This is a genomic window from Pseudomonas sp. GB2N2, from assembly GCF_054897705.1.
The window spans coordinates 3,100,323-3,211,985 of the sequence record NZ_CM142701.1 but is presented as its reverse complement, the minus strand read 5'-3'; the positions used below and the strand labels follow the sequence as shown (position 1 = coordinate 3,211,985).

The window sequence follows — 111,663 nt, the reverse complement described above, 5'->3', positions numbered from 1 at the left end:
AAGCCGCAAAAAAATCGCAGCCATGGGCTGCGATTTTTTTTGCCTGTAAAACACACAAGCACAAAAAAGCCCCGCTTTTAAGGGCGGGGCTTTTTACTAAAGCAAGTACAAGTTAGATAACTTGAACTTCTTCAGCTTGCATGCCTTTCTGACCGCGGGTAGCGATGAAAGAAACCTGTTGGCCTTCTTTCAGGCTTTTGAAGCCGTCGGATTGGATAGCTTTGAAGTGAACGAACAGGTCGTCACCGGATTGTGGAGTGATGAAGCCGAAGCCTTTTTCATCGTTGAACCACTTAACGGTACCGGTTTGGCGATTAGACATGGTGTAACTCCTTGAACAAAGATAACTGCGACCCAGGAAGAACCCTGGACGAGACTGAGTGCAAAGAGCAGGAAAAATTCTTGTAGATGGTTGGATCGAAATTCAACATATCGTGTAGAGATTCTCAGTGACACAAGCAGCACAGTGGCGCCACCTTAACCCTTTTTCCGGAACGTGCCAATCCTTCTTGCGAAGGTTTCTCTAATTTCGTGACTGACGGTGCTTCGTATTGCAGGCGGGCGCCGGAATTTGCGGGGGATCGGCGAGAATTGCGCCCCGGACTTTGAACCCGAAGCGCGCGCCCGGTAAGATGCCGGACAGAATTTTTCCACCTCGCTATTCAGGACACCCGCCATGAGCATCAAATCGGACAAGTGGATTCGCCGCATGGCGCAGGAACACGGCATGATCGAGCCTTTCGTCGAGCGCCAGGTTCGCGGCAGCGACCATAACCGTGTGATCTCCTACGGCGTGTCGAGCTACGGCTACGACGTTCGGTGCACCAATCATTTCAAGGTGTTCACCAACATCAATTCGGCCATCGTCGACCCGAAAAATTTTGACGCCGGCAGCTTCGTCGACATCCACAGCGACGTCTGCATCATCCCGCCGAACTCGTTCGCGCTGGCCAGCACCGTCGAATACTTCCGTATTCCGCGTAACGTATTGACCATCTGCTTGGGCAAAAGCACTTATGCCCGCTGCGGCATCATCGTCAACGTCACCCCGCTTGAGCCAGAGTGGGAGGGCCACGTGACCCTGGAATTCTCCAACACCACTAACCTGCCGGCGAAAATCTACGCCAACGAAGGCGTGGCGCAGATGCTGTTCCTTGAATCCGACGAAGAGTGCGAAGTGTCCTACAAGGACCGTGGCGGCAAGTATCAGGGCCAGCGCGGCGTGACCCTGCCACGCACCTGATCGGTCATCCGGCAGGTCACGGGAACACTTGAGCAAGAATCCACTCTATTGCGTGTACTGCCGGGTTCGCGCACAGCGAACCCGGCCTTTGCTCAGGAGTGCTCTATGAAGATCGATCCGCGAATAAGTGCCGAACTGGCAAGGCTTGAGCCCAATCAGGTTGGCGTTCTGGCCTGGTCGTTGTTGGCACATCCGCCCATCAGCATGACAGGGGGCATCCCCGGTCAGCCTGATCCCGATACCCCCAACGAACAGCCTACCGAACCTGGTGAACCGACCTTGCCGGACGAGCCGCCGCCCGCGCCGGTTGCGTGATTGTCAGGTTTTGGACGAATGGCCGGTCAACTGACTGGCCAGATTTCGTTGTCGCCGATGACGAAAATCCTGCTGTCATCGTGTCGTTCAACCTGATAACCGCCGGTAAACGCACCGAAGGCGGGTAGCAGGCTGATTCTCGCGCCAAATCTAAAGCACGCCAGCCGCAGACTCTGCCGTCCGCGACCGTGCAGCCGATAAACCGGGTGCACATGGCCTGCGAGCACATGGCGGTCCGGGTGCGGGTCAGGCTCGTGTTGCAGCGAGAAAGGTCCCAGCAACAGTGGTTCGGTTACCACGGATATGTTCAGTGAGGCGGGTGGGTCTCCGGCACGCTTGTCGTGGTTGCCGCGAATCAACGTCATGGGCAGCTCGCAGTGTCGCGCTCTCCAGTCTGCCAGCGCGCTCAGCGTCGCGGGCGCATGGGAACCGGGACCGTGGAGAAAATCTCCAAGGAAAATTAATTGCCGGCAAGGCATCGCCTCTAGCAGTCCGTCCAGCACGGCGATATTTCGAGAGGTAGTGCCTTGCGGGACCGGTTGCCCCAGCTTTCGATAGGCAGCGGCTTTGCCGAAATGCACGTCGGCGATCAGCAAGGCCTGTTGTGCCGGCCAGTAGAGGGCTTTTTCCGGCAACAGCCACAGCTCTTCGCCCGCCAGACGTATGGGATAGGGCGTGCTCATCAGGATTTTCCGGTTTCGGCAGTTTTCTCGAGGTCGGTGACCATCCGTCTGATGCGGTCGGCCAATTTCTCCGAACTCATGCTTTCGCGCATGCGTTCAACCAACAGTGGAAAGCCAAGTGGCGTTGGACGCTTGATCAGATGCAAGTCGAGTCGGAGCTCACTCAGATGCAGCAACGTCTGTTCGAGGCGACGAATGTCCAGTTCCTCCCGTAGGACTTCTTCCCCAGCCTGGGCCAGCAACAGATTCCCTGCGTCGTACTGCTTGAATACCTCGAAAAACAAACCGCTCGACGCCTGAACCTGGCGCGTACTTTTCGGCGCGCCGGGGTAGCCGGCAAACACCAGCCCGGCAATCCGTGCGATTTCCCTGAAGCGCCGGAGGGCCAGTTCGCCGGCATTGAGACTGGCGAGTACATCCCTCAGCAAATGCTCCGGACTTAACAATTCAGGGCTCATCATTTTCAACCAATTCACCGGCGTGGCGCTCAGTAACTCAAGCCCGTAATCATTGACCGCGATGGAGAACGTCAACGGCTGCTGCTGACTGACTCGCCAGGCGAGCAAACTGGCCAACCCCAGATGGACCTGCCGCCCGGCGAAGGGATAGAGAAAAAGATGCCAGCCTTCGCGGGACTTCAGCGCCTCGGCCAGCAAGGTTTCAGAGGTTGGCATTCCGGACCAGCGCTGCTGCACGTCCAGCAGCGGACGCAGCGCCTGCATTTCAGGGCCGACGAACTCGCCATGCGCCGCCGCACTGAAGCGCGTAACCACGGCTTGCGCCAGTTCGTTCGAGAGGGGCATCCGTCCGCCATTCCAGCGCGGCACCGCCGCTTTCTTCACCGTGCTACGTTTGACGTAGGCGGTCATGTTCTCCACCCGCACCAGTTCCAGGGTTCGTCCTGCAAACAGAAAACCGTCACCCGGTTTGAGTCGGGCAATAAACCCTTCCTCGACGCTGCCCAGCTGCTTGCCTCCACCGCCCTTGCTCCAGAACTTCAGCTGAATGCTCGCATCGCTGACAATCGTGCCGATGCTCATGCGATGGCGGCGAGCCAGTCGCGCATCCGGCACACGCCAGATCCCTTGTTCATCCGGTTCGACCCGGCGGTAATCCGGATAAGCCGTCAGGGACAGGCCGCCGCAGCGTACGAAAGCCAGCGCCCAGGTCCAGTCTTCCGCCGTGAGATCACGATAAGCCCAGGCGCCGCGTACTTCTTCGTACAGCTCATCCGGCACAAATCCGCCACCTAGCGCCATGCTGACCAGATGCTGAACCAACACATCCAGGGGTTTATACGGCGACTCACGGGGTTCGATCCGTCGCTGTGCGATGGCGTCTTGAGCGGCAGCGGCTTCGATCAACTCGAGGCTATGGGTCGGCACCAGCGTCACCCGCGACACGCGGCCCGGCGCATGGCCGGAACGGCCGGCCCGTTGCATCAGCCGGGCTACGCCTTTGGCCGAGCCGATTTGCAGCACCCGTTCCACTGGCAGGAAGTCCACGCCCAGGTCGAGGCTGGACGTGCAGACCACGGCTTTGAGTTGACCATCCTTGAGCGCGCGCTCGACCCAGTCGCGGGTATCACGTGACAGTGAACCGTGATGCAAGGCGATCAATCCGGCCCAGTCGGGACGCGCCTCCAACAAGGCCTGATACCAGATTTCCGATTGCGCGCGGGTGTTGGTGAACACCAGGCTGCTGGGGCTGGACTCCACCTCGGCAACGACTTGCGGCAGCATCTTCAAGCCAATATGCCCGGCCCAGGGAAAGCGGTCGGTGGCGGGCGGCAGCAAGGTGTCGACCCGCAGCTCCTTGGTGCTTTGCCCTTGCACGCTGATGCCGCCGCCCTGTGGGATTAATACTTCCTCGGCGTGGGCCTGATTACCCAGCGTCGCAGAAACGCCCCAGACGATCAGTTGAGGGTTCCATCTTCGCAAGCGGGCGAGGGCGAGTTGCAGCTGAACGCCGCGTTTGTTGCCGAGCAGTTCATGCCATTCATCGACCACGACCATGCGCAGGGTTGACAGCGCGGTGTGCGCGTCGGCACGGGCGAGCATCAGGGTCAGGCTTTCCGGGGTGGTGATCAGCGCGGTTGGCATGCGTCGACTCTGGCGCGCGCGTTCGCTGCTGCTGGTGTCGCCGGTGCGCAGGCCGACGCTCCACGGGATCTGCAAGTCGAGCAGCGGCGCTTCCAGTGCGCGGGCGGTGTCGGCGGCCAGGGCGCGCATGGGGGTTATCCACAGCACGGTCAGCGGTTGGGCCAGCGGTTTGCGTTTTTTCGGCTGTTCTACGGAGGAAACGAAGCGATTGAGCGCGGCGAACCACACGGCGTAGGTCTTACCGGCGCCGGTGCTGGCATGCAGCAAACCGGATTGCCCGTCCTTGACGGCGGCCCACACTTGCTTCTGAAAGGCGAACGGCTTCCAGCCACGAGCGGTGAACCATTTTTTTGCGTAGTCGGGGGAGGTTCCCATGCCGGCGGCGTGCGCTCTGAACGTGTTCTTTCAGAGACCGCGGCGCAATGCAAAAGGTTTAATGGCGAAACGCGTTCTTGTGTCCATTGCGGACCTTGTCGGAGGCTTGCTCGCGAAGGCAGCGTGTCAGGCAGCAACATGGTCACTGATACACCGCCTTCGCGAGCCAGCCCGCTCCCACAGGGTTACCGGGGAGGTACTACTTCAGGTTGCCGCTGAGGAATTGCTGCAAGCGCTCGCTTTTGGGGCTGCCGAGCACATCTTCCGGCTTGCCTTCTTCCTCGACCAGCCCTTGATGCAGAAACAGCACCTGGCTCGATACCTTGCGCGCAAAGCTCATTTCGTGGGTGACCATGATCATGGTCCGACCCTCTTCCGCCAGGCCCTGGATCACTCGGAGCACTTCACCCACCAGTTCCGGGTCAAGCGCCGAGGTCGGTTCGTCGAACAGCATGACTTCCGGCTCCATCGCCAGCGCACGGGCAATGGCCACCCGTTGCTGCTGGCCGCCGGACAGAAACGCCGGGTACTGGTCCGCCACGCGCGCCGCCAGGCCGACCTTGTCGAGGTAGCGACGGGCGCGGTCTTCGGCTTCTTCCTTGCTGCATCCCAGCACCCGGCGCGGGGCCATGGTGATGTTTTCCAGCACGGTCATGTGGCTCCACAGGTTGAAATGCTGGAACACCATCGCCAGGCGGGTACGGATCCGTTGCAGTTCATCGGCGTCGGCCACGTGCATGCCGTGGCGATCCTTGATCATGCGGATGTTCTGGCCGTCCAGCGTCATCGCGCCGTCGTTGGGTTGTTCGAGAAAGTTGATGCAGCGCAGAAACGTGCTTTTACCCGAGCCGCTGGCGCCAATCAGGCTGATGACGTCGCCGGTATTGGCCTTGAGTGAAACGCCTTTGAGCACATGATGATCGCCATAGCTTTTATGCAGGCCTTCGATGGTCAGTTTGTACATGGGGCATGCATCCTCAAGGCGAAAGTAGGTAGCCGCTGCGATAGGCTTCGGTGCCCGCGACGTGGGCGATCACCATGCCGGCAGTGGCCATGCGCCGCAGCGAACGGGCGTACATCAGCCCGGCAGCGGTGCAATGAACGGGGGTGACGCGATCATTGATCGGGTCGATGATTTCAGCGATCAGTTGCCCGGCCTGCAGGTATTCCCCCGGCAGCGCGGTGAACACCAGCAACCCGCCGACAGCTGTCGCCACCGGTTCAACGGCGGCCAGCGGTGTGGCGGGATACGGCAGCTCCGGCAGTGGCGCCGGTTCGCCGGCAATCGCGCCGAAGTGAATCAGGTAATCGAGCAAGGCCTGGCAATCCAGGCTGGCCAATGGGTGATTGACGTCACCCTGACCGCGCAACTCGACCGTGACCGAAAAGCTGCCCAGCGGAATGTTGAACTGCTCGCCGAAGCGTTCCTTCAACTGCCACCAAAGCAACGTGAAACATTCATCGAACGACTGACCGCCGGAATCGGTGGCCAGCAGACTGGCCTCGGCGCCGATATAACGCGCCAGCGGCTCGACCTGAGGCCAGGCCTCAGGCGTGGTGTAGAGGTGCGCCACCGCTTCGAAATCGCAATGCAGGTCCAGCACCATGTCGGCATCGCAGGCCAGTCGTTGCAGGACCAGGCGTTGCGATTGCAGTTGAGTGCTGGCGGTCTGCCGCGCCAGTGCCTGTCGCAGGCTGTTGCGGATCAGTTCCAGGTTGCGTTGCGCATTGTCGCCGAGCTGGCTTTCGATCTCGTTGCCGATTTCTTCACTCAAATCGACGAACCAGCGGTTGAAGTTCTGCCCGCTTTCGAGCTCGTAGCGGCCCAGCGGCACGTCCATCAACACTTGTTCGAGGCCGATCGGATTGGCAAGCGGCACCAGCACGATTTCGCTGCGCAGGCGGCCAGCAGCTTCGAGCTCCGCGAGGCGCTGCTTGAGGTGCCAGGCGACCAGCATGCCGGGCATTTCATCGGCGTGCAGGGACGCCTGGATGTAGATCTTGCCTTGGACCGACGTCGGCCCGAAGTGGAAGCTGTGGATCTGTCGTGCGGTCCCCGGCAGCGGGGCCAGCAGGTCATGAATCTGGTGGCGCATGTCTCTTTAATCCTAAAGCGGGTCCTAGTGGGTCGGCCCGAGGAAGGCCAGCCATCGGCGTTCGGCGAGGCGGAACAGGCCGACCAGCGCAAAGGTAACGGTCAGGTAGATCAGCGCGGCGATGCCGAACGACTGGAAGGTCAGGAAGGTCGCCGAGTTGGCGTCCCGAGCGACTTTCAGGATGTCGGGGATGGTCGCGGTGAACGCCACGGTGGTCGAGTGCAGCATCAGAATCACTTCGTTGCTGTAATAAGGCAACGAACGACGCAGGGCGGACGGCATGATCACGTAGGCATACAGCTTCCAGCCGGTCAGGCCGTAGGCCTTGGCCGCTTCGACTTCACCGTGGTTCATGCTGCGAATCGCCCCGGCGAAAATCTCCGTGGTGTATGCGCAAGTGTTCAGGGCGAACGCGAGGATGGTGCAATTCATCGCGTCGCGAAAGAACGCGTCCAGCACCGGTTGGGCGCGCACGGCGGCCAGGCTATAGATGCCGGTGTAACAAATCAGCAGCTGGATATAGAGAGGCGTACCGCGGAACAGGTAGGTGTAGAACTGCACCGGCCAGCGGACGTAAAAGTTCGGCGACACCCGGGCGATGGACAGCGGGATCGACACCAGAAAACCGATGACGATCGAAGCAGTCAGCAACCACATCGTCATGGCCAGGCCGGTGATGTTGGTGCCATCGGTATAAAGGAAGGCTTTCCAGTATTCCTGCAGAAGTTCGATCATCGTATAGCCTCCCGGGAACCGGCTGCGTAGCGGCGTTCGAGCCAGCGCAGGACGACGTTGGAGGCGCTGGTGATCAGCAGATAGATCAACGCGGCGATGACCAGGAAGTAGAACAGTTGGTAGGTGCTTTTACCGGCGTCCTGCGCGGCTTTGACCAGGTCCGCGAGACCGATGATCGACACCAGCGCGGTGGCCTTGAGCATCACCATCCAGTTGTTACCGATACCCGGCAGGGCAAACCGCATCATCTGCGGAAACACCACGATCCGGAACCGCTGGCCCCGCTTGAGGCCGTAGGCGGTAGCTGCTTCGACCTGACCCCGGGGTACCGCGAGAATCGCGCCCCGGAAGGTTTCGGTGAAATACGCGCCATAGATGAAGCCCAGGGTGATGACCCCGGCACTGAACGGGTTGATCTCGATGTATTCCCATTCCATGTAGTCGGTCAGCGACGTCAGCCAGGTTTGCAGGCTGTAGAAAATCAGCAGCATCAGCACCAGGTCGGGCACGCCGCGGATCAGCGTGGTGTAGACCTGGGCCGGCACGCGCACCAGTTTGACTTTAGACAGCTTGGCACTGGCGCCCAGCAGACCGAGCAACACGGCCACCAAGAGCGACAACACCGATAATTTGAGGGTCATCCAGGTGCCTTCCAACAGCAACGGACCGAAGCCCTTGAGGCTGAAGGCAGAGAGCCCCAGATTTTGTAAGAGGTTTTCGAACATAAATCAGCAACCTGATCGGATGAAAAAAGCGCCCATCGCGAGATGGGCGCCGGGCATTACTTGCCGCTGTACAGATTCAGATCGCCAAAGTGTTTCTTTTGAATCTCGGCGTATTTGCCATCGTCGTGTAACGCTTTGATACCTTTATCCAAAAGCGCTTTCAGCTCGGTGTTACCTTTCTTAATACCGACAGCCGTTTTGGCTGGCAGCAACGGCGCGTCAATCGGCTTGCTGACTTCGTAATCGGCACCCTGAGGCGACTTCAAAAAGCCCAGTTCGGCTTGCAGCATGTCCTGGATCGAGGCATCGAGGCGGCCGGAAGTCAAGTCAGCGTAGACCTGATCCTGGTTGGCGTAGGCCTGGGTTTTCACGCCAGCCTTGTCCAGCACGGCCTTGGCATAGGCTTCCTGGATGGTGCCTTGCTCGTAACCGACGGTTTTGCCCTTGAGCGAAGCGGTGTCTGCGGTAATGCCGGCTCCCTTCTTGAATACGAAGGAAGTAGGGCCGGAGAACAGCTCGCTGGAGAAGTCGATGACTTTTTCACGGGCTTCGGTAACGGTCATCGAAGAGATAACACCGTCGAATTTGTTGGCCTTGAGGCCCGGAATCATGCCGTCGAAATCGCTTTCGACCCATTTGCACTTGACCTTCAGCTCGGCGCAAATTGCGTTACCCAGATCGATGTCGAAACCCACCAGGCTGCCGTCGGCCGCTTTCGACTCGAACGGTGCGTAGGAAGGGTCAACGCCAAAACGCAACTCTTTGTATTCCTTGGCCAGCGCGGAACCGGCAGCCATGCACAACGCCAGTGCAGAAAGGGTCAGCAATGCTTTTTTCATTATTCAATCCCTAAGAACCAATATGAGCGCTTGTGGCGCAGAATTATTGTTACTGGAAAGCGTAAGACCTGATGAAAGTAGCAATTTCCGAACCAGAGTGCCGAACAAGCGTTTTAAAAGGCGATTCGAAAATGCGCAGGCGGGATTTATGCACGAAAATGGGCGGCGGGACATAGCTGCACCAATATTAAGCAACGATCGCGTTTTTTGTAGGAGCTGGCTTGCCGGCGAAGAGCTTGAAATCACCACGTTTTTCCCGCGTTAACGCGTCATCGTTGACGTCCACCGCTGGCAAGCCAGCGCCTACAAGGGACCGAGTTAACCCAGCAAATCCTGCAGGGTTGCGAGGTTATCCGCGTCTTCGACGGTCTTGTCCTTGCGCCACCGCAACATCCGCGGAAACCGCACCGCGATTCCGCTCTTGTGCCGTTTCGACAACGCAATGCCCTCGAATCCCAGTTCGAACACCAGGCTCGGTTTCACGCTGCTCACCGGGCCGAATTTCTCCACCGTGGTCTTGCGCACGATGCTGTCGACCTGGCGCATTTCCGCGTCGGTGAGCCCTGAATAGGCCTTGGCGAACGGCACCAGCGTGCGCTCGCTGGCATCGGGCGGGCCGTCCCACACGGCGAACGTGTAGTCGCTGTAGAGACTGGCGCGGCGGCCATGGCCGCGTTGTGCATAGATCAACACCGCGTCGACGCTGAACGGGTCGACTTTCCATTTCCACCAGACACCCATGTCCTTGGTGCGACCCACGCCATACATCGCATCCCGGGCCTTGAGCATCATGCCTTCGACGCCGAGGCTGCGGGAGGCTTCGCGTTGGCGGGCGAGGTCGAACCAGTCTTCGCCGGTCAGCACCGGCGAGGGCAGCAGCACGGGGTTGTTGCACTGCGCGATGACCTGATCCAATTGACTGCGCCGCTTCGCTTGCGGCTGGTTGCGCCAGTCCTCACCGGCCCATTCCAGCAAGTCGTAGGCAAGCACCACCACCGGCACGTCATCAAGGATTTTCTTGCCCAGGGTTTTGCGGCCGATGCGCTGTTGCAGCAAGGCGAACGGTTGCACCGAGGGCGTTGTCGGCGCCAGTGGATCAAACGCGTCCTCGGTATCCGGTGGTGCGCTTTTCCAGACCACGATTTCGCCGTCGATCACCGTGCCGTCCGGCAGGCAATGCACCAGGCTGTCGAGTTCGGGAAAACGTTCGGTGACCAGTTCTTCACCGCGGGACCAGACCCACAGTCGGCCGTCGCGCTTGACCACTTGGGCGCGGATGCCATCCCACTTCCATTCCACCTGCCATTGGCTGGCGGGTCCCAACAGGGCTTCGAACTGTTCGACCGGTTGCGACAGGGCATGGGCGAGAAAAAACGGATACGGCTGACCACCGCGCTGGGCATGCTCGTCCGAAGATTCGGCGGCGATCAGCTTGAGGTAACTGGCTGCATCCGGACGGTTCGACAGGTCGGTGTAACCCACCAGCCGCTGGGCCACACGTTTGCTGTCGAGTTGCGCCATGGCCGCCAGGGCGCGGGTCACCAGCAGCTTGGAGACGCCCACGCGGAAGCTGCCGGTGATCAGTTTGATGCACAGCATCAGGCTGTGCCGGTCCAGTTCGGACCAGAGTTTGAGCAGGCGTTCGCCCAGCACTTCCGGGGATTCGCCACGCAGGGGCAGCAGTTTGTCTTCGATCCACACCGCCAGCCCGTCGGTGGAGGTGTGCAACGCTTCCGGCAGCACCAGTGAGATGGTTTCCGCCATGTCGCCGACGGCTTGGTAACTCTCTTCGAACAACCACGGCGACAGACCGGAAAATTCGACCGCGAGCTCGCGCAGGATACGCACCGGCACCAGTTGCCGAGGCCGTCCGCCCGACAGGAAGTAAACCGCCCACGCCGCGTCTTCCGGCGCGGCTTGAGCGAAGTAATGTTGCATCGCCGCCAGTTTGGCGTTGCTCGAGGTCGTGGCGTCGAGTTCGGCGTACAGCTCGGCGAAGGCCTTCATGGCAGCACCTCGGCCTTTTCAGGTTCAGGTTCAGGAGTCGCTATGTCTTCTTCGTCGTCACCGTATTCGGTGGTGAACCCTTGGGCATCGAGGCCTTGCTCGCGCAAGTGACGCACCAGCACAGCGACGGAACCATGGGTGACCATGACGCGTTCGGCGCCGGTCTGCTCGATCGCCCAGAGCAAGCCGGGCCAGTCGGCGTGGTCGGACAGCACGAAACCGCGATCGACACCGCGCCGCCGACGGGGGCCGCGCAAGCGCATCCAGCCGCTGGCAAAGCCATCGCTGTAGTCACCGAAACGGCGCATCCAGGTGCTGCCGCCTGCCGAGGGCGGGGCCAGCACCAAGGCCTTGCGCATCATTGGGTCGCTTTTTTTAATGTCGCCGGCGTAAATCGTGGGCGGCAGGTACACGCCGCTTTCGCGATAGACCCGGTTGAGCGGCTCGACAGCGCCGTGCGCCAGAATGGGGCCGAGGCTTTCGTCAATGCCGTGGAGAATCCGTTGTGCTTTGCCGAATGAATAGCAGAACAACACGCTGGCCTTGTCTTCGGCGGCGTTGGCTTGCCACCACTGATTGATCTCGGCAAAGATTTGCGCCTGGGGTTGCCACCGATAGATCGGCAGGCCGAAAGTCGATTCAGTGATGAAGGTGTGGCAACGCACCGGTTCGAACGGGGCGCAGGTGCCATCGGGCTCGATTTTGTAATCCCCGGAGGCGACCCAGACTTCACCGCCGTATTCCAGGCGCACCTGCGCCGAACCGAGCACATGGCCGGCGGGGTGAAAGCTCAGGGTCACGCCGTGATGGCGCAACCGTTCGCCGTACGCGAGGGTTTGCAGATTGATGTCCTGTCCCAGTCGCGAGCGCAGGATACCTTCGCCGGGGGCGGCGGCCAGGTAATGCTGGTTGCCGCCACGGGCATGGTCGCCGTGGGCGTGGGTGATGACCGAGCGTTCGACCGGGCGCCACGGGTCGATGTAAAAATCGCCGGCGGGGCAGTACAAACCTTCGGGACGCGCGATAACAAGATCCATGTCGTAACCAGAATGGAGAGACTTGTTAACTATGAGGTTTGGGCGCCGCCAGAAGTTCTATCGGGATTCGCAGGCAAACGACGCCCCCTGTAGGAGCTCGCTTGCTCGCGAAAAACGTCGGTTCAACGCGTCCAACCAGACAGCGCGCGTTATCGTTGACGACCATCGCGAGCAAGCTCGCTCCTACAGGGAGAATTGCATTACTTGCCCGGTGTCAGGGTCAAGCGCTTGGTGCCGTAGACCTTGTCGAAGTTCTGCGGCTGCATCGGCAGACTCACGTATTGCCCTTTAAGCCAAGGCTCCACGCTGTCGAGGTAATTCGGGCTGGCCGGATTGCCTGACTGGCCGGTGCCGTTCTGGCCCATCAGCGGTTCGGCCTGGCCGAAGTCGACGATAAAGCGCGCCGCCGGCGCCAGCGTGGTATTGAAGTCCTGACCCCAGGCGAACGCCGCGGTGTTCAGCGTGGTGTGATCGCCACCGGCCGCGAGCGGTCCGCGCACGGTCTGGCTGCTGGCGTTCTTCCACTCGTAGCGATGCAGTTTGCCCCACTGCCAGGCGTTATGAGCGCCACCCAACTGGCTGTCGCCGGCGGTGATGGCCGCCGCGAGGCTGCGGGCGAGAATCGCCGGTTTGTCTTCTTTCTGCGGCGTGCGCGCGTCATCCCAGAACGGACTGTCTTCACGCCCCAGCAGATGATCGGCCTGGGCTGAGTAGGACAACTGACCGTTGGCGATAAAAGCTTTCCATGCCGGGCCGCTTTCCGGACCCAGTTCGTCGAGGAAGATCTGCTGGGTGCTTTCCTGCAGAAACAACTCGTAAATCGCCGCGTCGGCGGATGTTGGCGTGAGTTTGCCGTCGAACGCCATCAAGCGGGTAAACGCTTCGCGAGATTTGTCGCGTTCGGCCACTGGCAGCGCATCGATCGCCTGCTTGAGTGGCTTAGCCATCCCCGGGGCTTCAAACATTTTCTTCAGTTTGGCGGCGAAGGTGGTGGTCTGGTCGTATTGCATCGCGATCAGGCTACGCGTGTCGTGTTTGCCCGCGCCGGCCAGTTCCGCCAGGCGTTCGCCACGTTCCGGCGCCGCCCACGAGTTGGACAGTTGCATGCCGTAGCCATGGGGAATGACCCGCTGGTTGGCGGTGCCGAGCCAGCCTTGGGCCGGGTCCTGATCGTAGGGGTGCAGCATCGGGTCGGCGTAGCCGTCCCAATCGTAACGACCGTCCCAGCCCGGCGACGGCAGCAGTCCTTCGCCTTCGCGGCGATTCGGGTAACGGCCGGTGACTTGCCAGCCAATATTGCTCGCGTCGGCAAACACCAGGTTCAGCGTAATGGCGCGGATTTCCCGGCTGGCGTCGGAGGCTTTTTCGACGTTCTGCGCCCGGGACAGGTCGAAAAACGCGTCCAGCGATTTGTCATCGGTGAAGTTCGGCGTCTGCAACGCCAGGCCCAGGCCGTTATCCAGCGCGGTACCTTTGGCGCTGTTGAGCAACGGGCCGTGGCGGGTTTCGTACACCGCCTCGCGAATCGGCTGGCGACCCTTGATGAAATAGGTTTCGTTGCGAACGATCACCGGCTGCCATTTGCCGCCGACTTCGTAGGAAAGTCCGTTGCCCTGGCGTCGGATTTTTTCCAGGAACACATCCTGATTGTCACCCATGACCGACGTCATGCTCCACGCCACTTTGCCGTTGAAACCGCCCAGCACCATCGGCAAACCGGCGATGGTCACGCCGGACGCCTGATATTTTGGTGCACGAATCTGTACGTAACTGAACAGCGAAGGCACGCCCAGCGGGCCATGGCTGTCGCTGGCGAGCAGGCTTTTGCCGCTGCGGCTGCGTTGCGGGGCAATCGCCCAGTTGTTCGACGACGTGGCGCCCAGCAGATTCAGATCGGACAGTTGGCCGGTGGCTTTGCTGATCTCGGTAAGTCCCGGAATCGTCCCGTTGAGTTTGATGCCCTGAAGTTTTTCGGCTTCGCCTACCGGCAGTTTTTCATCGGGGGCGGACGGTGTCAGCCACGGCAGTTTGTCGGTGGTGACCGTTTGAGCGAGCACCAGCGAGGAAATTTCCTCGGGCAGGTTGGCCGACTGGCTGAAATTCAGCAGGCAGAAAATCAGCGCCGAGTCTTCCGGTTGCCAGTATTCAGGCTTGTAGCCGGTGGCGGCGAGGTCGGCCGGCAGCTTGTCGCGCAAGCGGAACAGGTAAGCGTTGACCCCGCGGGCATACACCTCGAAGAAGCGTTTCAGGCGCGGCGAAGACGCCTTGTACAACTCGCCGGCGCTTTTCTTCAGGTTAACGGCGCGCATATAGCGGTCAGCGTCCAGCAAGTCCGCGCCGGACATCTCCGACAAACGGCCCTGAGCCAGCAGACGCAATGTAACCATCTGCGTGATGCGATCGCTCGCGTGCACGTAACCGAGGGCGAACAGCGCGTCGTGGAAACTGCTGCTTTCGATCAACGGCATGCCCATGGCGTTACGGCGCACCGACACGTTCTGCGCCAGGCCCTTGAGCGGCTGCACGCCAGTGGTGGGCGGGAGGGTGTCCTGGGCGTTGAAGGTCTGACAACCGGTCAGGCTCAAGACACCGGCCACTGCTGCGGCAACGCCGAACCGGGGAAGAAAATGTGTAAGGGCTGGCGAGGCCATGGCAAAGCTCCTGCGGGGGTAGCGTCAGTAAAGGCGCTACGTTAGAGAGCAGGAGGAGGGCGCGCAAGCGGCGGCGGGGTTATTTCTTCGTGGGAACGATCTGCGTGTCAGGGCTTCGGCGGGTTTATTTTGGCCACCAGCGCATACGCCTTCACCGTCGCCGGCCGATTCTGGATGTGGCTGAACCAGCGCAGTACATTCGGAAAATCTTCGAGATTCTGGCTCTGCCACTTGTGGGAAACGATCCACGGGTAGATCGCCATGTCGGCAATGCTGTATTCGTCGCCGGCGACAAACTGATGGTTCGCCAGTTGCTTGTCGAGAACCCCGTAAAGGCGCGCCGTCTCATCGATGTAGCGCTTGATCGCGTAGGGGATTTTCTCCGGTGCGAACTGGCTGAAGTGATGATTTTGCCCGGCCATCGGCCCCAACCCGCCCATCTGCCAGAACAACCATTGCAGCGCCTGCTGGCGACCGCGCAGGTCTTTGGGTAGGAACTTGCCGGTCTTTTCTGCGAGGTACAGCAGAATCGCGCCGGACTCGAACAGCGGCAAAGGTTCGCCGCCGTCGGCGGGCTGATGGTCAACGATTGCGGGGATTCGGTTGTTCGGCGAGATTTTTAGAAAGTGCGGCTGGAACTGCTCTTTCTGGCCGATGTTGATCGGGTGCACGTTGTAAGGCAGACCGGCTTCTTCCAGGAAAATCGAGATCTTGTGGCCGTTGGGGGTGGTCCAGTAATACAGGTCAATCATGAAGTACTCCACATCAAGAGACGTCGTAAGGGTGGACAGCAACCGTGGAGCGTCAGGTCGTCCTGTTAGCGATCGATGGCTTGCCTATAGGAAGAGGTGATGCTGAAGTGGGTGAAATTCAATGACCTTGCGTGAGAAAAGTCAGCATGGATCTTAGGAACAACGCGGCACTGATCATCATCGATCAACAAAAAGGCATTCTGGAACCAAGGTGCGGCCGGCGAAACAATCCTCAGGCCGAGGCACGAATCCTCGATTTGCTGGGCCATTGGCGTTTAACCGGGCGACCGGTGATCCATATTCAGCACCTGTCCCGCTCACCGGATTCGGTGTTCTGGCCGGCGCAGTCGGGGGTGGAATTTCAGGAGCGGTTCCAGCCATTGGCCGGCGAGCAGTTGATTCAGAAACAGGTGCCGGATGCGTTTTGCGCGACGGGGCTGGAGGCGAAGTTGCGGGAGGCGGAGATCGAGCAGTTGGTGATTGTCGGCGTCGCGACCAACAATTCGGTGGAGTCCACAGCGCGCACGGCCGGGAATCTGGGGTTCGAGGCGTGGGTGGTGGAGGATGCGTGCTTTACCTTCGACAAGGCCGATTATTTCGGCAATGCGCATTCAGCCGAGGAAGTGCATGCGATGTCGTTGGGGAATTTGCATGGCGAATATGCGACGGTCGTGAACTCCGCGCAGATCCTGAACGCTGACCTGTAGAAGCCGGCTTGCTGGCGATCAAATCAACGCGGTGTTTCAGAGGGACCACGTTATCGTTCATCGCCAGCAAGCAGGCTCCTGCAAGGGGGATGGGGTTAGCCCATCAAGCGCCGTGGCACTTCTTGAATTTCTTGCCGTTGCCGCACGGGCAAGGGTCATTGCGGCCGACGTCTTTCAGGGCGTTGCGTACCGGTTCCTGGTGCGCATGACCGCAGTTCGGGCCGTGGACATGGCCATGGTCGTGATCATGGTGATCGTGATGGTCATGATCGTGGTCGCAGTCAGGGCCATGGACGTGGGGTTGCTGGGTCATCGGGTGTGCTCCGGAATTAAATCGGCGGGGATTATCACGCCATTACGCGCCAGGTGCACGTAGTGCGCGATGAATAAACCGGTTTCCAGTTCACCTTCCAGACGATAGGGGATCGGTTGATCGGGTTTTTTCAGCAGTTTCACCAGTTCCCGCACCTTCGGCCACAGGTTGGTGCGGATCGGCACCTTGAACACGCCGCTGCGCTTGGGGCCGATCGTAAACCAGCGTTCATGCTCGCCTTCGGCCAGCAGCATGTCACCCAGGTGAATCCGGTAATCGAGGCTGCGTACGGTCAAGTCGCTGTCGTTGGGGTTGTCGACCCGAAAGTACAGCAGGAAGCGTTGCTGCATCAGTTTGGCCTGAACCACTTCGACCTTGATCAGATGCACTTGCGGTTCCGGTTCATCGTCGCCGAACCAGGACGCGCAGCCGCCGAGCCCTAAAACCAGGAGCAGGGTGAACAGGTGTGGTGCGAGCCGACGGGTGATCATGGTTGTGTTTCTCCCTTGACCCCCAGTCTAGCCCTTCACGGAACACCTCAACTGCCGAAATACCCCGCACAACACTTCTTGAACTTCTGACCGCTCGCGCACGGGCATACGTCGTTGCGACCGGCGTTGAGCTGCACAGTGGGGTCGATGAAGTACCAGTGGCCGGCGTTCTGCACGAACGACGAACGCTCGCGGTGGCTGTGTTCGCCGGTGCCGTCGTGCCAGCGTGCGGTGAAGGTCACGAAAGCATGTTCCGGCTGACCGCCGAACACCTCGGCGCTTTCCACGTCCAGTCCGAGCCAAGTGCTCTGGGCGCTCCAGTCGCTGATGGACTGGCGATCCAGGCCCGCTTGCTGAGCGGGCAGGGTGGTCGCCACCAGATAGTCGATCAGGCCCATTACATAGGCGCTGTAGCGCGAACGCATCAACAATTCGGCGCAAGGTGCCGGGTGACCGGCATGGTAATGGCCGCAGCAGGCGTCCAGCAGTGTGCCGCTGCCGCAGGGGCAAATGGATGTGCTCATTGCATTACCACCAATATTTGCCGAAGTTTTCCGGATTGGCCCAGAACCGTGAGTTGAGCCAGTCGGGGACTTGTTTATAGTCAAGCAGATCATAGGTGAACAGAGTCAACACTTGATCGTCGCGCTGGAAGCGTTCGCTGGCTTGCAGGGCCAGGGAGAAAAAATCCGTCTCCTGCCAGCCGCTGGCCGGCAAGTCCGCAAGCACCGCAATGCGACTGGCATTGAGGTTGCGAATCCCGCCGAGCAAATTCAGACCGTCACGCTTGGGCAAGTGTTCGAGGCAGTCGACCACCAGCGCCAGGTCGAAGCGGCGCGCGGCAATGTCGGCCGGCAATGGCCCTGGCGCCGCATGCGCAACGCAGGTGTCCGGGTGTGCGAGCTTGAATGCCTCGAGCGCCGGAAACTCGCTGGCACCGATCAGCAACAGGCGCGGCGGGGCGTAACGGTCGAGCAGCGCGGCCAATGCCTGCTGCGGCGTGCGCGGAGAAATTCCTGCAATCATCAAAGATCCTCATCAGAGCGCCAAGACTAGCCTGCCCGAAGGCCCAGATATAGAGCGGCCTGACGGCTAAAGTGGCGATCACCCGTGAACACGGGACAAAACAGCAATGGCCTATTGCTGGCGGAGATTAAAACTCGGGTCTTTACTCCCTGAATCGGTTCTAAGCCGATCCCTCAGGAGAAAACTAGATGAGCATAGTTCGGACAGCATTACCCTTGGTTCTGCTAACCAGTGTGTTGACTGGTTGCGCAGGTTTGCAGAAAACCGACTGGCCGACCTGTGCGGCGGTCGGTGGTGTCGTGGGTGCGGGGCTCGGCGCAACCGAGAGCTCGGCATGGGCCGGTTACGGTGCGTTGCTGGTCGGTGGTACCGCCGCAGCCTATTGCTGGGTTCACGGTGATGGCGACGAAGACGGCGATGGCGTGCCGGACAGTCGCGACAAGTGCCCAGGCACCCCTCACGGCGTGAAAGTCGATGCCGACGGTTGCCCACCACCCGTGCCTGCGCCAGTGGTTGAAGAAGCGGTTGTAGTCAAGGAAGAAACAATCGTTATCCGCGATGTGCACTTCCAGTTCGACAAAGCCACGCTCACTCCTTCCGACAAAGACGTACTGAATAAAATCGCTACCCGACTGAAACAGGAATCCTCCACCGCACAGCTGACCGTGACCGGTCACACCGACAGCGTGGGCAGCGATGCCTACAACAAAAAACTGTCGGATCGTCGCGCGCACTCGGTGGTCGAGTACCTGATTTCCCAAGGCGTACCTCGTAGCGAATTCGTATCTGTGACGGGTGCCGGTGAAAGCCAGCCTGTTGCCGATAACAAAACCGCAGACGGTCGTGCGCAGAACCGTCGCACGGAAATCAAAATCAACCGCTGACCTCCCGCGCGCTCCGCGGCTTGTGCAGTCGCGGATGCGGGTCTTTACTCCTGTGTAACCGGCATCGGCCGGTAACACAGGAGCTTTCACCCATGAGCCTTCTCACACGGACCGTCTTGCCGGTTCTGCTGCTTGGCAGCGTGTTGACCGGTTGCGCGACTCACAGCGATGGCACTGCCCCCCTCAATCAACGAACCTGGCCGATCTGCAGCGTTATTGGCGGCTTGGTCGGTGGCGGTCTGGGCGCTCTCGAGAGTGGCGGTTGGGCGGCCGGCGGAGCGGCGCTTGGCATCTTGACCGGCGGGCTGATCTGCTACGCCCAGGATGGCGACGAAGACGGCGACGGTGTCTTCGATCGACGCGATCGCTGCCCGGATACGCCGGCCAATACCCCGGTTGAACATCACGGTTGTCCGCTGCCGCAGTACCCGGCCAGTGTGAAACCTGCCGAACCTGTGCAATCCGAAGTCATTACCCTCAGCGACGCGGGCGACGTGTTGTTTGCCTTTAACAAATCCGACCTGACGCCCGCAGCACAGAGTCAGCTGGATTCGTTCATGCCCAAACTGCAAAACGCGGATGTGGTGAGCATCAAGGTGGTGGGCCATACCGACAGTGTCGGTTCGGACGCCTACAACCAGGCGCTCTCGGAACGACGTGCCAGCAGCGTGGCGGCTTACCTGTTGGGCATGGGCCTGGCGCCGAACAAACTGACCAGCGAAGGTCGCGGCGAAAGTGAGCCTGTGGCGAGTAACGATACGGACGAAGGTCGCGCGAAAAATCGTCGCGTGGAGTTGCATATCAATCGCTGAACCCCGAGATAGAGCCGTCGGGCAACTATTGCGGTTGTTTCGACGGCCATTCAGCGGTCTTCATGAAGAATTTTCCGTTGCCCTCTGGCATATCCCGCGTGGAAGCCGTTACTGTGCGCGCAAAGAATAATTCCAGGCGGGGGCGCGTATGAAGGTGTTTTGGGGGCTGGGGAAGCTGTTGACCCTGCTGTTCTGGCTGGTGATCGCGGCCAATCTGCTCATCCCGTTCGTTCATCCGCTGCACCTGTTGGTCAATGCGGCCGGCGGCGCGCTGGCGTGCCTGCATCTGCTTGAAGCGGTGTTCTGTTTCCGCAGCCTGCGAGGCCGTGCCCATCCCTGGGGTGATCGGCTGAAGATTATCTTTTTCGGTGTTTTCCACCTGCAAACCATTCCGGCTCCTGCCGTACCGAAGGCTTCCCATGCGTAAACTCTGTCTGCTCGCCGCACTTGTCTGCCCGTTCGCCTGTGCCCAAGTGGTCAGCGTCGAAACCAATTCCCTGATGCGCCTCCCCAACACCGCCAGCACGTTGCAGTTGGACCGCCTGGAGGTAGCCGATTACGGCACGTTGCTGATTCCCTCGAACGTCACTGAAGTCACCGTAGGCGAATTGCGCCTGGGGCGAGAGGCGCGGATCGCCATCGTGCCTAGCGAAAATGCTCTGGCGTTGAAAGTCACGCGTGCTGAATTGTCCGAAGGCAGCCAGATCACTGCGCGCGGCGCGCCGGGCACTTACCTCAAGGCAGCCCGAGCGGGGCGCAATCTGAATGTGCAGATCAAGTCCCTGAACGCATCGCAGTTGCTGGTTGATGCACGCGGTGGCGCCGGCGCGCCGGGTTTTGTAGGTCTCGACGGCGCCAACGGGCAAGCACCGGGCTGCACCTGGGGCCAGGCCGGCCGCGGTGCCGATGGCAGCAATGGCAGCGACGGACAGCCGGGCGCGCCGGGGGCGTTGGTCAGGCTGGAAGTGCCGGGCAATTATCCGGTGGAGCAGATCAAGGTTCAGGTCGCGGGCGGCGCCGGTGGTCTGGCCGGCCCTGGCGGCAAGCCGGGGGCGGGCGGCAAGGCCAAGGGGTGCTTCGTCTACAAGGCGGATGGCGGCAAGAGCGGCAAACCGGGGGTTGATGGCCAGCCGGGGGTTGCAGGGGCGGCAGGTTCGGTGACGGTTCAGCGGTTGTAAGAGGTTGATCGTTCCCGCGCAGAGCGGAGCGTGGGAACGATCAATATCAGAATATCGGGCGAGCAGAGGCGACGGCCACCAGTACCAACCCCACAATCAGATTAATCCCCACCCACTTGCGAATCTTCCCCAGCACCGCAGCCCCGGTCGGCCAATCCTGCGCCGTCACTGCCGTGCGCAATTCCGGTAGCAGCAACGCCTGAATCCGGATAAACAGCGCGGTCATTACCACGTACAAGCCCATCATGACCTGCACATAACGCGGCGCGGTCTCGAAACCGGCGTATTGCAGATGAATCATGCCCACACCGCTGATCGGCAGCAGCACGACCGCGACCCAGACCCAGCGAAAGAAACCCTGAAACACTTCAACCCACAGCTTCAAACGCGCCGGGCCTTCCAAGGCTTTTATCGCGGCGGGGCGCAGGACCATCCAGGCGAAAAACATACCGCCGACCCACACCAGCGCGGACAAGACATGCAGGGTGTAAACGATGCCAAAAGGTGTCATTGGGGTACTCCGTTCTGCGCGGGATTAATTAGCGGGGTATGATAGCCGCCGAAACAAACCACTGAAAATTTATCCAGCGTTTTAGCGCCCGAAAATTCATGATCAGCACTGAACTCAAAACCACGATCCAGGGCGCCTACTCGCGTTTTCTCGAAGCCAAGAGCCTCAAGCCGCGCTACGGCCAACGCCTGATGATCGCCGAAATTGCCAAGGTCCTCGGTGACATCGACACCGACGACGAAGGCCGGCGCAGTGGCGACCCTGCGATTGTCGCGGTGGAAGCCGGCACCGGTACCGGTAAAACCGTGGCCTACAGCCTGGCAGCGATCCCGACGGCGAAGGCTGCCGGCAAGCGTCTGGTGATTGCCACGGCCACCGTGGCCCTGCAAGAGCAGATCGTCTACAAGGATTTGCCCGACCTGATGCGCAACAGCGGGCTGAATTTCAGCTTCGCCCTGGCCAAGGGGCGGGGGCGCTACATGTGCCTGTCCAAGCTCGACATGTTGCTCCAGGAAGGTCACGCGCAAACCGCCACGGCGCAGATGTTCGAAGAAGAAGGCTTCAAGATCGAGGTCGATGAGGTCAGTCAGAAGCTGTTTACCAGCATGATCGAGAAACTCGCCGGCAATAAGTGGGACGGCGACCGCGACAGTTGGTCCACTGCGCTGGAAGACGCCGACTGGGCGCGCCTGACCACCGATCACAGCCAGTGCACCAACCGCCATTGCCCGAACTTCGGCCAGTGCGCCTTCTACAAGGCCCGCGAAGGCATGGGCAAGGTCGACGTGATCGTCACCAACCACGACATGGTCCTGGCGGATCTGGCCCTCGGCGGCGGCGCTGTGTTGCCAGACCCGCGCGACACCATTTACGTGTTCGACGAAGGCCATCACCTGCCGGACAAGGCCATCGGTCACTTCGCCCATTACACGCGCCTGCGTTCCACCGCCGACTGGCTGGAAACCACCGCCAAGAACCTCACCAAGCTGCTGGCCCAGCACCCGCTGCCGGGGGATTTGGGCAAGTTGATCGAGCAGGTCCCGGAACTCGCCCGCGAAATCAAGACCCAGCAACAGTTCATGTTCACCGCCTGCGAACAGGTCGCCGATTTCAAACCCGGCGAAGACGTCGAAGGTCGCGAGCGACCGCGTCACCGTTTCGTCGGCGGGGTGATCCCCGAGCACATGCGCGAAATGGGCGTCGAGCTGAAGAAAGCGTTTGCCCGCCTCACTGATTTGTTCACCCGACTCACCGAACTGCTCAAGGAAGGCATGGACGGCGAGGTCAACATCGGCATCGCCAGCAACCAGGCTGAAGAGTGGTATCCGTTGTTCGGCAGTCTGTTGTCCCGCGCTTCCGGCAACTGGGAATTGTGGGTCGCGTTCACCGCCGAAGACCCGGAAGACAACCCGCCCATGGCGCGCTGGCTGACTCTGGCGGAAAGCGGCTCGCTGTTCGACATCGAGGTCAACGCCAGCCCGATCCTCGCCGCGGAAATGCTCCGGCGTAATCTGTGGAACGTGGCGTACGGCGCGCTGGTGACCTCGGCGACCCTGACCGCGCTTGGCACCTTTGACCGTTTCCGCATGCGCGCCGGCTTGCCGAAAAAAGCCGTGACCGCCGTGGTCCCGAGCCCGTTCCATCACGCCGACGCCGGCGTGCTGCGGGTCCCGGACCTGAAAGCCGACCCGCGTGACGCGCCGGCCCACACCGCCGCGATCATTCGTGAACTGCCGCAACTGGTCGAAGGTTCGCGCGGCACGCTGGTGCTGTTCTCCTCGCGAAAGCAGATGCAGGACGTGTTCGACGGCCTCGACCGCGACTGGCGCAAGCAAGTGTTCATTCAAGGCAACCTGTCGAAACAGGAAACCCTGAACAAGCACAAGGCGCGCGTCGATGGCGGCGACTCCAGCGTGCTGTTCGGCCTGGCGAGTTTCGCTGAAGGCGTCGACCTGCCCGGTGCCTATTGTGAGCACGTGGTGATCGCGAAGATTCCGTTCTCGGTGCCCGACGATCCGGTCGAAGCGGCTTTGGCCGAGTGGATCGAGGCGCGGGGCGGCAATCCGTTCATGGAAATATCCGTGCCGGATGCTTCCCTGAAGCTGGTCCAGGCCTGCGGTCGTTTACTGCGAACTGAAGAAGATCGCGGCACCATCACCTTGCTCGACCGCCGCCTGGTTACCCAGCGTTACGGCAAAGCCATCCTCAATGCGTTGCCACCCTTCCGTCGTGAAATTTCCTGATACATCGGTGGGCAATCAGGCCCACCGCGTTGTCTATCTCTCTACCATCGCTTTTCCACTGGCCATTGTTGGTCGTTAGGGAGAACTTCGTTCTTATGATCCGCCGCTCGTTGCCTGCCGTTTTTGCCTTGTTGTTCGCCACGCCGTTGCTCGCTGCACCCGCGGCCCAGCAAACGTTGTTCAACTTCGTGCGTCCCGCCGACGTGGTCCAGATCGCGACTCAGGACGCCAGCCTGCCGCAATCCAATGCCGAGCAAACGGCCGAAGGCGAAGTGCTGCGCCGGGTGACGTTCAACCCGGTGGCGCAACCGACCCTGCGTCTGGCGCCGCAGACCGGGGCCTGGGACTGGTCGCAGTCGGGCGTGATGAGTCTGCGGATTCAAAGCGCGATGAGCTGGGCCGTGACCCTCTACGTGAAAATCCAGAGCAACGACGGCAAGACGTTGATCAGCCGCGTTGACCTGCCGGCCGGTCCTGCGCAAACGCTGCTGGTGCCGTTGCAGCCGAGTTCGCCGTTGAGCCTGGGCATGAAAGCCGGGCCGCCGATGCCGATGACGTTTGACGGTCAGCGCATCCTGCTGGCCAGCAGTGCCGGTGAGCTGGATCGCAGCCAGGTGGTGTCGGTGACCTTGTCGATGGATCAGCCGAAAGTCGCGCAAAGTATCTTGCTCGAGCGCTTTGGCGTGCAGGACGGTGACGCGGTGACTCAAGCGGCCTACGGCAATCTGGTGGACGCATTCGGGCAATCGACCCGATCCAAATGGCCGGAGAAAATCAGCAGCGACGAGCAACTGAAAAGCGCTGCCGGCAAAGAACAGCAACAAACCAAGACCTGGCTGGCCGAGCGCGAGAAGTCGTCGCTGGACAAGTTTGGTGGCTGGACCAAAGGCCCGGCGTTCAAGGCCAGCGGCTTCTTCCGCACCGAGAAACGTGACGGTCGCTGGTACCTGGTCACGCCGGAAGGGCATCCGTTCTATTCGCTCGGGGTCAACACCATCGCCCCGGACGTCAACCAGACCTACATCGCCGGTCGCGAGTGGATGTTCGAGTCGCTGCCCAAACCCGATGAGCCGCTGGCCAGCCACTTTGGCGATGGCGACAACCGTGGCGGCAATGGTGTCGATCAGGGCCGCGGCTACAACGCCGGGCGCTGGTACGACTTCTACGGCGCCAACCTGCAGCGCTTGTATGGCGCACCATGCGCACTCGGCAGCGACACCAAGGCCGGTGTTGCCGAAGCGGCCAAGGCCGATGCGGCTGAGGCGACGATTGAGAAGGCGGCTGAGCAACCTGTCGTCCCGGCGACGGTTGAATCCGGAGTGGCCGAAGCCGCCAAGGCTGGCGCAGAAGAAGCGACCGTCGCCAAAAACACCGAGCAGAAACCCGCCGCGCCCTGCACCGCAGTGATTAACCAGCAGCGCTGGGCCGACCATGCCCTCGATCGCCTGCAAGCCTGGGGCTTCAACACGATCGGCAACTGGAGCGCGCCCGAGCTGGCCAACGCTGATCGCGTGCCTTACACGTTGCCACTGTCGATCGTCGGCGATTACGCCAGCATCAGCACTGGCACCGACTGGTGGGGCGGGATGCCTGACCCGTTCGACCCGCGTTTCGCCATGGCCACCGAACGCGCCGTGGCCATCGCTGCCCGGGATCATCGCGATGATCCGTGGCTGATCGGCTACTTCGCCGATAACGAACTGGCCTGGGCCGGTCCCGGTGACGACCCCCAATCCCGTTACGCACTGGCTTACGGCACGTTAAAAATGACCACCGACGTGCCGGCCAAACGCGCGTTCCTCAAGCAGCTGCGCGACAAATACCGCAATCAGGCGGGCCTGTCCAAAGCCTGGGGCATCGACCTGCCGGCGTGGGAATTGATGGAAGACCCGGGTTTCGTGCCGCCGCTGCCAAGTGCCGAACACCCGGAAATCGAAGCCGACTTCAAATACTTCCAGAAGGTCTTTGCCGACACTTACTTCAAAACCATCTCCGACTCGCTTAAGTGGCATGCGCCGAATCAGCTGCTGTTGGGCGGTCGCTTCGCCATCAGCACCCCGGAAGCCGTGGAGTCCTGCGCGCAATACTGCGACGTGTTGAGCTTCAATATGTATACCTTGCAACCGCAAGACGGTTACGACTTCGCCAAACTGCGCACGCTGGACAAGCCAGTGCTGATTACCGAATTCAACTTCGGCTCGGCTGATCGTGGCCCGTTCTGGGGCGGCGTGACGCAACTGGCCAAGGAAGAGGATCGCGGTCCGGCTTATGCGAACTTCCTCAAACAGGCACTGAGCGAGCCTTCGATTGTCGGCGTGCATTGGTTCCAGTACCTCGATCAACCGGTGACCGGTCGTCTGCTGGACGGTGAGAACGGTCACTTTGGTCTGGTGGGCATCACCGACTTGCCGTTTCAGGGCTTTGTCGACAGCGTGCGCAAGAGCAACCTGGCGACCGTCGATCAGTTGAATAGAGAGGCCGAAAAGGCCAAGGCTGAGACGGATAAGGCCAGTCATGATGCCGTGGGTGGCAGGAAGGCCGACGCCGGCAAGGGCGCTGGGCAGGGAGCCGGTAGCCCGGGTGGGCATTCCGGCAAGGGTCATTAAGGCTTGAGACCGCGTTATCGTTCATCGCTGGCAAGCCAGCTCGCACAGGAATCGCGTAGATCTTGTGGGAGCTGGCTTGCCAGCGATGGCGTCCTAAAAAACACCCTGAATTCCAGACCGAGCACAGGCGCAATCCGACCGCCCGGCCCAACCCTGTTCCCAAAACCGTCAATGGCTGGAACAATGCCGGCCACTTTGTAAAACGTTTGTCCGAGGAAATAGCGGGTGCAGATACAGGGTCATTACGAACTCAAGTTCGAAGCAGTGCGTGAAGCGTTCGCGGCGTTGTTCGACGATCCTCAGGAGCGTGGCGCAGCGTTGTGCATCCAGGTCGGCGGCGAAACCGTCGTTGATCTCTGGTCCGGCACTGCCGACAAGGATGGCCTTGAGGCCTGGCACAGCGACACCATCGCCAATCTGTTTTCGTGCACCAAGACCTTCACTGCCGTCGCCGCCCTGCAATTGGTTGCCGAAGGCAAGCTGCAACTGGATGCACCGGTTGCGCGCTACTGGCCCGAATTTGCAGCCGCCGGCAAGGAATCCGTGACCCTGCGTCAATTGCTCTGTCATCAGGCCGGTCTGCCGGCGTTGCGCGAGTTACTGGCGCCGGAAGCCCTGTACGACTGGCAAATCATGGTCGACGCCCTGGCCGCCGAAGCGCCGTGGTGGACGCCGGGCACGGCTCACGGCTATGCCGCGATCACCTACGGTTGGCTGGTCGGCGAGTTGCTGCGGCGTGCCGATGGTCGTGGACCGGGTGAGTCCATCGTCGCCCGCATCGCCAAACCGTTGGACCTGGATTTTCATGTCGGCCTGGCGGACGAAGAATTCCATCGCGTGGCGCACATCGCCCGGGGCAAGGGCAATGTCGGCGATGCCGCGGCCCAGCGCCTGTTGCAAGTGACGATGCGCGAACCGACGGCCCTGACCACGCGGGCCTTCACTAACCCGCCGTCGATCATGACCAGCACCAACAAACCCGAGTGGCGCCGCATGCAGCAACCGGCGGCCAATGGCCACGGTAATGCGCGCAGCCTGGCCGGGTTCTACGCCGGTCTGCTCGAGGGTAGCCTGCTGGAAAGCGAGATGCTCGACGAGCTGACCCGCGAGCACAGCCTTGGCGAGGACAAGACTTTATTGACCCGGACCCGCTTCGGCCTGGGTTGCATGCTTGATCAACCGGACGTGCCTAACGCCACTTATGGCCTCGGCCCACGGGCGTTTGGTCATCCGGGCGCCGGCGGTTCCATCGGTTTTGCTGACCCGGAGCACGATGTCGCCTTCGGTTTTGTGACAAATACACTGGGGCCTTACGTTTTGATGGACCCGCGTGCGCAAAAGCTGGCGCGGGTACTGGCCACTTGTCTGTAAAACGCGCTCAAGGGTTCCAGGGCCGGAACCCGAAGACGTTTATGTTTTCCAACCGTCTGTTTGTCCCGGTCCTGCCGGACTGTTTTTTATGACTTCTTTTTGTGGATATCCAATGTCATTCAATAAAACCACCCTCGCTTTGGCCCTATGTGTCGCTGTCACCGGTTGTGCCCAGACTCCACAAAATGATTCGGATGGCAGCAGCTGGTGGCCGTTCGGTTCCTCCGACAAGGTCGCCGCGAAACCGCCGGCTACCGCTGCGGACCCTGTGAAGCCGGTCGCTGCGGCTCCCGCTCCGGCGCCGGTAAAACCAGTCGCTGCGGCCCCGGTGGCCAAGGCTGAAAACGCCAGCCATTGGTACTGGCCGTTCGGTTCCGATGAGGTGCTGGACAAGAAACCAGAAGTGAAACCTGAGGCCAAACCGGTCGAAGTGGCCAAGGCTGATGCCGACGCGGGTGGCAAATGGTGGTGGCCGTTCGGCGGCAAAGAGCAGCCGACCGCCAAAGTCGTGCCGATGCCTGACCCTAAAGTGACCCAGGCCTGGCTGGACGATTACGAGCCGCGCCTGCGCACGGCGATCAAGGACAGCAACCTGCAACTCGAGCGCCGTGAAAACGTGCTGGTGGTAATCGCGCCAGTCGAAGGCTCGTTCAACCCTGACCGCCCGGCCATGCTGCTGCCGGTGACACTGGGCCCGTTCACCCGCGTGGCTAAAATTCTCGAACTCGATCCGAAAACCGCGGTGCTGGTACTCGGTCACAGCGATACCTCGGGCGTCGCACCGGCCAACGTGAAATTGAGTCAGGAGCGTGCGCAAGCCGTGGCGGCGATCTTCCGCCTCAGCGGTCTGGAACGTGATCGCCTGATGTTGCGCGGCATGGGTGGTGAAGCCCCGCGTGCGGCCAACGACAGCGTTGAAGGCCGTGCCCTGAACCGTCGCGTCGAACTGCTGGTGACCCCGCAAAACACCATGGTCGCGCTGCTGAGCAAATACAACATGCCGGCGCCGGCACCGGTGCGAATGGTCGCAGCCCAGGACGCCAAGCCCGTGGCCGCGCCGGTCACGCCTGCACCTGCGGCGAAGAAAGCCGCTGTGCCTGCCACGAAAAAAGCGCCGGCCAAGAAAGCTGCTGCCAAGGCTCCTGCCAAGAAAGCACCGGCCAAGGCTGCGACGCCTGCGAAAAAGGCTACACCGGCCAGCGCCGCGACAGCCGACAAGAAAGTCGTTGCCGCCGACGCGGTAAAAAATTGATTCGCTAATCGAAAGGAATGCGCCATGACCCAGGGCCTGGCTGATATGCGTCGCGACTACACCCGAGATGGCCTGACCGAAGCGCAAGCCCCGGCCGAGCCGTTCGCGCTGTTCCATCAGTGGTTTGCCGACGCGGTGAAAACCGAACAGGCGCCGGTGGAAGCCAACGCCATGACCCTGGCCACGGTCGACCAGGACGGTCGGCCGCATTGCCGCATCCTGCTGCTCAAGGGCCTGGATGCGCAGGGTTTCACGTTCTTCACCAACTATGACAGCGCCAAGGGTCAGCACTTGGCGGCGAACCCGTTCGGTGCCATGACTTTTTTCTGGCCGGCCCTGGAGCGTCAGGTGCGCATCGAAGGGCGAGTGGTGAAAGTCACGCCTCAGGAGTCCGACGCCTATTTCCAGGTACGACCACTGGGCAGCCGTCTTGGTGCCTGGGCTTCCCCGCAGAGTCGCGTGATTGCCGATCGTGGCGAACTGGAAGCGCTGCTCAAAACCACCGAGCAACGGTTTGTCGATACGCAGCCCGATTGCCCAGCCCACTGGGGCGGATATCGCCTGCTACCTGAGCGCATCGAGTTCTGGCAGGGCCGTTCGAGCCGCCTGCACGATCGCCTCAACTATCGGTTACAAGACCGTTTACAGGACGCCGACTGGATTCTTGAACGTCTTGCACCCTAGGCAGTCTACCGTCCGGATAGCCTGCTGATGCGGCCTCAAGCCATTGGGCAGGTCCCGCGCTGTCGCTCCGGGTTCGATTCGCTGAGGCCCTGTACCGGGCCTGAATCAAAGCAATTTTATTCGGGCAACGTCGTGACAGGCGTGAAGCAGCGGAGTTTAATGGCCACCTGTCCTTTGGAGTTGATGCTATGCGTAAGTCTGTTCTGCTGGTTGCTTCCTTTTCCACCATGGCGATGTTGCTCACTGGCTGCCAATCGAGCTTGACCGGTGACTCCTATTCCCGTGACGAAGCGCGTCGTGTGCAGACCGTTCGCATGGGCACCATCGAATCCCTGCGTCCGGTAAAAATCGAAGGCACCAAGACCCCGATCGGCGGCGCAGCCGGCGCAGTCGTGGGCGGTGTCGGCGGTAGCGCCATCGGCGGCGGTCGCGGCAGCATTGTTGCAGCGGTCATCGGCGCCGTCGCCGGCGGCTTGCTGGGTTCGGCCACTGAAGAAGGCCTGACCCGCGCCCAGGGCGTGGAGATTACCGTTCGCGAAGACGACGGCAGCATGCGCGCCTATGTGCAGCAGGTTCAGGAGAATGAAGTGTTCCGCGTCGGTGAGCGGGTGCGGATTGCTACTGTCGATGGGACTAGCCGCGTTTCGCACTAAGCGGAAACGGGTTAGAGAAAAACCCCGATCAGCGTGAGCTGGTCGGGGTTTTCTATTTTTGGGAATTTGGTACTTTCACCATGCTTTCCGGTATCGAAACGCAATCTGGTAGTCAAAAGCGGCCTTATCAATTTGATGGTTGAACAGAGGTTGAATTTCAGGAATCCACGCCGCTAAAACATCGAATCCTCCGTCGTATATTTCGCTTTCCGCCATCAAACCTAATGCTGCGATTATCGAGCCGTCATCGCCAAGGTCGGCGGAGTATTCCTTTCCGTCCGCCATTTCCGTTTCCTTGTCATACCAGTCCAATCTGACTTTCAGTCCCATGCGGTCCTCACAAATACTTTTTAATGCTGCGGTTTTTCTTGGGTGGATCTATTTGCTCACCCGTTATGTGATCGAACGAGCCAAGATGACTTCCATCGCTTGCACGATAGGCTTCTAGCTCCCCATGCAACGAGTCCCATTCATAAATGGTTCGGCCTTTGGCATCAATCCAACGCTCTCGAAGGCCGCTGCCACCTTGTCGTGGAGTTTTCTTCTTCGCCAGGCTCAAGCCTGAAAATCCGGTGATTTCTTCCGTTTCGGGTGCGGAGTGATAGTCGTGATCGGGGTTAGGAAGTTTTCTTCCTGACACGCTCACAACAATGTAAACCGGCTTCACCCCCGACCCCACCGGAAACACAAGAATGAAATCCCTGTAATCCGGCGGGTAAATCGGGTTTACGATAATCCCATCCGCCGCGTCAGTTGGCGGATACACCCAGATATGCGGCGCTTGCGGCGCAGCTTCCAGCTTAGGAATGCCGAGGATGTCAGAACCATCCACGGCCGGTGTCCAGACCAGTTCGATGCCGTCGCCGAGATCAGCGATGAAGTGGCTGTCTTGTGCAGTGAACTTCACGACATCAACCATCTCCCAATCGCGGTTTTTGCCGGTGTAGAAGGCGTAGCCCTTGAGCGTGCCGTCATCCTGTTGCTCGACGTTTAGTCGAACTCGAGTGCGCGCTTGTTTGAGACTTTGCAGTTGTTCTTCGGTGTAGAGGGCGCTGTCGCTCAGGCCAGGGACCCAAAAGATCGCGGCAAGGCCGGCCAATGCCGCGGTGCTGGCAGCGCCGACCGCGGCGACGGGAATGGCGAGGGTCGGGAAACGTAGCACGAGTTGGCCGACGCCGAGTGCGACGGTGCTGCCGCTGATCGTTTCAAGGTTCAGCAGCCCGGTATCGTCTGTTTTGCGAGCACCGAGCCAGGCGATTTCTCCGTAGTCCTTGAGGCTGTCGGTCGGCACCATCCCGGAAGGATTCGAGTAATCGATGATGGCGTCAGGCAGCTTGCAGGACTTGGCGAAGACGCACCCAGCTTTTACAGGCCTCGGCTTTTCCGCCAGAACCTGACGACCGCGTTCGAACGCGTCCTGACGCGCAAGCATGGCGTCATAAGCATTTTGTCCGGCCTCCCGCGCATCCAGTTCGGTAGGCGTCATCGGTCGATAGGTAACGTGATGACCGTCACCCGATGGCGGGTTTTTAACCCAGGGAATGTCTTTGTCTGCCACTGATCATCCTTGCGTTCGTCCGTCGACAGCCCTCCAAAAAAGGGGCTGTGCGACGTTAACGAACGCAGATGATTGTGGCTGTAGGACGCGTCTCTAATGACGCTGGGAGTTGTCTCTGATGATCAGGAGGCGAGCACGGCGTGCTTGCGACTCGCCGCCGCCGTCACCGCATACCCGATCAACGCCGCGAGTATAGAACCGGTCAAAATCCCCATTCGGTCCATACCGGCGTATTCGCTGGCGCCCGGTACGAAGGCCAGGGAACCGACGAACAGGCTCATGGTGAAGCCGATCCCGCAGAGGACCGCGACGCCCAGCACCTGGCCCCAATTGGCATGTTGGGGCAGGGCGGCGATGCCGGTTTTTACCGCCAGCCAGGTCAGGCCGAACACGCCGAGGGTTTTGCCCAGCAGCAGACCGATGGCGATGCCCATCGGCACGTGGTGAGTGAAACTTTCAACCGTGACACCGCTCAGCGACAGTCCGGCATTGGCGAACGCAAACAGCGGCAGGATGCCGTACGCGACCCAAGGGTGCAGGGCGTGTTCCAGGGTCAGCAGCGGCGACGGTTCGGCATTTTTCGTGCGCAACGGGATGCAGAACGCCAGGGTTACGCCGGCCAGCGTCGCGTGAACGCCGCTTTTGAGTACGCACACCCACAGGATCAAACCGATGATCATGTACGGCCCAAGCTTGACCACGCCGAGCCGGTTCATCGCGATCAGCGCGACGATGCAAGATGCCGCCAGTGCCAGGGACAGGGTCGACAGGGTGCCGGAATAGAAAATCGCGATGACGATGATCGCGCCGAGGTCGTCGATGATCGCCAGGGTCATCAGGAACAGCTTCAGCGATACCGGCACGCGTTTGCCCAGCAGTGCGAGCACGCCGAGGGCGAAGGCGATGTCAGTCGCCATCGGAATCGCCCAGCCAGCCAGCGCGGCTGGATTGTCGCGGTTGAAAAACCAGTAGACCAGCGCCGGCACGACCATGCCGCCAATCGCCGCAGCGCCTGGCAAAACGATTTGCGAAGGTTTCGAAAGCTGGCCATCAAGGACTTCGCGCTTCACTTCCAGACCGATCAGCAGGAAGAACAGCGCCATCAGGCCGTCGTTGATCCATAGCAGCGCCGGTTTGGCGATTTGCAGTGCACCGATCTGCGCCACCACCGGGGTGTCCAGAAAGCTGCTGTAGAGCCACGACAGCGGTGAATTGTTGATGATCAAAGCCAGGGCGGCAGCGGCGATCAATAACAGACCGCTGGCAGCTTCCAACTGAAAGAAACGCGTGAAAGTGCTACGCAGAGGCAAGGTCGCTCTCCATCGATTAATCAAAAAGGTGCCACACCCTAACCCGTACCGTTAGTTGTTAAAACAAAAGTTATATTCTTTTTTGTTATATGCCGTTGCAATGTAAAAGGCCGGCTCGGACCTGAGCCTAGCAGTTGCCAGACGTATTGAACCTCAGCTGTATCTGTGCGGGATGTCGGAATTTTCCTAAGCTTCAGGGCTGAGCCTTGCGACAAGGCCGACTCGACGAGAAAAACACCATGAGCGACAACCGACAGTGGGCCCGCGAAGCCATCCGCATCATTGAAGCCGACTTCCAGCGCAGTGCCGACACCCATCTGATCCCTTTGCCGCTGCCGGGTTTTCCGGGCATCGAACTGTACTTCAAGGATGAGTCGAGCCATCCCACCGGCAGCCTGAAACATCGCCTGGCGCGCTCATTGTTCTTGTATGCGTTGTGCAACGGCTGGCTCAAACCCGGTGCGCCGGTGATCGAAGCATCCAGCGGTTCAACGGCAATTTCCGAAGCGTACTTCGCCCGTTTGCTCGGTCTGCCGTTTATTGCGGTGATGCCGGCCACCACCTCGAAAGAGAAAATCGCGCAGATCGCTTTCTACGGTGGCAAGAGTCACCTGGTCGACGATCCGACGCAGATTTACGCCGAATCCGAGCGTCTGGCCCGCGAGCACGATGGGCACTTTATCGATCAGTTCACCTACGCCGAACGCGCCACTGACTGGCGCGCCAACAACAACATCGCTGAATCGATCTTCCACCAGATGCGTTTCGAGCACCACCCGGAACCGAGCTGGCTGATTTCCAGCCCCGGCACCGGCGGCACCACCGCCACGCTTGGGCGTTACGTGCGTTATCGCCAGCATTGCACCCGCGTGCTGTGCGCCGATGCCGAGCGGTCGGTGTTTTTCGATTACTACCTGACCGGCGACGCCAGCCTGCGCCTGGATCACGGTTCGCGCATTGAAGGCATCGGCCGGCCACGGGTCGAGGCGTCGTTCCTGCCGAAGGTGATCGATGCGATGGTCAAGGTGCCGGACGCGCTATCGCTGGCGGCCATGCATTACCTGGCGCAGCGTTTGGGACGACGGGTGGGCGGGTCGAGCGGAACCAATCTGATCGGCGCGTTGATGGCGGCGCAGCAGATGAAGGCCGCGGGGGAGTCGGGGTCGATCGTGGCGATTTTGTGCGATGGCGGTGAGCGTTATGAAACCAGCTATTACAACGAGGACTGGCTCAAGGCGCAGGGATATGAATTGAGTGGGTTGATGGGCGCGGTGGCGGCGAGTGTCGAGCGTGGTGAGCCACTTCCAGCCACCGTGTTGCGCGCCAATATCTGACACACAGAAGATAAAATGTGAAGCGGTCTTGCTCGCGAAAGCGGTGAATCAGCCAACATACCTGTTGAATGTGAAACCGTATTCGCGAGCAAGCCCGCTGCCACATTTGAATTGTGTCAAGCTTCGAGGCCGAGGATGTCCCGAGCCACGGCTTCGGCGATGCGAATGCCATCGACACCCGCCGACAGAATCCCGCCCGCATAACCCGCGCCTTCACCGGCCGGGAACAAGCCCTTGACGTTTAAACTCTGCATCGACTCGTTACGGGTAATCCGCAGCGGCGACGAGGTGCGCGTTTCGATCCCGGTCAACACCGCATCATGCAGCGAATAGCCACGGATCTGCTTCTCGAACGCCGGCAAGGCTTCACGAATGGCTTCGATGGCGAACGCCGGCAAGGCCAGCGCCAGATCACCCAGCGCCACGCCTGGCTTGTAGGACGGTTCAACGCTGCCCAGTGCAGTGGACGGCTTGCCGGCAATGAAATCGCCAACCAGTTGCGCCGGCGCTTCGTAATTACTGCCACCCAGCACAAAGGCGTGGGATTCCAGGCGTTCCTGCAACTCGATACCGGCCAGCGGACCGCCCGGATAATCGACTTCCGGGGTGATGCCGACGACGATCCCGGAATTGGCGTTGCGCTCGTTCCGCGAGTACTGGCTCATGCCATTGGTGACCACGCGGCCCGGCTCGGAGGTCGCCGCCACCACCGTGCCGCCTGGGCACATGCAGAAGCTGTAGACCGAACGGCCGTTCTTGGCGTGGTGCACCAGTTTGTAGTCCGCTGCCCCGAGTTTCGGGTGGCCGGCGTATTTGCCCAGGCGCGCGCGGTCGATCAGCGACTGCGGGTGCTCGATGCGGAAACCCACTGAGAACGGCTTGGCTTCCATGAACACGCCGCGGCCGTGGAGCATGCGGAAGGTGTCGCGGGCGCTATGGCCGAGGGCGAGGATCACGTGTTTCGAATGAATCTGTTCGCCGCCGTCGAGCTCGACGCCGACCAGTTGGCCGTCCTCGATCAACACGTCGGTTACCCGCTGCTGAAAGCGCACTTCGCCGCCCAGCGCGCGAATCTGCTCGCGCATGTTTTCCACCACCCCGGTCAGACGGAACGTACCGATGTGCGGTTTGCTGACGTAGAGGATTTCGTCCGGCGCGCCGGCTTTTACGAACTCATGCAGAACTTTGCGCCCGATGAACTTCGGGTCCTTGATCTGGCTGTAGAGCTTGCCGTCGGAGAACGTCCCCGCGCCGCCTTCACCGAATTGCACGTTGGATTCCGGGTTGAGGACGTTTTTGCGCCACAGGCCCCAGGTGTCCTTGGTGCGCTGGCGCACTTCGGTGCCGCGTTCGAGGATAATCGGCTTGAAGCCCATTTGCGCGAGCAGGAGCCCGGCGAAAATCCCGCAAGGCCCGAAGCCGACGACGACCGGGCGTTGTTCGAGATCGGCCGGCGCCTGGCCGACCACTTTGTAGCTGACATCCGGCGCCACGTTGACGTTACGGTCATCGGCGAACGTGTGCAGCAACGCCGCCTCATCCTTGGCGGTGAGGTCGATGGTGTAGATGAAGCACAGTTCGGAGGACTTTTTGCGCGCATCGTAGCTGCGCTTGAACAAGGTGAAATCGAGCAGGTCATCACTGGCGATGCCCAGGCGCTGCAGAATGGCAGGGTGCAGGTCTTCTTCGGGATGGTCGATTGGCAACTTGAGTTCAGTGATTCGTAACATGACGGGATCCGGTTCGCGGGGCGCACAACTGCGCCAGGGCGTTTGAAGGCGGCGATTATAAGCCCCAACAGCCGAGTCCCGTGAGGCTTATACGATCAGTCGTCGCGCGATCCGCCGAAATACCCGCAGCCGCGCTGAACCTGGCCATCGATGCGCAGTTCGGCGCTCATGTGCTGGACACTGCCGGTGCTGCTGTCGACGCAACGTTGCCGCGCGACCCACAGTTCGATGTGCTGATTGTTGGCTTCGGTGCTGAGGTTGAAGCGGCCATCGCCCAATTGCTCTTCAACGTAAGGGACGGCGAGGGGCGGCTGACCCGCACGGTCGATGACCATGCCTTTGCCACTGACTTTCACATTCCACTCGGGCCCGTGGCCGGCGGCGCGCAGGATCAGCAATTTGAAATTCGGATCGTTGCACGCGGTGCCCGAACGCTCGACACGGTAAAGCTGCTGCAGATCGAGGCGGCTGTCGACAATCTTCCCGCGCACGTCGGCGAACAGCTTGCCCTGGTCATCGGCGAGAGTTGCTGCCTCTTGCAGGATGCTGGTGCCGCCGGCGTCGTTGACCACGAAACTGCGCTGCTCATTGCACGGCTGGAACAACAGCTTGCCGTCGGCCGCCGTCAGTTGACCCTGCATTCGGGTCTGGCCCACGTGGGAGGCACTTTCACGCGGGCCATCGAGCAACTGGCAGGCGGCGAACAGCGGAAGCAAGGCAACAAGGACTAAGGAACGGGCAACACGCATCTTTGGCTCTCCAGACAAGTGCCGCCACGTTACGCAGCCTGACGGTTCATCACAACCCCAGCGGGCTGGTTGATTCACTTGGTAGGAGCACGACTTGCCGGCGAAGGCGATCGCACGGACGCCTTCGCCGGCAAGCCGTGCTGCTACGGCGTCGTGGTAGTCAGCCGACGTGAAAGGTCTGGCCAGTCTGCAGGCCTTCCACGCTTTTGGCGTAGGCCAACGCCACATCGGCGGCAGGAACCGGTTTGTAACCGCGGAAGTACGGCGCGTATTTGCCCATGGCTTCCAGCAGCACGTTAGGGCTCACCGAGTTCACCCGCAGGCCGCGCGGCAGTTCAATCGCGGCGGCACGCACGAAACTGTCGATGGCGCCGTTGACCAGCGCTGCCGAGGCACCGCTGCGGATTGGGTCGTGGCTGAGCACGCCGGTGGTGAAGGTGAACGAAGCGCCGTCGTTGGCAAATTCGCGGCCGATCAGCAGCAGGTTGACCTGGCCCATCAGCTTGTCTTTCAAGCCCAGGGCGAAACTGTCTTCGGTCATCTCGCCCAACGGGGCGAAGGTCACGTTGCCCGCGGCGCAGACCAGTGCGTCGAACTTGCCGGTCTGTTCAAACAGCTTGCGAATCGAAGCGCTGTCGCTGATATCCACGTGCAGATCACCGCTGTTGCGACCAATACGAATGACCTCGTGGCGTTCGGACAACTCTTTGTCGATCGCCGAACCGATGGTGCCGCCTGCGCCTATCAATAGTATTTTCATGGTGCTGACCCTCATGTGTTTTGAATGTGGGTTCAGTCTAAAGTGGTTTTTTCTGCTGATAAGCGCGCTAATAGGCAACCTTTGGTTTTCAAATGGAAACAATCCATGAGCGAAATGGATGATCTGGCGGCATTTGCGGTGTTGATCGAAGCCGGCAGTTTCACCTTGGCTGCGCAGCAACTGGGGTGCAGCAAAGGCCAGTTGTCCAAGCGCATCAGCCTGCTGGAAACGCGGTTTTCCGTGGTGCTGCTGCAACGCACCACCCGCCGTTTGAGCCTGACGGCGGCGGGGGCGGCGCTGTTGCCGCAAGCCCAGGCGCTGGTCGTCCAGGTGGAAAGGGCGCGTCAGGCCTTGGCGCGGTTGAAGGACGACATGGCCGGCCCGGTGCGTATGACGGTTCCGGTGTCGCTGGGGGAAACCTTTTTCGATGGCTTGCTCCTGGAATTTTCCCAGCAGTACCCGCAGGTGCAGATCGAACTCGACCTCAGCAACAACTACCGTGACTTGTCCCGTGACGGCTTTGATCTGGCGGTGCGCTCCGAAGTGGGCAATGACGAGCGTCTGGTGGCGCGCCCCTGCTGGCCTGGCACGAACTGACCTGCGCCAGCCCGGCCTACCTCGATCGACACGGCGAACCGCAGGCTCCGCACGCACTGGCGGAACATCACTGCCTGCTCAACAGCCACTACAGCGGCCGCGAAGAATGGCTGTATCACCAGCAGCATGAGTTGCTGCGGGTGCGGGTGTCGGGACCGTTCGCCAGTAACCACTACAGCCTGCTGAAAAAAGCTGCATTAGCGGGGGCGGGCATCGCGCGTTTGCCGTCTTACCTGCTGCAGGCGGAATTGGCTGACGGGCGTTTGCGCTGGCTCCTGCGCGACTATCAGACCCGTCGCATGCCGATGTACCTGGTGCATCCGTATCAGGGTGGTTTGCCCAAGCGTACGCAGGTGTTGGCGGACTATTTGATTGGGTGGTTCAAGCGCAGTGGCGAGGCGTTGGACAGGCTCTAAATCATCACTCGAACCTTTGTAGGAGTGAGACCGGCTTGCCGGCGATAGCAAGTTCATATTCAAAAGAGATGTTACCTGACCTGCTGCCATCGCGAGCAGGCTCACTCCTACAGGGTTCTGTGTTGTTGGTGAGATTGTGTCGCGCACAAAAAAACGGCCCGAAGGCCGTTTTCTGTTTTACCGCGAAGGCTTAACCACCGAGGTATGCTTCGCGCACTTTCGGGTCGGTCAGCAGCGCTTCACCGGTGCCTTGCATCACCACCCGGCCGTTCTCCAGAACGTAGGCACGGTCAGCGATTTTCAGCGCCTGGTTGGCGTTCTGCTCCACCAGGAACACCGTCACGCCATCCTTGCGCAGCTGTTCGATGATGTCGAAGATCTGCTGGATGATGATCGGTGCCAAACCCAGCGAGGGCTCGTCTAGCAGCAGCAGCTTGGGCTTGCTCATCAGCGCACGGCCGATGGCGAGCATTTGCTGTTCGCCGCCGGACATGGTGCCGCCGCGCTGGGCAAAGCGTTCTTTCAGGCGTGGGAAAAGTCCGAGAACCTTGTCCATCTGTTCCTGATAATCGCCCTTGTCGGTGAAGAAGCCGCCCATGGCGAGGTTCTCTTCCACGGTCAGTCGGGCAAATACACGACGACCTTCCGGCACCACCGCAATGCTTTTACGCATGATCTGGGACGAGTCCTGGCCGACGAGCTCCTCGCCCATGTAGCGAATGCTGCCGCTGTGGGCCTGCGGCGAACCACAGAGCGTCATCAGCAAGGTCGACTTGCCGGCGCCGTTGGCACCGATCAGCGTGACGATCTCGCCCTGACGGACTTCGACGTTGACGCTGTGCAGGGCCTGGATCTTGCCGTAGAAGGTGGAAACGTTTTCGAATTGCAGCATTTACGCTTCCCCCAGATAGGCTTTGATCACTTCAGGATTGTCGCGGATCTGTTCCGGCGTGCCGTCAGCCAGGGGCGTGCCCTGGTTGATCACGACGATGTGGTCGGAAATGCTCATGACCAGTTTCATGTCGTGTTCGATCAGCAGCACGGTGACGTTGTGCTCTTCGCGCAACATGCTGATCAGCGCCTTGAGGTCCTCGGTTTCCTTCGGGTTCAGGCCAGCGGCCGGTTCGTCGAGCATAAGAATCCGCGGACGGGTCATCATGCAGCGAGCGATTTCCAGACGGCGTTGCTGACCATAGGCCAAGGTGCCGGCGGGACGGTTGGCGAACTGCGTGAGGTTGACCTTGTCGAGCCAGAACTCGGCGAATTCCATCGCCTCGCGCTCGCTCTTGCGGAACCCCGGCGTCTTGAACAGGCCCGACAGGAAGTTGGTGTTCAGGTGACGGTGCTGCGCGATCAACAGGTTCTCGACAGCGGTCATGTCCTTGAACAGCCGCACGTTCTGGAAAGTGCGCACCACGCCTTTGAGGGCAATCTTGTGGCCGGGCAGGCCCTGGATCGGCTCGCCGTCCAGCAGGATGCTGCCGCCGCTCGGTTTGTAGAAACCGGTGAGGCAGTTGAACACGGTGGTCTTGCCGGCGCCGTTAGGGCCGATCAGTGCAACCACCTGCTTTTCCTTCACGGTCAGGGCAACGCCGTTGACCGCCAGCAAGCCGCCGAAGCGCATGCTCAAATTGTCTACTTTAAGGATCTCGCGGCTCATTTGCGCAGCTCCATGTGAGGACGTTGCATGGGCAGCAGGCCTTGAGGACGCCAGATCATCATCAGCACCATCAAGGCGCCGAACATCAACATGCGGTATTCACTGAACTCACGCATCATTTCCGGCAGCAGGATCATCACCACGGCCGCGAGAATCACGCCCAGTTGCGAGCCCATGCCACCCAGTACGACGATGGCGAGGATGATGGCCGACTCGATAAAGGTGAAGGACTCCGGCGTCACCAGACCCTGACGGGCGGCGAAGAAGCTGCCGGCGAAACCGGCGAAGCTGGCGCCCAGGGTGAAGGCCGACAGCTTGATCACTGTAGGATTGAGCCCCAGCGCACGGCAGGCGATTTCGTCTTCGCGCAGCGCTTCCCACGCACGGCCGATCGGCATGCGCAGCAAACGGTTGATGACGAACAGCGCACCCAGCGCCAGCAACAACGCAACCAGGTAAAGGAAAATCACCTTGTTGATCGAGTTGTATTCCAGACCGAAGTATTCGTGGAACGTCTGCATGCCTTCGGCGGCTTTACGTTCGAAGGTCAGACCGAAGAACGTCGGTTTCTCGATGTTGCTGATGCCGTTCGGGCCACCGGTGAGATCCGTCAGGTTACGCAGGAACAGCCGGATGATTTCACCGAAGCCCAGGGTCACGATTGCCAGATAATCCCCGCGCAGACGCAGGACCGGGAAACCGAGCAGGAAGCCGAACGTGGCCGCCATCAGGCCGGCGATCGGCAGGCAGATCCAGAAGCTTAGGCCATAGTAATGCGACAGCAGCGCATAACTGTAGGCACCGACCGCATAGAAACCGACGTAGCCGAGATCGAGCAGACCGGCGAGGCCGACCACGATGTTCAGGCCGAGGCCGAGCATCACGTAGATCAGCACCAGGGTGGCGATGTCCACTGCCCCGCGGGAGCCGAAAAACGGCCAGACCAGCGCGCCAGCGATCAACGCGATGATGAACCAGCGCTGAGTCGTCGGCAGGGTCAGGAAGTTGCTGGCCTTGGCCGGGATCAACGGCATGTTGGGCGAGGATTTCCAGGCCGAACTGATCTGCTGGTCAAACAGCACCCGCAGGAACATCAGCACCGAACACACGGCAATGGTGATCAGCGTTGCGGTGCTGGTGCCATGGACTTCGAGGTTGATGCCGACGATGGTCAGTTTCAGACCGAGTACCGGGTAGGCCACGGCCCACACCAGCAAGGCGCTGAACAACGCCTGTTTAAGATTTCTAGTCATACTTTCTCAACCTCCGGACGGCCCAGCAGGCCGGTTGGCCGGAACAACAACACCAGAACCAGCAGACCGAACGCCACGACGTCCTTGTACTGGTCGCCGAAGATATCGGCACCGAAGGCTTCCGCGACGCCCAGCACCAGCCCGCCGAGCATGGCTCCGGGGATGCTGCCGATACCGCCCAGTACCGCTGCGGTGAAGGCTTTGAGGCCGACGAGGAAACCGGCGTTGGGGTTGATCACGCCGTATTGCATGCTCAGCAGCACGGCGGCAATGGCGGCCAGTGCGGCACCGATGACGAAGGTCAGGGCGATGATGTTGTTGGTGTTGATTCCCAGCAGGTTGGCCATCTTGATGTCTTCGGCGCAGGCGCGGCAGGCACGACCCAGGCGAGAACGGGAGATGAACAGCGTCAGGCCGATCATGGCGATCAGGGTCACCACGAATACCACGATTTGCATGTAGGAAATCAGCACTTCATGTGCGCCACCTGGTCCGAAGGCAATGTTGCCCGGAATCAGGTTGGGGATGGATTTGTCCTTGGAGTCTTGTGCCAGCAGAACCGTGTTCTGCAGGAAGATCGACATGCCGATGGCGGAAATCAGCGGGATCAGACGGTTGCTGCCGCGCAAGGGGCGGTAGGCGATCCGTTCAATGCTGTAACCGTAGGCACTGGTCACGACGATGGTCGCGAGGAAAGCGGCGGTCATCAACAGCGGAACACTGTCGAGTCCCATCATGGTCAGCCCGGCGATGGCGATGAACGCCACGTAGGAACCGATCATGTACACCTCGCCGTGGGCGAAGTTGATCATTCCAATGATGCCGTAAACCATCGTATAGCCGATGGCGATCAGGGCATACGTGCTGCCAATGGTCAGGCCATTAACCAGCTGTTGGAAAAAGTGATAGATGTCAGGCATTACTGCGCTCCTAAAAACCTGATACGCATTTCACTGGTGGAGTCATTTTCCCGCTCGAGCCCCGTGGATTTGCATCCACTTCGAACGCGAGGTTTGCCAGCGAACCGCTGATGACGGTTTTGAGATTTTCAGGTGGGGAGACTGACGGATCACGCCAGCGCGGCCCAGGTACGTTCGTAAAACAAAGCCCACGGCACGCCGTGGGCTTTATTGGCAGTCAGTCAGGCAAAGCCTTACTGAGGCGAAGCTTCAGTTTTTGGTTTGCCGAAGTGCCACTCGTAAACCACAAATTTGAAGTCTTTCAGGTCGCCCTTGCCGTCGAAGCTCAGGTCGCCAGTCGGGGTCTTGAAAGTACCGGCGTGAATGGCGGCAGCCACTTTCGCTGGGTCTTCGGACTTGGCAGCCTTGATACCTTCGGCAATCACTTCCACAGCCGAGTAGGCCGGGAACACGAACGGACCGCTTGGGTCTTCTTTCTTCGCTTTGAACGCATCAGCCAGGGCGATGTTGGCCGGGTCCTGGTCGAAGGATTTCGGCAGGGTTACCAACAGACCTTCGGAAGCGTCCTTGGCGATCTGCGAAATGGAGTCGTTACCCACGCCTTCCGGGCCCATGAACTTGGCTTTCAGACCTTTTTCCTGGGCTTGACGCAGGATCAGACCCAGCTCCGGGTGGTAGCCGCCGTAGTAGACGAAGTCGACGTTGGCTTGCTTGAGCTTGGCGATGATCGACGAGAAGTCCTTGTCGCCGGCGTTGATGCCTTCGAACACGGCAACCTTGACGTTTTTGCCTTCAAGGGTTTTCTTCACGGCGGTGGCGATGCCTTCACCGTATTGCTGTTTGTCGTGCAGAACAGCAACGATTTTCGGCTTTACGTGATCGGCAATGTAGTTACCAGCGGCAGGGCCCTGGGCGCTGTCCAGACCGATGGTGCGGAACACCATTTTGTAACCACGTGCAGTGATGTCCGGGCTGGTGGCAGCCGGGGTGATCATGATCACGCCTTCGTCTTCATAGATGTCCGAAGCCGGTTGAGTGGAGCTGGAGCACAGGTGACCGACGACGAACTTGACGCCGTCGTTGACGACCTTGTTCGCGACTGCCACGGCTTGTTTTGGATCACAGGCGTCATCGTATTCAACGGCTTCGAGTTTCTTGCCGTCTACGCCGCCTTTGGCGTTGATTTGTTCGATGGCCATTTTGGCGCCACTGAACTGCATGTCGCCGTATTGGGCTACAGGACCGGTTTTAGGGCCGGCAATGCCGATCTTGATGGTGTCAGCTGCGAACGAATGGCTGGCAACCCCGGCCAGAACCATAGCGGCAAACAGTTTGGAAATCTGCTTAGTAGCCTTAGTCATAGTGCTCCACTCTTACTGTTGTAGTTTTTATAGTCCTGGCGCCGTAGCAGCAGAACCGGGTCAGATATCTTCAATATCCTCCGGAAAGTGCCCCCGACAACTGTACCGGTACAGTGTAGAGCGCCGATTGTCAGCCTGGGAAGCTGGCGTCGAGGGGCAATATCAGGGGTTGTCGCTTTTTTGAAAGAAAAAGACAGAATTGCGGCGGGGGTTACAGCTGAACTATCAGCAATCCTTGGCTCTCCTGCAGTTTTCAATCGGTGACTCAAATTGCATCCGGGTTTGTCTGTCGGACCACCAACGTTATCATTCACGTCGATTTCTTTTCCGGACAGGAACCCATGACTCAAGAACCTAGCACCCTCTATGCCAAGCTGCTTGGTGAAACCGCATCTATTACCTGGAAGGAGTTGGAGCCGTTCTTCGCCAAGGGTGCCCTATTGTGGGTCGACTCGGGTCTGGATTTGATCGCGGCGGCCGAGGCTGTAGCGACGGACGATGGCGAGAAAGTGGCTGCCTGGCTGGCCGCCGACACCGTCGCCAAGCTCTCTGAAACGCGGGCGCTGGATCTTTTCGAGCGCCAACCGGAGCTGTGGGCAGTGGTGGTTTCGCCGTGGATTTTGATTCAGGAAAGGGCGACGAAGTGATTCGTCGCACCGAATAAGTGCGCGGCTCAGTCCAGCAAAGTGTGTAGCCGAGTAGCGTTATGGCATCTTGCCGTAGAGAAAGGCCACAGGCGTGATTGGCATAACGGTGACGTAAACGTAACGGGCACAGTTTAGTGAGCAGGCTAACGGCCGCTTAATTGTTTCCGGATGTTGGATTTGTACCGGTTTTGAGGCCGTCATCGTTGGCAAGCCAGCTCCTGCATGTGAGGGGTCGAACACGAACAGTGTGACGCCCTAAAACCCTGTAGGAGCCGGCTGTCGGCGATCCGCCGCAACGCGGTCTCGGATCAGACGGTAAACGTCTTGCCCGTATGGTTATTCAGCGAAATAACCTTGGTCTTGCCAATCCGGTGACGATAGATCTCACGCAAATACTTTATCGCCTTCTTCACGCAATCGCGCGACAGGCGAATGTCGTTGATCGAGACAAATTTTTCCTTGTCGTTGATCAGCTCGCGATACTTCTTCTCGTACATCGGTTTGATCGCGTACCAGTTGGTGTCGAGGATCTTCGCCGGGTTTTCGAACTCGTTCAGCAAGTCGTCGATCAAGTCCTCGTCAAACTCCTCGTTGATGATGAAGTCGAGGATCGAATTATCCAGCGTGTCGTCAAAGCGGTACGGGTTTTTCGCGAAGCAGCGCTTGATGAACGCGACGATCAGCGTCAGGAAGTCGTCCGACAGGCACGGGCTCTTGGCGATCAACGTGGTCAGCGACAAGTTGGCCGACGCACCGATCACCAGCGCATACCGCTTCAGCGTGGTGTTCGGGAACAGGCTGTTGAGGTGGGTCTTCAACCGGTTCAGGTCCATGTAGGACAGCTTGTAGTCCTTTGGCAGAGAAACGATCGACACCACTGACGAACAGTTCTTGAAGAAGTGCAGGTCGTGCAGCGCGGCAGCGTCATAGCCGGAATTCTTGTACTGCTCCAGCGAAGCACGGTAACGCTTGGACTCGATCGGCAGCAGGCTGATGCCTTCGATGGCCTGGGTCACTTTGTTGAAGTGCGGCAGGTCGATGGAGCGGAAGAACAGATCGTCGATGTTGAGGCGTTGCGGCTCTTTCTCGAACACTTTGAACTTGTCGTTGCTCGGCGGCGGTGTTTCCGGCACTACTGACTCCGCGTAAGCAATCGCCACCGGGCCGGCGAGGCTCATGAACAGGTCGTTGGCGTCGAGGCGGATGGTTTCGCCGATGTCGATGCCGGCACGACGGAAATAGTTCTGGTCGTAGTCAGTCGTCACCGCCTGCGCTGTCAGAATGTTGAAGATCTGCTGCGAGATGTACTGGTTGGCGTGCTTTTCCATCGCGTTGACGTCGATGTTCTGGATGTTGCCGTCATCGCTTTCTTCGGCATAACGCATGATGTCGTTGGAGATCAGCATCATCGCGTTCCATGGGCGGATACGCCCCATGACGCTGGCTTCGCTGCTGTCTTCGTTGGCGAAGTTGTAGGAGAAGTCCCACTCTTCCGACAGGTATTTGCACAACAGGCGACCGGCGTTGATGTGCAGCGCCTCGGACATTTCACTGCGGTGATCGGAAATGTTCGGCAGCACGCAAATGCCGCTGGTGAAGATCGGTTCGAAGACGAAGGAATGGCCGCTTTTGCCGTCGTGCTCATCCATCGGCTTGGTGTCGAACGTCTTGTTCATGTACGAATGTTGCTGGGCCAGGCCGAATTCCGAGGCCATCCCCGAACCGGTACCGCCGCCGGCGCTGAAAATCGAGAAATACAGGCGCGACTGGTTGGCCTTGATGCCGCAGCTGTCGATCAGGTACGAGTGAATCATTTTCCAGTCAGGGCTGGAGAAACGCTGGGTGTCCTTGTTCAGGATGATCTTGGCCAGGTACTGGCCGAGGATCGGCGCGTTACCGGCGCCACCGGCGTGGACTTCCGACAAGTCCATGATTTTCATTTTGCTGTAGTCGCGCAGGAAACCGCTTTTTTCGCCCTTGCGCGAAAAGCGGATGCGACCGGCGATGTCTTTGTCCAGGTCGCCGAGCATCACCAGCGGTTCGACCAGAAACACTGGTTTGGTGGCTTTGTTCGTGCCCAGGCGCAAGTTATTGCGGATCCACTGTGCCGGGCTGTAGCCCTTTTCCGCGTAGCGTTTGTCCGGCGACAAGCGGTCTTCGCTGTTGAATTCGTTGAGGTAGAACTTGCGGGCGTTGTACACCAGTTCCGCGACGTCCAGCGCAATGTTCGAGCCGCAACGACCGAGGCCGATCAGGCACACCGACGGGAATTCCTGATCGTTGTGCTGTTCGCTGTCGCCTTCAAGGTGCGGCGCGCGCGGGAACACCATGTCGCGCAGGCCGTCGAGGTTATCGAGGATGCGGTCGGTGTTGGTTTCGGTGAAATACAGATATTGCTGGGTTCCCAGCGGGCGCGACGGCGTCAATGGCTTCGACGGTGCGGGGCTGTTCGCCGCCGGGCTCAGCGTCAGATCGGATATCGCAGTGGCGGGGTTGTTTTTGGAAGTCATTGTGCGCCATGTACCTGGGCTGTTGGGTCCGGCAACTGTTGTCGTCGAACCGTCACGGATGGGTTCTCGCGTCTTTCTTCAGCGCGTCATTGGCCCAAGCGTCAGGGGTTTGGCCTGAGCATCACTCGGGGGAATCCTTTCCTTAGTCATGATGAATCGGCCAATATTCGGCGATCTTTAATCGAAAAGAAGGCCATATGATCTCAATCTACCTTGGTTGGGTTTTGCCGGAATCGGTTTGATGGACTTGAGCAGGGCAGTTGACGAAGCCTGCATTCAGCGAATTGGCCGCACAACGGATGCGCCTGCATGGAAGCCAGGGCTATTTGAAAAAGGACCCGTCAACGTGAGTGCAGCCGTATCGCGAGCCAGACTCAACGGACTGAAGGCGCGCGTATGTTTGCGCTGGTTGAGCTTGTTCAGTACCGGATGCAACTTCGCCAGCGGCACCGGACGACTGAGCAGGTAACCCTGCACGAAATCGCAGCCGTTGCGCTCCAGAAACTCATACTGCTCAGGGGTTTCGACGCCTTCGGTGACCACCTGCAAATGCAGCGTGTGCGCCATGACGATGATCGCCTGGACGATTTCCATGTCCTGTGTGGCCGTGGGGATCTCCTGAATGAACGAGCGGTCGATCTTCAGCGTATTGAGGGGCAGGCGCTTGAGGTAGGCCAGGGATGAATAACCGGTGCCGAAGTCGTCGATCGACAGCGAAACGCCGAGGGCGCGAATCTGGCGCAGCAACACCAGCGTGTCGGCGATGTTGTTCATCAGCGCGTTCTCGGTCACTTCCAGTTCCAGCCGTTGCGGCGCGACGCCGGCGGCCAGCAATGCTTGTTCGATCTCCTCGGCGAGGTCTTCGCGCGCCAGGTTCAGGGGCGAGCAATTCACCGCGATATGCAGCGCTTCGCACCCTTGGCGCGACAACTCGGACAGGTCTTCGCAGGCTTTGCGCAGCACCCAGTTGTCCAGGTCGGCGATCAGGCCGTTGGATTCGGCGATGGCAATGAACCGGTCCGGCGCCAGCAGTCCGTGGACCGGGTGCTGCCAGCGCACCAGCGCTTCAAGCTTGCTGACCTGACCGGTTTTCAGGTCATAGATCGGTTGGTAATAGAGCATCAGCCCGGTGTTTTCCCGCAGCGCGTAGCGCAACTCTTCTTCAAGCTGCAATTCCATGGTCGCGCGGGTTTTCAGGCTTGCGTTGAAAAAATTCAGTGCGTTGCGACCGCTGCCCTTGGACTGGTACAGCGCCAGGTCGGCGTGCTTCAGCAGTTCTTCACAGCTCGTGCCGTCTTCCGGAAACAGGCTGATGCCGATGCTGGTGGTCATGACCATGCGCCGTCCGGCCAGCTCGATCGGGTCCTTCATTTTCAGCATGATGCGCTGGGCCATCTGCCGCGCTTCCTCGCGATCATGCAGACCGATGAGCAGACAGAATTCGTCGCCACCAAAGCGCGCCACCACATCATCGTGGCTGCGCACCGAGCCCTTGATGTGTTGCGCCAGGACTTTGAGCAATTCGTCACCGGCGTCATGGCCGAGGCTGTCGTTGATCCGTTTGAAATGGTCTATGTCCAGGAACATCACCGCGAGCATGCCGCCTTCACTGGTTTTCTGCGCGAGCTTCTCGGCGAAGATCTGGTTGAACCCACGGCGGTTGGTCAGGTTGGTCAGGGCATCGTAGTTCGCCGCGTGTTGCAGCGACATGCGCGCCTGGTCCAGTTGGCTGAGCAGCGCGTTGACCCGTTGCAGGTCGCGTTCCTTGCCTTGCAGTTTCTTGTCCGCCAGTGCCGCGCTGATGCTGCTGCCGATGATCAACAGCGTGATCACTGCCACCGTCAATCCCAGTTGCAGGTGATTGTTGTCCGCGGACATCGTCAGCGGGCTGCCGCTCGGTAGCACCAGAGTGAAGGCTGCCATGCCGGTGAAATGCATGCTGATAATGCCCGCCCCAAGCACCAGGCTGGCGCTGAATTTGAGCAATTGATGGAGCACGCCAGAGCCGACGCGCAGACGACTCGACAGCAACAACGCAGCCAGGCTCGCGCCAATGGCGATCACGATGGACAGCGCGAACAGCAGCGGTTGGTAATAGGGCATCGCATTGGCGTGCATCGCCTGCATGCCCACGTAATGCATCGCGGCAATGCCCAGCCCGATGCAAACCGATGCCTGAACGTATTGCCACAGGCTCAAGCGCGGGTGGCTGAGGGTGTGCATCGCCAGCCACGAAGCAAGCAGGGCGATCAAGAGTGAGGCGAGGGTGACGGGCAAGTCGTAATGAATTTCGACCGGCGCCTGAAAGGCCAGCATGCCGATAAAGTGCATGGCCCAGATGCCGCCCGCCAGGCAACCTGCACCGACCCAGCGCCAGATCCGCTGCGAGGTCGGGTTTTCCGAATGACCGACCCGTTCTGCCATGTCCAGTGTGGCGAAGCCAGCGACACAGGCGACGAGATAAGCCAGCAGCACAAGAAAAGGGTCATGTGTGCAATTGAGGACGACCTGCCCACTCGAGGTCAGCTCGGTACCAAAATGCAAACCAAGCCACTCCATAGCATGCCCCGTCCAGTCACCTTGGCCAGCGCAATGGGCGCTGCCGAACGCTTTGGAGTATAGAGCTGATACAACGAGTGCAAGCGGTAGTGGCACATTGGTGCCAAACATTTTGGCATTAATGCGATTGCTATTGGCGATAAGAGGCTATAGGCGTCAAGCGTTCTCTTGGCAGGCCTGCTCACACTCGGGCAGGTCTAACTCGGGTAGCAGGGGCGGCAAACCGAACGCGGCTCTGGCTGCATCGCAATCCACATTGGCCTCGCCATTGGCCCAGGAGGCATCGAATTCCCGGCAGGTGCTGGAGCGCTGGTCATAAAGGGAACACTGCACGGTGCTGCCAACTTCTCCAACCAGGCCTATACAGCGCGTGGGTTTGCAGTCGGTGCCCAGCATGGCGACCCGGCTCGGGCTGATGGACGCCACCAGCTCGTCGGGGACTGTTCCTCCTGACGAGGCGCATTCACCCCAAAAAAAAGACACGCGAAAATGGGAACAGCAGGCACCGCAATTCAGACACGGACTGACTTCGGACATGTTTGGTAATCAATGGAGGGATGGGCACACGGAGGGGCAGACAGCGCCGCTATTCTAGGCTTCGCACCTGGCTTTGGAAGGGGGGGCGACAGTTATTTTCGGGCGCTGGGTCGGTATGGGTCACTATGGCTTGATATCAGCTTAACGAATAATTACAGACAGCTCTGGCAGGCCTGACTAGATTGCAGGTTCCGGGGACAGTGACGCCCCAAAAACAATAAAAAGAGACGGACCCCATGCAGAACTCGACCCAAGCGGCGAATGCCTGGCGCATTCTGTTCCTGCTGTTCCTGGCCAATCTGTTCAACTTTTTCGACCGCACCATCCCGGCCATCATCATCGAGCCGATTCGCATGGAATGGCACCTCAGCGATTTCCAGCTGGGGATCATCGGGACGGCCTTCACCCTCGTTTATGCGATTGCCGGGCTGCCATTGGGGCGAATGGCCGATACCGGCTCGCGCAGCAAGTTGATGGGGTGGGGCCTGGCGGTGTGGAGCGGCCTGACCGCGGTCAACGGAATGGTGGGCAGTTTCTGGAGTTTCCTGATCGTGCGCATGGGCATCGGCATTGGCGAGGCCAGTTATGCACCGGCGGCCAACTCGCTGATCGGCGATCTGTTTCCGGCTCACCGCCGCGCACGCGCGATGGGCATTTTCATGCTCGGTCTGCCGTTGGGGCTGCTGCTGGCGTTCTTTACCATCGGCGCGATGGTCAAGGCGTTCGACAGCTGGCGCGCACCATTTTTCATTGCCGCCGTGCCAGGGTTGATCCTGGCGATCTTCATGTTTTTCATCAAGGAACCGAAACGCGGCGCTGCCGAGAGCGTGCAGGTTTCGCAGGAGCGTGTGGACCGTCCGATCCGCCGGGTGCTGGCGGTGCCGACATTCCTCTGGCTGGTGATGGCGGGGCTGTGTTTCAACTTTGCCACCTATGCCTGCAACTCGTTCCTGGTGCCGATGCTGCAACGTTATTTCCTGATGCCGTTGCAGGAAGCGGCCGTCGCGACCGGCGTCATTGTTGGTGTGACCGGGCTGTTCGGCCTGACGCTCGGCGGTTGGGTCGCGGACAAGATACACCAGCGGGTGGCGAATGGACGGCTGTTGTTTGCGGCGTTCAGCCTGATCATTTCGACGGTGTGTACCGCGTGGGCGTTGCATTCCGGGCGGATCGAGATCGGCGTGTTTGTGGCAGTGTTCAGCGTCGGCTGGCTGTTTGCCTACAACTTTTACACCTGCGTGTACACGGCGATTCAGGACGTGGTCGAACCGCGCCTGCGCGCGACGGCCATGGCGCTGTTCTTTGCCGGCCTGTATTTGCTCGGCGGTGGGCTGGGGCCGGTGGTGGTGGGCGCGCTGTCCGATCACTTCGCGCACACGGCGATGCTGGAGGCGGGCGCCGGGCAGATGACCGAGGCGTTCAAGGCCGTTGGTCTGCACGACGCGATGTACCTGATCCCAGTGGCGCTGTTCTTCACGATGATTTTTCTGTTCCTGGCATCGCGGTGTTTTGTACGGGATGCGCAGCGGATGAAGGATGGGTTGGTGGCGGTGGTTGAGCCTCAAATCCCGGCAGTCACCGCATAGAAAAACTGCAATAGAGAACCTGTAGGAGCCGGCTTGCCGGCGATGGCGTCCGCTAAGCACCGCCGGATTCAAAGGTCTCATCGCCGGCAAGCCGGCTCCGACGGGGTTGTTGTTGCGACGTAGAGACAAAAAAAGGCCCGCATCGCTACGGGCCTTTTTTATTGCAGGGGTAGAACGGACGATTAACCCGCCACCAACACCCGAATCGCTTCCAGTCGCAGCGCAGCCTTGTCCAACATCGCCAACCCTTGCTCGCGCTGTTTGCGCAAAGCCACCAGCTCGCTGTCGCGCACGGTTGGGTTGACTGCTTGTAACGCGGTCAGGCGCGCCAGTTCTTCATCGGTATCGGCAGCCAGGCGACGCTGCGCCTCAGCCACGCGCTCGGTGTGACGTGGGGCGATTTTCTCTTCGCCAGCGTTGATCCGTGGCGCCAGCTGATCACGCTGAGCCTGGATGAACTTGTTGGCGCTGGCACGCGGCACGCTTTCCAGTTGATCATTCAGGGTTTCGAACGACACCCGGCCCGACAGGTCGTTGCCGTTGGCATCAAGCAGGCAGCGCAGGGCGGCGGGCGGCAGGTAACGACCCAGTTGCAGCGAGCGCGGTGCAACCACTTCGCTGACGTAGAGCAGTTCCAGCAACACGGTCCCCGGTTTCAGCGCCTTGTTCTTGATCAGCGCAACGGCGGTGTTGCCCATCGAACCGGATAGCACCAGGTCCATGCCGCCCTGCACCATCGGGTGCTCCCAGGTGATGAACTGCATGTCTTCACGAGACAGCGCCTGGTTGCGGTCGTACGTGATGGTTACGCCTTCGTCGTCGCCGAGCGGGAAACTGGCGTCGAGCATTTTTTCGCTCGGCTTGAGAATCAGGGCGTTTTCCGAATGGTCTTCGCTGTCGATACCAAAGGCGTCGAACAGGGTTTCCATGTAGATCGGCAGGGCGAACTGATCGTCTTGCTCAAGAATGTCTTCAACTAGCGCATCGCCTTCCCCAGCGCCACCGGAGTTGAGCTCCAGCAGGCGGTCACGGCCGGTATGCAGGTCGGCTTCCAGACGCTCGCGCTCGTTGCGTGCCTCGTCGATCAGCGCTTGCCACTCGCCATCGTCGGCGTTTTCCAGCAGCGGCAGCAGGCGCGGGCCGAACTGATGCTGCAAGGCGTTGCCGGTCGGGCATGTGTTGAGGAACGCGTTCAGCGCTTCGTGGTACCACTGGAACAGCCGCTCTTGCGGGCTGGTTTCCAGGTACGGCACGTGCACTTCGATGATGTGCTTCTGGCCGATCCGGTCGAGACGGCCGATGCGCTGTTCCAGCAAATCCGGGTGCGCCGGCAGATCGAACAGCACCAAATGATGGGAGAACTGGAAGTTGCGACCTTCACTGCCGATTTCCGAGCAGATCAGCACTTGCGCGCCGAACTCTTCATCAGCGAAGTAGGCAGCGGCGCGGTCCCGTTCGAGGATGTTCATGCCCTCGTGGAACACCGTGGCCGGGATGCCGGAGCGCACGCGCAGGGCGTCTTCCAGGTCCATGGCGGTTTCTGCGTGGGCGCAGATCACCAGCACTTTGGTGCGTTTGAGCATCTTCAGTGTGTCGATCAGCCACTCGACGCGCGGGTCAAATTTCCACCAGCGCTCTTCTTCGTTGGCGTCCGGCTGGGCCTGGAAGCTGACTTCCGGGTACAGCTCGGCGTGATCGCCCAGCGGCAGTTCGAGGTATTCGTCGGGGCACGGTAGCGGGTACGGGTGCAGTTTGCGCTCCGGGAAACCCTGCACGGCGGCGCGGGTGTTGCGGAACAGCACGCGGCCGGTGCCGTGACGGTCCAGCAGTTCGCGGACCAGACGGGCGCTGGCTTCGGTGTCGCCATCGTTGACCGCAGTCAGCAAGGCTTCGCCTTCGTTGCCAAGGAAACCGTGGATGGTCTTGTGCGCTTTCGGCGACAGCCGCCCTTTGTCCAGCAACTCCTGAACGGCTTCGGCCACCGGACGATAGTTCTCGCTCTCGGCGCGGAAGGCGTGCAGGTCATGGAAACGGTTAGGGTCGAGCAGGCGCAGACGGGCAAAGTGGCTGTCCTGGCCGAGTTGTTCCGGGGTTGCAGTCAGCAGCAATACACCAGGGATGACTTCGGCGAGTTGCTCCACCAGCGAGTATTCCGCGCTGGCCTTGTCTTCGTGCCACACCAGGTGGTGGGCTTCGTCGACGACCATCATGTCCCAGCCGGCGGCAAACAGCGCGTCCTGAGCTTTTTCGTCGTCGACCAGCCATTCGAGCGCAACCAATGCGAGCTGGGTGTCTTCGAACGGGTTGGCGGCATCGCTTTCGATAAAACGTTCTTCGTCGAACAGCGCGACTTGCAGGTTGAAACGGCGGCGCATCTCCACCAGCCACTGGTGCTGCAGGTTTTCCGGGACCAGGATCAGCACGCGGTTGGCGCGGCCCGAGAGCAGTTGTCGATGGATAATCAGACCGGCTTCGATGGTTTTGCCCAGGCCCACTTCGTCCGCCAGCAGAACCCGCGGCGCAATGCGGTCGGCGACTTCACGGGCGATGTGCAACTGGTGCGCGATCGGCTGCGCACGCACGCCACCCAGGCCCCAGAGCGAAGACTGCAATTGGCGGCTGGTGTGTTCCAGGGTGTGGTAACGCAGGGAGAACCAGGCGAGCGGGTCGATTTGGCCGGCGAACAGACGGTCGCTGGCCAGGCGGAACTGAATGAAGTTCGACAGCTGGGTTTCCGGCAGGGTAACCGCTTCGTTCTGTGCGTTGAGGCCGTGATAGACCAGCAGGCCATCGACATCGTCGACTTGCTGGACGGTCAGTTTCCAGCCTTCGAAGTGAGTGATCGAGTCTCCCGGCGAGAACCGCACGCGGGTGAGGGGCGCATTCCGTAGCGCGTACTGGCGAGTCTCGCCAGTGGCCGGATAGAGCACGGTCAACAAGCGGCCGTCCTGTGCCAGAACGGTGCCTAAACCCAGCTCGGCTTCGCTGTCACTGATCCAGCGTTGCCCCGGTTGATACTGCTGCGCCATGCTGCCTGACTCCCACCTTGAAAAAGCGGGCTATCTTAACGGAATGAGGGCTTCAGGGCCAAAGGAATAGGAGCAGCAGCAAGCTTTAAGCTGCAAGCTGCAAGTCGACACGCCAATCATATTTTGAACGTGCGAGGCACCATCTACTGCCAAGCAGGTCACAGTTTGCGACCGATGGCTCAAGTCGCCATCCCCGCAGCCGACAGCCTGCAGACAGGAGACTAACTAATTATGCTGCCACCGATGCTCCCCTTGAGTGCCGTGCCGATCACTTCCCAGCACGACCCGATCCGCCAACGCCCGGATATTCCGCCCGTTGTACCGGTGCAGGAAAGCTCCAACGAAAGCACTATCGACCTGCAACAGCGCGACCCGGAGGAGGCGGCTTTTCAGCTGCGCGAAGAACAGCGTCGCAAACAGGAACAGCAACGGCGTCGTCGTGAAGCCGATGAAGATCCTGCCGAACACCTGGCGATTCCCGGAGATCTGCTCAACGCCGACAATACTGTGCCGGTAGTCCCGCTGATTGAAGACGAGCCGCGTCAGGGTGTGTGGGTCGATATTCAGATTTAGCCCCGGCGATGGCCAGCTCGTTCAGAGCGCTCAGCAGTGCATCTGTTTCCTGATCGGTATTGAGGTGGCTGACGGCGATCCGCGCGATGCTGTCCAGGCCTCTCGCCTGCATGTCCAGCGGCGTATAAGCCACACCATTGGCGCCGATGTTGATGCCTCGCTGTGCCAGCCGCTGTTTCAATTCAGCACTGTCCCAACCTTCGAGCGTGAAGGCGATCAGCCCCGATTGCTGATCGATGGCGCCCAGGTTATGCAGCGTCAGCCCGTTGACCGTCTCGAGGCGTTGGCGCAAGTGCCGGCACAATCCATCGATACGTTGGCGAACGCGCGCCGCCCCCAACCGGTTGAACTCATCCAGCGCGTTGGCTAACCCCGCCAGCAAGGCCACCGAGACTTCGCTGGTCTCAAAACGCCGCGCGTCGGCCCGCACCTGGAAACCCTCGCCATCCCAGGGTGCGGACAGCACGTCCAGTTGGCCGGGCATCAGGCGTTCGAGAAACCCTGGTTTGATGTACATCAGCGCCGTGCCTCGCGGGCCACGCAAGAATTTGCGTCCGGCACCCTTGAGCACATCGCAGTTCAGTGCCTGCACGTCGCAGGGCAGTTGGCCCAAGGCCTGGCCGGCGTCGATGAAGTAGGCAATCCCGTGCGCTTTCGCCACCGCGCCAATCGCTTCCGCCGGGTTGATCAGGCCGCTGTTGGCCGGGAGCCAGGTCAGTGCGATCAGCTTCACCCTCGAGTCGATCATCTGTTCGAGGGCGCTGACGGATACCGCGCCGGTCTCATCGCAAGGAATCACCTCCAGTCGCGCGCCTGCATTGACCGCGCCTGCGATGCAGGCGAGATTGCCGCCCCATTCATGGCGCCCGACCAGAATCCGCTCGCCGGCCTGCCACGGCCCCAGCGCGTTGAACGCCATGCCCCACGCCGCCGAGCCGCTGCTGGCGAACGCAATGTTTTCGGTGTGGGCGTTGAGCATTGTCGCCGCCGCGTGGCGAGCGCGGGCTTGAACGCTCTGGTCGGCCGCTTCCATCGGTCCGCAGAGGGACTCACGTTGCAACTGTTCAATCACCGCGTCGAGCGTGGCCTGACTGGGCAACGAGGCGCCGGCGTGGTTGAAGTGAATCACGCTGGCACACCCCGGCGTGGCCGCCCGCAGGCGTTCCACTTCGGAGGTGTTCATGGCCGCAACTCGAAAATCGCGTCGATTTCCACCGCCACACCGCTGGGCAGGCTCGATACGCCTACTGCTGTGCGCACGTGCCGGCCTTTTTCGCCAAGAGCGTTGACCAGAAGATTGGAGGCTCCGTTGGCGACCGCGCCCTGACGATTAAAATCAGCCGCGCTGGCGACGAACACGCCGAGACGTATGATGCGCACCAATTTTGACAGGTCATCTCCCAGCGCGTGGCCCAATTGGGCGAGCAGACCCAAAGCCGCCAGTTCGGCGGCGTTGATCCCTTCATCGTCGGAGATCGATTCTCCCAGACGACCAATGAACGCGGGTTTGCCGTCCTGCAAAGGAATCTGGCCGGAAATGAACAGATGGTTCTGGCTGACGACATGATTGACGTAGTTGGCGATGGGCTGGCTCGGCGTCGGCAAAGTCAGGCCCAGTTGCTGGACGCGTTGGGCGAGTGAGTCGGTCACGGGGAATCCTCCTGAATGAAGGCTCCAGCATGTTGGCGGACCAGCAGCACGACAAACGGATAGATCTAATCCGACGTATCCAAATAACTTATGCGTCGACTATTTCATTCAGCCATTCACCAAAGCATTCCGCTGCGTGGCTCGCCGGCCGGTCGGGAGTGACCAGCCAATAGCCGATTTCGCTGGTGAATGACGGAGTGTCAAAGGCCTCTACCAACGCACCTTCCTTGATTCGGCGGTGGATCAAATGGTGGCGTCCCATGGCAATGCCCTGACCAGCCACCGCCGCTTCGACGACGATGTTGTAGTCGTGAAGCATGACGCTGGGGTAGTGGGCGAGATCTAGGCCGCTGTGCGCGCTCCAGTCGATCCACTCGAACGGCTGATGGGATTTGGCCATGAGCAATGGGCCTTTTTCGATACCGCGGGCTTTGAAATCCGGGCTGCAAACCGGCGTCAGGGTTTCCACCATGAAGCGTCGGGCGCGGACCTTCGGCCAGCCGCCCTTGCCATAACGAATCGCCAGATCGACTTCGCCGCCGCCCACGTCGGCCAGTTCCACCGAGGGCATCAACTCGACATGGATGTGCGGGTGGCGGGCATTAAAACTGGCCAGGCGCGGCGCCAGCCATAGCGTAGCGAACGAAGCGAGGAGGCCGATGCGCAGGGTCGTTTCATGGAGATCATTGCTGCGCAGTTCGCGGGTGGCCAGGGCAATGGATTCGAGGGCCGGCTGTATCTGTCGGTAGTACGCTTCGCCGGCAGGGGTCAGATCGATGGCCCGGGTGCGGCGGATAAACAGCTGCTGGTTGAGGAACTGCTCAAGCTTCTGCACTTGATGGCTGATCGCACTTTGGGTCACCGACAGTTCCTCGGCAGCCTTGATGAAACTCAAATGCCGAGCCACGGCCTCGAAGGCGCGCAGGGCGATCAAGGGCGGCAGATCCTGATGCAATTCCACGGTGCGGGTCCTTTGGGTCCAGCGCAAAAACGCGATTGTGCGGTGAAAAACGTCTTGAGCACATATTTTGTTATGCCGCTGTCACACGGGTGGCTGGTCAGCGGCGGCGCCAGACCGCATTATTGTGCCATTCACCCAACGCAATGAATGCCATGAGCCAAGACGACAAGCTGATCGACCTCAATGCCGAACGCGCCAGGCGCGTTCATGACCTCAATGACAAGCGCCTCAATGAAGTGCGCCAGGCATTCGAGCAGGCCATGCCATTGGGCAAAGCGAAAAAGAAGCCTAAGAAAAAACCGAAAAAGCGTTAATTCCCCTCGCATCCGTTGATGCAGATCAGTTTCCCTCTCTCCTTTTCGCCCCGTCGCGGGCGATATTGATCCCGGTCAATGTTCTCTCCTGTCTGATTGGTTAACTTAGCCCCATCGCAACAGGGCAAGTGCAGGAGAGCCGTCATGTTTTTCGACAACGTGGTGATCGCCGGAGTGCTGACAGTCAGCCTCATGATTCTATTTTTTGCAGGGTTTGGATTTTTTATCTGGAAGGATTCGCACAAGCGAAAAAATCCGTAGGTCTTTCTGGAAGCAATGAGCACGCAAGGCACTTTGGGCAACTTCGGTTGCCCTTTTTTTTGCCCACGTTTTTACGAGGATGTGCCGCTCCCACATGGGGTCGGCGTGACGGCATAAAAAAGGCGCGAACCTCACGGAACGCGCCTTTTTCGTGGCAGGAATGTATCAGCTGCCGAGTGCCTTCGATGCCAGCCAGAACAGGCCGGCCGACAGGGCCACGGTGGCTGGCAAGGTCAGGACCCAGGCCAGCAGGATGGTTCTGACGGTGCCGCCTTGCAGGCCGCTTTTGTTTGCAACCATGGTGCCGGCCACGCCCGAAGACAGGACGTGAGTGGTGGACACCGGCAGGCTGAAGATGTTGGCCAGGCCGATCAGGCTCGCCGTGGTGATCTGCGCCGACATGCCCTGGGAGTAGGTCATGCCTTGCTTGCCGATCTTCTCGCCGATGGTCAGCACCACGCGCTTCCAGCCCACCATGGTGCCCAGGCCCAAGGCCAATGCGACCGCCAGAATCACCCAGAACGGGGCGTATTCCGTGGTAGTCGTGAGGTCTTTACGCAGTTTGTCCAGGTCAGCTTTTTCACGGGCTCCGAGGCTTGGCAGTTTGCTGACTTTCTTGGCCGTGTCGTCCAGGCAGAGCAAATAGCGACGCACTTCGATGCGGCTTTCCGCCGGCAGCGAGTGGTAATCGGACACACCTTTGAGGGTGTCGAGCAGGGCGGCGATGGTCGGTTCAGTCTGTTGCGGGTTGCAACGGAATTTCTCCGGCAAATCGCCTTCCACGCTTTTGCCCAAGGCCAGGAATTCACCCAGCGTATCGCCATTGCGTTTATAGAACTGGCTCAGGTGCAAGGTCGCATCGCGCGTCCGTTCGATCTGGTATGTGCTGCTGCCAAGGTCGAGTACGAACTGCGCCGGCACGATACCAATCAGCACCAGCATGATCAGGCCGATACCTTTCTGACCATCGTTGGAGCCGTGCACGAAGCTCACGGCCATGGCCGAGATCACCAGGACCAAGCGATTCCAGAACGGCGGATGCTTCTTGTCGTCGAGCTTGCGGCGCTGGTCCGGTGTCTTGTGCATCTTCGACAGCGGACGCCACCATTTAAGGCCGATCAGGATCAGTGCGGCGATCAGGAACCCGGCCATCGGCGAGAACACCAGCGAGGCACCGATATCGATCGCCTTCTGCCAGTTCACGCCGTCGGCCAACGGAATATCGTTGATCAGGGCGTTGGCCAGGCCGACACCGAGGATCGATCCGATCAGGGTGTGGGAGCTGGAGGCCGGGATACCGAAGTACCAGGTGCCCAGGTTCCAGGTGATGGCGGCGGCGAGCAACGAGAACACCATGGCCAGCCCGTGACCGGTGTTCACATTGATCAGCAGTTCTACCGGCAGCAGGTGGACGATGGCATACGCCACGCCAACGCCGCCCAGCAGCACGCCGAGAAAGTTGAACACACCGGAAAAGAACACCGCCAGATGCGGCGGCATGGCTTTGGTGTAGATCACCGTGGCAACCGCGTTAGCGGTGTCATGAAAGCCGTTGATGAACTCGAAGGCGAGGACAAAGGCGAGGGCGAGCAAGAGGCTCACAAGCACCCAAGCATCCAGTCCGCTGAATAAATCGATCATGAAGGTTTTCTGACCCGGTCGTAAGGGGGCGCGATTATGCCAGAAAAGACTGTTAATCGATGCACTCGCTGCTCATCGGTAACATTCTTCAACGAATTAGTTTTCGGCAATCCCTCGAGGCTAGCGTGTTTGCCGGGGTTCGCAAGTCATTGAATTTCGTTGAGATGCCCGCGGGCGCGAGGGATTGTCTCGTATGACCGAGAGGCGTGAAGGCTTGTATGAAATATCTGAGAAGAGGGCCAGACATGCGTCATTTACCTCATCAGATAAATGAGGTGACCGCAGCCCGCTCGTAGCGGGCGCGAATGGCAACATCAATGCATCCGCTTTTAACGAGTGCAGGCGCGGGCCCTTGAAAGGAATGAAACCGAGGCGATCATGGCTCTTCGGCTTTGAGTTCCTTTTCCATTTTCTGCAGTTCCTGGGTAAAAGCCTGATCCTGAACGGTGGCGCGTTTACGCCAGGGTTTGCGTTCCGGTTCGGGCTGAGCGGCGTAGGTGGTGACTTCCCCGCCGTAAACATCCTTGTAACGTTGTTCCTGGCGCTCAAGTTCCGCGCGCAGTTCGTCTTTCGTCACAGTGCTACCTGTATGGGTTGAGATTAATTCTGGTCATTCGCGCTGCATCAAATGTATTGACCACGCTCGCCGAACGGACGATGCCCGGTAAGGCATCGTTGTACGGCAGGGCAATCAATATTTCCATGTTGCAGGCGGCCACGGCACCAGAGCAAAACAGCTGACGTAGCATCAGTTTCCTGTTTCAGCGAGCGCGCTATCGGAGCATTTGAGATGAGCGTCAGGCGCTTGCTGCAGGCAGCCACGATGGAACATCGCGTTGCCGGGTGACGGGACCCGAATGAAAAGCCGGTTCGCCACTGAGTTGCATTATAGCGGTCGATTTGAATAACACTATCGCCAACGAGTTAAAAAATGAATGTTGATGTGTGATCGTTTTATTACTTGGAAGTTTTTACCAGTATCTAGCTTCGGTGTGTTTCTGACGTCATAAAGTCGAACAAGTTACGACATTACATGGGGGCTTTAATTGAGGGTTCAAGCATCGGAGAAAATTATGCAGTTGGAAAGACGCAACCCCCCGCCACCCTCGCGGCCTGCGTCTGCCGATTGCGATTATCGATCAACGGTTCGATAATCGCCCAATGTTGCTGGCTTCGGCTTGTGTCGTGAACCCCGAGCCGCTTGTAATAGCCGTCGCCGATCCGTGTGGGAAAAGGACCTGATATGAACGAACAAATGCGTAATGCCTTCGCTTCGGTAGCGCCGCCGATCGTCGCGTCTCCCGCCAAGCGGATTCAGGCCCTGACCGGCGATCCCGACTTCATGACGTCGCTTGCCCGTGGTCTCGCCGTGGTGCAAGCGTTCCAGGAGCGCAAGCGGCACCTGACCATTGCCCAGATCAGTCATCGCACGGAAATTCCCCGCGCCGCGGTGCGACGTTGTCTGCACACACTGATCAAACTCGGCTACGCCACCACCGACGGGCGCACCTATTCGCTGCTGCCCAAAGTGCTGACCCTCGGCCATGCCTATCTGTCGTCTACCCCGCTGGCGGTGTCTGCCCAGCCCTACCTCGACCGCATGAGCGAACAACTCCACGAGGCCTGCAACATGGCCACCCTGGAAGGCGATGACATTCTGTACATCGCCCGCTCGGCGACCACTCAACGGCTGATTTCCGTGGACCTGTCGGTGGGCGGACGCCTGCCGGCCTATTGCACTTCGATGGGCAGGATTCTTTTGGCGGCACTGGACGACACGTCGCTGCGCGAATACCTCGACCATGCCGACCTGCAAGCCAAGACCAGCCGCACCTTGCATACGCCCGAGGCGTTGCTCGAATGCCTGCAGGAAGTGCGGCAACAAGGTTGGTGCATCGTCGATCAGGAACTCGAACAAGGCCTGCGCTCGATTGCCGTCCCGGTGTACGACGCCTCCGGGCAAGTGGTGGCGGCGCTCAACGTCAGCACGCACGCGGGCCGAGTCAGCCGTAACGAGCTGGAGCAGCGTTTCCTGCCCGGTCTGCTGGGCGCCAGCCGCAACCTCAGCGCGCAGCTGTTTGCCTAAGCTGTTCGATAATCGCCCAGACTCGCGCTTGGCGAATTGACGCACTTTCCCCAAGATCACTAATGTCGCGGCAGCGCCAGCCAAGGCTGGCACCTGTCCGACTGCGTTCTTGCGTGGAATAAAAATAATGAACCAGCCTCAGTCTGTTGTAGGTCACTGCCTCGACGTGCAGTCCTTCATCAATGCTCAACCCATTTCGCGCTACCAGTGGCGAGTGGTGATCCTGTGTTTCCTGATTGTCTTTCTCGATGGCCTCGACACCGCGGCCATGGGCTTCATCGCGCCGGCCCTGTCTCAAGACTGGGGTATCGACCGCGCCAGCCTCGGCCCGGTGATGAGTGCGGCGTTGATCGGCATGGTCTTCGGTGCGCTGGGTTCCGGCCCATTGGCTGACCGCTTCGGGCGAAAAGTCGTACTGGTTGGCGCTGTTCCAGTTTGGTGGCGTATTGAGCGCGGTGGGTGTGGGCTGGGCAGTGGATCGGTTCAATCCGCACAAGGTCATCGGCGTTTTCTACTTGCTGGCTGGGGTGTTTGCCTACGCAGTGGGGCAGAGCCTGGGCAATATCACGCTATTGGCCACGTGGGTGCTGGTGGTCGGGATGTGCGTCAACGGCGCGCAATCGGCGATGCCTTCGCTGTCGGCGCGGTTTTATCCAACCCAGGCGCGTGCGACCGGGGTGTCGTGGATGCTCGGGATTGGCCGGTTCGGCGCGATTCTCGGCGCGTGGATGGGCGCGACGTTGCTGTGACTGGGCTGGAATTTTGAACAAGTGTTGACAGCGCTCGTGATCCCGGCGGCGGTGGCGACAGCGGCGGTGGTGGTCAAGGGCATGGTCAGTCATGCGGATGCGACCTGAGTTCTGTTTTCGAAGTAAATAGCCAGACAACAATCTGTTCGATAAACGAACACTCAGTCGATTATCGGATTGTTTGGGGTTTTTCGGGGGCTTACTCTTGAGTCACTACGGCGCGCGCATCGCGCCTTTATCCACTGTCGGTTCATCACAAAACGGGAGCCTGCCCCCATGGCTGAAATCCTTTCGCTGCAAGACGCGGTGAAGCAGTTCGTTAACGACGGTGATACCGTTGCGCTCGAAGGCTTCACCCACCTGATCCCTACGGCGGCAGGTCACGAAATCATTCGTCAGGGCAAGAAAGATCTGACGCTGGTGCGGATGACGCCTGACCTGATCTACGACCAGTTGATCGGTGCCGGTTGTGCTCGCAAGCTGATTTTCTCCTGGGGCGGCAACCCGGGCGTGGGCTCGCTGCACCGACTGCGTGACGCCGTCGAAAAGCAGTGGCCGCACGCGCTGGAAATCGAAGAACACAGCCACGCCGACCTGGCGAATGCCTACGTCGCTGGCGCCTCGGGCCTGCCGTTTGCGGTGCTGCGTGCCTACGCCGGCTCCGACCTGCCGAAGGTCAACCCGCTGATCAAGACCGTTACCTGCCCATTCACTGGCGAAGTGCTGGCCGCCGTGCCGTCAGTGCGTCCGGACATCACCGTGATTCATGCACAGAAGGCCGACCGTAAAGGCAACGTGCTGCTCTGGGGCATTCTCGGCGTGCAGAAAGAAGCCGCGCTGGCCGCCAAACGTTGCATCGTTACCGTTGAAGAAATCGTCGACGACCTCAACGGCCCGATGAACTCCTGCGTGCTGCCAACCTGGGCGTTGAGCGCCGTTTGCCACGTCCCTGGTGGCGCGCATCCGTCCTACGCCCACGGTTACAACGAACGCGACAACCGCTTCTACCAGGCCTGGGACCCGATTGCCCGCGACCGTGACACCTTCACCGCGTGGATCAACGAGTACATCCATGGCTGCGCTGACTTCAGCGAGTTCCAGGCCAAGCTGGCCGCTGCTTCGGAGGCGAAGTGATGACTTACACCACCAATGAAATGATGACCGTTGCCGCTGCCCGTCGTCTGAAAAACGGTTCGGTGTGCTTCGTCGGCATCGGCCTGCCGTCGAAAGCCGCCAACCTGGCGCGGCTGACTTCTTCACCGGACGTAGTCCTGATCTACGAATCGGGTCCGATCGGTGCCAAGCCGAGCGTTTTACCCTTGTCGATCGGTGACGGTGAATTGGCGGAGACCGCCGACACCGTGGTCCCGACCGGTGAAATTTTTCGCTACTGGCTGCAGGGCGGGCGCATCGACGTCGGTTTTCTCGGTGCCGCGCAGGTCGACCGTTTTGGCAACATCAACACCACGGTGGTCGGCGATTACCACTCACCGAAAGTGCGCCTGCCGGGGGCCGGTGGCGCGCCGGAAATCGCCGGTTCGGCCAAAAGCGTTCTGATCATCCTTAAACAGTCGGCGCGTTCCTTCGTGGAGAAGCTCGACTTCATTACCTCGGTCGGCCATGGCGAGGGCGGTGATTCGCGCAAACGTCTGGGGCTGCCGGGCGCAGGTCCGGTCGGCATCATCACCGACCTGTGCATCATGGAACCGGAAGCCGACACCCATGAATTCGTGGTCACCGCGTTGCACCCCGGCGTGACCCGCGAACAAGTGGTCGCGGCCACCGGTTGGGCGGTTCGTTTCGCCGACACCGTTGAACACACCGCCGAGCCGAGCGAAATCGAACTGAAAGCGTTGAGGGATCTTGAAGCCCGCACCGCCGCCGCCCACGGCCAAGCACCCGGAGAAGCGTGATGCGTGACGTTTATATCTGCGATGCGATTCGCACCCCCATCGGCCGTTTCGGCGGTGGCCTGTCGGCGGTTCGCGCCGACGACTTGGCCGCCGTGCCGATCAAGGCGTTGATGGAACGCAACCCTTCGGTGGACTGGAACGCGGTGGACGAGGTATTTCTCGGCTGCGCCAACCAGGCCGGCGAAGACAACCGCAACGTGGCGCGCATGGCGTTGCTGCTGGCCGGCCTGCCAGAATCGATTCCGGGCGTGACCCTCAATCGCCTCTGCGCTTCGGGCATGGATGCCATCGGCACGGCGTTCCGCGCCATCGCCAGTGGCGAAATGGAGCTGGCGATTGCCGGCGGCGTCGAGTCGATGTCCCGTGCACCCTTTGTGATGGGCAAGGCTGATGCGGCGTTTTCGCGCAGCATGAAGCTGGAAGACACCACCATCGGCTGGCGTTTCATCAATCCGCTGATGAAAGCCCAATACGGCGTCGACGCGATGCCGCAGACCGCTGACAACGTGGCCGACGATTACAACGTATCCCGCGAGGATCAGGACGCGTTCGCCCTGCGCAGTCAGCAGCGGGCAGCCGCCGCGCAAGCTGCAGGATTTTTCGCTGAAGAAATCGTTGAAGTGCGCATTGCCCACAAGAAGGGCGAAACCGTGGTCAGCCAGGACGAACATCCTCGCGCCGACACCACGCTGGAAACCCTGGCCAAACTGAAATCGGTCAACGGTGCGGATAAAACCGTGACCGCCGGCAACGCCTCGGGTGTGAACGACGGCGCTGCTGCTTTGATCCTGGCCTCCGCCGAAGCGGTGAAAAAACACGGTTTGACCGCCCGCGCCAAAGTGCTGGGCATGGCCAGTGCCGGTGTTGCACCGCGTGTGATGGGCATCGGCCCGGTGCCGGCGGTTAAAAAACTGACCGAACGCCTCGGCTTGGCCATCGACGATTTTGATGTGATTGAACTCAACGAAGCGTTCGCCAGCCAAGGCCTGGCAGTGCTGCGCGGACTGGGTCTGGCGGACGACGCGGCGCAGGTTAATCCGAACGGCGGCGCCATCGCCCTGGGTCACCCATTGGGCATGAGCGGTGCGCGTCTGGTGTTGACCGCGTTGCATCAGCTGGAAAAAACCGGTGGCAAGAAAGGTCTGGCGACCATGTGCGTCGGTGTCGGCCAGGGTCTGGCCCTGGCTATCGAACGTGTCTGACGCGCAGCCGCGACTGGCAGTGAATACAAGAACAGAGGAAAGCGACATGACTGACAAGCCTGGATACCGACGTCCGAAGGAAGGCACCCAGCCGGACTACCTGCACCCGACGTATCAATCCACCAACCTTCGCTCACCGTCCAAGCCGTTGGTGTTTCTGCCTCATTCGTTGTCGGAAATCACTGGCCCCACGGTCGGCGCCGAACGCGTCGGCGAGAAGGACAACGACCTCACCGCCCAGCACAACGGCGAGCCACTGGGGGAGCGCATCATCATCCACGGCCGCGTGCTCGATGAAAACGGTCTGCCGGTGCCGGGGATTCTGGTGGAGATCTGGCAGGCCAACGCCGCCGGTCGCTACAACCATGCCCGTGACCTGCACGACGCGCCGCTGGACCCGAACTTTACCGGCACCGGCCGCACCGTGACCGACGCCGAGGGTGGGTATCAGTTCCAGACCATCAAGCCCGGCGCTTACCCGTGGGGCAACCACCACAACGCCTGGCGCCCGGCGCACATCCACTTCTCGTTGTTCGGGCCGAGCGTGCTGACGCGCCTGGTCACCCAGATGTATTTCCCGGGCGACCCGTTGCTGGCCTACGACCCGATCTACAACTGCGTGCCGGACACACGTGCGAAAGAGCGACTGATCGCCACGTTCGACCTGGAAAAAACCATTCCTTCCTACGCCCTCGGTTATCGCTGGGACATCGTCTTGCGCGGCCGCGATGCCACGCCGATGGAGAAATAAGATGACGCTGACTGCGACCACGTCCCACACCGTCGGGCCGTATTACCACATCGGCCTGACGTGGCTGAACCGCGAAGACCTGACAATCGAACAGACCCTGGGCGAACGCGTGGCGATCACCGGGCAAGTTGTCGATGGCAACGGCGACGTCGTCAACGACGCGATGCTCGAAGTCTGGCAGGCCAACGCCGCCGGCAAGTACAACCATCCCGAAGACGAGCAGACCAAACTGCTGGACCCTCACTTCGAAGGCTTTGGCCGGATTCCGGTGGACGCGGAAGGACGCTTTCGGTTCACCACGATCAAGCCGGGCTCCGTCGAAGGCCTGAAAGGCACGACCCAGGCGCCGCACCTGGTGGTGCTGGTGTTTGCGCGCGGGTTGGTAAAGCACTTGCTGACGCGGATTTATTTCGAGGGTGAGCCGGCCAACGTTGATGATCCGTTGCTGGAATGCATACCGGCCGAGCGCCGCAGCACACTGATGGCGAAGCCGGATGCGTCAGGCGTTTACCAGTGGAATGTGATCCTGCAAGGCACCGACACCGAGACGGTGTTCTTCGATTATTAAATGAACACCGCAAATCCCCTGTGGGACCGGTGTTGCTTGTGTATCTGTGGAACGGGACTGTTGCGAAGTGTGTCTAGACTCTCACTGTCCCCATCGAGTGAAAAATAATGACAACTGACACGGCCAACACCGCGCACTACACCGGGGAAGAGCGCAGCAAGCGCATCTTCGCGATTGTCGGTGCCTCTTCGGGCAACCTCGTCGAATGGTTCGACTTCTACGTCTACGCCTTCTGCGCGATCTATTTCGCCCCGGCTTTTTTCCCGTCCGATAACCCGACCGTGCAGCTTGTAAATACGGCGGGCGTGTTCGCCGCCGGGTTCCTGATGCGGCCGATTGGCGGCTGGATTTTCGGGCGCGTTGCCGACAAGCACGGGCGCAAGAATTCGATGCTGATTTCGATTCTGATGATGTGCTTCGGCTCGTTGCTCATCGCGTGCCTGCCGACCTACAAGGACATCGGCGTCTGGGCGCCGCTCCTGTTGCTGTTCGCGCGCTTGCTCCAGGGCTTGTCGGTGGGCGGCGAGTACGGCACCACCGCGACCTACATGAGCGAAATCGCTCTCAAAGGCCAGCGTGGTTTTTTCGCCTCGTTCCAGTACGTGACGCTGATTGGTGGGCAGCTGCTGGCGGTGTCGCTGGTGGTGATTCTGCAACAGTTCCTCACCGAAGATGACCTGCGTGCGTACGGCTGGCGGATTCCGTTTGTAGTCGGCGCCGCGGCCGCCTTGATCTCGCTGTTCCTGCGTCGTTCGCTGAAAGAAACCTCGAGCAAGGAAATGCGCGAGAACAAGGACGCCGGCAGCATCAGCGCGCTGTTCCGCGACCACAAAGCCGCGTTTATCACCGTGCTCGGTTACACCGCGGGGGGCTCGCTGATTTTCTACACCTTCACCACGTACATGCAGAAGTACCTGGTGAACACCGCCGGCATGCACGCCAAGACCGCCAGTTACATCATGACCGGCGCGCTGTTCCTTTATATGTGCATGCAGCCGTTGTTCGGCATGCTCGCCGACAAGATCGGCCGACGTCACTCGATGCTCTGGTTCGGTGCCCTCGGTACGCTGTTCACCGTGCCGATCCTGTTGAGCCTGAAAAGCGTCAGCAGTCCGTTCCTCGCCTTTGTGCTGATCACCGTGGCACTGGCGATCGTCAGTTTCTACACCTCGATCAGCGGCCTTGTGAAAGCCGAAATGTTCCCGCCGGAAGTGCGCGCACTGGGCGTCGGTCTGGCGTACGCAGTGGCGAATGCGATTTTCGGCGGATCGGCGGAATATGTCGCATTGAGCCTCAAAGCCGTGGGCATGGAAAACTCCTTCTATTGGTACGTCACGGTCATGATGGCGGTGGCGTTCCTGTTCAGCCTGCGTCTGCCGAAGCAGGCAAAATACCTGCACCACGACCTTTGATTCATCTGCGTGGGCCGCACCGGCCCACGCTTTCAGGAACTGTTTATGAACCAGCAACCGGGCAATCAATTGTTCGATGCCTACTTCACTGCCCGCGATATGCGTGAGGTGTTTTGCGATCAGGGCCGGGTTCAGTCCATGCTCGATTTTGAAGCGGCACTGGCCCGGGCCGAAGCCAGTGTCGGGCTGATTCCGCACACGGCGGTGGCCTCTATCGAAGCCGCCTGCCACGCCGGGTATTACGATTTTTCCGCCCTCGGCGAGGCGATTGCCACGGCGGGCAATTCGGCGATTCCGCTGGTGAAGGCGTTGGGCCGACAGATTGCTACTGCTGATGCCGAAGCCGAGCGCTATGTGCACTTGGGCGCGACCAGCCAGGACGTCATGGACACGGGCCTCGTGCTGCAACTGCGCCGCGCACTGGAGCTGATTGAAAGCGATCTGGCGCAACTGGGCGAAACCCTCGCCACGCAAGCCCAACGATATGTCGCCACGCCGCTGGCCGGACGCACCTGGTTGCAGCATGCAACGCCGGTGACCCTCGGGATGAAAATCGCCGGTTGGCTGGGCGCCGTGACCCGCAGCCGTCAACGTCTGCAAGAATTGAAACCGCGTTTGCTGGTGCTGCAATTCGGCGGCGCCTCCGGGACGCTCGCGGCCCTCGGCGTGCAGGCGATGCCGATTGCCGAAGCGCTGGCCGCAGAATTGCACCTGACCTTGCCCGACCAGCCTTGGCATACCCAGCGCGATCGCCTGGTGGAATTCGGCTCGGTGCTGGGCTTGATTGCCGGCAGCCTCGGCAAGCTCGGGCGTGACATCAGTCTGTTGATGCAGACCGAAGCGGGCGAGGTGTTCGAACCTTCGGCGCCGGGCAAGGGCGGTTCCTCGACCATGCCGCACAAACGCAATCCGGTGGGCGCAGCAGTGCTGATCAGCGCCGCCACGCGGGTGCCCGGTCTGCTCTCGACGCTGTTCAGCGCCATGCCGCAGGAACACGAGCGGAGTCTGGGCCTGTGGCACGCCGAGTGGGAAACCCTGCCGGAGATTTGCTGCCTGGTGTCCGGCAGCCTCCAGCAAGCCTTGCTTGTGGCCGACGGACTGGAAGTGGACGCCGAGCGCATGGCCCGCAACCTCGACCTGACTCAGGGCCTGGTGCTGGCCGAAGCGGTGAGCATCGTCCTCGCGCAACGGGTCGGCCGCGACACTGCGCATCATTTACTGGAGCAGTGCTGCAAACGGGCCGTGGCTGAGCAACGGCATCTGCGTGCGGTCCTCGGCGACGAGCCGCAAGTGACTGCCGAGCTCTCGTGCGCCGAACTCGATCATCTGCTGGACCCCGCCCACTATCTCGGTCAGGCCCATACCTGGGTCGAGCGAGCGGTGGCTGAACATTCTGCGTTGACTGCCTGAAGGAGATTGTTGTGGCTTTCGTACAACTCGCCGAGGGCGAACTGCACTACCAAATTCAAGGGCCGCAGCTCATTGGCCCGGTGGATGGCCCGGAGGATGCGCCGGTGCTGGTGCTGTCCAACTCGCTGGGCACCGACCTGCACATGTGGGACGCGCAGATTGCCGCGTTCACCGAGCATTTTCGCGTGTTGCGTTTCGACACCCGTGGTCATGGCCAGTCGCTGGTGACGCCGGGGCCGTACAGCATCGAGCAACTGGGGCATGACGTGCTGGCGTTGCTGGATGCGCTGCATATTGATAAAGCGCATTTCTGCGGTCTGTCCATGGGTGGTTTGATCGGCCAGTGGCTGGGCATTAACGCCGGTGATCGATTGAACAAACTGGTGGTGTGCAACACTGCGGCGAAAATCGGAGACCCGTCGATCTGGAACCCGCGCATTGAAACCGTGCTGCGTGACGGCGCGGGGGCCATGGTGGCGCTGCGCGATGCCTCGATTGCGCGCTGGTTTACCCCGGACTTCGCCGCGGCCAATCCGCAGATTGCGAGCCGGATCACCGACATGCTCGCGGCCACATCGCCGCAAGGTTACGCGGCCAATTGCGCCGCCGTGCGCGATGCCGATTTCCGTGATCAGCTGTCGTCGATCAAGGTGCCGCTGCTGGTGATCGCCGGCACCGAAGATGCGGTGACGCCGCCGTCCGGTGGCCACTTCATCCAGGCACAAGTGCCGGGTGCCGAGTACGCCGAGTTTTACGCGGCGCACCTGTCCAACGTCCAGGCCGGCGATGCGTTCAGCGAGCGCGTGCTTGCCTTCCTGTTGGGCCATTGAGGGGAATTGTCGTGGACGAGAAACAACGTTATGACGAGGGGCTGGAAGTCCGTCGCGCCGTGTTGGGCGACGCTCATGTCGACCGCAGCCTCAATGCGCTGACCGAATTCAACTCGGAGTTTCAGGAAATGATCACCCGCCATGCCTGGGGTGACATCTGGACCCGTCCGGGCCTGCCGCGCCATACCCGCAGCCTGATCACCATCGGCATGCTGATTGGCATGAACCGCAATGAAGAGCTCAAACTGCATTTGCGTGCCGCCGCCAACAACGGCGTGACCCGCGGGGAGATCAAGGAAGTGATCATGCAGAGCGCGATCTATTGCGGGATTCCGGCGGCGAATGCGACGTTTCATTTGGCGGAATCGGTTTGGGATGAATTGGGGGTTGAATCGCGGGAGTGATACCCGAGATTTACGTTGCCTGAGCAGACGCTATCGCGAGCAGGCTCACTCCCACATTGGAATGCATTTCAAAGGTGGGAGTGAGAGCCTGCTCGCAATGAGGCAATCACAGACACCACCACTTTCCTGTAGCCCACAAAAAGCCCACCAAAGGGTGGGCTTCGTGTTCACAGCAGCGCGATCAGAACAACTTCATCTTCGGCGCATCTTCTTTCAGCGGCTCAGCTTTCGCCGTTTGCTCATTCCAGCCACCGCCCAGTGCCTTGTACAGATTCACGGCACTGGTCAGCTGCGCCAGACGGTCGGTGATCAGCGCCTGTTGCGCACTGAACAGCTGACGCTGGGCATCGAGGAAGGTCAGGTTGCTGTCGACGCCAATGCGATAACGCCGCTCGGCCAGACGGTAGTAATCCTGGTTGGCGGTGACGAAATCTCGCTGCGCCTGCAACTGCTCGGTGTAGGTCTGGCGGGCGGCCAGGCCGTCGGCGACTTCCTGGAAGGCCGTTTGAATGGACTTCTCGTAGTTCGCCACGCCGATGTCTTTCTGGATTTTCGAATAATCCAGGCTGGCGCGCAGGCTGCCGGCGTTGAAGATCGGCAGGTTGATTTGCGGCTGGAACAACCAGGTGCCCGAACCGCCCTTGAACAGACCGGACAGGTCTGGGCTCAGGGAGCCGGCATTGGCGGTGAGGCTGATGCTCGGGAAGAACGCGGCCCGTGCGGCGCCGATGTTGGCGTTCGCGGCTTTCAGGTTGTATTCGGCCTGCAGAATGTCCGGACGACGTTGCAGCAAGTCCGACGGCAGGCCTGGCGGTACATCGCTTAGCAGGTCGTCAGACAGCGGCTTGGCTTCTGGCAGATTGGCCGGAATGCCGGTGCCGAGCAGCAGCACCAGGCTGTTTTCGTCCTGGGCCACCTGGCGAGTGTACTTGGCCAGTTGCGCGCGGGCGTTTTCCACCGAGGTACGCGACTGTGCCAGGTCCAGTGCCGACGCTACGCCCACTTCGTTGCTGCGCGAGGTGAGCTTGTAGCTCTCCTCGAACGCACCGAGAGTGTCCTGAGTCAGCTTGCGCAGTTCCTTGTCCGCCTGCCAGGTCAGGTACGCATTCGCCACACTGCCCACCAGGCTGATTTGCGTGCTGCGCCGACCTTCTTCGGTGGCGAAGTATTTTTGCAGTGCTTCTTCACTCAGGCTGCGAACCCGACCGAACAGGTCGAGTTCATAAGCGCTGATGCCGACAGTCGCGGAGTAGGAACTGCTGATGCCGGCTTCACCGGTCTGCGAAGCCCGGGCCGGTACCCGCTGGCGGCTGGCAGCGGCATTGGCCGAGACTGCCGGGAACAGGTCCGCGCGCTGAATGCGGTACTGCGCCGCGAAGGCATCGATGTTCAACGCCGCGACACGCAGGTCGCGGTTGTTTTCCAGGGACACCTGGATCAGCTGTTGCAGCGCCGGGTCGTGGAAAAACTGCTTCCAGCCCTGTTCGGCGGCGGCCTGGTTCGGCGCCTGGGCCGGCGAATATGCCGGGCCTTGCGGGTACTCGGCGGCCACTGGTGCGGCCGGCTGCTGATAATCGGGTATCAGCGAGCAGCCGCTCAATACGAACGCGGCGACGGCTATGGAGAGTAGCGACTTGCTCATTGGCCAGCCTCTTTAGGAGTTTCAGTGGCGTCATCCTGGTCAGTTTTCTTGCGCTGGCCAATGGACGACACGGTGACGAAGAACAGTGGGACCCAGAAGATCGCCAGGATCGTGGCCGTGAGCATACCGCCAATCACGCCTGTACCGATTGCATGTTGGCTACCCGAACCGGCACCGGTGGAAATAGCCAGTGGTACCACACCGAGGACGAAGGCGAGCGAAGTCATGATGATCGGTCGCAAACGCATCCGGCACGCTTCGATCGCCGCATCGCGCAGACTTCGCCCTTGCTCATGCAGTTCCTTGGCGAACTCGACGATCAGAATGGCGTTTTTCGCCGCCAGACCGATGGTCGTCAACAGGCCCACCTGGAAGTACACGTCGTTGGACAGGCCCCGCAAGCTCGTGGCCAAGAGTGCGCCGATGATCCCTAGCGGCACCACCAGCATTACTGCGATTGGAATCGACCAGCTTTCGTACAGCGCCGCCAGGCACAGGAACACCATCAGCAGCGACAACGCGTACAACGCGGGAGCCTGAGAGCCGGACAGGCGTTCTTCGTACGACAGGCCGGTCCACGAAATACCCACGCCGGCCGGCAGTTTCTTCGCCAAGGCTTCGACTTCCGCCATCGCTTCACCGGTGGAATAGCCCGGCGCCGGGGCACCAAGGATTTCCATGGCTTCTACGCCGTTGTATCGCGAGAGCTTCGGTGCACCGTAGATCCACTCGCCCTTGGCGAAAGCGGAGAAGGGCACCATGGTCCCGGCGGCGTTACGCACGTACCACTTCTTGATATCTTCCGGACTCATCCGCGAGCCGGGCTGGCCTTGCACGTAGACTTTTTTCACCCGACCACGGTCGATGAAGTCGTTGACGTAGCTACTGCCCAACGCAATCGACAGGGTGTTGTTGATGTCGGTGAGGGTAATGCCCAGGGCACTGGCCTTCTCGTCATCGATTTCCAGCTGGTATTGCGGTTCGTCGTTCAGGCCGTTCGGACGCACCTGGTAAAGCATTTTGCTCTGTGCGGCCATGCCGAGGAACTGGTTGCGAGCTTCCATCAACTTGTCATGACCGATACCGGCGCGGTCTTGCAGGAACACGTCGAAACCGGTGGCGTTACCCAGTTCCAATACCGCCGGTGGCGCGAAGGCGAACACCATGGCATCGCGGAAGGTGAAGAAGTGCTGCTGGGCGCGGGCGGCGAGCTTGAACACGCTGTTTTCCGCATCCCGCTGATCCCACGGCTTGAGCATGATGAACGCCAGGCCCGAACTTTGGCCGCGACCGGCGAAGTTGAAGCCGTTGACGGTGAACACCGACGCTACGGCGCTCGACTCTTTGTCCAGCAGGTAGGCGCGCATCTCATCGATCACCACCTGCGTGCGCTGGGCGCTGGAGCCGGCCGGGGTCTGAACCTGGGCAAACAACACGCCCTGGTCTTCTTCCGGCAGGAACGCGGTTGGAATGCGGGTGAACAGCCAGATCATGCCGACGACGATGATCACGTAGGCCAGCAGGTACGGTGCCTTGTGCGTCAGCATGTTGCCGACGCCACGCTCGTAGCTTTTGACGCCACGGTCGAAGCTGCGGTTGAACCAGCCGAAGAAGCCGCGTTTCGGGGTGCCGTGCTCGCCTTTCGGAATGGCCTTGAGCATGGTGGCGCAGAGTGCCGGGGTGAAGATCAACGCAACCATTACCGACAGCGCCATGGCCGACACGATGGTGATCGAGAATTGCTTGTAGATCACGCCGGTGGAACCGCTGAAGAACGCCATCGGCAGCAGTACCGCCGACAGAACAAGGGCGATACCAACCAGTGCACCCTGGATCTGCCCCATGGATTTCTTGGTAGCCTCCTTGGGTGACAGGCCTTCTTCGCTCATGACCCGCTCGACGTTTTCCACCACGACAATCGCATCATCCACCAGCAAGCCGATGGCCAGCACCATGCCAAACATGGTCAGGGTGTTGATGCTGAAACCGAACGCCGCGAGGATCCCGAACGTACCCAGCAATACCACCGGCACGGTCATCGTGGTGATGACGGTGGCGCGGAAGTTTTGCAGGAACAGGAACATCACCAGGAACACCAGCACGATCGCTTCGACCAGGGTTTCAACCACACCCTTGATCGACTCGGTCACCACCGGAGTGGTGTCGTACGGGAACACCACTTCCATGCCTTGCGGGAAGAACGGCTTGAGCGTGTCCATGGTTTTGCGCAGGGCTTTCGCCGTGTCGAGGGCGTTGGCACCGTTGGCCAGTTTCACCGCCAGACCGGACGCCGGTGCGCCGTTGAACTGCGCGTTGATGCTGTAGTTCTCACCGCCCAGACCGACATCGGCGACGTCGGACAGACGCACTTGCGAACCGTCCTTGTTGACCTTGAGCAGAATCTTGTTGAACTGTTCGGCAGTCTGCAGGCGGGTCTTGCCGATGATCGTGGCGTTCAACTGCTGGCCAGGCACAGCCGGCAGGCCGCCCAGTTGACCGGAGGACACCTGGATGTTCTGCGCCGCGATGGCGGCCTTGACGTCCACTGGCGTCAGGCTGAAGTTGTTCAGCTTGGCCGGATCGAGCCAGACACGCATCGCGTACTGCGAACCGAAGACCTGGAAGTCACCGACACCGGCGGTTCGCGAGATCGGGTCCTGCATGTTCGACACGATGTAGTTGGACAGGTCGTCCTTGGTCATGCTGCCGTCGCGCGAGACCACGCCGATGACCATCAGGAAGTTTTTCACTGCCTTGGTCACGCGAATGCCCTGTTGCTGCACTTCTTGCGGCAGCAGCGGGGTGGCCAGGTTCAGTTTGTTCTGGACCTGAACCTGCGCGGTATCGGAGTTGGTGCCTTGTTCGAAGGTCGCGGTGATGGTCATGCTGCCGTCGGAGTTACTTTCCGAGGACACATAACGCAGGTTGTCGATACCGTTGAGCTGTTGCTCGATGACCTGCACCACGGTGTCCTGCACGGTTTGTGCGGACGCGCCTGGGTAGGTCACCTGGATCGCAATGGCCGGAGGCGCAATGCTCGGGTATTGGTTGATCGGCAACTTGAGGATCGATAGAGCCCCGACCAGCATGATCACCAGGGCAATTACCCAGGCGAAAATCGGACGGTCGATAAAAAATTTCGACATGATTTACTCCCCTTTGCCGCTGGAAGCCTTGTCAGCTGCCTGTGCGGGGGCCGGGTTCTTTGCGCCAATGTTAGTGGCCTCGGTCGCTTTGACTTCGACGCCGGGTTTGACGAATTGCAAGCCTTCGGTGATCAGGCGATCGCCGGCCTTCAGACCGTCTTCGATCAACCACTGGCTGCCGACAGTGCGGCTGGCCTTGAGCTGCCGCAGCTCGACCTTGTTGTCCGGGCCGACGACCAGCGCGGTCGGGGTGCCCTTGAGGTCGCGGGTCACGCCTTGTTGCGGCGCCAGGATCGCGGCCGCATTCACACCGGCCTGAAGCTGGGCATGTACGAACATGCCAGGCAGCAGGGTGTGATCCGGGTTCGGGAACACTGCCCGCAGGGTCACGGAACCGGTGGTCTGATCAACCGAGACTTCGGAGAATTCGAGTTTACCGTCGAGCGTGTACTGGCTGCCGTCTTCGAGGGTCAGCTTGACCGCTGCCGCGTTATCGCCGGACTTTTGCAGGCGACCGCTGTCCAGTTCGCGGCGCAGTTCAAGCAGCTCCACGGAAGACTGGGTGACATCGACATAGATCGGGTCGAGTTGCTGGATCACCGCCATGGCATCGGCCTGGCCACTGGTGACCAGCGCGCCTTCGGTCACATTTGAACGGCCGATACGACCGGACAGTGGGGCGTAAACCTTGGTGTAGCGCACATTGATCTGGGCGGTTTGCAGCGTGGCTTCCGATTGCAGGCGGTTGGCCAGGGCGGTGTCGTATTCCTGACGGCTAACAGCTTGCTCGTTAACCAGTTGCTTGTAGCGATCGGAAATCGATTTGGTCTGTTGCAGGTTGGCTTCGGCGCTTTTCAGCGTGGCTTCATAGACGGCTGGATCGATCTGATACAGCTGCTGGCCGGCCTTGACGTCGCCGCCTTCCTTGAACAGACGCTTGAGAATGATGCCGTTGACCTGAGGGCGAACTTCGGCGATGCGGTAGGCGCTGGTGCGACCTGGCAGCTCGGACGTCAGGGTAAATGCTTGCGGTTGCAGGGTGACGACGCCGACCTGAGGCGGTGGAGCGGGCGGCGCCGCTTCTTCCTTTTTACATCCGCTGAGCAGCGATGCAAGGGCGACGGCGGTGACCAGAGCGGTAACAGCTGGCTTGAATTGCATGAAAATCCTCGGGTCAGGCGCGCAAGTTGCGCACAAGAAATGTGTAAGGGTAAAAAAGGTGCGCTGTGTGGATAAGTAGCTTGCTAAGGAATATACTTACATTCATGGTTGTTTGTAAATACCTTTGCTGTGTATTCTCACCGTCACAAAAGCGGCTTCAAAGGTTTGAATTGTAGGCCGGGGACGATACCCAAGAACGTTCGCCCCACATTTATTCAGCGCTCGTTCAGACATCGCTGAAGCACCCTGATTGAGGTTGTACTGCCATGGTCCGTCGTACCAAAGAGGAAGCTCAGGAAACCCGTAGCCAGATACTCGAAGCGGCCGAAAAAGCTTTCTTCGAACGGGGCGTTGCGCGCACCACGCTGGCGGACATCGCTACCCTGGCCGGCGTGACTCGCGGGGCCATCTACTGGCATTTCAGTAACAAGGCGGATCTGTTGCAGGCCATGCTCGATACGTTGCATGAGCCGCTGGATGAGATGGCCAAAGCCAGTGAAAGCGAGGATGAACTCGACCCATTGGGCTGCATGCGCAAATTGCTGATTCATTTGTTTCATCAGGTTGCCATGGACCCGAAAACGCGACGCATCAATGAGATTTTGTACCATAAGTGCGAATTCACCGATGAAATGTGCGATCTGCGCCAGCAGCGCCGGGAGGTCAGCCTCGATTGCAACGTGCGCATCGGCCTGGCCTTGCGTAATGCCGTGAATCGGGGGCAGTTGCCGGACGATCTCGACACCGCCCGCGCCGCCATCAGCCTGCATGCGTATATCGACGGCATCCTGTATCAATGGCTATTGGCGCCCGACAGTTTCCAACTGCACGTCGAAGCCGTTCGGTGGGTCGATGCAGGATTGGACATGCTGCGCTTGAGCCCCAGCCTGCGCAATTGAAACAAAATGCGTAATTGGATCAACGGGTGTCAATCGTTGCAGGCGCAGATGAACGGTTATTCACCCGATTCGCGACAATGGGGTGCTTTTATATACGTCGGCTCACCTCGATGACAGATAGCACCCTCAGTATTTTGTAGGGATTTTGTGTCAGGACGGCTAGTGATCTGAGTTCGGTCATCAGACCAATCAGCCTGTAGGAGCGAGCCTGCTCGCGAAAAACGCCCGGACAACGCGTTCATCCAGGCAGCACGCGTTATCGTGGACGTCCATCGCGAGCAGGCTCGCTCCTACAGGGGAATGCGTCCATCCAGAGCCAGGTCGGCTATCAGGTCGCCTCGCGCTGTTGATCTGCTTGCTCCACGGCGCAGGACGGGAGCGAGGCACCGGACAAAAAAGGGGCAACAGCGCTTGGTTAATTGCCGCCGGGCAAACCAACAGCAGCCGTAACCGCAGAAATGGACATGCACACAACCCACAACCTGAAAATCCCGGCTGCGGTGCAACGTGGAATCGCCCACATTGAATCGTGTTAAATCTCGAGTTTCAGGTAACAAAAAGCCCCGGCTCTTTCGAGTCGGGGCTTTTGCGTTGCTACGATTGGCGATTACAGCGTCGGATAGTCGATGTAACCGACCGGGCCTTTGCCGTAGAACAACTCCGGACGCGCCTCGTTCAACGGCGCATCGGCCTTCAAGCGAGCCGGCAGGTCGGGGTTGGCAATGAACGGCACGCCGAAGGCGACCGCGTCGGCCTTGCCGCTGGCCAGCCAGGCGTTGGCGCTGTCCTTGGTGAAGCGTTCGTTGATGATGTACGGACCGCCGAAGGCTTCCTTGATTTGCGGACCGAGGCTGTCGGCGCCTTCTTTCTCGCGGGAGCAGATGAATGCGATGCCACGTTTGCCCAGTTCACGCGCGACGTAGGTAAACGTCTCGGCCAGGTTGTCGTCGCCCATGTCATGGGAGTCGGCGCGCGGTGCCAGGTGCACACCGACACGGCCGGCGCCCCAGACTTCGATCGCTGCGTCAGTCACTTCCAGCAGCAGGCGTGCACGGTTTTCCAGGGAGCCGCCGTAATTATCGGTGCGCTGGTTGGTGCTGCTTTGCAGGAACTGGTCGAGCAGGTAACCGTTGGCGCCGTGGATTTCCACGCCGTCAAAACCGGCGGCCTTGGCGTTCTCGGCGCCGGTGCGATAAGCGTCGACGATGTCGGCGATTTCAGCAGTTTCCAGTGCGCGCGGCGTCGGGTAGTCGGCCAGTGGGCGTACCAGGCTGACGTGGCCTTCCGGCTTGATGGCACTCGGTGCAACCGGTGCTTCACCGTTCAGGTACGACGTGTGGGACACCCGGCCCACGTGCCACAGTTGCAGGAAAATCTTGCCGCCCGCGCCATGGATCGCTTTGGTCACGTTGGCCCAGCCACGCACCTGGTCGTTGGACCAGATGCCCGGGGTATCCGGGTAGCCGACGCCCATCGGCGTGACCGAGGTGGCCTCGCTGAGGATCAGGCCGGCGGAGGCGCGTTGTACGTAATATTCGGCCATCAGCGCGTTCGGCACACGGCCTTCGTCGGCGCGGCAGCGGGTCAGCGGCGCCATGATGATGCGGTTGGCGAGTTCGATGTCGCCCAGTTTGATCGGATCGAAAATAGTCGTCATGAATCAGTTCTCTTATGGAGATCAGTTGGAAGTAGCAGGAGCCAGTTCGGGATTGCCGCTCTGACGGAAAGTAATCAGCGTCACCACCAGGGCGAGTACCGCCAGGGCGGCTGCTGCGAGGGGTACGCTGGTCAGGCCGAAACCGTGGGCGATAACGCTGCCGCCGACCCAGGCGCCGAGTGCGTTGCCGACGTTGAAGGCGCCGATGTTCAGGGTCGAGACCAGGTTCGGAGCGGCCTTGCCGTAGGTCACCACGTTGACTTGCAGGGCTGGCACAGCGGCAAAACACGCGGTGGCCCAGAGGAACAGGGTGATTTCGGTCGGGATCAGCGCGACGCTGGTCCAGGTCAACACGGTGGAGATCACCGCCATGCTGATGAACACGCCGATCAGCGTCGCTGCCAGGCCTTTGTCGGCCAGCTTGCCGCCGATGATGTTGCCGACGGTCAGACCGAGGCCGATGAGCATCAGGGTCCAGGTCACGCCCCGTGGCGAAACGCCGGTGACTTCGCCCAGCAGCGGCGCGACGTAGGTGAACAGGGTGAAGACCGATGCGGCGAACAGCGCGGTCATGCTCAACGACAGCCAGATACCGGCGCCTTTGAGGGCGCGCAGTTCGGCGCGCATGTCGAGTTTCTCTTCATCGCGCTTGGCCGGCAGGAAGCGGATCAGGCCGATCAAGGCGATCACACCGATCACCGTCACCGCCCAGAAGGTCGAGCGCCAGCCGTATTGCTGACCGAGCGCAGTGCCCAGCGGCACACCGAGCACGTTGGCCAGCGTCAGGCCGGTAAACATCAGCGCCACGGCCGAGGCGCGTTTGTTGGCCGGCACCAGGCCTGCCGCCACCACCGATCCGATACCGAAGAACGCACCGTGGCACAGTGCGGTAACCACGCGGGCAAACATCAGCACGTCGTAGTCGGTTGCCATTGCGCAAAGCAGATTGCCGATGATAAAGATGCCCATCAACGCCACCAGTGCGGCCTTACGTGGCAGTTTGGCGGTGGCCAGTGCCATGAACGGCGCACCGATGGCCACGCCCAGGGCGTAACCGGTCACCAGCCAGCCGGCGCCGGGAATCGACACGCCAAGGTCCGCCGCCACGTCGGGCAGCAGGCCCATGATGACGAACTCGGTGGTGCCGATGGCGAAGGCGCTCAGGGCCAGGATGAGGAGCGAGAGGGGCATGGTGGATTCCTTGTCGGGCTGACTGACGTTAAGGGTCAGAGCTCTTTACTGAAGGTGCTGAGGAAGGCCTGGATGGTTTCCTCATTACGTTTGAAAAAATGCCATTGGCCGACTTTGCGGCTGCTGATCAGTCCGGCGCGTTGCAAGGTCGCCAGGTGTGCGGAAACCGTCGACTGCGACAAACCGCAACGCTGATCGATCTGTCCGGCGCAAACGCCGTGCTCGTTGCTGTGGCTCTGATCGGGAAATTCGACGTCCGGGTCTTTGAGCCAGTGCAGGATTTCTCGCCGTACGGGATGTGCCAGGGCTTTTATTATTTCGTCGAGGTTGATGTTCATGGCTGGGGGCTCGTGATGAGTAAAACGCTATATCGCGATGGAGCGAACTTTAAATCGTTGTTTCGCGATATACAAATATGATTTTGTTTTGAAGACTGCGAAAAACGGTATATCGGGTTATAACGATATGGATGGCGCAGTGCTAAGCTGCGCGCCATGAACTATCTCGCCCATCTTCACCTTGGTGGCCAACGTCCCGGTCAGTTGCTCGGCAGTCTGTATGGCGATTTCGTCAAAGGACGGCTGCAAGGGCAGTTCGACCCGGAGATCGAGGCGGCCATCCAGTTGCATCGGCGCATCGACGTGTTTACTGACCGCCATCCGTTGGTGGATGTCGCGCTGTCGAGGTTTTCCCGGACCCGCCGACGTTACGCCGGAATCGTGCTTGATGTGTTTTTCGACCATTGCCTGGCTCGGGACTGGATGTTGTACGCGGATCAGCCGCTGGAATTGTTCACCTCGGACGTATACCGGGTGCTGTCCGCCGAACCGCAGCTGCCGGAACGTTTGGCGCGGATTGCGCCGCACATGGTGGCGCATGACTGGTTGGGTTCTTATCGAGATTTTGAAGTGTTGGAGCAGGTGCTGCGGGGGATTTCACGGCGGCTGACCAAGCCTGAGGAACTGGCGGCGGCAATGGAGGAATTGCGGGCGTTGTATGAGCCGTTGAGCGAGGATTTTCGGTTGTTCTACCCCCAGCTCCAGGCCTTCGCCCAAAACCCGCCAACAACATAAATCCCCTGTAGGAGCCGGCAAGCCGTTTCATACAGGGGGTACGTGCTCAGGCAGCGATGGCGGGGCGCATTGGCGCTCGTTGTTTTTCCGGAATCGCCCCAAACAACGCCTTCTGCACCGCCTGCTGCGCTTCATACGCCAACGCCGCGCGTTCCCGGCCTTCGCAGGCAATCGGCTTGAGCAGATGAATTTCCACCTCACCCCGGTCATTGGCGAACAAGCGCATCAGGTGCGAGAGCAAGTCATCATCACCGATGAATGGCGCCAGCGAATCCACTTCACCCTCGCGCAGATACCGAATGGCCACCGGTTGCAGCTTTACTTCGGAATCAATCGCCGCCGACAGCAAGCGGCCATGAAACGTGCGCAATGAACGGCCATCGGTGGTGGTGCCTTCCGGGAACATTAACAGCGGGTGCGCCTGCTCCAAATGACGGGTCATCTGTTTGCGGATCAGCTGGCTGTCACCCGAACCCCGGCGGATAAACAGGCTGCCGGCCTTCGCCGCCAACCAGCCGGCCACCGGCCAAGTGCGCACTTCGGCCTTGGACAGGAACGACATCGGCGTGAGCATGCCCAGCAGCGGAATGTCGGTCCAGGACACGTGATTGCTGATCCAGAGCATCGATTCCTTCGGCAATTCACCGTGCACCGTCACGCGAAAGGGCAGGGCATTGGCCAGTCGCGCCATGAAAAACCGCGACCAGCGCTGGCGGCGGACCATCGAATGGGCGGTGCCCAGGCGTTCGAACACGCCGAACAGCGTGGCCATGCTCAGCCCCAGCGTCACCACCACCAGCACTCGCGCAATCCGCGCGTACACCCGCAGACGGCTCATCACATGGCCGCCTTGAAGTGTTTGGCGTAGCGCGGGCAGAGTTCGTCGCGCTTGAGCAGGATGAACACGTCGGCGACCTGAAAGTCTTCGTCCCAGCACGGTTCGCCGCAGATCTTCGCCCCAAGGCGCATGTAGGCCTTGAGCAGCGGCGGCATCTCGGCAATGACGTTCGAGGGGATATCCAGCGTCGGCAGCGGTTTTTTCGGCTCGGCGCGCAGGTGCTCGGTGCACAGATAACGTTCGCGCAGGCGCTGCATGATTGCATGGGCCTGAATGCCGCCGTCCTGCATCGGGATGCTCGCGCAACCCATCAAATAGCTGTAGCCGCCCTGATTGAGGACTTCGGCCAGTTCACCCCAGAGCACCGCGATGGTGCCGCCGTTGCGGTAGGCCGGGTCGACGCAGGTGCGGCCAATTTCGAGGATCGGGCCTTTGAGGTGGATCAGGCCGTGCAGGCTGAATTCTTCTTCGCTGTAAAACTTGCCCAGGCTGCTGGCCGCCGTGTGGTCGAGCAAACGGGTGGTGGCCACCAGGCGCCCGGTATTCAGGTCGCGCACGCCGATGTGGGCGCAGTGAACATCGTAGTCGTCCATGTCCAGACCCAGCTCCGCGCCCTTCAGCTTGGCGTTGAATTCGCCGCTGAACACGTTGAAACGCAAGGCCTGGGCTTCCTGCAAAGCATCGGCGCCGACCAGGCGTTCGGCTTGCAGGCGACGTTCGTTGCCGGTGTCGCGGATGCGGGCGATCTGGGTCATGGGAATCTCCGTGCGGGCTGCTCACCCGTCTTTGGGTTACAGCGGATCGACTTTCTTTATCCAGCCTTGTTGTGCAAAGTCAGGCTATGTAGCCCCGGTGTCATCGCCATGAAGCTTTGGTGATGCTTATATGACAGCCCTCGAGGAGCCTCTTATGCCTTGGCAAACCGTGTTGAAACGCCGCGATCGCCTGCCCGCCCAACCCGACCTGGCGGAAGGTTTCGTCACGTTGTTGCACCAACTGGGGACGGTCACCCCGTTCGAGCTGGCGGTGGCGGGCGGGCGCCTTATGGCGACCCCGGGCCTGGCGTTTCTGGTGGGCTATCAGGCAGCGCTGCGCATGCTCTGGCCGAGCGCGCCGCTGAGCCTCGGCGCGTTGTGCGCAACCGAACAGCGCAGCCTGCGGGTGGCAGACATGCAGACGCGTTTGACGGACTTGCGCTTGAGCGGGCGCAAGGATTTCGTCACCGCTGGCGACGCCGCGGACTGGCTGCTGATCGCCGCGCGCAGCGAGGAACCCGGCGGCGCTCCGCAGCTGAGTCTGGCGGTGGTCTATCCCGGCGAACCGGGCGTGCGCGTGGAAAAACTCCCGGCGATCCCGTTGATGCCGGACATCAGCCACGGTCGGCTATTCCTCGACAATGCCCTGTGTGAATTGCTCGCGGGGGACGGTTGGGATGCGTACGTCAAACCGTTCCGCACCCTGGAAGACATTTACGTGTTAAGCGCGATGACCGCCTGGTTGTACGGCGTCGGGCAGGACAGCGACTGGCCGCAAGCCTTGCAGTTGCGGTTGCTGGCGCTGCTGGCCGGGTGCGCGGAAGTCAGCCGGCAGGCGCCGAACAATCCGGCAGGACATGTGTTGCTAGGCGGGTTGTTTGCCCAGTTTGACGGGTTGAAGGTTGAGCTGGATCAGGCGTTGGCCGATGGGCCACCGGAATGGGCCGCGATGTGGCAGCGGGATCAGGCGGTGATGGCGTTGGCGGCGGGGGCGAGGGGCAAGCGGTTGGCCAAGGCACTGGCTGTGGTCTGACTGGCCCCTTCGCGAGCAAGCCCGCTTCCACAGGGGAACGCATTTCAAGCGGGCTTGCTCGCGAAGACGCCGTCATGAACGACACAAACTCCAAAACTGTCATCAACCTCGACTAGGCTCACCAGGTTCATCCTTCCGAGCCCCCGCCATGTCCAAAGGCTTGTCCCTGATTTTCCTGCTGCTGCTCAGCCTCGCGGCCCGCGCCGAAAACTGGCCTGCCGAGCAATGGTCAACCGGCCCAACCCTCAGCGGACCGGCGCTTCAGGAACTGGTGAACTACGCCTTCCCACCCCGCGACGACGCCACCCGCAAAGGCATCCGCACCGACGCCCTGCTGGTGATCCGCGACGGCCAACTGATCTACGAACGCTACGCCAGCCCGACCACTGCCGATACGCCACACCTGACCTGGTCCATCAGCAAAAGCCTCATGGCCACGGTCTTCGGCGTCGCCTACGGCGAAGGCCTGTTCACGCTTCGGGACCCGGTGCTGAAGTTCTATCCGGCGCTGGGCAAACACCCGGCCATCACCCTGGCCGACCTGCTGCACTGGGCCTCGGGGCTGGACTGGCAGGAAGACTATGAATACGCGCCGTTGAAGTCTTCGGTGGTGGCGATGCTCTACACCCGCGGTCACCGCGACATGGCGGCGTTCACCGCCGATCACGCTGAAAATGCCAAGCCCGGTGAGGCCTTTCGGTACTCCAGTGGCGACAGCAATCTGTTGTCCGCTGCGCTGAAAGACATCGTCGGCGCGGCGCGTTATGCAGACTATCCGTGGACGGCGCTGTTCGAGCCGCTGGGCATTCGCCACGCGGTGTGGGAAACCGACGCCACGGGTACTTTTGTCGCTTCGTCCTATGCCTACCTCACCGCGCGAGATCTGGCTCGGGTCGGCCTGGTGATGGCGCGTGACGGACGTTGGAAGGATCGGCAATTGCTGCCCAAAGACTGGGTCGCGTTCAATCGTGAACCGTTCGCGCACTATCGGGCTCATCAAGACGATGCGGTGCCGGGTGGCCAGTGGTGGCTCAATCGCGATGCCGATGGCGTCGCCCGACCCTGGTCCGATGCCCCCGCAGACACCTTCGCCGCGCTCGGCCATTGGGGCCAGGCGATGTACGTGATTCCGAGCGAACACCTGGTGATCGTGCGCTACGCCGATGACCGCGATGCCAGCTACCGGCACAACGAATTGCTCCGTCTCACGCGCAACGCCGTCGCCGCGCCGGTGCAACCATGAGCCGTCGCAGTTTTGTCCGTCGCCGACCGTTCAGCACGCTGGGGCTTGTCCTGCTGATCGCCTTACTCGGCTGGATCTGGCAGGAAAGGGTGGCGTTGGGGGCGTTCCCCGACATCATCAGCGGCTACACCGCGAAGGAATACTGTTCGTGTCGCTACGTAATGAACAACCCCGCTGAGTATTGCCGCAGCTACGTGAAGCAGTGGTTCCCGACCAGTGACTTTATGGATGACCCGGCCGGCAAAACCGTGACGGTTAGCGGCATGGGCCGCAGCAACAGTGCGCAATGGGTCGGTGAACGTCAGGGCTGTCGCTTGAATCCCTGAATAACTCATTCCTCTGTAGCGGCTGCCGAAGGCTGCGTTCGGCAGCTGCTACAGGTTTGCATCTTGCTCCCGGGCGGTTATGGTTCGTGCAGGTTTCTTTTCAGCACGAGTCTTTATGTTCACGCGGTCCCTCTGCAAAACCGTTGCCGTCCTGCTGCTGGCCGGCGTCTCGCTCTCGGCTCAGGCCAATTGGTACCTTGACGGCGAATCCTCGCGGCTGTCGTTCATCAGCACCAAAAACGCCAACATTTCCGAAGTGCAGCGCTTTCTGGTGTTGCACGGCAAGGTCAGTCCCACGGGCCTGGCCGAGGTGGAAGTCGAACTGGAGTCGGTAAATAGCGGTATCCCGTTGCGTGACGAACGCATGCGCAAGGAGCTGTTCGACATCCAGACCTTCCCCGAAGCCTTGATCACCGCGCGAATCGATCTGCGCCCGGTCAACGACCTCGCGCCTGGTGCCCAGCTTGAGTTGCGCCTGCCGGTGACCGTCAACCTCCACGGCAAAACTCATGAATACAACGCAGAACTGCTGGCGACCCGTCTTGATGACCGGCGCTTTCAAGTGGTGACCCTCGAACCGCTGGTGATCAACGCTGCGGATTTCGACCTCGCGCCGGGGCTGGACCGTTTGCGCAAACTCGCCGAGTTGTCGGCGATCAGCCTCTCGGTGCCGGTGGGTGCGGTGCTGATTTTTACGGCGCGCTGACATGGCCGGCGCGATTTTTCCCTGGCGTGAAGGCAACAGCTTCGAGCTGCTGATTGACGGTCCGCAGTTTTTCCCACGGATGCTGGTGGCGATTGCCCGTGCCGAAGAGCAGGTTGAACTCGAACTGTACCTGGTGGAGGCAGGCGCTTGCGCCGAAGCCATGGTTCAGGCACTGGTCCAGGCCGCCGAGCGCGGTGTGCGGGTGCGCTGCCTGTTCGATGATTACGGCAGCCTCGCGTTTACCCTGACCTTGCGTCAGCGGCTAACGACGGCCGGCGTCGAGCTGCGCTTCTACAACCGCCTGAGCTGGCGGCGCTGGGTCGGCAATTTCTACCGCGATCACCGCAAGCTGTTGCTGGTCGACCAGAGCATGGCGGTGGTTGGCGGCACGGGTGTCACCGATGAATTCTGGACGCCGGGGGAAGACACCAGCGAATGGCACGAAGTGATGGTGGAAATCACCGGCCCACTGGTGATCGACTGGCAACTGCTGTTCGACCGCCAATGGATCGCCAACCGCCACCGCCGCGCCTGGAAACCCGGCTCGCACTTCGGCCTGCCGCGATTGCCGCGGGTGCCATCCATGGGCGAGGGCATGGGTCGAGTGGCCTACGCTGACGCCCGACAGCACCGGGACATTCTGCAATCGCTGGTGCGTGCGTTGAACAGTGGCCATAAACGCATCTGGCTGGCCACGCCCTACTTCCTGCCGACCTGGAAAGTCCGCCGATCCCTGCGTCGCGCCGCTTCAAGAGGCGTTGACGTGCGCTTGCTGCTGACTGGCCCGCGCACTGATCACCCGTCAGTGCGCTACGCCGGGCATCGCTATTACCCGAGATTGCTCAAGGCCGGGGTGAAAATCTTCGAGTACCAGCCGTGTTTCCTGCACCTGAAAATGGTCTTGATCGACGATTGGGTGAGCATTGGCTCGTGCAACTTCGATCACTGGAATCTGCGCTTCAACCTGGAAGCCAACCTTGAGGCACTGGACCCGGGACTGACGCGGGACGTGGCGGCGAGTTTCGAGCGGGATTTTGCACAGAGCGAAAGCGTCAGCCTCGAAGCCTGGCAACGCCGGCCGCTGTGGCGGCGGGTGAAGCAGAGGATTTGGGGATGGGTGGACCGGCTGGTGGTGAATCTGCTGGATCGCCGGGGATAGTCGTCTCCCCAAAAACCACTGTGGGAGCGAGCAGGCTCGCTCCCACAGGTTTTGCAGTGTTTGAAGGGTTACAGCAGTTCAAAGCTCTGCTGCGTCACGTCCTGGGAATCCAGGCCGATCTGCACGTTGAACTTGCCCGGTTCCGCTGCGTACTTGAGCTGGGCGTTGTAGAACTTCAAGTCATCCTCGGTCACGGTAAAGTGCACGACTTTCTGCTCGCCGGCCTTGAGCGTGATTTTCTGGAAGTTCTTCAGCTCCTTCAGCGGGCGGATCATCGAGCCGGTCACGTCCTGGATGTACAGCTGCACCACGGTTTCGCCGTCGCGCTTGCCGGTGTTTTTCACCATGACGCTGGCGTCGAGCTTGCCGGTCTTGTTCAGTGTGGTCGATGACAGGGCCATGTCGGTCAGGCTGAAATCGGTGTAGCTCAAACCGAAGCCGAACGGGAACAGCGGACCGGTGGTGTCATCGAAATACTGCGAGGTGTAGTTGCCCGGTTTGCCCGGCGTGAATGGCCGGCCAATGCTTAAGTGGTTGTAGTAAGTCGGAATCTGACCCACCGAGCGCGGGAACGTGATCGGCAGTTTGCCTGACGGGTTGTAGTCGCCGAACAGCACGTCGGCGATGGCGTTGCCGCCTTCGGTGCCGCTGAACCAGGTTTCCAGAATCGCGTCGGCCTGGTCTTTCTCTTCGAGAATCGACAACGGACGGCCGTTCATCAACACCAATACCAGCGGTTTGCCGGTGGCTTTCAAGGCCTTGAGCAACTCGCGCTGATTGGCCGGGAGGTTCAGGTCGGTGCGGCTTGACGATTCGTGGGACATGCCACGGGACTCGCCGACTGCCGCGACGATCACGTCGGCGTCCTTGGCCGCTGTTACCGCTTCATCAATCAGCACTTGGGCCGAGCGCGGATCGTCGACCACTTCTGGCGCATCGAAGTTGAGGAAGTTCAGGTAATCCAGAACCTTTTTGTCGCTGGTGATGTTGGCGCCACGGGCGTACATCAGCGTCGCTTTGTCGGCGACGGCAGCGTTCATACCGTCGAACAGCGTCACCGATTGTGCGGGTTTACCGGCGGCGGCCCAACTGCCCATCATGTCGATCGGTGCCTTGGCCAATGGGCCGACCAGCATGATCTTCGCGGTTTTTTTCAGCGGCAGGGTTTCGCCCTGGTTCTTCAGCAACACCAGGCTGCGGCGCGCGACGTCGCGGGCCTCGGTGCGGTGCAGGCGGCTGTCGGCGTAGGTGTCCGCCGGATCATCTTCTGCTTTGCCGATGCGCAGGTACGGGTCTTTGAACAGGCCCATATCGTATTTGGCGGCGAGCACTTCTCGCACGGCATTATCAATGTCGCTTTGCTCGATCTCGCCAGCTTTCAACAGCCCCGGCAGCTCTTTGCCGTACAGGGTGTCGTTCATGCTCATGTCAATGCCGGCCTTGATAGCCAGCTTCGCGGCTTCGCGACCGTCAGCGGCAACGCCGTGCTTGATCAGCTCGAAAATCGCCCCGTGGTCACTGACCGCCAGGCCTTTGAAACCCCATTCCTTGCGCAACAGGTCGTTCATCAGCCAGGTGTTGGCCGTGGCCGGCACGCCATTGATCGAGTTCAGCGCAACCATCACCCCGCCGGCACCGGCGTCAATCGCCGCGCGGTAAGGCGGCAGGTAATCCTGGTACATCTTGACCGGGCTCATGTCGACGACGTTGTAGTCGCGACCGCCCTCGACCGCGCCGTACAGGGCAAAGTGCTTGACGCTGGCCATGATGCTGTCGGCGGCGTTTGCACCACTGCCCTGGAAGGCCCGGACCATCACGCCAGCAATGCGCGACACGAGGTAGGTGTCTTCACCGAAGCCTTCGGAGGTGCGGCCCCAGCGCGGGTCGCGGGAGATGTCGACCATCGGTGCGAAGGTGATGTCGAGGCTGTCTGCGGCGGCTTCCTTGGCGGCAATGCGCCCGGAGAGGCCGATGGCGTCCATGTCCCAGCTCGAGGCCAGAGCAATCGGGATCGGGAAAATCGTGCGGTGGCCGTGGATCACGTCATAGGCGAAGAACATCGGGATCTTCAGCCGACTGCGCATGGCTGCGTCCTGCATCGGACGGTTTTCCGGGCGGGTGATCGAATTGAACGTGCCGCCGATGTTGCCTGCCGCGATTTCCTTGCGGATCAGCTCCCGAGGCATTTCCGGGCCGATGCTGATCAGGCGCAACTGGCCGATTTTTTCATCGAGGGTCATTTGCTTCATCAGATTACTGATGAAAGCGTCCTTGTTCTCCAGGGGTGCGGGGGTCGTGGCGGCCAGTACGTGATGACTGGCCAGGCTGACGAACAGGCCCAGCAAACACAGCTTCTTCATGAATAGTTTTCTCAAGGGCCTAAACGGCAGTGAATACGCCGGTCAGCCAAAATTTAGGGAGCGACTATTGTTGTTCAGGTAAATGCAGCACACTTCTGCAGTGTTTTTTTGCGCTGGGGCATCTTTTAGCCCATTGGCTCGATGCAATCCAGTAGTGGCGGCAGATTATGCCCCAAGAGTCCGGTCAGAATGTTGCTGGTTGTTTTTTCAACGGAATGTGCAAGGGAGCATCAAACCAGATGAATGTACGACACCCCACTCGATCAAGCCTGCAGGTCGCAGCCTTGATGTTGCTGGCCACGTTGCTGGCCGGTTGCGGCATCAACACCATTCCGACCCTCGACGAACAGGCGAAAGCCGCCTGGGGCCAGGTGCAGAACCAATACCAGCGCCGAGCCGACCTGATTCCCAACCTGGTGGAAACCGTCAAGGGCTACGCCAAGCACGAAGAAGAAACCCTGACCGCGGTGATCGAAGCCCGGGCCAAGGCGACGTCGATTCAGGTGGATGCCAAGACGCTGGATAATCCGGAAAAACTCAAGCAGTTCCAGCAGGCGCAGGATCAGTTGACCGGGGCTTTGAGCCGTTTGATGGTGGTGTCCGAGCGTTATCCGGACCTGAAGGCCAACCAGAATTTCCTGGCGTTGCAATCGCAACTGGAAGGCACCGAGAACCGCATCGCCGTGGCGCGGCGTGACTTTATTCTCGCGGTGCAGAAGTACAACACCGAAATCCGCACTTTCCCCGGGCGCCTGTGGCACAGCGTGATGTACAGCGACCTGCCGATCCGCGAAACCTTCGAGGCGACCACGCCGGATGCTGAAAAAGCACCGCAAGTGAAATTTTAAGAACGTAGCCACAAGCGCCAAGGACAACTCGAATCGCTACTACTTGTCGCTTGCCGCTTGAAACTTGTCGCTGCTTCTATGAGGTTGCCAATGCGCGTGTTGAAAGTGGGCCTGGTACTGGTGCTTTGGGTGTTTGCCCTGACGGCCCAGGCCGAACTGAAGTTTCCGCAGTTGACCGGGCGAGTCGTGGACAACGCCCAGATGATCGAGCCGTCGGTGCGCGAGCAACTCACGCAACAGCTCGATGCGCATGAAAAAGCCACCGGCGAACAGTTGGTCGTGGTGACGTTGCCGGACTTGCAAGGCGCCGAGATTGCCGACTTCGGCTATCAACTGGGCCGCTATTGGGGCATCGGTCAGAAGGACAAGAACAACGGCGCGCTGCTGATCGTCGCGCGTGACGAGCGCAAATTGCGCATCGAAGTGGGATATGGCCTTGAAGATCGCCTGACCGATGCGCAGAGCTCGGTGATCATCAATCAGGTGATCACCCCGGCGTTCAAGACCGGCAACTTCAGCAAAGGCATCAGCGACGGGGTCGCGGCGATGCTGGTGGTGCTGGGCGGCAGTCCGCTGGATGAGCCGTCGACGGTCTATGACTCCGGCGGCAATCAGGAAAGTGACTTCGTGTCCCGGCATCCGGGGATTTTCGTGTTCCTGGTGTTGCTGTTCATCCTGACGGTTTTTGTGTTGCAGATGTTCGGGATACTGCCGGCGAGTCGAGGCGGTTCCAGTGGTTTCGGCGGTGGTGGTTTTGGGGGTGGCGGCGGTGGAGGCGGGGGCTTCAGCGGCGGTGGTGGCAGTTTCGGGGGCGGCGGTTCGTCGGGCGGCTGGTGATAACAATAATAGAAGAGCATTTAACGACATGGCCTTACTGACTGAACACGAACAACGCAAAGTCGCCGAGGCGATTGCCCGGGTCGAGCGCGACACCGACGCCGAACTGGTGACCGTGCTCGCAGCCCGCGCCGACGACTATGCGTATATCCCGCTGCTATGGGCCAGCCTGCTGGCGCTGGTGGTGCCGGGTGTCGTGCATTACCTGACCGGCTGGCTGACCCTGCACAGCCTGCTGCTGGTGCAATGGCTGGCGTTTATCGTGCTGTGCCTGCTGTTCCGTATCCCGAAAATCACCACGTACCTGATTCCGCGTTCGGTGCGTCACTGGCGCGCTTCTAACCTGGCGCGCCGGCAGTTTCTGGAGCAGAACCTGCACCACACTGTGGGCAGCACCGGCATGCTGATTTTCGTCTGCGAGGCCGAGCGCTACGTGGAAATTCTGGTAGATGAAGGGATTTCCAAACGACTGGACAACAAGCATTGGGATTCGATTGTCGCGGCGTTTACCCAGCAGGTGAAACAGGGTCAGACGTTGCAAGGCTTTGTGACGTGCGTGGAAGCATGCGGCGAGTTGCTTAAAGTGCATGTGCCGGTGACGCAGGTGAGAAATGAGTTGCCGAACCGACTGGTTGTTCTCGGCTAAGTCTTGATATAGAGCGCTTTGTCGCATACCACGGTACAACCGCCGCCTGTTGTCCGGGGTCAGGCAATTCGTCAGCATCTCTTTCTAACAGCTAGCGCTCTGTAACGGGCGTTCTGACAGAGAGAGCCATATGCCAACGCATCGATCGCTTGACCCTTCTTCCCGTACAGCAACCGGTGGCGAGGAAAACACGCCGCCGGCACAGCTGACCGCGAAGGAAACGCAAATCCTGGTGTGGTGCTCCAAAGGCAAGACATCCTGGGAGATCGCCCGGATTCAGAATTGTTCGGAATCCACCATCAACTTTCACTTCTCCAATATTCGCCGCAAGTTCGCCGTCAGTTCTCGCAGTGCAGCGTTGATCAAAGCCATGGAGTCGGGAGCCCTCAGCGTTGGCAATTCGGTTGTGCGAGGTGCCGATGAGCCTGTCTGACTCGGCTTACAACAGTATTGGTGGGCTCTTGCTGGGGCTGGGTATTGCGACATTGCCTTCGATTGACGGCGAAGCGATGTTCGGCGCTTCACTGGGGGCGTGGCTGGTCACCACCACGCGCAGCAACTTCAAGGCGTGGCAGCGAATAGGCAGCTGGTTTTTATCGGCCGGCGTTGGCTATCTCTTTACGCCGGTCGCGCTGCAGTTGGCGCCTTTCCTGACCACAGGCGTGACAGCGTTTTTGTGCGCGCTGACGGTTATTCCCATCAGTATCAAGATCATGCAGTGGATCGACGGTGCCGGTCTCGGTGAGATCATTCGTTACTTCAGGGGGCGAGGATGATGGGCAATGAAACGATTGCTCTGATACTGACCACCGGCGTAGCACATTTGGTGAGTGCCTTCAGGCTGGCGTGCTATCAGCGTAACGAAAAGCATCATTGTTGGCGTGACGGTCTATTGATCAGTCTGCTCGGCGGGGCGTTGTGTGTGGCTGGAATGGATGTATTACTGGCATGGGCACCGGTCAGTCCGTGGCACGCAAGCATGAGCGTCTTGTCATGTGCAGTGATCATTCGCAGCGGCGGAAACATCATGTTGTTGTGGCACGCCTTGAAGTAATTAACTTTGAAAGGTTCGCAGTTTCACGTTTTGTCTGATTGTTGAAGCGATGAAAGGGCAGAGGCCATTTCCGACAGTTTGAGTTCCAGATCTCGCAGGCGTTGTTTTTCTAACAGTGCGTGTTGTATGGCGCAACGGCCGTCTTCGTCGAGTAATCGCCATAGCCCGAGAATGGTGTTTTCCCGCGTTGTACTTTCTTGAGAACTCTCGCGTGATTCTTTCGGTGCGGGTCGCAGGATAGGTCCCTCACCCAGCAGCAGCCAGTCGAGAGAGATGCCGCGAGACTGGGCAATTTCTATGCATATTGCGTATGGTGTGCTGTCGCGGCCTTTCCAGCTGCTGAGCGTTTGCGGGCTGATCTTAAGTGCTGACGATAGTGATGCGTCGGTTTTAGTGCCGGTTATCTGCTTTAGTCTTGCCAGGACATCTTGAGATTTTTTGCTACGCAATTTGAGCCTCTTCCTTTTGACATATGCTTTTTGAGTGCTTAACGTATGCGTAATGAGTAATTTTTAACTTAATAAGTATCAATCATTAACTATGAATCAGAAGAATACGATGTCGAAACTTCCTAATGGTAACAGGGTGATTTCCTACGAGCTTGGCTCGTTTTTTTTAAGAATCTGCCCGAAACACTTCCCTTTGTCGGGCAGACACTTTTCGCGACACCGGAACGCTGCACTCAATATTTCAAGCAGTATTGCGTTTGATCAAGCTGATTGCCACCCGATCACCGCCGGGAAACAAGCATGAGTACTTACAAAATGGTATGTCCGCATTGCTTGAGCCGGATGCGAATCCGAACCAGCGAGGGGCGTCATATCTTTCTACGGGTAGCCTATCTGCAATGTACGTCGGAAGCCTGCGGCTGGTCGGTTCGGGCCGAATTTGAAATGACTCACGAACTTTCTCCCAGTGGAATGCCCAACCCCTCCGTACATCTGCCCTGCGCCGGACCGGACTTGCGCCGCGACGCCCGGCCTGTTGCGCAAAGTCATACACCGACGGACACACCACTGGAGTCATGAACATGGCTGGAACCGATGAGACTGTGGAGTTGAGCGCGGAGCTTCTGACCATTGCCCAGGCATTCCTCGCCCGTCATGAGGGCGATGCATTGATTGATGATCAGGTATTGTTCTGTCGTGCAGTGAAGCACTTGGAAAGCATCGATGTGCCCATGCATCTGGCGGAAAAACTGGTCGGTCATGCCTACGGGATTCTCAAGTCCAGTCATGATCGACGGCGTCTGGATATCGACGCGAGTTCTGAAACCGTCGCCGTGGTCACTGACCCTGCCAACGGTTTGACCTGGGCTGTGCCGGTGGGATTAATCGTCAAATACATCATCAACTCGCCGAGCAGTCGCAAACTTCGATTAGTGGAGCCCTGAAGTTTCAACAGGTGTAATCAGGTCTTGGGTAGCGTGACCAGGACCTGCCGCAAAATAACCCCGTGCCCAAAATCCCCAACCCCTCTAAAATACCCGGCATTCCCTGATCCGCACTGCCCGAGGCTGTTTTTCATGTCTGTCACCGTCACTCCCGCCAGCCATGCGCCGGATCATCATGCTCAATTCATTGATCTGCTGCAGACCAGCCTCGACGCCAGCGCCTTCATCAAACTGGTGCTGGCTAAATACGTCGGTACCGAAGCCGATTTGCAGCGGCTGATTATCAAGCAGCTGACCGTCAAGGATCAGGCGTGCCTGTCCCTCGTCTATCGCTATAAAACCCGAGACATCACCAAGAACCTGCCGCTGGCCGAGGGCGTGGCGACCATCGCTGCGCTGCTGCCGGCCTCGTTCAAGAATGCGCATTTATTGTCATTGACTGACGAAGCCCAGCTCGAATACAGCAAAAAGGGCAAATCTTCACTGTTCAAAAGCAAACCTCAGCAATTGCGTGAAGTGCCGTCCGCCGAGCACAACCGCGAGAAAAATCGCTTTCTCGACCTGAGTCGCCCGTTCCTCGCGGACCTTGGGGTGACCAACAGCAAGCACGAGCTGATCCCGGCGATGTCGCGCAAGTGGAAGCAGATCAACAAATTTATCGAAGTCTTCAGCCATGCGTTGACCACCTCGCCACTGGCGCTTGACCAACCGGTGCGGGTCGCGGACTTCGGATCGGGCAAGGGCTACCTGACCTTCGCGATCCACGACTACCTGCGCAACACCCTGAACGCCGAAGGCGAGGTGACGGGCGTCGAGTTGCGTGAAGAAATGGTCGATTTGTGTAACGCCGCCGCTGCGAAGCTGGATCACCCGGGGCTGGTGTTCAAGTGCGGTGACGTGCGCAGCGTGGCGCCGAGCGAGCTGGACGTGATGATCGCGCTGCATGCTTGCGACATTGCCACCGACTATGCAATTCACACCGGCATTCGCTCCGGTGCGTCGATCATCATGTGTTCGCCGTGCTGCCACAAACAGATCCGCCTGCAAATCCAGAGTCCGGCGCTGCTCAAACCGATGCTGCAATACGGTCTGCATTTGGGGCAGCAGGCGGAAATGGTCACCGACAGCTTGCGCGCGTTGTTCCTTGAAGCCTGCGGTTACGAGACCAAGGTGTTCGAGTTCATTTCACTGGACCACACCAACAAGAACAAGATGATTTTGGCGGTCAAACGCGCCGAGCCGGTGGACCCGGCCCGGTTGCTGATAAAGATTCAGGAGTTGAAGGATTTTTATCAGATTACCGAGCATTGCCTTGAAACCTTGCTGCGCGCTGACAATTACCTCTGAAACATCCCATCACCTGCAGTGGCAATGCGCGCAGGTTTGACTGCAGTCTTGCGCCCAAGCATCACGGTGACGATCACCCCGCCCGCAAATAGCCAGGTGATCGGCTCGATATGTTCACCAAAGAACAAAGCGGAAAACGCGATGGTGAAGAAGATCTGCAACAACTGGATCTGACTGACCCGGGCAATGCCGCCCATTGCCAGCCCGGCGTACCAGGCAAAAAAGCCCAGGAACTGCGAGAACAGCGAGACGTAGCCAAACGCCCACCAGGTCTTGGCTGAAATCTCGCCCTGATGTTGCAGCGCCAGGTACGTCACCGGCCCGATCAGCAGCGGTGTCGACAGCACCAGCGCCCAGCAGATCACCTGCCAACCGCCCATCTCCTTGGCCAACCGGCCACCTTCGGCATAACCCAGACCGCCCACGGCAATCGCGCCGAGCATCAACAAATCCCCGGCCTGAATACTGCCGGCGCCGCTGATCAGCGCGTAACCGAGCACCAGCGCACTGCCCAGCGCGGCGCAGGCCCAGAAGGCTTTTGACGGTCGTTCATGGGACAGCCACGCGGCGTATAGCGCCACGCACAAAGGTTGCAGGCCGTTGACCAATGCGCCGTGAGACGCCGGCAACGTTTGCATGGCCCACGCGGACAAAACCGGAAAGCCGAGAATGACCCCGGCAATCACCAGCGTCAGGCCTTTGACCTGCTTCCAGGTCGGCCATTTTTCGCGGCGCCACAGCAACAGCATCGCTGCCGGAACCGCCGCGAACAGCGCCCGGCCCAGGCCGTTGAGCAGCGGATGAATTTCCTGCACGACGATCCGCGTGAAGGGCAGGGTGAGGCTGAAAATCACAACGCCGAGCAGGCCAAGCGCCATGCCGGTGTTTTCTCGCGAGGACATGATGGGCAACCAGAGTTCAGGGTGGCGGGAATGTCTTCATCTAGCCATAAACATCGGGTTTGCCGCTGTTACAGCTAGGTGCAGAGTTATCCGTACAGTTTGTACCATCCCCTTCGCGGTAGTAGCGGGTTGTTACCCGACCCTGCGGATAAGGTCTACCTTGAATACTCCAATGCATTTCCCCGGAGGAGTTCTCCCCATGGCTGCCAAGAAAATCCTGATGCTGGTCGGCGATTACGTCGAAGACTACGAAGTGATGGTGCCGTTCCAGGCATTGCTGATGGTCGGTCACACGGTGCACGCCGTCTGCCCGGACAAAACCGCCGGCCAGACCGTGCGCACGGCGATCCACGACTTCGAGGGTGACCAGACCTACAGCGAAAAACCCGGTCACCTGTTTGCCCTCAATTTCGATTTCGCCAACGTCGCTGAAGATGATTACGACGCGCTGCTGATCCCGGGCGGACGGGCCCCGGAATACCTGCGCCTGAACGAAAAAGTACTGGACCTGGTGCGCGCCTTCGACAAGGCGGGCAAGCCGATCGCGGCCGTCTGTCACGGTGCGCAGTTGCTGGCGGCCGCCGGGATTCTCGAAGGTCGCGAGTGCAGCGCCTACCCGGCCTGCGCGCCGGAAGTACGGCTGGCCGGCGGTACGTTCATCGATATACCGGTGACGGAAGGCCACGTACAAGGCAATCTGGCCACTGCGCCCGCCTGGCCGGCCCACCCGAGCTGGCTCGCCGGTTTCCTCGGCTTGCTGGGCACCAAAATCACGTTGTAATGAGGGACGTTTGCATGTGCGAGCTCTACGTCAAAGCCGATCCGATTCTCTACGAATCGCGCTCTCGCTCGCTGCGCATCTGCGGGGTGGTGACCACCCTGCGCCTGGAAAATCAGTTCTGGGACATCCTCAGCGAAATCGCCGCGGTCGACGGTATGACCACCAACCAGTTGATCGCCAAGCTCTATGAGGAGGTGATGGATTACCGTGGCGAAGTGGTGAATTTCGCTTCGTTCTTGCGGGTGAGTTGTATGCGGTATCTGGCGCAGCGGCGGGTCGCTGCGCCTGAACTGTCGGTGGTGCGGGTTGCCGCAAAGTAGCGCAGTCCGCGTGGAAGGCGTCAGCCGCGTCGCCGCTAAACCTCGACAGGAACGGTGAGCTTGGAACTCCCTAACGCATGCGTCTTCGAATCAAAAAATCGCAACTGCGATCGCGTCCCCTCAAACACCTTCGCGTAGTGCCGCTTCTGATGCTGGATAAACGCCTTGCTGCGCGGGTTGATCGAAATCGCCACCACCGTCGGTTTCGCCTGGCGCAACGCATGAATGATATGGCTGTCTTGCTCACCCAACGCATGCCCAAAGACGCACATGCCTTCGCCATGGCCCAATAACTGGTCATAACAAAACGACAGGTAATCCGAACTGCGAATGGTCTTGAGCTTGTCCGCGCTCGGCCCTTCGTTCACAAACAGCGGCACGTCATCCAGCGTCTTGATCGTGTTGTTGATCGCAAAACTGCCGAGCAGCGTGCCCTCGGTCGACATCAATTTGCGCGCCGTGCCGTCCTGATTGCGCACCAGGTGCAAACCGCCGTGCAGGTACAACAAGCGGGTTTTATCGGTCGTCGTGGCGCTCAGATCAAAACCCGGCTCGGCACCCTGGAACAGATCGGTGATGCGGTCCGGCTGCTGTTGAATTGCCCAGTAGCTGAGCAAGTCGTAATTGGTGGTGAACACCGTCTGGTACCGGCTCAGTTCCTGACTGATCGTCGCCAGTGTCGCAGGCACCACCAGCCGCCACGGGATGTGCACCGCATGCACGGTGTTGATCAGCGCTTCCTTGATCGCGTAGTAGCGATTGCGCGGCGCGGCGGAGCTGACGGCCAGGGCCTTGTTCACCCGGCTGGTGATTTTCAGCGCGCTCAGCACTTGCTCGAAACTGCGCGTCTGCATCGCCTCGAACACGCTCAGTTCGGACTGGCTCAGGGGCTTTTCTTCGACCGTGCGCGCATTTTCGAACAGCGAGTCGTAGCCAAAATCGTCCCACACGGCGCGGCTGGCACCGTTGCCCACCAGCAAGCCGCTGATCGAGGTGGTGGCGCGCAAGGCGTTCCAGTCTTCAAGCTGGGCATCGACATCCTGGAAATCGGTCATTGCGGTCGTTGTCTCAAAAAGCAAAAGGTCGGATGGGCGGCGACTTTATCACGACCCGGACTTGCGCCAGATCAAGTTAGCGCCTGGTCGATGGGTCGATCCTGTGGGTATCCGCCGGATCGAACAGTCGAAACGGCCCCAGACCTGGAGATTCGCCCGTGAGCAGCACGTTTTTCATCCCCGCCGTGAACATCATGGGCACCGGTTGCCTCGACGAAGCCATGGCCGCGATTCGCAAGTACGGCTTTCGCAAGGCGCTGATCGTTACCGACGTCGGCCTGGCCAAGGCCGGTGTGGCGGCGATGATTGCCGAGAAACTGGCGTTGCAGGACATCGACTCGGTGATCTTCGACGGTGCCAAGGCCAACCCGAGCATCGCCAATGTCGAGAACGGCCTGGGCCTGCTCAAGGAAAGTCGCTGCGATTTTATCGTGTCGCTGGGCGGCGGTTCGCCCCACGATTGCGCCAAGGGCATCGCATTGTGTGCGACCAACGGCGGGCAGATTCGAGATTACGAAGGCGTTGACCGTTCGGCGAAGCCGCAACTGCCGCTGATCGCCATCAACACCACCGCCGGCACCGCCAGCGAGATGACCCGTTTCTGCATCATCACCGACGAATCGCGTCACGTGAAAATGGCCATCGTCGACCGCAATGTCACGCCGTTGCTGTCGGTCAACGACCCGGCGCTGATGGTCGCCATGCCCAAGGGCCTGACGGCGGCCACCGGCATGGACGCATTGACCCACGCCATCGAAGCCTACGTGTCTACCGCCGCCAACCCGATCACCGACGCCTGCGCGCTGAAAGCGATCACGCTGATCAGCAACAACCTGCGCCTGGCCGTGCGCGATGGCAGCGACCTGGCCGCCCGGGAAAATATGGCTTACGCGCAATTCCTCGCGGGCATGGCGTTCAACAACGCGTCGCTGGGTTATGTCCACGCCATGGCGCACCAGTTGGGTGGTTTCTACGACTTGCCCCATGGCGTGTGCAACGCCGTGCTATTGCCGCATGTGCAAAGCTTCAACGCGCTGGTTTGCGCCGTTCGCCTGACAGACGTGGCCCACGCGATGGGCGCGGATATCCGCGGTTTCAGCCCGGAAGAGGGCGCCCAGGCGGCCATCGCAGCGATTCGTAGCCTGGCCAGAGACATCGACATTCCCGCCGGCTTGCGCGAACTCGGCGCCCGACTCAACGACATCCCGACCCTCGCGGCCAACGCCTTGAAAGACGCGTGCGGCGTGACCAATCCGCGGGCGGCGGATCAGCGGCAGATTGAGGAAATTTTTCGCAACGCGTTCTAAGTGGTTTTACGGCCCCGCGCGATGATCACGCAGAGCATCGCGCTCAGGGCCAGCAATGTGCACAACAATGCGAGCGGCCATGCCTGCTGGCTGGCGATCAGGCTGGCGATCCCGCCGATGACGGCGGCCATCAGCTGATGAATGAAACCACTCAGCGCCATCGCGTAAGCACCACCGATCGGCGCACCATCGTTGGCCAGCGACAGGCTGATCGGGTAGTTCAATGACTGGCCGAACACTGCAACGCAATAGGGCAACCAGAACAGCAACGCAATCGAATCGCCGAAGACGCTTCCCAGCAACATCACCAGGCTGCCGGCCATTACCAATCCGACGCCCGTCGTCATCAATCGACGCTGACCAATGCGCAACACCAGACCGTTGACCGCCAATGCCCCGAGAAAATACGCGGCGCTGATTGGCCAGCCCAGCCATCCATAGTCCACTGCCGACCATTTAAAGGGTCCTTGCAGAATCAGCGGTGCCGCCGTGTTGAACGCGATGATCACTCCATAGCCCAACCCGCCAGCAAGCGCCGGCAGCAAAAAGGCTCGATCTCGCAGAATGCGCCAATAATTTGGCCATGCGGACAACTGAACAGGGTCCTCCACCCTCGTCGCAAACGTGACCTGCGCCACCACTAATGCCAGCAACAAACTCACGCCGCCCAACAGATAGAAAATCGCCGTCCAGCCAAACGCGACCTGGATGACCGACCCCAGATATTGGCCGATACCCAGCGCCACCACGAAAGAAATCGACAGCCAGGACAGCGCCTTGGCCAGCAAATCTCCGCGAAAACTGTCGCGAATCAACACCCGCGCCATGACCGAAATCCCGCTGGCGCCAATGCCTTGAATCAGCCTGAAAAACAGAAAGGATTCAAGTGTCTGACTAAGCGGCAGCACCAGGTTGCTCAACCCATAAATCCCCAGCGCCACGAGCAACACCGGCTTTCGGCCGATGCGCTGACCAAGGCTGCCCCAGAACAGCATCGGCAGCGCCATGCCGATCAGGTACACCGCCAATCCCCAGGAAACCTGCGACGCATCGGTAGATAGATGGCGAGCCATTTCCGGCAACGCTGGCAGGTAAATGCTCATGCCCAACTGCGCGAGAAAAACCGTGCTGCAGGTGACGAGGAGAGTGGTGGTGCTTTTCATGGATATTCCGGGTTCAGTTTTTGATAACGTCGGCGTGCGGGCGTAATAACTCTGTCACGAGTTCACAAAACTGGCGGATCAATGTTGTCTCCATGTCTGCCCGTAGGGTGATTCGCAGTGCTGCCTGACCCTTTGCAACCACTGGGAAGAACACGGCTGAGGTAAAGAAACCCTGATTGGCCAATTCGATGGCGATGCTGTTCGCCAGCGCCGCTTCACCGCAGCGAATCAGTCGGATCGCCATGTTGCTGCCCAGTTGTCCGGTTCGAATCAGGCTGTCGAAGAGCTGGATGTTAGTTTGAAGCTTTTCCTGCAAGGCGCTGAATTCCAGCGTGCGATGTAACTGGATGGACGCTCTGCCGGCCCCAATAGCTGCGCTGTTCAGGCTTTGCGACCAATTACTGGGACCGCCGTAACGTTGAACAAGTTTTTTCTGCGGTTCGCTGCCGAACATGACCAGTCCGCCGCTAGCACCGAACGATTTGGCGAGGGGCGCGACGATAAGGCAGTCGTCATCCAGTGCCTGAATCCTGGGGCGTACGAGGCCGGCCCCGATTGTTCCCACGGCGGAGAGTGCGTGAGAGTCGTCCAAATAGAGAAACAGACCATAACGTTCCTTCAGGTACAAAAGGCCGTCCATGTTTGCGACACCGCCCATGCTGTATGCGCCGTCGGCGATGTAGACGACTTTGCCGGTTTGCTTACACAGGTCTTCGAGAAAATCCATGTCATCGTGCGGGCAGGTCACAACGTTTGTTTCGTCCGCGCACGCCGCTTTCAAGTGGTTCATTGAATAATGCGCATGCCGATCGAACGCCATCAGAGGGGGTCTATTCTGCGTGAATACGCCGCTGGCCAGCATCGGCAGAATTCCCGCGCTCGCGGCACTGCACGACAAGGTACTCAGGCAGACTGCACCAAACAGTTCTGACAGCTCCTTCTCGTATTGCTCCAGCGCCGCCAGCTTGCAGCGATTTTTCGAATTGGCGATCCGCAGCGTGCCGATTTCCCTTAGGGCTGTCATGGCGCCATCGAGCAGTGCGGGATGATAATCCAGCCCCAGGTAAGAAGTAGTGCAGAAGTGGTGAAACGAGCGCCCGAACTGGTCGACCATCTGGTTAGCGTTTTTGATCTCGACATCAAGACCTGCAATTTTTCCGGCTTCAGCGGTTTCCCAGTCGTGATCGGCCAGCGAGATGAGTTTTCGATAATTGGTGAAAGTGTTTACCGCGTGCGTTTTCTGGTCCATGTGGCGTGTCTTTCCTTGAGGGCGAAGCGATCCATTGGTGAGACGTAAACCTTGTGCGTTTCCGTACTTTACAGTGAGAGACGCGTTCTCTTGAATCAGCCGTTTCCGGTACGACTGAGCGTTGCGAGAGTTAAATGTGTAGGGCGACACCTTGTGCGGTTGTGGGTCATTTACGTTGCCGAATGGCATGTAAACCGGGCTATCCTCCCGAGTTCTCCAAACCAAAACCATCGAGCCCTCCATGCTGCAAAAAAGCCTGATCCGCCGCCTCGATCTCATCACCCTCCAGCTATTCGTCGCGGTCCACGAAGAAGGCACGCTCACTCGTGCCGCGGCCCGCGAGGCGATTGCGGTGTCGGCGGCCAGCAAGCGTTTGATGGAGCTGGAGGAGGCGCTGGGCATCAGTCTGTTTGTGCGCCAGGCCAAAGGCATGACGCTGACAACCGCCGGTGAAACGCTGTTGCACCATGCCCGGCAGATGCTGTTCAACGTCGAGAAAATGGGCCTGGAGCTGGGCGAGCACAGCCACGGTATTCGGGGTTACGTGCGGATGCTCGCCAACCTGTCGGCGATCATTCAGTTTCTGCCGGAAGACCTGCGGGACTTCTCCGCGCGGCACCCAGAGGTCAAGACTGATCTCGAAGAGCGCCCCAGCAGCGGGGTAATTCAGGGTGTGCTGGATGGTGTGGCGGACCTCGGGATCTGTTCCAGCGACAGCGATGTGAAGGGGCTGCACAGCGTGTTGTATCGCCAGGACAAACTGGTGGTGCTGATGCTGCCGGATCATCCGTTAGCCCGTCGTTCCAGCCTCGCATTTGTCGACACGCTGGACAGCGATTACGTCGGCTTGCACGCCGCCAGTTCCATCAACATGCGCACGCACGCCGCTGCGCGTCAGGCGGGCAAGGTGCTGCGTTTGCGCATTCATGTGCCGGGGTTCGATGCGATGTGCCGGATGGTCCAGGCCAACATGGGGATCGGGATTTTGCCGCAGAAAGCCTATGAATTGTTTGGCCGGGCGCTGGGGTTGCATGCGGTGCCGTTGACCGATGACTGGTCAGATCGGGCGTTGATTCTGGTGACGCGCGATGAGGCGGGGTTGTCGCCGGTGAGTCGGATGTTGTTTGAGCAGTTGCGTGGGGCGGTCTGACCGTTCTCGATTGAATGTGAGGGCCTTATTGCTGGCAAGCCAGCTCCCACAGGTCTGTATTGATTTCGCGACCGATGCAAACCCTGTGGGAGCTGGCTTGCCAGCGATGGCGGACTAAAGGTCGCAGACAATCTAAAGTAGCGTTCGCGTTTGACGAACGCTACTTGCCAACTGAAGGTTGGATTCCCGCCCCCTCGCTCCTTTAGCCTTGGCGCCTATTCCAAGAACAACATGAGGTACCCCGCGATGACGGCCCCCCTGAGTGCAATCAAGGTGATCGAGATCGGCACGCTGATCGCCGCGCCGTTCGCCGCGCGCATGCTCGCCGAGTTCGGCGCCGAGGTGATCAAAATCGAAGCCATGGGCCAGGGCGATCCCCTGCGCAAATGGCGAAAACTGCACGAGGGCACCTCGCTGTGGTGGTACCTGCAATCACGCAACAAGAAGTCTCTGGCACTCAATCTGAAATCCGCGGAAGGCATCGAGCTGGTCAAGCAATTGGCGACCAGCGCCGACGTGCTGATCGAAAATCTGCGCCCCGGCGGCCTGGAAAAACTCGGCTTGGGCTGGGACGTGTTGCATGCCCTGAATCCCAACCTGACGCTGGTGCGGATTTCCGGTTACGGCCAGACCGGCCCCTACCGCGACCGCCCGGGTTTCGGTGCGATCGGCGAGGCCATGGGCGGCATTCGCTACACCACTGGCACCCCGGGCTCACCGCCGGCGCGGGTCGGTGTCAGCCTCGGCGACTCCCTGGCGTCGTTGCACGCGGTGATCGGTGCGTTGATGTCGCTGCTGCGGGTCAAGACCGGACAGGGCGGCGGGCAAGTGGTCGATGTGTCGCTGGCCGAAAGCGTGTTCAACGTCATGGAGAGCCTGGTGCCGGAATACGACATGCTCGGTCATGTGCGTGAACGCAGCGGTGGCGCTTTGCCGGGCATCGCGCCGTCCAACACCTATCTAACAGCGGATGGTGCCTACGTGGTGATCGCCGGCAACAGCGACCCGATCTACAAGCGCTTGATGGAGGTGATTGGCCGCCGCGATCTGGCTGATGCGCCGGAGTTCGCGCACAACGACGGTCGTGCCTTGAAGAGTAATGTGCTCGACGCCGCCATCACGCACTGGACCAGCAGCCTGCCAATCGATGACGTGCTGGTGGCGCTGGAAGCCGCCGAAGTCCCGGCCGGGCGCATTTATTCGGTGGCCGACATCGTCGCCGATCCGCACTATCAGGCGCGCGACATGCTGCTCAGCGCCGACCTGCCCGGCGGCACGACCGTGAAAATGCCGGGCATCGTGCCCAAACTCTCGGAAACCCCCGGCGGCGTGAACTGGTCAGGGCCGAGCCTGGGTCAGCACACGGATGGGATTCTTGCGGGGCTGGGGCTCACGGCTTCGGACATCGAGCGACTGAAAGTTGAAGGGGTGGTGCAATGATCACTGATTTTTCCGAGGCTCTGATCGTTCAGGAAGTCTCCCCGCGCGACGGCCTGCAAATCGAGCCGACCTGGGTTGAAACGCTCGACAAGATTGCCCTGATCGATCAGCTGTCGCTGGCCGGTTTCAACCGCATCGAAGCCGGTTCGTTTGTGTCGCCCAAGGCCATTCCGGCGCTGCGCGATGGTGAGCTGGTATTCAACGGCATCACCCGCCAACCGGGGGTGATCTACGTCGCATTGATCCCCAACCTCAAAGGCGCGCAACGGGCGTTGGCGTGTCGCGCCGATGAGCTGAACCTGGTGATGTCCGCCAGCCAGACGCACAACCTGGCCAACATGCGCATGCGTTGTGAAAACTCGTTGGCGGCGTTTGGCGAGATCGTCCAGTACGTGCGCAATACCGGAGTGCGCCTGAATGGCAGCATCGCGACCACCTTCGGTTGCCCGTTCGAGGGCCGGATCGATGAGGATCGCGTGCTGCAAATCGTCGAGGCTTATCAGGAGCTGGGGATTCAGGGCATCACGTTGGCCGACACCACCGGCATGGCCAATCCGCGACAAGTTGATCGGCTGGTTCGACGAGTATTGCAGCGGGTATCGCCAGCAGACCTGACCCTGCATTTTCACAACACTCGTGGCCTCGGTCTGTGCAATGTGCTAGCCGCTTACGAGGCCGGTGCTCGACGCTTCGACGCGGCCCTCGGCGGCCTCGGCGGCTGCCCGTTTGCCCCGGGCGCCTCGGGCAACATCTGTACGGAAGACCTGGTGAACCTGTGCGATGAAATCGGTATTCACACCGGAATTAATCTGCCGTTGTTGCTGCAGTTGTCGCGAGGATTGCCGGCGCTGCTCGGCCACGAAGTCTCCGGCCAACTGGCCAAGGCCGGGCGCAATTGCGACCTGCACCCAAGCCCTTCCTGACCCACTGAAGATCCCTGTAGGAGCCGGCTTGCTGGCGATAGCGGCCGATTGATCGCCGCAAGGCTTTCGGGCCTCATCGCCAGCAAGCAGGCTCCTACGGAAAACTGCATTCCAACCAGACAACAAAAACAATCGGGCACCCACGGGAAGTCCGCCTGGAGAAACAGCATGAGCCTTAACGTACTGGAGGCGGGCGCGAGCCCGTCCGTGAACCACGACGAAGAAAAAGCCCTGGTCAGCAAAGTCGCCTGGCGCCTGATGCCGCTGATCATGGTCTGCTACCTCTTCGCGTTTTTTGACCGCATTAACATCAGCTTCGCCAAGTTCCAGTTGCAGACCGACCTGAGCCTGAGCGACACCGCCTATGGCCTCGGTGCCGGGCTGTTCGTGGTCGGTTACGTGATCTTTGAAGTGCCGAGCAACATGATGCTGTACAAGGTCGGCGCACGGCGCTGGATCGCCCGGATCATGATGTCCTGGGGCCTGGCCACAGCCGCGATGGTGTTCGTCAACAGCGAATGGCAGTTCTACGCGCTGCGCTTCGTCATCGGCGCGATGGAGGCCGGGTTCGCCCCAGGCGTTCTGTATTACCTGACGTTGTGGTTCCCGCAGCACTATCGCGGACGCATCACTTCGCTGTTGTTTCTGTCGTCGGCGTTTGCCGGACTGGTCGGCGCGCCGTTCTCCGGGCTGGTGCTGCAACACCTCGATGGCTTCATGGACATGCGCGGCTGGCACTGGCTGTTCCTGCTCGGCGGCGTGCCTTGTATCGGCCTCGGCTTGCTGGTGCTGACGCTGCTCAAGGACCGCATTGAAGACGCCCACTGGCTGACGCCGTCAGAGAAAACCCTGCTGGCCAGCCGCATTGCTCACCACGAACCGCACAAGAGCGGCGGCTCGCTGCTCGCGGCGCTGCGCATCCCGGGTTTCCTCACGCTGGGGCTAATCTACTTCCTGATTCAGGTGGCGTCCTACGGCTTGAATTTCTGGGCGCCGCAACTGATCCGCAGTGCGGGCACCGAGAGCCCGGTGATGATCGGCTTGTTGACTGCGATTCCTTACATCTGCGGGGCGATCAGCATGGTGGTGATCGGGCGCTTGTCCGACTCGACCGGCGAGCGGCGCAAGTTCGTTGCCGGGTTGGTGGCGGTCGGCGCCGTGGGGTTCTTCTGTGCAGGGATTTTCGCCAATCACACGACCTTCCTGATTGTCGCCCTGGGCCTGCTCGGCGCCGGGATTATCGCCTCCATCCCGAGCTTCTGGACCCTGCCACCGAAACTGCTGGCCGGTGCCGGCGCCGGAGCGGCGGGCGGGATCGCGGTGATCAACACCCTCGGCCAGTTCGGCGGCATCGTCAGCCCGGTGATGGTCGGCCGGATCAAGGACCTGACCGGCAGTACCACACCGGCGCTGTACGTGATCGGCGTCTGCGCGCTAATCGCCGTGGCGCTGTTGATGTGGGGCTTGCCGCAGAAACTGCGCACGCTCGACAAGTTTTAAAAAAACGCCAGCTCCTTCCGTTCAAACGCCTTGTAGGAGCTGCCGAAGGCTGCGATCTTTTGACTTTGCACTTTATAGTTCAGAGCCAATTGATCCCATGCTAACCGGCCTCAACCACCTGACCCTCGCCACCACCGACCTGAACCGCAGCGTGGCGTTCTATCGCGACCTCCTGCAATTTCAACTCGAAGCCAGCTGGGACAACGGCGCCTATCTCTCACTGTCCGACCTGTGGCTGTGCCTCTCCCTCGACCCGGCTTGCAGAGCCGCACCCGCCGCCGACTACACCCATTACGCCTTCAGCATCAGCGCATCCGACTTCCCGCACTTCGTCGAACTCCTTCGAGCGGCGAACGTCGAGGAATGGCGTGACAACCGCAGTGAAGGCGCGTCCTTCTACTTTCTCGACCCGAACGGTCATAAGCTCGAAGCCCATGTTGGCGATCTCGCATCGCGACTGGCTGTCTGTCGACAACGGCCGTACGCGGGCATGCAGTTCTTCGACGATCTGTCAGTCGATGCCCCGGGGCCTGATATAGACTTGCGCCCATTCACCAAATAGCAAAAAAGGATTCCCCGATGACCCCATCGCTGCTATTGGCCGTTCTCGCCTCGGGCTTTATTTACGGGATTACACCGGGGCCGGGCGTGCTGGCGGTGTTTGGCATCGGCGCGGCGCGTGGGCGGCGGGCCGGGGCGGGGTTTTTGTGCGGGCATTTACTCGGGGATGTGGTCTGGTGCAGCACGGCGTTGATCGCGATTGTCGGTGCACGGGAAATCGGCAGCACCGCGTTTGACGTGTTGGGTGTGCTCAGCGGGCTCTATCTGTTCTGGCTCGGTCTGCGCGCGGTGCGGGCCAAACGCAGCAGCGCCGAAGCGCCGCAGGGCCCCGCGCGGCAGCCGTTCTGGCACGGCATTCTGTTTGGCCTGACCAACCCGAAAGCCTATCCGGTGGCGGTCGCGACTTTTACCGCGTTGCTGTCCAGCCGCGCAGAATTGCTGCACTGGTCGATGCTGCCGTGGTTGATTGCGCTGAGCTTCGTCGGCGGTCTGCTGGCTTACGCTATTCTCATCGGCATCGTCGGTGCGCGGCAGGTGCGCAGCCTGTATCAACGGCATGAACGGGCAATCACCCGGTTGTGCGGGGTGATGTTTATCGGTTTCGCCATCAACGCCCTGGTGCATGCGTTGCCGGGGCTGATGCCGAACAAGGCTTGAGACTGAGCGCCAGGAGGTGTCGGTCGGAGTATCGGTCAGGGATGGTTTTTTATTGCTGCATTGTCCGGACACGCTCTCTGCACCATGACCACCAGAAATTCCGCGCCGCTGGCGAGTTACATCGATCTACTGCTGGATGCCGTTTGCGCGGTCGATAAACAGGGGCGCTTTGTTTTTGTCAGCGCCGCCTGCGAGCGCATTTTCGGTTACACGCCAGACGAACTGGTCGGCCAGCCGATGATCGATCTGGTGCATCCCGTCGATCGCCAGCGCACCCTCGACGCCGCGCGAGAGATCATGGGCGGCGACCCCAAACTCAACTTCGAAAACCGCTATGTGCGCAAGGATGGCCGCGTGGTGCACATCCTCTGGTCCGCGCGTTGGTCGGAGGTTGATCAACTGCGCATCGCCGTGGCGCGCGACATCACTGAGCGCAAGCAGGCTGAATCCCGGCAAGCGGCGTTGTACGCGATTTCCGAAGCGGCCCACGCGGCGGAAGATCTGCTGGCGTTGTTCAAACGCATCCACCTGATCATTGGCGAATGGCTGCCGGCGTTGAATTTCTCCGTCGCGCTGTACGACGAGCACTGCGCCCAGCTCAACTTTCCGTACCACGTTGATGACCATGAGCAGCAACCCGAACAGCCAGGAACGGTGATCGGGCGCTTGTGTGCCGAAGTGATCCGCAGCGGCCAGCCGATCTTGCTGACCCCGAATCGGTCAGACACCCCCGCAGGTTTCGAGGCGCTAGTCACGGGTCAGCAATCGCCCTGCTGGCTGGGTGTGCCGTTGAACTCGCAAAACGGCACCATCGGTGCGCTGATCGTCAAAAGCGTCGCGGGCGGCGAACGTTACACCGAGCAAGATAAAGAGCTGTTGCAATTCGTCTGCGCCCAGGTCGCGACCGCCATCGAACGCAAGCAGTTGCACGCCCGGCTGCAGCGCATGGCGCAATACGATCAACTGACCCAACTGCCCAATCGCGAGTTGCTCCGTGACCGGCTGAAAGCCTCGCTGACACTGGCCCGGTCGGAGAGTGGGCGCATGGCATTGCTCTACGTCGACCTCGACCGCTTCAAGGAGGTTAACGACACCCACGGTCACGCGGTCGGCGACATGCTGCTGCAAGCGGTAGCCAACCGGCTCAAGGGCTGCGTGCGGGAAACCGACACCGTGGCGCGGATCGGCGGTGACGAGTTTGTGGTGTTGCTGCACAGCATTCACGCTTCAGAGGACGCTGACAGCGTGGCGGGAAAAATCCGTCACATCCTGGCACAGCCGCTGCGCCTGGACGGTCACAACCTGAGCATTCAGTCGAGCATCGGCGTCGCGCATTTTCCCGAGAATGGTACGGAAGAAAAGCAATTGTTCCGCCATGCCGATGAGGCGATGTACAGCGCCAAGCGGCAGAATCATTTGCGGCTTGATCGCTGAATACGCACGGCCGTTCGTCGCATCGATCCCAGTTTTTCTAAACCTTTGCAATGATCGAAATTCAGATTCTATGCGGGCTACTGCTCGCCGCGATCAATACCACGAGGTAGAGAATCATGCCTAACTCAAGAAACTCGAACACGGGACACACGGCCACCGATCGAACGAAAGCGGCTGAAGCCGATCGTAAAGGTGGGAAAACGACCACTACGACTGTCGATAAAGAGCCTGTGAAACCCGACATTGCCCGTAAAGGTGGCCAGAAATCCAAGTAGTGGTGACGTAGTTTTCATTGAGAGACGGGAGCGAAAGCTCCCGTTTGAATTTTACTTTGAGGAGGGCGCGACCATGAGCCGGATGGCCACCCGTTTACGC

Annotated in this window: 110 protein-coding genes and 2 pseudogenes (2 of these 112 running past the window's edge); 60 read left to right on the top strand and 52 right to left on the bottom strand. The window is 60.2% G+C overall.

Features of this window, described 5'->3' with window-relative positions:
* Positions 1-2: a 2-nt sliver of a DUF481 domain-containing protein gene (locus ACYZT4_RS14955; protein ID WP_461980825.1), read on the top strand. Its footprint begins 1,006 nt before the window's first position; just 2 of its 1,008 coding nucleotides fall inside the window; the start codon falls outside the window, past its left edge; its stop codon straddles the left edge of the window (only 2 of its three bases are visible, at positions 1-2).
* Between the two features lie 110 nt (positions 3-112).
* Here the strand turns inward: ACYZT4_RS14955 and ACYZT4_RS14950 are convergent, their stop codons facing one another.
* Positions 113-322: a cold-shock protein gene (locus tag ACYZT4_RS14950; RefSeq protein ID WP_002554837.1), complete on the bottom strand. Its 210-nt coding sequence runs from the start codon at positions 320-322 to the stop codon at positions 113-115.
* Between the two features lie 354 nt (positions 323-676).
* Between ACYZT4_RS14950 and dcd the strand changes: the two genes are divergently transcribed.
* Positions 677-1,243: a dCTP deaminase gene (gene dcd / locus ACYZT4_RS14945; RefSeq protein ID WP_461980823.1), complete on the top strand. Its 567-nt coding sequence runs from the start codon at positions 677-679 to the stop codon at positions 1,241-1,243.
* Between the two features lie 105 nt (positions 1,244-1,348).
* Positions 1,349-1,558 (top strand): hypothetical protein, encoded by a 210-nt coding sequence (locus tag ACYZT4_RS14940; RefSeq protein WP_461980821.1) that lies wholly within the window; start codon positions 1,349-1,351, stop codon positions 1,556-1,558.
* Positions 1,559-1,584: 26 nt separating this feature from the next.
* Here the strand turns inward: ACYZT4_RS14940 and pdeM are convergent, their stop codons facing one another.
* The 11 genes from pdeM to ACYZT4_RS14885 all read right to left on the bottom strand — a co-directional run bounded on the left by pdeM (position 1,585) and on the right by ACYZT4_RS14885 (position 15,560).
* Complete coding sequence (gene pdeM, locus ACYZT4_RS14935; protein WP_461980819.1) at positions 1,585-2,241, bottom strand: ligase-associated DNA damage response endonuclease PdeM; 657 nt, start codon at positions 2,239-2,241, stop codon at positions 1,585-1,587.
* Positions 2,241-4,718, bottom strand: a complete 2,478-nt coding sequence (locus tag ACYZT4_RS14930) for a ligase-associated DNA damage response DEXH box helicase (protein ID WP_461980817.1) — start codon at positions 4,716-4,718, stop codon at positions 2,241-2,243. The genes pdeM and ACYZT4_RS14930 overlap by 1 nt, the downstream gene beginning before the upstream one ends.
* Positions 4,719-4,917: 199 nt before the next feature.
* Entirely contained in the window at positions 4,918-5,682 is a 765-nt protein-coding gene (locus ACYZT4_RS14925; RefSeq protein WP_461980815.1) for an ABC transporter ATP-binding protein, read from the bottom strand.
* Positions 5,683-5,695: 13 nt separating this feature from the next.
* Positions 5,696-6,814 (bottom strand): succinylglutamate desuccinylase/aspartoacylase family protein, encoded by a 1,119-nt coding sequence (locus ACYZT4_RS14920; protein WP_461980813.1) that lies wholly within the window; start codon positions 6,812-6,814, stop codon positions 5,696-5,698.
* A gap of 24 nt (positions 6,815-6,838) precedes the next feature.
* Positions 6,839-7,549, bottom strand: a complete 711-nt coding sequence (locus tag ACYZT4_RS14915; protein WP_461980811.1) for an ABC transporter permease — start codon at positions 7,547-7,549, stop codon at positions 6,839-6,841.
* Positions 7,546-8,274 (bottom strand): ABC transporter permease, encoded by a 729-nt coding sequence (locus ACYZT4_RS14910; RefSeq protein WP_461980809.1) that lies wholly within the window; start codon positions 8,272-8,274, stop codon positions 7,546-7,548. The genes ACYZT4_RS14915 and ACYZT4_RS14910 overlap by 4 nt, the downstream gene beginning before the upstream one ends.
* 56 nt (positions 8,275-8,330) lie before the next feature.
* The gene (locus ACYZT4_RS14905; protein WP_461980807.1) at positions 8,331-9,113 is read right to left on the bottom strand and encodes a transporter substrate-binding domain-containing protein; all 783 of its coding nucleotides are present in this window, start codon (positions 9,111-9,113) and stop codon (positions 8,331-8,333) included.
* A 318-nt stretch (positions 9,114-9,431) separates the two neighbouring features.
* On the bottom strand, positions 9,432-11,120 hold the full coding sequence (locus ACYZT4_RS14900) for an ATP-dependent DNA ligase (RefSeq protein WP_461980805.1): 1,689 nt from the start codon (positions 11,118-11,120) through the stop codon (positions 9,432-9,434).
* Entirely contained in the window at positions 11,117-12,157 is a 1,041-nt protein-coding gene (locus ACYZT4_RS14895) for a ligase-associated DNA damage response exonuclease (protein WP_461980803.1), read from the bottom strand. The genes ACYZT4_RS14900 and ACYZT4_RS14895 overlap by 4 nt, the downstream gene beginning before the upstream one ends.
* A gap of 200 nt (positions 12,158-12,357) precedes the next feature.
* Entirely contained in the window at positions 12,358-14,808 is a 2,451-nt protein-coding gene (locus ACYZT4_RS14890) for a penicillin acylase family protein (protein WP_461980801.1), read from the bottom strand.
* A 107-nt stretch (positions 14,809-14,915) separates the two neighbouring features.
* Complete coding sequence (locus ACYZT4_RS14885) at positions 14,916-15,560, bottom strand: glutathione binding-like protein (protein ID WP_461980799.1); 645 nt, start codon at positions 15,558-15,560, stop codon at positions 14,916-14,918.
* A 146-nt stretch (positions 15,561-15,706) separates the two neighbouring features.
* On the opposite strand from ACYZT4_RS14885, the gene ACYZT4_RS14880 reads away from it, so the two are divergent.
* Complete coding sequence (locus tag ACYZT4_RS14880) at positions 15,707-16,267, top strand: cysteine hydrolase family protein (RefSeq protein ID WP_461988688.1); 561 nt, start codon at positions 15,707-15,709, stop codon at positions 16,265-16,267.
* A 103-nt stretch (positions 16,268-16,370) separates the two neighbouring features.
* Here ACYZT4_RS14880 and ACYZT4_RS14875 read toward each other — a convergent pair whose 3' ends face one another.
* Genes ACYZT4_RS14875 through ACYZT4_RS14860 form a run of 4 tightly spaced genes read right to left on the bottom strand, consistent with a single transcriptional unit; the run spans position 16,371 to position 18,097 of the window.
* Complete coding sequence (locus ACYZT4_RS14875) at positions 16,371-16,580, bottom strand: SEC-C metal-binding domain-containing protein (RefSeq protein ID WP_247288671.1); 210 nt, start codon at positions 16,578-16,580, stop codon at positions 16,371-16,373.
* The gene (locus tag ACYZT4_RS14870) at positions 16,577-17,071 is read right to left on the bottom strand and encodes an LEA/WHy family protein (RefSeq protein ID WP_461980797.1); all 495 of its coding nucleotides are present in this window, start codon (positions 17,069-17,071) and stop codon (positions 16,577-16,579) included. Before ACYZT4_RS14870 ends, ACYZT4_RS14875 begins: the two co-directional genes overlap by 4 nt.
* Positions 17,072-17,118: 47 nt before the next feature.
* Positions 17,119-17,595, bottom strand: a complete 477-nt coding sequence (locus tag ACYZT4_RS14865; protein ID WP_461980795.1) for a YchJ family protein — start codon at positions 17,593-17,595, stop codon at positions 17,119-17,121.
* A 4-nt stretch (positions 17,596-17,599) separates the two neighbouring features.
* The gene (locus ACYZT4_RS14860; protein ID WP_461980793.1) at positions 17,600-18,097 is read right to left on the bottom strand and encodes a DUF6231 family protein; all 498 of its coding nucleotides are present in this window, start codon (positions 18,095-18,097) and stop codon (positions 17,600-17,602) included.
* Positions 18,098-18,285: 188 nt separating this feature from the next.
* Between ACYZT4_RS14860 and ACYZT4_RS14855 the strand changes: the two genes are divergently transcribed.
* From ACYZT4_RS14855 to ACYZT4_RS14840, 4 genes are all read left to right on the top strand, one after another.
* Positions 18,286-18,981 (top strand): OmpA family protein, encoded by a 696-nt coding sequence (locus ACYZT4_RS14855; RefSeq protein WP_461980791.1) that lies wholly within the window; start codon positions 18,286-18,288, stop codon positions 18,979-18,981.
* Between the two features lie 92 nt (positions 18,982-19,073).
* A complete protein-coding gene (locus tag ACYZT4_RS14850; protein ID WP_461980789.1) occupies positions 19,074-19,793 on the top strand; it encodes an OmpA family protein in 720 nt (239 codons plus the stop codon).
* Between the two features lie 148 nt (positions 19,794-19,941).
* The gene (locus tag ACYZT4_RS14845; RefSeq protein WP_461980787.1) at positions 19,942-20,220 is read left to right on the top strand and encodes a DUF1145 domain-containing protein; all 279 of its coding nucleotides are present in this window, start codon (positions 19,942-19,944) and stop codon (positions 20,218-20,220) included.
* The gene (locus tag ACYZT4_RS14840) at positions 20,213-20,971 is read left to right on the top strand and encodes a collagen-like triple helix repeat-containing protein (RefSeq protein ID WP_461980785.1); all 759 of its coding nucleotides are present in this window, start codon (positions 20,213-20,215) and stop codon (positions 20,969-20,971) included. Before ACYZT4_RS14845 ends, ACYZT4_RS14840 begins: the two co-directional genes overlap by 8 nt.
* A gap of 46 nt (positions 20,972-21,017) precedes the next feature.
* On the opposite strand, the gene ACYZT4_RS14835 is transcribed toward ACYZT4_RS14840, so the two are convergent.
* Complete coding sequence (locus ACYZT4_RS14835; protein WP_461980783.1) at positions 21,018-21,482, bottom strand: CopD family protein; 465 nt, start codon at positions 21,480-21,482, stop codon at positions 21,018-21,020.
* A 98-nt stretch (positions 21,483-21,580) separates the two neighbouring features.
* Between ACYZT4_RS14835 and dinG the strand changes: the two genes are divergently transcribed.
* The 6 genes from dinG to ACYZT4_RS14805 all read left to right on the top strand — a co-directional run bounded on the left by dinG (position 21,581) and on the right by ACYZT4_RS14805 (position 30,291).
* Positions 21,581-23,725 carry an ATP-dependent DNA helicase DinG gene (gene dinG / locus ACYZT4_RS14830; protein ID WP_461980781.1) on the top strand — a complete coding sequence of 715 codons (2,145 nt, stop codon included), beginning with the start codon at positions 21,581-21,583 and terminating at the stop codon, positions 23,723-23,725.
* Between the two features lie 95 nt (positions 23,726-23,820).
* Positions 23,821-26,331, top strand: a complete 2,511-nt coding sequence (locus ACYZT4_RS14825) for a beta-galactosidase (protein ID WP_461980779.1) — start codon at positions 23,821-23,823, stop codon at positions 26,329-26,331.
* Between the two features lie 225 nt (positions 26,332-26,556).
* A complete protein-coding gene (locus ACYZT4_RS14820) occupies positions 26,557-27,702 on the top strand; it encodes a serine hydrolase domain-containing protein (RefSeq protein ID WP_461980777.1) in 1,146 nt (381 codons plus the stop codon).
* A gap of 112 nt (positions 27,703-27,814) precedes the next feature.
* Positions 27,815-28,954 carry an OmpA family protein gene (locus ACYZT4_RS14815; protein ID WP_461980775.1) on the top strand — a complete coding sequence of 380 codons (1,140 nt, stop codon included), beginning with the start codon at positions 27,815-27,817 and terminating at the stop codon, positions 28,952-28,954.
* A gap of 24 nt (positions 28,955-28,978) precedes the next feature.
* Positions 28,979-29,638 carry a pyridoxamine 5'-phosphate oxidase gene (gene pdxH, locus ACYZT4_RS14810; protein ID WP_461980773.1) on the top strand — a complete coding sequence of 220 codons (660 nt, stop codon included), beginning with the start codon at positions 28,979-28,981 and terminating at the stop codon, positions 29,636-29,638.
* Between the two features lie 188 nt (positions 29,639-29,826).
* Positions 29,827-30,291 (top strand): outer membrane lipoprotein, encoded by a 465-nt coding sequence (locus tag ACYZT4_RS14805; RefSeq protein ID WP_131059267.1) that lies wholly within the window; start codon positions 29,827-29,829, stop codon positions 30,289-30,291.
* A 75-nt stretch (positions 30,292-30,366) separates the two neighbouring features.
* Here the strand turns inward: ACYZT4_RS14805 and ACYZT4_RS14800 are convergent, their stop codons facing one another.
* The 3 genes from ACYZT4_RS14800 to nhaA form a co-directional block, all read right to left on the bottom strand.
* Positions 30,367-30,621, bottom strand: coding sequence for a colicin E3-like toxin immunity protein (locus tag ACYZT4_RS14800; RefSeq protein WP_461980771.1), 255 nt, complete (start codon positions 30,619-30,621; stop codon positions 30,367-30,369).
* A gap of 7 nt (positions 30,622-30,628) precedes the next feature.
* Entirely contained in the window at positions 30,629-31,849 is a 1,221-nt protein-coding gene (locus ACYZT4_RS14795; protein WP_461980769.1) for a colicin E3/pyocin S6 family cytotoxin, read from the bottom strand.
* Between the two features lie 122 nt (positions 31,850-31,971).
* Complete coding sequence (gene nhaA / locus ACYZT4_RS14790; protein WP_461980768.1) at positions 31,972-33,159, bottom strand: Na+/H+ antiporter NhaA; 1,188 nt, start codon at positions 33,157-33,159, stop codon at positions 31,972-31,974.
* A 239-nt stretch (positions 33,160-33,398) separates the two neighbouring features.
* On the opposite strand from nhaA, the gene ACYZT4_RS14785 reads away from it, so the two are divergent.
* Positions 33,399-34,493, top strand: a complete 1,095-nt coding sequence (locus ACYZT4_RS14785; RefSeq protein WP_461980766.1) for a PLP-dependent cysteine synthase family protein — start codon at positions 33,399-33,401, stop codon at positions 34,491-34,493.
* 116 nt (positions 34,494-34,609) lie between these two features.
* On the opposite strand, the gene ACYZT4_RS14780 is transcribed toward ACYZT4_RS14785, so the two are convergent.
* The 3 genes from ACYZT4_RS14780 to ACYZT4_RS14770 form a co-directional block, all read right to left on the bottom strand.
* Positions 34,610-36,223: an NAD(P)/FAD-dependent oxidoreductase gene (locus tag ACYZT4_RS14780; RefSeq protein ID WP_461980764.1), complete on the bottom strand. Its 1,614-nt coding sequence runs from the start codon at positions 36,221-36,223 to the stop codon at positions 34,610-34,612.
* A 95-nt stretch (positions 36,224-36,318) separates the two neighbouring features.
* On the bottom strand, positions 36,319-36,972 hold the full coding sequence (locus ACYZT4_RS14775; protein ID WP_461980762.1) for a COG3650 family protein: 654 nt from the start codon (positions 36,970-36,972) through the stop codon (positions 36,319-36,321).
* A 160-nt stretch (positions 36,973-37,132) separates the two neighbouring features.
* Positions 37,133-37,732, bottom strand: coding sequence for a short chain dehydrogenase (locus tag ACYZT4_RS14770; RefSeq protein ID WP_461980760.1), 600 nt, complete (start codon positions 37,730-37,732; stop codon positions 37,133-37,135).
* Between the two features lie 105 nt (positions 37,733-37,837).
* Here ACYZT4_RS14770 and ACYZT4_RS14765 point away from each other — a divergent pair.
* A pseudogene (locus ACYZT4_RS14765) lies at positions 37,838-38,745 on the top strand (LysR family transcriptional regulator).
* Positions 38,746-38,935: 190 nt separating this feature from the next.
* Here ACYZT4_RS14765 and ACYZT4_RS14760 read toward each other — a convergent pair.
* The 5 genes from ACYZT4_RS14760 to ACYZT4_RS14740 all read right to left on the bottom strand — a co-directional run bounded on the left by ACYZT4_RS14760 (position 38,936) and on the right by ACYZT4_RS14740 (position 43,939).
* Positions 38,936-39,637: an ABC transporter ATP-binding protein gene (locus tag ACYZT4_RS14760; protein ID WP_019580929.1), complete on the bottom strand. Its 702-nt coding sequence runs from the start codon at positions 39,635-39,637 to the stop codon at positions 38,936-38,938.
* Positions 39,638-40,405, bottom strand: coding sequence for a high-affinity branched-chain amino acid ABC transporter ATP-binding protein LivG (gene livG / locus ACYZT4_RS14755; RefSeq protein ID WP_461980758.1), 768 nt, complete (start codon positions 40,403-40,405; stop codon positions 39,638-39,640).
* Positions 40,402-41,658 (bottom strand): high-affinity branched-chain amino acid ABC transporter permease LivM, encoded by a 1,257-nt coding sequence (locus ACYZT4_RS14750; RefSeq protein ID WP_461980756.1) that lies wholly within the window; start codon positions 41,656-41,658, stop codon positions 40,402-40,404. The genes livG and ACYZT4_RS14750 overlap by 4 nt, the downstream gene beginning before the upstream one ends.
* The gene (gene livH, locus ACYZT4_RS14745) at positions 41,655-42,578 is read right to left on the bottom strand and encodes a high-affinity branched-chain amino acid ABC transporter permease LivH (RefSeq protein WP_461980754.1); all 924 of its coding nucleotides are present in this window, start codon (positions 42,576-42,578) and stop codon (positions 41,655-41,657) included. Before livH ends, ACYZT4_RS14750 begins: the two co-directional genes overlap by 4 nt.
* A gap of 233 nt (positions 42,579-42,811) precedes the next feature.
* A complete protein-coding gene (locus ACYZT4_RS14740; RefSeq protein ID WP_461980752.1) occupies positions 42,812-43,939 on the bottom strand; it encodes a branched-chain amino acid ABC transporter substrate-binding protein in 1,128 nt (375 codons plus the stop codon).
* Positions 43,940-44,280: 341 nt separating this feature from the next.
* Between ACYZT4_RS14740 and ACYZT4_RS14735 the strand changes: the two genes are divergently transcribed.
* Positions 44,281-44,586 carry a DUF2288 domain-containing protein gene (locus tag ACYZT4_RS14735; RefSeq protein WP_461980750.1) on the top strand — a complete coding sequence of 102 codons (306 nt, stop codon included), beginning with the start codon at positions 44,281-44,283 and terminating at the stop codon, positions 44,584-44,586.
* 308 nt (positions 44,587-44,894) lie between these two features.
* Here ACYZT4_RS14735 and ACYZT4_RS14730 read toward each other — a convergent pair whose 3' ends face one another.
* The 3 genes from ACYZT4_RS14730 to ACYZT4_RS14720 form a co-directional block, all read right to left on the bottom strand.
* Positions 44,895-47,096: a hypothetical protein gene (locus tag ACYZT4_RS14730; RefSeq protein WP_461980748.1), complete on the bottom strand. Its 2,202-nt coding sequence runs from the start codon at positions 47,094-47,096 to the stop codon at positions 44,895-44,897.
* A gap of 276 nt (positions 47,097-47,372) precedes the next feature.
* Entirely contained in the window at positions 47,373-49,655 is a 2,283-nt protein-coding gene (locus ACYZT4_RS14725) for a putative bifunctional diguanylate cyclase/phosphodiesterase (protein WP_461980746.1), read from the bottom strand.
* A 156-nt stretch (positions 49,656-49,811) separates the two neighbouring features.
* A complete protein-coding gene (locus tag ACYZT4_RS14720) occupies positions 49,812-50,192 on the bottom strand; it encodes a YkgJ family cysteine cluster protein (RefSeq protein ID WP_461980744.1) in 381 nt (126 codons plus the stop codon).
* A 236-nt stretch (positions 50,193-50,428) separates the two neighbouring features.
* On the opposite strand from ACYZT4_RS14720, the gene ACYZT4_RS14715 reads away from it, so the two are divergent.
* Positions 50,429-51,778 (top strand): spinster family MFS transporter, encoded by a 1,350-nt coding sequence (locus ACYZT4_RS14715; RefSeq protein ID WP_461980742.1) that lies wholly within the window; start codon positions 50,429-50,431, stop codon positions 51,776-51,778.
* Positions 51,779-51,960: 182 nt separating this feature from the next.
* Here the strand turns inward: ACYZT4_RS14715 and rapA are convergent, their stop codons facing one another.
* Entirely contained in the window at positions 51,961-54,807 is a 2,847-nt protein-coding gene (rapA, locus tag ACYZT4_RS14710; RefSeq protein WP_461980740.1) for an RNA polymerase-associated protein RapA, read from the bottom strand.
* Between the two features lie 231 nt (positions 54,808-55,038).
* Here rapA and ACYZT4_RS14705 point away from each other — a divergent pair, with 231 nt between their 5' ends.
* A complete protein-coding gene (locus ACYZT4_RS14705; RefSeq protein ID WP_461980738.1) occupies positions 55,039-55,380 on the top strand; it encodes an aspartate-semialdehyde dehydrogenase in 342 nt (113 codons plus the stop codon).
* Here the strand turns inward: ACYZT4_RS14705 and ACYZT4_RS14700 are convergent.
* The 3 genes from ACYZT4_RS14700 to ACYZT4_RS14690 form a co-directional block, all read right to left on the bottom strand.
* A complete protein-coding gene (locus ACYZT4_RS14700) occupies positions 55,298-56,563 on the bottom strand; it encodes an aminotransferase class V-fold PLP-dependent enzyme (protein WP_461980736.1) in 1,266 nt (421 codons plus the stop codon). The genes ACYZT4_RS14705 and ACYZT4_RS14700 overlap by 83 nt on opposite strands.
* Positions 56,560-57,030 carry a RidA family protein gene (locus ACYZT4_RS14695; protein WP_461980734.1) on the bottom strand — a complete coding sequence of 157 codons (471 nt, stop codon included), beginning with the start codon at positions 57,028-57,030 and terminating at the stop codon, positions 56,560-56,562. Before ACYZT4_RS14695 ends, ACYZT4_RS14700 begins: the two co-directional genes overlap by 4 nt.
* Positions 57,031-57,118: 88 nt before the next feature.
* Positions 57,119-57,991, bottom strand: a complete 873-nt coding sequence (locus tag ACYZT4_RS14690; protein WP_461980733.1) for a LysR substrate-binding domain-containing protein — start codon at positions 57,989-57,991, stop codon at positions 57,119-57,121.
* 152 nt (positions 57,992-58,143) lie between these two features.
* On the opposite strand from ACYZT4_RS14690, the gene ACYZT4_RS14685 reads away from it, so the two are divergent.
* Both ACYZT4_RS14685 and ccoM read left to right on the top strand, forming a co-directional pair.
* Positions 58,144-58,305 (top strand): hypothetical protein, encoded by a 162-nt coding sequence (locus tag ACYZT4_RS14685; protein WP_461980731.1) that lies wholly within the window; start codon positions 58,144-58,146, stop codon positions 58,303-58,305.
* A 144-nt stretch (positions 58,306-58,449) separates the two neighbouring features.
* Positions 58,450-58,566, top strand: a complete 117-nt coding sequence (ccoM, locus tag ACYZT4_RS14680) for a cytochrome c oxidase subunit CcoM (protein WP_461980729.1) — start codon at positions 58,450-58,452, stop codon at positions 58,564-58,566.
* A gap of 165 nt (positions 58,567-58,731) precedes the next feature.
* On the opposite strand, the gene ACYZT4_RS14675 is transcribed toward ccoM, so the two are convergent.
* From ACYZT4_RS14675 to ACYZT4_RS14665, 3 genes are all read right to left on the bottom strand, one after another.
* A complete protein-coding gene (locus tag ACYZT4_RS14675; RefSeq protein ID WP_461980727.1) occupies positions 58,732-60,207 on the bottom strand; it encodes an inorganic phosphate transporter in 1,476 nt (491 codons plus the stop codon).
* 376 nt (positions 60,208-60,583) lie between these two features.
* Positions 60,584-60,784, bottom strand: a complete 201-nt coding sequence (locus tag ACYZT4_RS14670; protein WP_133837358.1) for a hypothetical protein — start codon at positions 60,782-60,784, stop codon at positions 60,584-60,586.
* Between the two features lie 4 nt (positions 60,785-60,788).
* Positions 60,789-60,956 carry a hypothetical protein gene (locus ACYZT4_RS14665; RefSeq protein ID WP_461980725.1) on the bottom strand — a complete coding sequence of 56 codons (168 nt, stop codon included), beginning with the start codon at positions 60,954-60,956 and terminating at the stop codon, positions 60,789-60,791.
* 494 nt (positions 60,957-61,450) lie between these two features.
* Here ACYZT4_RS14665 and pcaR point away from each other — a divergent pair, with 494 nt between their 5' ends.
* From pcaR to pcaC, 11 genes and pseudogenes are all read left to right on the top strand, one after another.
* Positions 61,451-62,293 carry a pca regulon transcriptional regulator PcaR gene (pcaR, locus tag ACYZT4_RS14660; protein WP_461980724.1) on the top strand — a complete coding sequence of 281 codons (843 nt, stop codon included), beginning with the start codon at positions 61,451-61,453 and terminating at the stop codon, positions 62,291-62,293.
* A 127-nt stretch (positions 62,294-62,420) separates the two neighbouring features.
* A pseudogene (locus ACYZT4_RS14655) lies at positions 62,421-63,150 on the top strand (MFS transporter).
* A gap of 168 nt (positions 63,151-63,318) precedes the next feature.
* Positions 63,319-64,176: a CoA transferase subunit A gene (locus ACYZT4_RS14650; protein WP_461980722.1), complete on the top strand. Its 858-nt coding sequence runs from the start codon at positions 63,319-63,321 to the stop codon at positions 64,174-64,176.
* The gene (locus ACYZT4_RS14645) at positions 64,173-64,955 is read left to right on the top strand and encodes a CoA-transferase subunit beta (RefSeq protein WP_461980720.1); all 783 of its coding nucleotides are present in this window, start codon (positions 64,173-64,175) and stop codon (positions 64,953-64,955) included. Before ACYZT4_RS14650 ends, ACYZT4_RS14645 begins: the two co-directional genes overlap by 4 nt.
* Positions 64,952-66,157: a 3-oxoadipyl-CoA thiolase gene (gene pcaF / locus ACYZT4_RS14640; protein WP_461980718.1), complete on the top strand. Its 1,206-nt coding sequence runs from the start codon at positions 64,952-64,954 to the stop codon at positions 66,155-66,157. Before ACYZT4_RS14645 ends, pcaF begins: the two co-directional genes overlap by 4 nt.
* Before the next feature lie 46 nt (positions 66,158-66,203).
* Complete coding sequence (gene pcaH / locus ACYZT4_RS14635) at positions 66,204-66,908, top strand: protocatechuate 3,4-dioxygenase subunit beta (RefSeq protein ID WP_461980716.1); 705 nt, start codon at positions 66,204-66,206, stop codon at positions 66,906-66,908.
* A gap of 1 nt (position 66,909) precedes the next feature.
* Positions 66,910-67,476, top strand: a complete 567-nt coding sequence (pcaG, locus tag ACYZT4_RS14630; protein ID WP_461980714.1) for a protocatechuate 3,4-dioxygenase subunit alpha — start codon at positions 66,910-66,912, stop codon at positions 67,474-67,476.
* A 107-nt stretch (positions 67,477-67,583) separates the two neighbouring features.
* Complete coding sequence (locus ACYZT4_RS14625) at positions 67,584-68,888, top strand: MFS family transporter (RefSeq protein WP_461980712.1); 1,305 nt, start codon at positions 67,584-67,586, stop codon at positions 68,886-68,888.
* Between the two features lie 45 nt (positions 68,889-68,933).
* Positions 68,934-70,298 carry a 3-carboxy-cis,cis-muconate cycloisomerase gene (locus tag ACYZT4_RS14620; RefSeq protein ID WP_461980710.1) on the top strand — a complete coding sequence of 455 codons (1,365 nt, stop codon included), beginning with the start codon at positions 68,934-68,936 and terminating at the stop codon, positions 70,296-70,298.
* 11 nt (positions 70,299-70,309) lie between these two features.
* On the top strand, positions 70,310-71,128 hold the full coding sequence (pcaD, locus tag ACYZT4_RS14615; protein ID WP_461980708.1) for a 3-oxoadipate enol-lactonase: 819 nt from the start codon (positions 70,310-70,312) through the stop codon (positions 71,126-71,128).
* Positions 71,129-71,139: 11 nt separating this feature from the next.
* Entirely contained in the window at positions 71,140-71,532 is a 393-nt protein-coding gene (pcaC, locus tag ACYZT4_RS14610) for a 4-carboxymuconolactone decarboxylase (RefSeq protein WP_461980706.1), read from the top strand.
* Positions 71,533-71,713: 181 nt separating this feature from the next.
* Here the strand turns inward: pcaC and emhC are convergent, their stop codons facing one another.
* From emhC to emhA, 3 genes are read right to left on the bottom strand one after another with little or no spacing between them, the layout of a single operon-like run.
* On the bottom strand, positions 71,714-73,174 hold the full coding sequence (gene emhC / locus ACYZT4_RS14605; protein WP_461980704.1) for an efflux RND transporter outer membrane subunit EmhC: 1,461 nt from the start codon (positions 73,172-73,174) through the stop codon (positions 71,714-71,716).
* A complete protein-coding gene (gene emhB, locus ACYZT4_RS14600) occupies positions 73,171-76,320 on the bottom strand; it encodes an efflux RND transporter permease subunit EmhB (protein ID WP_461980702.1) in 3,150 nt (1,049 codons plus the stop codon). The genes emhC and emhB overlap by 4 nt, the downstream gene beginning before the upstream one ends.
* 3 nt (positions 76,321-76,323) lie before the next feature.
* A complete protein-coding gene (gene emhA, locus ACYZT4_RS14595) occupies positions 76,324-77,481 on the bottom strand; it encodes an efflux RND transporter periplasmic adaptor subunit EmhA (protein WP_461980700.1) in 1,158 nt (385 codons plus the stop codon).
* Between the two features lie 266 nt (positions 77,482-77,747).
* Between emhA and emhR the strand changes: the two genes are divergently transcribed.
* A complete protein-coding gene (emhR, locus tag ACYZT4_RS14590; RefSeq protein ID WP_461980698.1) occupies positions 77,748-78,380 on the top strand; it encodes an efflux system transcriptional repressor EmhR in 633 nt (210 codons plus the stop codon).
* A gap of 607 nt (positions 78,381-78,987) precedes the next feature.
* Here emhR and ACYZT4_RS14585 read toward each other — a convergent pair.
* From ACYZT4_RS14585 to ACYZT4_RS14575, 3 genes are read right to left on the bottom strand one after another with little or no spacing between them, the layout of a single operon-like run.
* Positions 78,988-80,037 (bottom strand): alkene reductase, encoded by a 1,050-nt coding sequence (locus ACYZT4_RS14585; protein ID WP_461980696.1) that lies wholly within the window; start codon positions 80,035-80,037, stop codon positions 78,988-78,990.
* Positions 80,038-80,058: 21 nt separating this feature from the next.
* On the bottom strand, positions 80,059-81,228 hold the full coding sequence (locus tag ACYZT4_RS14580; RefSeq protein WP_461980694.1) for an MFS transporter: 1,170 nt from the start codon (positions 81,226-81,228) through the stop codon (positions 80,059-80,061).
* Between the two features lie 35 nt (positions 81,229-81,263).
* On the bottom strand, positions 81,264-81,566 hold the full coding sequence (locus ACYZT4_RS14575; protein WP_461980692.1) for an ArsR/SmtB family transcription factor: 303 nt from the start codon (positions 81,564-81,566) through the stop codon (positions 81,264-81,266).
* 156 nt (positions 81,567-81,722) lie between these two features.
* Here ACYZT4_RS14575 and ACYZT4_RS14570 point away from each other — a divergent pair, with 156 nt between their 5' ends.
* Entirely contained in the window at positions 81,723-82,301 is a 579-nt protein-coding gene (locus ACYZT4_RS14570) for an acyl carrier protein phosphodiesterase (protein ID WP_461980690.1), read from the top strand.
* A 46-nt stretch (positions 82,302-82,347) separates the two neighbouring features.
* Here ACYZT4_RS14570 and ACYZT4_RS14565 read toward each other — a convergent pair whose 3' ends face one another.
* Both ACYZT4_RS14565 and olsB read right to left on the bottom strand, forming a co-directional pair.
* Positions 82,348-83,139 carry a lysophospholipid acyltransferase family protein gene (locus ACYZT4_RS14565; RefSeq protein ID WP_461980688.1) on the bottom strand — a complete coding sequence of 264 codons (792 nt, stop codon included), beginning with the start codon at positions 83,137-83,139 and terminating at the stop codon, positions 82,348-82,350.
* A complete protein-coding gene (gene olsB, locus ACYZT4_RS14560; RefSeq protein WP_461980686.1) occupies positions 83,139-83,894 on the bottom strand; it encodes an L-ornithine N(alpha)-acyltransferase in 756 nt (251 codons plus the stop codon). Before olsB ends, ACYZT4_RS14565 begins: the two co-directional genes overlap by 1 nt.
* A gap of 154 nt (positions 83,895-84,048) precedes the next feature.
* On the opposite strand from olsB, the gene ACYZT4_RS14555 reads away from it, so the two are divergent.
* From ACYZT4_RS14555 to ACYZT4_RS14535, 5 genes are all read left to right on the top strand, one after another.
* Positions 84,049-84,927, top strand: coding sequence for an acyl-CoA dehydrogenase middle domain-containing protein (locus ACYZT4_RS14555; RefSeq protein WP_461980684.1), 879 nt, complete (start codon positions 84,049-84,051; stop codon positions 84,925-84,927).
* A gap of 148 nt (positions 84,928-85,075) precedes the next feature.
* On the top strand, positions 85,076-86,170 hold the full coding sequence (locus ACYZT4_RS14550) for a serine hydrolase domain-containing protein (protein WP_461980682.1): 1,095 nt from the start codon (positions 85,076-85,078) through the stop codon (positions 86,168-86,170).
* The gene (locus tag ACYZT4_RS14545) at positions 86,167-86,496 is read left to right on the top strand and encodes an amidase (protein WP_461980680.1); all 330 of its coding nucleotides are present in this window, start codon (positions 86,167-86,169) and stop codon (positions 86,494-86,496) included. Before ACYZT4_RS14550 ends, ACYZT4_RS14545 begins: the two co-directional genes overlap by 4 nt.
* 115 nt (positions 86,497-86,611) lie before the next feature.
* Positions 86,612-87,202 (top strand): YceI family protein, encoded by a 591-nt coding sequence (locus tag ACYZT4_RS14540; RefSeq protein WP_461980678.1) that lies wholly within the window; start codon positions 86,612-86,614, stop codon positions 87,200-87,202.
* A gap of 1 nt (position 87,203) precedes the next feature.
* Complete coding sequence (locus ACYZT4_RS14535; protein ID WP_461980676.1) at positions 87,204-88,361, top strand: phospholipase D-like domain-containing protein; 1,158 nt, start codon at positions 87,204-87,206, stop codon at positions 88,359-88,361.
* Between the two features lie 68 nt (positions 88,362-88,429).
* Here the strand turns inward: ACYZT4_RS14535 and bglX are convergent, their stop codons facing one another.
* Positions 88,430-90,721, bottom strand: a complete 2,292-nt coding sequence (bglX, locus tag ACYZT4_RS14530; protein ID WP_461980674.1) for a beta-glucosidase BglX — start codon at positions 90,719-90,721, stop codon at positions 88,430-88,432.
* Between the two features lie 239 nt (positions 90,722-90,960).
* Here bglX and ACYZT4_RS14525 point away from each other — a divergent pair, with 239 nt between their 5' ends.
* From ACYZT4_RS14525 to ACYZT4_RS14500, 6 genes are all read left to right on the top strand, one after another.
* Positions 90,961-91,569: a LemA family protein gene (locus ACYZT4_RS14525; protein ID WP_461980672.1), complete on the top strand. Its 609-nt coding sequence runs from the start codon at positions 90,961-90,963 to the stop codon at positions 91,567-91,569.
* 90 nt (positions 91,570-91,659) lie between these two features.
* Positions 91,660-92,406 carry a TPM domain-containing protein gene (locus tag ACYZT4_RS14520; protein ID WP_461980670.1) on the top strand — a complete coding sequence of 249 codons (747 nt, stop codon included), beginning with the start codon at positions 91,660-91,662 and terminating at the stop codon, positions 92,404-92,406.
* A 28-nt stretch (positions 92,407-92,434) separates the two neighbouring features.
* Positions 92,435-93,052 (top strand): TPM domain-containing protein, encoded by a 618-nt coding sequence (locus ACYZT4_RS14515; RefSeq protein ID WP_461980668.1) that lies wholly within the window; start codon positions 92,435-92,437, stop codon positions 93,050-93,052.
* 130 nt (positions 93,053-93,182) lie between these two features.
* Entirely contained in the window at positions 93,183-93,485 is a 303-nt protein-coding gene (locus ACYZT4_RS14510) for a helix-turn-helix domain-containing protein (RefSeq protein ID WP_461980666.1), read from the top strand.
* Positions 93,472-93,828 (top strand): putative holin, encoded by a 357-nt coding sequence (locus ACYZT4_RS14505; protein WP_461980664.1) that lies wholly within the window; start codon positions 93,472-93,474, stop codon positions 93,826-93,828. Before ACYZT4_RS14510 ends, ACYZT4_RS14505 begins: the two co-directional genes overlap by 14 nt.
* Positions 93,825-94,106 (top strand): phage holin family protein, encoded by a 282-nt coding sequence (locus ACYZT4_RS14500; RefSeq protein ID WP_461980662.1) that lies wholly within the window; start codon positions 93,825-93,827, stop codon positions 94,104-94,106. Before ACYZT4_RS14505 ends, ACYZT4_RS14500 begins: the two co-directional genes overlap by 4 nt.
* Positions 94,107-94,129: 23 nt before the next feature.
* Here ACYZT4_RS14500 and ACYZT4_RS14495 read toward each other — a convergent pair whose 3' ends face one another.
* On the bottom strand, positions 94,130-94,555 hold the full coding sequence (locus tag ACYZT4_RS14495; protein WP_461980660.1) for a helix-turn-helix domain-containing protein: 426 nt from the start codon (positions 94,553-94,555) through the stop codon (positions 94,130-94,132).
* A 300-nt stretch (positions 94,556-94,855) separates the two neighbouring features.
* Here ACYZT4_RS14495 and ACYZT4_RS14490 point away from each other — a divergent pair, with 300 nt between their 5' ends.
* From ACYZT4_RS14490 to ACYZT4_RS14480, 3 genes are all read left to right on the top strand, one after another.
* Positions 94,856-95,134: an Ogr/Delta-like zinc finger protein gene (locus tag ACYZT4_RS14490; protein ID WP_461980658.1), complete on the top strand. Its 279-nt coding sequence runs from the start codon at positions 94,856-94,858 to the stop codon at positions 95,132-95,134.
* Between the two features lie 2 nt (positions 95,135-95,136).
* Positions 95,137-95,499 (top strand): hypothetical protein, encoded by a 363-nt coding sequence (locus ACYZT4_RS14485; RefSeq protein ID WP_461980656.1) that lies wholly within the window; start codon positions 95,137-95,139, stop codon positions 95,497-95,499.
* Positions 95,500-95,631: 132 nt separating this feature from the next.
* Positions 95,632-96,846, top strand: a complete 1,215-nt coding sequence (locus tag ACYZT4_RS14480) for a class I SAM-dependent methyltransferase (protein WP_461980654.1) — start codon at positions 95,632-95,634, stop codon at positions 96,844-96,846.
* Here the strand turns inward: ACYZT4_RS14480 and ACYZT4_RS14475 are convergent.
* Entirely contained in the window at positions 96,837-97,748 is a 912-nt protein-coding gene (locus tag ACYZT4_RS14475; protein WP_461980652.1) for a DMT family transporter, read from the bottom strand. The two genes, ACYZT4_RS14480 and ACYZT4_RS14475, sit on opposite strands and share 10 nt — an antisense overlap.
* A 199-nt stretch (positions 97,749-97,947) precedes the next feature.
* On the opposite strand from ACYZT4_RS14475, the gene ACYZT4_RS14470 reads away from it, so the two are divergent.
* Positions 97,948-98,529, top strand: a complete 582-nt coding sequence (locus ACYZT4_RS14470) for a DJ-1/PfpI family protein (RefSeq protein ID WP_461980650.1) — start codon at positions 97,948-97,950, stop codon at positions 98,527-98,529.
* Between the two features lie 14 nt (positions 98,530-98,543).
* Positions 98,544-98,849: a ribbon-helix-helix domain-containing protein gene (locus tag ACYZT4_RS14465; RefSeq protein WP_461980648.1), complete on the top strand. Its 306-nt coding sequence runs from the start codon at positions 98,544-98,546 to the stop codon at positions 98,847-98,849.
* A gap of 35 nt (positions 98,850-98,884) precedes the next feature.
* On the opposite strand, the gene ACYZT4_RS14460 is transcribed toward ACYZT4_RS14465, so the two are convergent.
* Positions 98,885-99,904 (bottom strand): DUF4917 family protein, encoded by a 1,020-nt coding sequence (locus tag ACYZT4_RS14460; RefSeq protein WP_461980646.1) that lies wholly within the window; start codon positions 99,902-99,904, stop codon positions 98,885-98,887.
* A gap of 158 nt (positions 99,905-100,062) precedes the next feature.
* On the opposite strand from ACYZT4_RS14460, the gene yiaY reads away from it, so the two are divergent.
* Positions 100,063-101,211, top strand: a complete 1,149-nt coding sequence (gene yiaY / locus ACYZT4_RS14455) for an L-threonine dehydrogenase (protein WP_461980645.1) — start codon at positions 100,063-100,065, stop codon at positions 101,209-101,211.
* Here the strand turns inward: yiaY and ACYZT4_RS14450 are convergent.
* Complete coding sequence (locus tag ACYZT4_RS14450; RefSeq protein WP_461980643.1) at positions 101,208-102,374, bottom strand: multidrug effflux MFS transporter; 1,167 nt, start codon at positions 102,372-102,374, stop codon at positions 101,208-101,210. The two genes, yiaY and ACYZT4_RS14450, sit on opposite strands and share 4 nt — an antisense overlap.
* 13 nt (positions 102,375-102,387) lie before the next feature.
* Positions 102,388-103,623 carry an aminotransferase class I/II-fold pyridoxal phosphate-dependent enzyme gene (locus ACYZT4_RS14445; RefSeq protein WP_461980641.1) on the bottom strand — a complete coding sequence of 412 codons (1,236 nt, stop codon included), beginning with the start codon at positions 103,621-103,623 and terminating at the stop codon, positions 102,388-102,390.
* A gap of 241 nt (positions 103,624-103,864) precedes the next feature.
* On the opposite strand from ACYZT4_RS14445, the gene ACYZT4_RS14440 reads away from it, so the two are divergent.
* From ACYZT4_RS14440 to ACYZT4_RS14400, 9 genes are all read left to right on the top strand, one after another.
* Positions 103,865-104,773: a LysR family transcriptional regulator gene (locus tag ACYZT4_RS14440; protein WP_461980639.1), complete on the top strand. Its 909-nt coding sequence runs from the start codon at positions 103,865-103,867 to the stop codon at positions 104,771-104,773.
* Positions 104,774-105,019: 246 nt separating this feature from the next.
* Complete coding sequence (locus ACYZT4_RS14435; protein ID WP_461980637.1) at positions 105,020-106,213, top strand: CaiB/BaiF CoA transferase family protein; 1,194 nt, start codon at positions 105,020-105,022, stop codon at positions 106,211-106,213.
* Positions 106,210-107,136 carry a hydroxymethylglutaryl-CoA lyase gene (locus ACYZT4_RS14430; RefSeq protein WP_461980635.1) on the top strand — a complete coding sequence of 309 codons (927 nt, stop codon included), beginning with the start codon at positions 106,210-106,212 and terminating at the stop codon, positions 107,134-107,136. The genes ACYZT4_RS14435 and ACYZT4_RS14430 overlap by 4 nt, the downstream gene beginning before the upstream one ends.
* A 168-nt stretch (positions 107,137-107,304) precedes the next feature.
* The gene (locus ACYZT4_RS14425) at positions 107,305-108,636 is read left to right on the top strand and encodes an MFS transporter (RefSeq protein WP_461980633.1); all 1,332 of its coding nucleotides are present in this window, start codon (positions 107,305-107,307) and stop codon (positions 108,634-108,636) included.
* A 97-nt stretch (positions 108,637-108,733) separates the two neighbouring features.
* Positions 108,734-109,198 carry a fosfomycin resistance glutathione transferase gene (fos, locus tag ACYZT4_RS14420; RefSeq protein ID WP_461980631.1) on the top strand — a complete coding sequence of 155 codons (465 nt, stop codon included), beginning with the start codon at positions 108,734-108,736 and terminating at the stop codon, positions 109,196-109,198.
* A gap of 17 nt (positions 109,199-109,215) precedes the next feature.
* Positions 109,216-109,854, top strand: a complete 639-nt coding sequence (locus ACYZT4_RS14415) for a LysE family translocator (protein WP_461980629.1) — start codon at positions 109,216-109,218, stop codon at positions 109,852-109,854.
* 84 nt (positions 109,855-109,938) lie between these two features.
* Complete coding sequence (locus tag ACYZT4_RS14410) at positions 109,939-111,288, top strand: sensor domain-containing protein (protein WP_461980627.1); 1,350 nt, start codon at positions 109,939-109,941, stop codon at positions 111,286-111,288.
* Between the two features lie 116 nt (positions 111,289-111,404).
* Positions 111,405-111,563, top strand: a complete 159-nt coding sequence (locus ACYZT4_RS14405; protein ID WP_461980625.1) for a stress protein — start codon at positions 111,405-111,407, stop codon at positions 111,561-111,563.
* Positions 111,564-111,636: 73 nt separating this feature from the next.
* Positions 111,637-111,663 carry the start of a DUF4142 domain-containing protein gene (locus ACYZT4_RS14400; RefSeq protein ID WP_461980623.1) on the top strand. The gene runs 489 nt beyond the window's last position, so only the first 27 of its 516 coding nucleotides appear in the window; it begins with the start codon at positions 111,637-111,639; the stop codon falls past the right edge of the window.

Bases quoted from the DNA above. Each gene is read 5' to 3' on its own strand.
- ACYZT4_RS14950 (WP_002554837.1), bottom strand. From the start codon at position 322: ATGTCTAATCGCCAAACCGGTACCGTTAAGTGGTTCAACGATGAAAAA.
- dcd (WP_461980823.1), top strand. From the start codon at position 677: ATGAGCATCAAATCGGACAAGTGGATTCGCCGCATGGCGCAGGAACAC.
- ACYZT4_RS14940 (WP_461980821.1), top strand. From the start codon at position 1,349: ATGAAGATCGATCCGCGAATAAGTGCCGAACTGGCAAGGCTTGAGCCC.
- pdeM (WP_461980819.1), bottom strand. From the start codon at position 2,241: ATGAGCACGCCCTATCCCATACGTCTGGCGGGCGAAGAGCTGTGGCTG.
- ACYZT4_RS14930 (WP_461980817.1), bottom strand. From the start codon at position 4,718: ATGGGAACCTCCCCCGACTACGCAAAAAAATGGTTCACCGCTCGTGGC.
- ACYZT4_RS14925 (WP_461980815.1), bottom strand. From the start codon at position 5,682: ATGTACAAACTGACCATCGAAGGCCTGCATAAAAGCTATGGCGATCAT.
- ACYZT4_RS14920 (WP_461980813.1), bottom strand. From the start codon at position 6,814: ATGCGCCACCAGATTCATGACCTGCTGGCCCCGCTGCCGGGGACCGCA.
- ACYZT4_RS14915 (WP_461980811.1), bottom strand. From the start codon at position 7,549: ATGATCGAACTTCTGCAGGAATACTGGAAAGCCTTCCTTTATACCGAT.
- ACYZT4_RS14910 (WP_461980809.1), bottom strand. From the start codon at position 8,274: ATGTTCGAAAACCTCTTACAAAATCTGGGGCTCTCTGCCTTCAGCCTC.
- ACYZT4_RS14905 (WP_461980807.1), bottom strand. From the start codon at position 9,113: ATGAAAAAAGCATTGCTGACCCTTTCTGCACTGGCGTTGTGCATGGCT.
- ACYZT4_RS14900 (WP_461980805.1), bottom strand. From the start codon at position 11,120: ATGAAGGCCTTCGCCGAGCTGTACGCCGAACTCGACGCCACGACCTCG.
- ACYZT4_RS14895 (WP_461980803.1), bottom strand. From the start codon at position 12,157: ATGGATCTTGTTATCGCGCGTCCCGAAGGTTTGTACTGCCCCGCCGGC.
- ACYZT4_RS14890 (WP_461980801.1), bottom strand. From the start codon at position 14,808: ATGGCCTCGCCAGCCCTTACACATTTTCTTCCCCGGTTCGGCGTTGCC.
- ACYZT4_RS14885 (WP_461980799.1), bottom strand. From the start codon at position 15,560: ATGATTGACCTGTATTACTGGACCACCCCCAACGGCCACAAGATCTCG.
- ACYZT4_RS14880 (WP_461988688.1), top strand. From the start codon at position 15,707: ATGGATCTTAGGAACAACGCGGCACTGATCATCATCGATCAACAAAAA.
- ACYZT4_RS14875 (WP_247288671.1), bottom strand. From the start codon at position 16,580: ATGACCCAGCAACCCCACGTCCATGGCCCTGACTGCGACCACGATCAT.
- ACYZT4_RS14870 (WP_461980797.1), bottom strand. From the start codon at position 17,071: ATGATCACCCGTCGGCTCGCACCACACCTGTTCACCCTGCTCCTGGTT.
- ACYZT4_RS14865 (WP_461980795.1), bottom strand. From the start codon at position 17,595: ATGAGCACATCCATTTGCCCCTGCGGCAGCGGCACACTGCTGGACGCC.
- ACYZT4_RS14860 (WP_461980793.1), bottom strand. From the start codon at position 18,097: ATGATTGCAGGAATTTCTCCGCGCACGCCGCAGCAGGCATTGGCCGCG.
- ACYZT4_RS14855 (WP_461980791.1), top strand. From the start codon at position 18,286: ATGAGCATAGTTCGGACAGCATTACCCTTGGTTCTGCTAACCAGTGTG.
- ACYZT4_RS14850 (WP_461980789.1), top strand. From the start codon at position 19,074: ATGAGCCTTCTCACACGGACCGTCTTGCCGGTTCTGCTGCTTGGCAGC.
- ACYZT4_RS14845 (WP_461980787.1), top strand. From the start codon at position 19,942: ATGAAGGTGTTTTGGGGGCTGGGGAAGCTGTTGACCCTGCTGTTCTGG.
- ACYZT4_RS14840 (WP_461980785.1), top strand. From the start codon at position 20,213: ATGCGTAAACTCTGTCTGCTCGCCGCACTTGTCTGCCCGTTCGCCTGT.
- ACYZT4_RS14835 (WP_461980783.1), bottom strand. From the start codon at position 21,482: ATGACACCTTTTGGCATCGTTTACACCCTGCATGTCTTGTCCGCGCTG.
- dinG (WP_461980781.1), top strand. From the start codon at position 21,581: ATGATCAGCACTGAACTCAAAACCACGATCCAGGGCGCCTACTCGCGT.
- ACYZT4_RS14825 (WP_461980779.1), top strand. From the start codon at position 23,821: ATGATCCGCCGCTCGTTGCCTGCCGTTTTTGCCTTGTTGTTCGCCACG.
- ACYZT4_RS14815 (WP_461980775.1), top strand. From the start codon at position 27,815: ATGTCATTCAATAAAACCACCCTCGCTTTGGCCCTATGTGTCGCTGTC.
- pdxH (WP_461980773.1), top strand. From the start codon at position 28,979: ATGACCCAGGGCCTGGCTGATATGCGTCGCGACTACACCCGAGATGGC.
- ACYZT4_RS14805 (WP_131059267.1), top strand. From the start codon at position 29,827: ATGCGTAAGTCTGTTCTGCTGGTTGCTTCCTTTTCCACCATGGCGATG.
- ACYZT4_RS14800 (WP_461980771.1), bottom strand. From the start codon at position 30,621: ATGGGACTGAAAGTCAGATTGGACTGGTATGACAAGGAAACGGAAATG.
- ACYZT4_RS14785 (WP_461980766.1), top strand. From the start codon at position 33,399: ATGAGCGACAACCGACAGTGGGCCCGCGAAGCCATCCGCATCATTGAA.
- ACYZT4_RS14780 (WP_461980764.1), bottom strand. From the start codon at position 36,223: ATGTTACGAATCACTGAACTCAAGTTGCCAATCGACCATCCCGAAGAA.
- ACYZT4_RS14775 (WP_461980762.1), bottom strand. From the start codon at position 36,972: ATGCGTGTTGCCCGTTCCTTAGTCCTTGTTGCCTTGCTTCCGCTGTTC.
- ACYZT4_RS14770 (WP_461980760.1), bottom strand. From the start codon at position 37,732: ATGAAAATACTATTGATAGGCGCAGGCGGCACCATCGGTTCGGCGATC.
- ACYZT4_RS14760 (WP_019580929.1), bottom strand. From the start codon at position 39,637: ATGCTGCAATTCGAAAACGTTTCCACCTTCTACGGCAAGATCCAGGCC.
- livG (WP_461980758.1), bottom strand. From the start codon at position 40,405: ATGAGCCGCGAGATCCTTAAAGTAGACAATTTGAGCATGCGCTTCGGC.
- ACYZT4_RS14750 (WP_461980756.1), bottom strand. From the start codon at position 41,658: ATGACTAGAAATCTTAAACAGGCGTTGTTCAGCGCCTTGCTGGTGTGG.
- livH (WP_461980754.1), bottom strand. From the start codon at position 42,578: ATGCCTGACATCTATCACTTTTTCCAACAGCTGGTTAATGGCCTGACC.
- ACYZT4_RS14740 (WP_461980752.1), bottom strand. From the start codon at position 43,939: ATGACTAAGGCTACTAAGCAGATTTCCAAACTGTTTGCCGCTATGGTT.
- ACYZT4_RS14735 (WP_461980750.1), top strand. From the start codon at position 44,281: ATGACTCAAGAACCTAGCACCCTCTATGCCAAGCTGCTTGGTGAAACC.
- ACYZT4_RS14730 (WP_461980748.1), bottom strand. From the start codon at position 47,096: ATGACTTCCAAAAACAACCCCGCCACTGCGATATCCGATCTGACGCTG.
- ACYZT4_RS14725 (WP_461980746.1), bottom strand. From the start codon at position 49,655: ATGGAGTGGCTTGGTTTGCATTTTGGTACCGAGCTGACCTCGAGTGGG.
- ACYZT4_RS14720 (WP_461980744.1), bottom strand. From the start codon at position 50,192: ATGTCCGAAGTCAGTCCGTGTCTGAATTGCGGTGCCTGCTGTTCCCAT.
- ACYZT4_RS14715 (WP_461980742.1), top strand. From the start codon at position 50,429: ATGCAGAACTCGACCCAAGCGGCGAATGCCTGGCGCATTCTGTTCCTG.
- rapA (WP_461980740.1), bottom strand. From the start codon at position 54,807: ATGGCGCAGCAGTATCAACCGGGGCAACGCTGGATCAGTGACAGCGAA.
- ACYZT4_RS14705 (WP_461980738.1), top strand. From the start codon at position 55,039: ATGCTGCCACCGATGCTCCCCTTGAGTGCCGTGCCGATCACTTCCCAG.
- ACYZT4_RS14700 (WP_461980736.1), bottom strand. From the start codon at position 56,563: ATGAACACCTCCGAAGTGGAACGCCTGCGGGCGGCCACGCCGGGGTGT.
- ACYZT4_RS14685 (WP_461980731.1), top strand. From the start codon at position 58,144: ATGAGCCAAGACGACAAGCTGATCGACCTCAATGCCGAACGCGCCAGG.
- ccoM (WP_461980729.1), top strand. From the start codon at position 58,450: ATGTTTTTCGACAACGTGGTGATCGCCGGAGTGCTGACAGTCAGCCTC.
- ACYZT4_RS14675 (WP_461980727.1), bottom strand. From the start codon at position 60,207: ATGATCGATTTATTCAGCGGACTGGATGCTTGGGTGCTTGTGAGCCTC.
- ACYZT4_RS14665 (WP_461980725.1), bottom strand. From the start codon at position 60,956: ATGCTACGTCAGCTGTTTTGCTCTGGTGCCGTGGCCGCCTGCAACATG.
- pcaR (WP_461980724.1), top strand. From the start codon at position 61,451: ATGAACGAACAAATGCGTAATGCCTTCGCTTCGGTAGCGCCGCCGATC.
- ACYZT4_RS14650 (WP_461980722.1), top strand. From the start codon at position 63,319: ATGGCTGAAATCCTTTCGCTGCAAGACGCGGTGAAGCAGTTCGTTAAC.
- pcaH (WP_461980716.1), top strand. From the start codon at position 66,204: ATGACTGACAAGCCTGGATACCGACGTCCGAAGGAAGGCACCCAGCCG.
- pcaG (WP_461980714.1), top strand. From the start codon at position 66,910: ATGACGCTGACTGCGACCACGTCCCACACCGTCGGGCCGTATTACCAC.
- ACYZT4_RS14625 (WP_461980712.1), top strand. From the start codon at position 67,584: ATGACAACTGACACGGCCAACACCGCGCACTACACCGGGGAAGAGCGC.
- ACYZT4_RS14620 (WP_461980710.1), top strand. From the start codon at position 68,934: ATGAACCAGCAACCGGGCAATCAATTGTTCGATGCCTACTTCACTGCC.
- emhC (WP_461980704.1), bottom strand. From the start codon at position 73,174: ATGAGCAAGTCGCTACTCTCCATAGCCGTCGCCGCGTTCGTATTGAGC.
- emhB (WP_461980702.1), bottom strand. From the start codon at position 76,320: ATGTCGAAATTTTTTATCGACCGTCCGATTTTCGCCTGGGTAATTGCC.
- emhA (WP_461980700.1), bottom strand. From the start codon at position 77,481: ATGCAATTCAAGCCAGCTGTTACCGCTCTGGTCACCGCCGTCGCCCTT.
- emhR (WP_461980698.1), top strand. From the start codon at position 77,748: ATGGTCCGTCGTACCAAAGAGGAAGCTCAGGAAACCCGTAGCCAGATA.
- ACYZT4_RS14585 (WP_461980696.1), bottom strand. From the start codon at position 80,037: ATGACGACTATTTTCGATCCGATCAAACTGGGCGACATCGAACTCGCC.
- ACYZT4_RS14580 (WP_461980694.1), bottom strand. From the start codon at position 81,228: ATGCCCCTCTCGCTCCTCATCCTGGCCCTGAGCGCCTTCGCCATCGGC.
- ACYZT4_RS14575 (WP_461980692.1), bottom strand. From the start codon at position 81,566: ATGAACATCAACCTCGACGAAATAATAAAAGCCCTGGCACATCCCGTA.
- ACYZT4_RS14570 (WP_461980690.1), top strand. From the start codon at position 81,723: ATGAACTATCTCGCCCATCTTCACCTTGGTGGCCAACGTCCCGGTCAG.
- ACYZT4_RS14565 (WP_461980688.1), bottom strand. From the start codon at position 83,139: ATGAGCCGTCTGCGGGTGTACGCGCGGATTGCGCGAGTGCTGGTGGTG.
- olsB (WP_461980686.1), bottom strand. From the start codon at position 83,894: ATGACCCAGATCGCCCGCATCCGCGACACCGGCAACGAACGTCGCCTG.
- ACYZT4_RS14555 (WP_461980684.1), top strand. From the start codon at position 84,049: ATGCCTTGGCAAACCGTGTTGAAACGCCGCGATCGCCTGCCCGCCCAA.
- ACYZT4_RS14550 (WP_461980682.1), top strand. From the start codon at position 85,076: ATGTCCAAAGGCTTGTCCCTGATTTTCCTGCTGCTGCTCAGCCTCGCG.
- ACYZT4_RS14545 (WP_461980680.1), top strand. From the start codon at position 86,167: ATGAGCCGTCGCAGTTTTGTCCGTCGCCGACCGTTCAGCACGCTGGGG.
- ACYZT4_RS14540 (WP_461980678.1), top strand. From the start codon at position 86,612: ATGTTCACGCGGTCCCTCTGCAAAACCGTTGCCGTCCTGCTGCTGGCC.
- ACYZT4_RS14535 (WP_461980676.1), top strand. From the start codon at position 87,204: ATGGCCGGCGCGATTTTTCCCTGGCGTGAAGGCAACAGCTTCGAGCTG.
- bglX (WP_461980674.1), bottom strand. From the start codon at position 90,721: ATGAAGAAGCTGTGTTTGCTGGGCCTGTTCGTCAGCCTGGCCAGTCAT.
- ACYZT4_RS14525 (WP_461980672.1), top strand. From the start codon at position 90,961: ATGAATGTACGACACCCCACTCGATCAAGCCTGCAGGTCGCAGCCTTG.
- ACYZT4_RS14520 (WP_461980670.1), top strand. From the start codon at position 91,660: ATGCGCGTGTTGAAAGTGGGCCTGGTACTGGTGCTTTGGGTGTTTGCC.
- ACYZT4_RS14515 (WP_461980668.1), top strand. From the start codon at position 92,435: ATGGCCTTACTGACTGAACACGAACAACGCAAAGTCGCCGAGGCGATT.
- ACYZT4_RS14510 (WP_461980666.1), top strand. From the start codon at position 93,183: ATGCCAACGCATCGATCGCTTGACCCTTCTTCCCGTACAGCAACCGGT.
- ACYZT4_RS14505 (WP_461980664.1), top strand. From the start codon at position 93,472: ATGAGCCTGTCTGACTCGGCTTACAACAGTATTGGTGGGCTCTTGCTG.
- ACYZT4_RS14500 (WP_461980662.1), top strand. From the start codon at position 93,825: ATGATGGGCAATGAAACGATTGCTCTGATACTGACCACCGGCGTAGCA.
- ACYZT4_RS14490 (WP_461980658.1), top strand. From the start codon at position 94,856: ATGAGTACTTACAAAATGGTATGTCCGCATTGCTTGAGCCGGATGCGA.
- ACYZT4_RS14485 (WP_461980656.1), top strand. From the start codon at position 95,137: ATGGCTGGAACCGATGAGACTGTGGAGTTGAGCGCGGAGCTTCTGACC.
- ACYZT4_RS14480 (WP_461980654.1), top strand. From the start codon at position 95,632: ATGTCTGTCACCGTCACTCCCGCCAGCCATGCGCCGGATCATCATGCT.
- ACYZT4_RS14475 (WP_461980652.1), bottom strand. From the start codon at position 97,748: ATGTCCTCGCGAGAAAACACCGGCATGGCGCTTGGCCTGCTCGGCGTT.
- ACYZT4_RS14470 (WP_461980650.1), top strand. From the start codon at position 97,948: ATGGCTGCCAAGAAAATCCTGATGCTGGTCGGCGATTACGTCGAAGAC.
- ACYZT4_RS14465 (WP_461980648.1), top strand. From the start codon at position 98,544: ATGTGCGAGCTCTACGTCAAAGCCGATCCGATTCTCTACGAATCGCGC.
- ACYZT4_RS14460 (WP_461980646.1), bottom strand. From the start codon at position 99,904: ATGACCGATTTCCAGGATGTCGATGCCCAGCTTGAAGACTGGAACGCC.
- ACYZT4_RS14450 (WP_461980643.1), bottom strand. From the start codon at position 102,374: ATGAAAAGCACCACCACTCTCCTCGTCACCTGCAGCACGGTTTTTCTC.
- ACYZT4_RS14445 (WP_461980641.1), bottom strand. From the start codon at position 103,623: ATGGACCAGAAAACGCACGCGGTAAACACTTTCACCAATTATCGAAAA.
- ACYZT4_RS14440 (WP_461980639.1), top strand. From the start codon at position 103,865: ATGCTGCAAAAAAGCCTGATCCGCCGCCTCGATCTCATCACCCTCCAG.
- ACYZT4_RS14435 (WP_461980637.1), top strand. From the start codon at position 105,020: ATGACGGCCCCCCTGAGTGCAATCAAGGTGATCGAGATCGGCACGCTG.
- ACYZT4_RS14430 (WP_461980635.1), top strand. From the start codon at position 106,210: ATGATCACTGATTTTTCCGAGGCTCTGATCGTTCAGGAAGTCTCCCCG.
- ACYZT4_RS14425 (WP_461980633.1), top strand. From the start codon at position 107,305: ATGAGCCTTAACGTACTGGAGGCGGGCGCGAGCCCGTCCGTGAACCAC.
- fos (WP_461980631.1), top strand. From the start codon at position 108,734: ATGCTAACCGGCCTCAACCACCTGACCCTCGCCACCACCGACCTGAAC.
- ACYZT4_RS14415 (WP_461980629.1), top strand. From the start codon at position 109,216: ATGACCCCATCGCTGCTATTGGCCGTTCTCGCCTCGGGCTTTATTTAC.
- ACYZT4_RS14410 (WP_461980627.1), top strand. From the start codon at position 109,939: ATGACCACCAGAAATTCCGCGCCGCTGGCGAGTTACATCGATCTACTG.
- ACYZT4_RS14405 (WP_461980625.1), top strand. From the start codon at position 111,405: ATGCCTAACTCAAGAAACTCGAACACGGGACACACGGCCACCGATCGA.